The organism is Bradyrhizobium jicamae (assembly GCF_018130695.1).
GTDB classification, from domain to species: Bacteria; Pseudomonadota; Alphaproteobacteria; order Rhizobiales; family Xanthobacteraceae; genus Bradyrhizobium; species Bradyrhizobium jicamae_B.
Genome location: NZ_JAFCJX010000018.1, coordinates 1 through 113,904, shown reverse-complemented (window position 1 = coordinate 113,904; position 113,904 = coordinate 1). Strand labels below are relative to the sequence as shown.

The 113,904-nt window shown below is 65.3% G+C and carries 105 protein-coding genes and 1 pseudogene (1 of these 106 only partly in view); 47 read left to right on the top strand and 59 right to left on the bottom strand.

What is annotated here, in order from left to right; translation table 11 throughout:
• Positions 1-2,815: the 5' portion of a bifunctional diguanylate cyclase/phosphodiesterase gene (locus JQ604_RS25330; RefSeq protein ID WP_212363221.1), read on the bottom strand. 1,247 nt of this gene lie to the left of the window's left edge; the window shows 2,815 of its 4,062 coding nt (coding positions 1-2,815); its start codon is at positions 2,813-2,815; its stop codon lies beyond the left edge, outside the window.
• 391 nt (positions 2,816-3,206) lie between these two features.
• On the opposite strand from JQ604_RS25330, the gene JQ604_RS25325 reads away from it, so the two are divergent.
• The 3 genes from JQ604_RS25325 to JQ604_RS25315 are packed head-to-tail and all read left to right on the top strand — an operon-like array spanning position 3,207 to position 6,458.
• On the top strand, positions 3,207-4,259 hold the full coding sequence (locus JQ604_RS25325) for an Ldh family oxidoreductase (protein WP_212363220.1): 1,053 nt from the start codon (positions 3,207-3,209) through the stop codon (positions 4,257-4,259).
• A gap of 33 nt (positions 4,260-4,292) precedes the next feature.
• Entirely contained in the window at positions 4,293-5,660 is a 1,368-nt protein-coding gene (locus JQ604_RS25320) for an LLM class flavin-dependent oxidoreductase (RefSeq protein WP_212363219.1), read from the top strand.
• A 12-nt stretch (positions 5,661-5,672) separates the two neighbouring features.
• The gene (locus JQ604_RS25315; protein WP_212363218.1) at positions 5,673-6,458 is read left to right on the top strand and encodes a fumarylacetoacetate hydrolase family protein; all 786 of its coding nucleotides are present in this window, start codon (positions 5,673-5,675) and stop codon (positions 6,456-6,458) included.
• A 119-nt stretch (positions 6,459-6,577) separates the two neighbouring features.
• Here JQ604_RS25315 and JQ604_RS25310 read toward each other — a convergent pair whose 3' ends face one another.
• From JQ604_RS25310 to JQ604_RS25290, 5 genes are read right to left on the bottom strand one after another with little or no spacing between them, the layout of a single operon-like run.
• Positions 6,578-7,570 (bottom strand): aldo/keto reductase, encoded by a 993-nt coding sequence (locus JQ604_RS25310; protein ID WP_212363217.1) that lies wholly within the window; start codon positions 7,568-7,570, stop codon positions 6,578-6,580.
• Positions 7,571-7,589: 19 nt separating this feature from the next.
• The gene (locus JQ604_RS25305) at positions 7,590-8,804 is read right to left on the bottom strand and encodes an ABC transporter substrate-binding protein (RefSeq protein WP_212363215.1); all 1,215 of its coding nucleotides are present in this window, start codon (positions 8,802-8,804) and stop codon (positions 7,590-7,592) included.
• Positions 8,805-8,838: 34 nt separating this feature from the next.
• Positions 8,839-9,402: a carboxymuconolactone decarboxylase family protein gene (locus JQ604_RS25300; protein WP_212363214.1), complete on the bottom strand. Its 564-nt coding sequence runs from the start codon at positions 9,400-9,402 to the stop codon at positions 8,839-8,841.
• Positions 9,403-9,434: 32 nt separating this feature from the next.
• A complete protein-coding gene (locus tag JQ604_RS25295; protein ID WP_212363213.1) occupies positions 9,435-10,406 on the bottom strand; it encodes a zinc-binding dehydrogenase in 972 nt (323 codons plus the stop codon).
• Positions 10,406-10,939 (bottom strand): VOC family protein, encoded by a 534-nt coding sequence (locus JQ604_RS25290; RefSeq protein ID WP_212363212.1) that lies wholly within the window; start codon positions 10,937-10,939, stop codon positions 10,406-10,408. Before JQ604_RS25290 ends, JQ604_RS25295 begins: the two co-directional genes overlap by 1 nt.
• A gap of 349 nt (positions 10,940-11,288) precedes the next feature.
• Here JQ604_RS25290 and JQ604_RS25285 point away from each other — a divergent pair, with 349 nt between their 5' ends.
• On the top strand, positions 11,289-12,329 hold the full coding sequence (locus tag JQ604_RS25285) for a LacI family DNA-binding transcriptional regulator (protein ID WP_212363211.1): 1,041 nt from the start codon (positions 11,289-11,291) through the stop codon (positions 12,327-12,329).
• A 7-nt stretch (positions 12,330-12,336) separates the two neighbouring features.
• Here the strand turns inward: JQ604_RS25285 and JQ604_RS25280 are convergent, their stop codons facing one another.
• Positions 12,337-12,816: a MarR family winged helix-turn-helix transcriptional regulator gene (locus tag JQ604_RS25280; protein WP_212363210.1), complete on the bottom strand. Its 480-nt coding sequence runs from the start codon at positions 12,814-12,816 to the stop codon at positions 12,337-12,339.
• Positions 12,817-13,232: 416 nt separating this feature from the next.
• Between JQ604_RS25280 and JQ604_RS25275 the strand changes: the two genes are divergently transcribed.
• From JQ604_RS25275 to JQ604_RS25260, 4 genes are read left to right on the top strand one after another with little or no spacing between them, the layout of a single operon-like run.
• Positions 13,233-14,390 (top strand): acyl-CoA dehydrogenase family protein, encoded by a 1,158-nt coding sequence (locus JQ604_RS25275; protein ID WP_212363209.1) that lies wholly within the window; start codon positions 13,233-13,235, stop codon positions 14,388-14,390.
• Positions 14,391-14,446: 56 nt separating this feature from the next.
• The gene (locus tag JQ604_RS25270) at positions 14,447-15,205 is read left to right on the top strand and encodes an SDR family NAD(P)-dependent oxidoreductase (RefSeq protein ID WP_212363208.1); all 759 of its coding nucleotides are present in this window, start codon (positions 14,447-14,449) and stop codon (positions 15,203-15,205) included.
• Between the two features lie 11 nt (positions 15,206-15,216).
• Positions 15,217-15,741 (top strand): flavin reductase, encoded by a 525-nt coding sequence (locus JQ604_RS25265; RefSeq protein WP_212363207.1) that lies wholly within the window; start codon positions 15,217-15,219, stop codon positions 15,739-15,741.
• A 12-nt stretch (positions 15,742-15,753) separates the two neighbouring features.
• The gene (locus JQ604_RS25260; RefSeq protein WP_212363205.1) at positions 15,754-16,158 is read left to right on the top strand and encodes a DUF4440 domain-containing protein; all 405 of its coding nucleotides are present in this window, start codon (positions 15,754-15,756) and stop codon (positions 16,156-16,158) included.
• A 181-nt stretch (positions 16,159-16,339) separates the two neighbouring features.
• Here JQ604_RS25260 and JQ604_RS25255 read toward each other — a convergent pair whose 3' ends face one another.
• Positions 16,340-17,122, bottom strand: a complete 783-nt coding sequence (locus tag JQ604_RS25255; protein WP_212363203.1) for an SDR family NAD(P)-dependent oxidoreductase — start codon at positions 17,120-17,122, stop codon at positions 16,340-16,342.
• 131 nt (positions 17,123-17,253) lie between these two features.
• On the opposite strand from JQ604_RS25255, the gene JQ604_RS25250 reads away from it, so the two are divergent.
• Positions 17,254-18,225 (top strand): Bug family tripartite tricarboxylate transporter substrate binding protein, encoded by a 972-nt coding sequence (locus tag JQ604_RS25250; RefSeq protein ID WP_212363201.1) that lies wholly within the window; start codon positions 17,254-17,256, stop codon positions 18,223-18,225.
• 15 nt (positions 18,226-18,240) lie between these two features.
• Here the strand turns inward: JQ604_RS25250 and JQ604_RS25245 are convergent, their stop codons facing one another.
• The 6 genes from JQ604_RS25245 to JQ604_RS25220 all read right to left on the bottom strand — a co-directional run bounded on the left by JQ604_RS25245 (position 18,241) and on the right by JQ604_RS25220 (position 23,355).
• A complete protein-coding gene (locus JQ604_RS25245; RefSeq protein WP_249158629.1) occupies positions 18,241-19,188 on the bottom strand; it encodes a DUF1932 domain-containing protein in 948 nt (315 codons plus the stop codon).
• Positions 19,188-20,057: a hypothetical protein gene (locus tag JQ604_RS25240; RefSeq protein WP_212363199.1), complete on the bottom strand. Its 870-nt coding sequence runs from the start codon at positions 20,055-20,057 to the stop codon at positions 19,188-19,190. The genes JQ604_RS25245 and JQ604_RS25240 overlap by 1 nt, the downstream gene beginning before the upstream one ends.
• A gap of 14 nt (positions 20,058-20,071) precedes the next feature.
• Entirely contained in the window at positions 20,072-20,752 is a 681-nt protein-coding gene (locus tag JQ604_RS25235) for a 4-carboxy-4-hydroxy-2-oxoadipate aldolase/oxaloacetate decarboxylase (RefSeq protein WP_212363197.1), read from the bottom strand.
• A complete protein-coding gene (locus JQ604_RS25230) occupies positions 20,749-21,462 on the bottom strand; it encodes a PIG-L deacetylase family protein (RefSeq protein ID WP_212363195.1) in 714 nt (237 codons plus the stop codon). Before JQ604_RS25230 ends, JQ604_RS25235 begins: the two co-directional genes overlap by 4 nt.
• 247 nt (positions 21,463-21,709) lie before the next feature.
• Entirely contained in the window at positions 21,710-22,591 is an 882-nt protein-coding gene (locus JQ604_RS25225) for an amidohydrolase family protein (protein WP_212363193.1), read from the bottom strand.
• Between the two features lie 41 nt (positions 22,592-22,632).
• Positions 22,633-23,355, bottom strand: coding sequence for a TetR/AcrR family transcriptional regulator (locus tag JQ604_RS25220; RefSeq protein WP_212363191.1), 723 nt, complete (start codon positions 23,353-23,355; stop codon positions 22,633-22,635).
• A gap of 212 nt (positions 23,356-23,567) precedes the next feature.
• Between JQ604_RS25220 and JQ604_RS25215 the strand changes: the two genes are divergently transcribed.
• Entirely contained in the window at positions 23,568-24,539 is a 972-nt protein-coding gene (locus JQ604_RS25215; RefSeq protein ID WP_212363189.1) for a tripartite tricarboxylate transporter substrate binding protein, read from the top strand.
• A 7-nt stretch (positions 24,540-24,546) separates the two neighbouring features.
• Complete coding sequence (locus tag JQ604_RS25210; protein WP_249158628.1) at positions 24,547-25,350, top strand: transporter substrate-binding domain-containing protein; 804 nt, start codon at positions 24,547-24,549, stop codon at positions 25,348-25,350.
• A gap of 114 nt (positions 25,351-25,464) precedes the next feature.
• Here the strand turns inward: JQ604_RS25210 and JQ604_RS25205 are convergent, their stop codons facing one another.
• From JQ604_RS25205 to JQ604_RS25160, 10 genes are all read right to left on the bottom strand, one after another.
• On the bottom strand, positions 25,465-26,343 hold the full coding sequence (locus JQ604_RS25205) for an SMP-30/gluconolactonase/LRE family protein (protein ID WP_212363339.1): 879 nt from the start codon (positions 26,341-26,343) through the stop codon (positions 25,465-25,467).
• A 20-nt stretch (positions 26,344-26,363) separates the two neighbouring features.
• Positions 26,364-27,434: an aldose epimerase family protein gene (locus JQ604_RS25200; protein ID WP_212363187.1), complete on the bottom strand. Its 1,071-nt coding sequence runs from the start codon at positions 27,432-27,434 to the stop codon at positions 26,364-26,366.
• Positions 27,435-27,436: 2 nt separating this feature from the next.
• Entirely contained in the window at positions 27,437-28,366 is a 930-nt protein-coding gene (locus JQ604_RS25195; RefSeq protein ID WP_212363185.1) for a Gfo/Idh/MocA family protein, read from the bottom strand.
• A gap of 9 nt (positions 28,367-28,375) precedes the next feature.
• Positions 28,376-29,146 carry a FadR/GntR family transcriptional regulator gene (locus JQ604_RS25190; RefSeq protein ID WP_212363183.1) on the bottom strand — a complete coding sequence of 257 codons (771 nt, stop codon included), beginning with the start codon at positions 29,144-29,146 and terminating at the stop codon, positions 28,376-28,378.
• The gene (gene yjfF / locus JQ604_RS25185) at positions 29,143-30,123 is read right to left on the bottom strand and encodes a galactofuranose ABC transporter, permease protein YjfF (protein ID WP_212363181.1); all 981 of its coding nucleotides are present in this window, start codon (positions 30,121-30,123) and stop codon (positions 29,143-29,145) included. The genes JQ604_RS25190 and yjfF overlap by 4 nt, the downstream gene beginning before the upstream one ends.
• Positions 30,120-31,103: an ABC transporter permease gene (locus tag JQ604_RS25180; protein WP_212363179.1), complete on the bottom strand. Its 984-nt coding sequence runs from the start codon at positions 31,101-31,103 to the stop codon at positions 30,120-30,122. The genes yjfF and JQ604_RS25180 overlap by 4 nt, the downstream gene beginning before the upstream one ends.
• Positions 31,103-32,641: a sugar ABC transporter ATP-binding protein gene (locus tag JQ604_RS25175; RefSeq protein ID WP_212363177.1), complete on the bottom strand. Its 1,539-nt coding sequence runs from the start codon at positions 32,639-32,641 to the stop codon at positions 31,103-31,105. Before JQ604_RS25175 ends, JQ604_RS25180 begins: the two co-directional genes overlap by 1 nt.
• 154 nt (positions 32,642-32,795) lie before the next feature.
• Positions 32,796-33,761: a galactofuranose ABC transporter, galactofuranose-binding protein YtfQ gene (gene ytfQ / locus JQ604_RS25170; RefSeq protein WP_212363175.1), complete on the bottom strand. Its 966-nt coding sequence runs from the start codon at positions 33,759-33,761 to the stop codon at positions 32,796-32,798.
• 318 nt (positions 33,762-34,079) lie between these two features.
• Positions 34,080-35,105, bottom strand: a complete 1,026-nt coding sequence (locus JQ604_RS25165; RefSeq protein WP_212363174.1) for a histone deacetylase family protein — start codon at positions 35,103-35,105, stop codon at positions 34,080-34,082.
• Positions 35,106-35,155: 50 nt separating this feature from the next.
• Positions 35,156-35,860, bottom strand: coding sequence for a GntR family transcriptional regulator (locus tag JQ604_RS25160; RefSeq protein ID WP_212363172.1), 705 nt, complete (start codon positions 35,858-35,860; stop codon positions 35,156-35,158).
• 149 nt (positions 35,861-36,009) lie between these two features.
• On the opposite strand from JQ604_RS25160, the gene JQ604_RS25155 reads away from it, so the two are divergent.
• From JQ604_RS25155 to JQ604_RS25085, 15 genes are all read left to right on the top strand, one after another.
• Positions 36,010-36,783 (top strand): class II aldolase/adducin family protein, encoded by a 774-nt coding sequence (locus tag JQ604_RS25155; RefSeq protein WP_212363170.1) that lies wholly within the window; start codon positions 36,010-36,012, stop codon positions 36,781-36,783.
• 53 nt (positions 36,784-36,836) lie between these two features.
• Positions 36,837-38,387, top strand: coding sequence for an ABC transporter substrate-binding protein (locus tag JQ604_RS25150; protein WP_212363168.1), 1,551 nt, complete (start codon positions 36,837-36,839; stop codon positions 38,385-38,387).
• Between the two features lie 73 nt (positions 38,388-38,460).
• Positions 38,461-39,432, top strand: a complete 972-nt coding sequence (locus tag JQ604_RS25145; RefSeq protein ID WP_212363166.1) for an ABC transporter permease — start codon at positions 38,461-38,463, stop codon at positions 39,430-39,432.
• Positions 39,429-40,268, top strand: coding sequence for an ABC transporter permease (locus JQ604_RS25140; protein ID WP_212363164.1), 840 nt, complete (start codon positions 39,429-39,431; stop codon positions 40,266-40,268). The genes JQ604_RS25145 and JQ604_RS25140 overlap by 4 nt, the downstream gene beginning before the upstream one ends.
• Positions 40,268-41,884, top strand: coding sequence for an ABC transporter ATP-binding protein (locus JQ604_RS25135; RefSeq protein WP_212363162.1), 1,617 nt, complete (start codon positions 40,268-40,270; stop codon positions 41,882-41,884). Before JQ604_RS25140 ends, JQ604_RS25135 begins: the two co-directional genes overlap by 1 nt.
• On the top strand, positions 41,884-42,819 hold the full coding sequence (locus JQ604_RS25130) for a 2-hydroxyacid dehydrogenase (RefSeq protein WP_212363160.1): 936 nt from the start codon (positions 41,884-41,886) through the stop codon (positions 42,817-42,819). The genes JQ604_RS25135 and JQ604_RS25130 overlap by 1 nt, the downstream gene beginning before the upstream one ends.
• 73 nt (positions 42,820-42,892) lie before the next feature.
• Entirely contained in the window at positions 42,893-43,951 is a 1,059-nt protein-coding gene (locus tag JQ604_RS25125; RefSeq protein ID WP_212363158.1) for a phosphotransferase, read from the top strand.
• Positions 43,951-45,222: an aspartate aminotransferase family protein gene (locus JQ604_RS25120; protein ID WP_212363156.1), complete on the top strand. Its 1,272-nt coding sequence runs from the start codon at positions 43,951-43,953 to the stop codon at positions 45,220-45,222. The genes JQ604_RS25125 and JQ604_RS25120 overlap by 1 nt, the downstream gene beginning before the upstream one ends.
• A 146-nt stretch (positions 45,223-45,368) precedes the next feature.
• A complete protein-coding gene (locus tag JQ604_RS25115) occupies positions 45,369-46,706 on the top strand; it encodes an MFS transporter (protein ID WP_212363154.1) in 1,338 nt (445 codons plus the stop codon).
• A gap of 303 nt (positions 46,707-47,009) precedes the next feature.
• Entirely contained in the window at positions 47,010-47,912 is a 903-nt protein-coding gene (locus JQ604_RS25110; RefSeq protein WP_212363152.1) for a LysR substrate-binding domain-containing protein, read from the top strand.
• 123 nt (positions 47,913-48,035) lie between these two features.
• Complete coding sequence (kdgD, locus tag JQ604_RS25105; protein WP_212363150.1) at positions 48,036-48,977, top strand: 5-dehydro-4-deoxyglucarate dehydratase; 942 nt, start codon at positions 48,036-48,038, stop codon at positions 48,975-48,977.
• A 35-nt stretch (positions 48,978-49,012) separates the two neighbouring features.
• Positions 49,013-50,368: a glucarate dehydratase gene (gene gudD / locus JQ604_RS25100; protein WP_212363148.1), complete on the top strand. Its 1,356-nt coding sequence runs from the start codon at positions 49,013-49,015 to the stop codon at positions 50,366-50,368.
• 28 nt (positions 50,369-50,396) lie between these two features.
• Positions 50,397-51,845 carry an aldehyde dehydrogenase family protein gene (locus tag JQ604_RS25095; protein WP_212363146.1) on the top strand — a complete coding sequence of 483 codons (1,449 nt, stop codon included), beginning with the start codon at positions 50,397-50,399 and terminating at the stop codon, positions 51,843-51,845.
• A 149-nt stretch (positions 51,846-51,994) separates the two neighbouring features.
• The gene (gene garD, locus JQ604_RS25090) at positions 51,995-53,536 is read left to right on the top strand and encodes a galactarate dehydratase (RefSeq protein ID WP_212363145.1); all 1,542 of its coding nucleotides are present in this window, start codon (positions 51,995-51,997) and stop codon (positions 53,534-53,536) included.
• Between the two features lie 141 nt (positions 53,537-53,677).
• The gene (locus JQ604_RS25085) at positions 53,678-53,938 is read left to right on the top strand and encodes a hypothetical protein (RefSeq protein WP_212363144.1); all 261 of its coding nucleotides are present in this window, start codon (positions 53,678-53,680) and stop codon (positions 53,936-53,938) included.
• 69 nt (positions 53,939-54,007) lie between these two features.
• On the opposite strand, the gene JQ604_RS25080 is transcribed toward JQ604_RS25085, so the two are convergent.
• The 6 genes from JQ604_RS25080 to JQ604_RS25055 all read right to left on the bottom strand — a co-directional run bounded on the left by JQ604_RS25080 (position 54,008) and on the right by JQ604_RS25055 (position 59,775).
• Entirely contained in the window at positions 54,008-54,358 is a 351-nt protein-coding gene (locus tag JQ604_RS25080; RefSeq protein ID WP_212363143.1) for a hypothetical protein, read from the bottom strand.
• Positions 54,359-54,510: 152 nt separating this feature from the next.
• Positions 54,511-55,068 (bottom strand): cytochrome b, encoded by a 558-nt coding sequence (locus JQ604_RS25075; protein WP_212363142.1) that lies wholly within the window; start codon positions 55,066-55,068, stop codon positions 54,511-54,513.
• A complete protein-coding gene (locus JQ604_RS25070; RefSeq protein WP_212363141.1) occupies positions 55,068-55,916 on the bottom strand; it encodes a fumarylacetoacetate hydrolase family protein in 849 nt (282 codons plus the stop codon). The genes JQ604_RS25075 and JQ604_RS25070 overlap by 1 nt, the downstream gene beginning before the upstream one ends.
• 21 nt (positions 55,917-55,937) lie before the next feature.
• Positions 55,938-57,257, bottom strand: a complete 1,320-nt coding sequence (locus tag JQ604_RS25065) for an MFS transporter (RefSeq protein WP_212363140.1) — start codon at positions 57,255-57,257, stop codon at positions 55,938-55,940.
• Between the two features lie 32 nt (positions 57,258-57,289).
• A complete protein-coding gene (locus JQ604_RS25060) occupies positions 57,290-58,852 on the bottom strand; it encodes a bifunctional 3-(3-hydroxy-phenyl)propionate/3-hydroxycinnamic acid hydroxylase (protein WP_249158626.1) in 1,563 nt (520 codons plus the stop codon).
• A gap of 29 nt (positions 58,853-58,881) precedes the next feature.
• Positions 58,882-59,775: a VOC family protein gene (locus JQ604_RS25055; protein ID WP_212363138.1), complete on the bottom strand. Its 894-nt coding sequence runs from the start codon at positions 59,773-59,775 to the stop codon at positions 58,882-58,884.
• A gap of 198 nt (positions 59,776-59,973) precedes the next feature.
• Here JQ604_RS25055 and JQ604_RS25050 point away from each other — a divergent pair, with 198 nt between their 5' ends.
• From JQ604_RS25050 to JQ604_RS25040, 3 genes are all read left to right on the top strand, one after another.
• Positions 59,974-60,684, top strand: a complete 711-nt coding sequence (locus JQ604_RS25050; protein ID WP_212363136.1) for a GntR family transcriptional regulator — start codon at positions 59,974-59,976, stop codon at positions 60,682-60,684.
• A 135-nt stretch (positions 60,685-60,819) separates the two neighbouring features.
• Positions 60,820-61,038 (top strand): hypothetical protein, encoded by a 219-nt coding sequence (locus tag JQ604_RS25045; RefSeq protein ID WP_433996282.1) that lies wholly within the window; start codon positions 60,820-60,822, stop codon positions 61,036-61,038.
• Positions 61,039-61,143: 105 nt separating this feature from the next.
• Entirely contained in the window at positions 61,144-61,335 is a 192-nt protein-coding gene (locus JQ604_RS25040) for a hypothetical protein (RefSeq protein ID WP_212363135.1), read from the top strand.
• Between the two features lie 198 nt (positions 61,336-61,533).
• On the opposite strand, the gene JQ604_RS25035 is transcribed toward JQ604_RS25040, so the two are convergent.
• Positions 61,534-62,634: a lactonase family protein gene (locus JQ604_RS25035; protein ID WP_433996281.1), complete on the bottom strand. Its 1,101-nt coding sequence runs from the start codon at positions 62,632-62,634 to the stop codon at positions 61,534-61,536.
• Between the two features lie 319 nt (positions 62,635-62,953).
• On the opposite strand from JQ604_RS25035, the gene JQ604_RS25030 reads away from it, so the two are divergent.
• Both JQ604_RS25030 and JQ604_RS25025 read left to right on the top strand, forming a co-directional pair.
• On the top strand, positions 62,954-64,171 hold the full coding sequence (locus JQ604_RS25030) for an SMP-30/gluconolactonase/LRE family protein (protein WP_212363133.1): 1,218 nt from the start codon (positions 62,954-62,956) through the stop codon (positions 64,169-64,171).
• Positions 64,172-64,320: 149 nt separating this feature from the next.
• Positions 64,321-65,223, top strand: coding sequence for an SMP-30/gluconolactonase/LRE family protein (locus tag JQ604_RS25025; protein WP_212363132.1), 903 nt, complete (start codon positions 64,321-64,323; stop codon positions 65,221-65,223).
• Here JQ604_RS25025 and JQ604_RS25020 read toward each other — a convergent pair.
• The 4 genes from JQ604_RS25020 to JQ604_RS25005 all read right to left on the bottom strand — a co-directional run bounded on the left by JQ604_RS25020 (position 65,220) and on the right by JQ604_RS25005 (position 70,024).
• Positions 65,220-66,179, bottom strand: a complete 960-nt coding sequence (locus JQ604_RS25020) for an ABC transporter permease (protein ID WP_212363131.1) — start codon at positions 66,177-66,179, stop codon at positions 65,220-65,222. The two genes, JQ604_RS25025 and JQ604_RS25020, sit on opposite strands and share 4 nt — an antisense overlap.
• Complete coding sequence (locus JQ604_RS25015; protein ID WP_212363129.1) at positions 66,176-67,288, bottom strand: ABC transporter permease; 1,113 nt, start codon at positions 67,286-67,288, stop codon at positions 66,176-66,178. The genes JQ604_RS25020 and JQ604_RS25015 overlap by 4 nt, the downstream gene beginning before the upstream one ends.
• The gene (locus JQ604_RS25010) at positions 67,281-68,828 is read right to left on the bottom strand and encodes a sugar ABC transporter ATP-binding protein (RefSeq protein WP_212363127.1); all 1,548 of its coding nucleotides are present in this window, start codon (positions 68,826-68,828) and stop codon (positions 67,281-67,283) included. The genes JQ604_RS25015 and JQ604_RS25010 overlap by 8 nt, the downstream gene beginning before the upstream one ends.
• Positions 68,829-68,893: 65 nt before the next feature.
• Positions 68,894-70,024, bottom strand: a complete 1,131-nt coding sequence (locus tag JQ604_RS25005) for a sugar ABC transporter substrate-binding protein (protein WP_212363125.1) — start codon at positions 70,022-70,024, stop codon at positions 68,894-68,896.
• A 610-nt stretch (positions 70,025-70,634) separates the two neighbouring features.
• Between JQ604_RS25005 and JQ604_RS25000 the strand changes: the two genes are divergently transcribed.
• The gene (locus JQ604_RS25000; RefSeq protein WP_212363123.1) at positions 70,635-71,945 is read left to right on the top strand and encodes an ABC transporter substrate-binding protein; all 1,311 of its coding nucleotides are present in this window, start codon (positions 70,635-70,637) and stop codon (positions 71,943-71,945) included.
• Between the two features lie 205 nt (positions 71,946-72,150).
• On the opposite strand, the gene JQ604_RS24995 is transcribed toward JQ604_RS25000, so the two are convergent.
• The 11 genes from JQ604_RS24995 to JQ604_RS24945 form a co-directional block, all read right to left on the bottom strand.
• The gene (locus tag JQ604_RS24995) at positions 72,151-73,320 is read right to left on the bottom strand and encodes a Gfo/Idh/MocA family protein (protein WP_212363121.1); all 1,170 of its coding nucleotides are present in this window, start codon (positions 73,318-73,320) and stop codon (positions 72,151-72,153) included.
• 70 nt (positions 73,321-73,390) lie between these two features.
• Complete coding sequence (locus JQ604_RS24990; RefSeq protein WP_212363119.1) at positions 73,391-74,413, bottom strand: biotin-dependent carboxyltransferase family protein; 1,023 nt, start codon at positions 74,411-74,413, stop codon at positions 73,391-73,393.
• Positions 74,410-75,138: a 5-oxoprolinase subunit B family protein gene (locus JQ604_RS24985; protein WP_212363117.1), complete on the bottom strand. Its 729-nt coding sequence runs from the start codon at positions 75,136-75,138 to the stop codon at positions 74,410-74,412. Before JQ604_RS24985 ends, JQ604_RS24990 begins: the two co-directional genes overlap by 4 nt.
• Positions 75,135-75,905, bottom strand: coding sequence for a LamB/YcsF family protein (locus JQ604_RS24980; RefSeq protein ID WP_212363115.1), 771 nt, complete (start codon positions 75,903-75,905; stop codon positions 75,135-75,137). Before JQ604_RS24980 ends, JQ604_RS24985 begins: the two co-directional genes overlap by 4 nt.
• Before the next feature lie 134 nt (positions 75,906-76,039).
• The gene (locus tag JQ604_RS24975) at positions 76,040-76,963 is read right to left on the bottom strand and encodes a dihydrodipicolinate synthase family protein (RefSeq protein WP_212363113.1); all 924 of its coding nucleotides are present in this window, start codon (positions 76,961-76,963) and stop codon (positions 76,040-76,042) included.
• A 27-nt stretch (positions 76,964-76,990) separates the two neighbouring features.
• Positions 76,991-78,163: a M24 family metallopeptidase gene (locus JQ604_RS24970; protein ID WP_212363111.1), complete on the bottom strand. Its 1,173-nt coding sequence runs from the start codon at positions 78,161-78,163 to the stop codon at positions 76,991-76,993.
• Positions 78,153-79,262, bottom strand: coding sequence for a mandelate racemase/muconate lactonizing enzyme family protein (locus tag JQ604_RS24965; protein WP_249158625.1), 1,110 nt, complete (start codon positions 79,260-79,262; stop codon positions 78,153-78,155). The genes JQ604_RS24970 and JQ604_RS24965 overlap by 11 nt, the downstream gene beginning before the upstream one ends.
• A complete protein-coding gene (locus JQ604_RS24960; RefSeq protein WP_212363109.1) occupies positions 79,259-80,425 on the bottom strand; it encodes a M20 family metallopeptidase in 1,167 nt (388 codons plus the stop codon). Before JQ604_RS24960 ends, JQ604_RS24965 begins: the two co-directional genes overlap by 4 nt.
• A gap of 23 nt (positions 80,426-80,448) precedes the next feature.
• A complete protein-coding gene (locus JQ604_RS24955; RefSeq protein ID WP_212363107.1) occupies positions 80,449-81,183 on the bottom strand; it encodes an amino acid ABC transporter ATP-binding protein in 735 nt (244 codons plus the stop codon).
• Between the two features lie 13 nt (positions 81,184-81,196).
• Positions 81,197-81,922 (bottom strand): amino acid ABC transporter permease, encoded by a 726-nt coding sequence (locus tag JQ604_RS24950; RefSeq protein ID WP_212363105.1) that lies wholly within the window; start codon positions 81,920-81,922, stop codon positions 81,197-81,199.
• Positions 81,923-81,932: 10 nt separating this feature from the next.
• Positions 81,933-82,742 carry an ABC transporter substrate-binding protein gene (locus JQ604_RS24945; protein ID WP_212363103.1) on the bottom strand — a complete coding sequence of 270 codons (810 nt, stop codon included), beginning with the start codon at positions 82,740-82,742 and terminating at the stop codon, positions 81,933-81,935.
• A gap of 204 nt (positions 82,743-82,946) precedes the next feature.
• Between JQ604_RS24945 and JQ604_RS24940 the strand changes: the two genes are divergently transcribed.
• Entirely contained in the window at positions 82,947-83,849 is a 903-nt protein-coding gene (locus JQ604_RS24940; RefSeq protein WP_212363101.1) for a GntR family transcriptional regulator, read from the top strand.
• Between the two features lie 40 nt (positions 83,850-83,889).
• On the opposite strand, the gene JQ604_RS24935 is transcribed toward JQ604_RS24940, so the two are convergent.
• The 6 genes from JQ604_RS24935 to JQ604_RS24910 are packed head-to-tail and all read right to left on the bottom strand — an operon-like array spanning position 83,890 to position 90,578.
• Positions 83,890-84,861 carry a Bug family tripartite tricarboxylate transporter substrate binding protein gene (locus JQ604_RS24935; protein ID WP_212363099.1) on the bottom strand — a complete coding sequence of 324 codons (972 nt, stop codon included), beginning with the start codon at positions 84,859-84,861 and terminating at the stop codon, positions 83,890-83,892.
• Between the two features lie 54 nt (positions 84,862-84,915).
• Positions 84,916-86,040 (bottom strand): iron-containing alcohol dehydrogenase, encoded by a 1,125-nt coding sequence (locus JQ604_RS24930; RefSeq protein WP_212363097.1) that lies wholly within the window; start codon positions 86,038-86,040, stop codon positions 84,916-84,918.
• Between the two features lie 14 nt (positions 86,041-86,054).
• Positions 86,055-87,089, bottom strand: a complete 1,035-nt coding sequence (gene pdxA, locus JQ604_RS24925; RefSeq protein ID WP_212363096.1) for a 4-hydroxythreonine-4-phosphate dehydrogenase PdxA — start codon at positions 87,087-87,089, stop codon at positions 86,055-86,057.
• Positions 87,086-88,192 (bottom strand): four-carbon acid sugar kinase family protein, encoded by a 1,107-nt coding sequence (locus JQ604_RS24920; RefSeq protein WP_212363095.1) that lies wholly within the window; start codon positions 88,190-88,192, stop codon positions 87,086-87,088. The genes pdxA and JQ604_RS24920 overlap by 4 nt, the downstream gene beginning before the upstream one ends.
• 2 nt (positions 88,193-88,194) lie before the next feature.
• A complete protein-coding gene (locus JQ604_RS24915; RefSeq protein WP_212363094.1) occupies positions 88,195-89,634 on the bottom strand; it encodes an FAD-binding oxidoreductase in 1,440 nt (479 codons plus the stop codon).
• 23 nt (positions 89,635-89,657) lie between these two features.
• Positions 89,658-90,578, bottom strand: a complete 921-nt coding sequence (locus JQ604_RS24910; protein ID WP_212363093.1) for a dihydrodipicolinate synthase family protein — start codon at positions 90,576-90,578, stop codon at positions 89,658-89,660.
• Between the two features lie 163 nt (positions 90,579-90,741).
• Between JQ604_RS24910 and JQ604_RS24905 the strand changes: the two genes are divergently transcribed.
• The 5 genes from JQ604_RS24905 (at position 90,742) to JQ604_RS24885 (ending at position 96,091) form a co-directional block, all read left to right on the top strand.
• Positions 90,742-91,575, top strand: a complete 834-nt coding sequence (locus tag JQ604_RS24905; protein WP_212363092.1) for an IclR family transcriptional regulator — start codon at positions 90,742-90,744, stop codon at positions 91,573-91,575.
• Between the two features lie 24 nt (positions 91,576-91,599).
• Positions 91,600-92,403, top strand: coding sequence for a sugar phosphate isomerase/epimerase family protein (locus JQ604_RS24900; protein ID WP_212363091.1), 804 nt, complete (start codon positions 91,600-91,602; stop codon positions 92,401-92,403).
• 397 nt (positions 92,404-92,800) lie between these two features.
• A complete protein-coding gene (locus tag JQ604_RS24895; RefSeq protein WP_212363090.1) occupies positions 92,801-94,216 on the top strand; it encodes a sodium:solute symporter family protein in 1,416 nt (471 codons plus the stop codon).
• Positions 94,213-95,406: a sialidase family protein gene (locus JQ604_RS24890; RefSeq protein WP_212363088.1), complete on the top strand. Its 1,194-nt coding sequence runs from the start codon at positions 94,213-94,215 to the stop codon at positions 95,404-95,406. The genes JQ604_RS24895 and JQ604_RS24890 overlap by 4 nt, the downstream gene beginning before the upstream one ends.
• 4 nt (positions 95,407-95,410) lie before the next feature.
• Entirely contained in the window at positions 95,411-96,091 is a 681-nt protein-coding gene (locus JQ604_RS24885) for an SDR family NAD(P)-dependent oxidoreductase (protein ID WP_212363086.1), read from the top strand.
• 135 nt (positions 96,092-96,226) lie between these two features.
• Here the strand turns inward: JQ604_RS24885 and JQ604_RS24880 are convergent, their stop codons facing one another.
• Genes JQ604_RS24880 through JQ604_RS24870 form a run of 3 tightly spaced genes read right to left on the bottom strand, consistent with a single transcriptional unit; the run spans position 96,227 to position 98,774 of the window.
• Positions 96,227-96,721 (bottom strand): MarR family winged helix-turn-helix transcriptional regulator, encoded by a 495-nt coding sequence (locus tag JQ604_RS24880; RefSeq protein ID WP_212363084.1) that lies wholly within the window; start codon positions 96,719-96,721, stop codon positions 96,227-96,229.
• Positions 96,721-97,698: a 3-hydroxyacyl-CoA dehydrogenase NAD-binding domain-containing protein gene (locus tag JQ604_RS24875; RefSeq protein WP_212363082.1), complete on the bottom strand. Its 978-nt coding sequence runs from the start codon at positions 97,696-97,698 to the stop codon at positions 96,721-96,723. The genes JQ604_RS24880 and JQ604_RS24875 overlap by 1 nt, the downstream gene beginning before the upstream one ends.
• On the bottom strand, positions 97,695-98,774 hold the full coding sequence (locus tag JQ604_RS24870; protein WP_212363080.1) for an NAD/NADP-dependent octopine/nopaline dehydrogenase family protein: 1,080 nt from the start codon (positions 98,772-98,774) through the stop codon (positions 97,695-97,697). The genes JQ604_RS24875 and JQ604_RS24870 overlap by 4 nt, the downstream gene beginning before the upstream one ends.
• Positions 98,775-99,353: 579 nt before the next feature.
• Between JQ604_RS24870 and JQ604_RS24865 the strand changes: the two genes are divergently transcribed.
• The 5 genes and pseudogenes from JQ604_RS24865 to JQ604_RS24845 all read left to right on the top strand — a co-directional run bounded on the left by JQ604_RS24865 (position 99,354) and on the right by JQ604_RS24845 (position 105,148).
• Positions 99,354-100,388, top strand: a complete 1,035-nt coding sequence (locus JQ604_RS24865; protein WP_212363078.1) for an ABC transporter ATP-binding protein — start codon at positions 99,354-99,356, stop codon at positions 100,386-100,388.
• A gap of 33 nt (positions 100,389-100,421) precedes the next feature.
• Positions 100,422-101,711: an ABC transporter substrate-binding protein gene (locus JQ604_RS24860; protein ID WP_212363076.1), complete on the top strand. Its 1,290-nt coding sequence runs from the start codon at positions 100,422-100,424 to the stop codon at positions 101,709-101,711.
• Between the two features lie 321 nt (positions 101,712-102,032).
• A pseudogene (locus JQ604_RS24855) lies at positions 102,033-102,890 on the top strand (ABC transporter permease); the annotation flags it as partial.
• A gap of 3 nt (positions 102,891-102,893) precedes the next feature.
• The gene (locus JQ604_RS24850) at positions 102,894-103,796 is read left to right on the top strand and encodes an ABC transporter permease (RefSeq protein WP_212363074.1); all 903 of its coding nucleotides are present in this window, start codon (positions 102,894-102,896) and stop codon (positions 103,794-103,796) included.
• Between the two features lie 386 nt (positions 103,797-104,182).
• On the top strand, positions 104,183-105,148 hold the full coding sequence (locus JQ604_RS24845) for a YncE family protein (protein ID WP_212363072.1): 966 nt from the start codon (positions 104,183-104,185) through the stop codon (positions 105,146-105,148).
• A gap of 12 nt (positions 105,149-105,160) precedes the next feature.
• Here the strand turns inward: JQ604_RS24845 and JQ604_RS24840 are convergent, their stop codons facing one another.
• Genes JQ604_RS24840 through JQ604_RS24830 form a run of 3 tightly spaced genes read right to left on the bottom strand, consistent with a single transcriptional unit; the run spans position 105,161 to position 109,110 of the window.
• Entirely contained in the window at positions 105,161-106,543 is a 1,383-nt protein-coding gene (locus tag JQ604_RS24840; protein ID WP_212363070.1) for an NCS2 family permease, read from the bottom strand.
• 13 nt (positions 106,544-106,556) lie between these two features.
• Positions 106,557-108,422 (bottom strand): adenine deaminase, encoded by a 1,866-nt coding sequence (locus JQ604_RS24835; RefSeq protein ID WP_212363068.1) that lies wholly within the window; start codon positions 108,420-108,422, stop codon positions 106,557-106,559.
• A 13-nt stretch (positions 108,423-108,435) separates the two neighbouring features.
• Positions 108,436-109,110, bottom strand: coding sequence for a TetR/AcrR family transcriptional regulator (locus tag JQ604_RS24830; protein ID WP_212363067.1), 675 nt, complete (start codon positions 109,108-109,110; stop codon positions 108,436-108,438).
• Between the two features lie 14 nt (positions 109,111-109,124).
• Between JQ604_RS24830 and JQ604_RS24825 the strand changes: the two genes are divergently transcribed.
• From JQ604_RS24825 to JQ604_RS24815, 3 genes are all read left to right on the top strand, one after another.
• Positions 109,125-109,850 carry a hypothetical protein gene (locus JQ604_RS24825; protein WP_212363065.1) on the top strand — a complete coding sequence of 242 codons (726 nt, stop codon included), beginning with the start codon at positions 109,125-109,127 and terminating at the stop codon, positions 109,848-109,850.
• Positions 109,847-110,380 (top strand): hypothetical protein, encoded by a 534-nt coding sequence (locus tag JQ604_RS24820; protein ID WP_212363064.1) that lies wholly within the window; start codon positions 109,847-109,849, stop codon positions 110,378-110,380. The genes JQ604_RS24825 and JQ604_RS24820 overlap by 4 nt, the downstream gene beginning before the upstream one ends.
• A 69-nt stretch (positions 110,381-110,449) precedes the next feature.
• The gene (locus JQ604_RS24815; RefSeq protein WP_212363062.1) at positions 110,450-111,373 is read left to right on the top strand and encodes a GntR family transcriptional regulator; all 924 of its coding nucleotides are present in this window, start codon (positions 110,450-110,452) and stop codon (positions 111,371-111,373) included.
• Between the two features lie 294 nt (positions 111,374-111,667).
• On the opposite strand, the gene JQ604_RS24810 is transcribed toward JQ604_RS24815, so the two are convergent.
• On the bottom strand, positions 111,668-111,847 hold the full coding sequence (locus JQ604_RS24810; protein WP_212363060.1) for a hypothetical protein: 180 nt from the start codon (positions 111,845-111,847) through the stop codon (positions 111,668-111,670).
• A 1,311-nt stretch (positions 111,848-113,158) separates the two neighbouring features.
• Here JQ604_RS24810 and JQ604_RS24805 point away from each other — a divergent pair.
• The gene (locus JQ604_RS24805; protein ID WP_212363058.1) at positions 113,159-113,419 is read left to right on the top strand and encodes a DUF7662 domain-containing protein; all 261 of its coding nucleotides are present in this window, start codon (positions 113,159-113,161) and stop codon (positions 113,417-113,419) included.
• Positions 113,420-113,904: the final 485 nt, after the last annotated feature.

Genomic DNA, 113,904 nt, shown 5'->3' with positions numbered 1-113,904 from the left:
CCCGCGCGATCGCCTGGCGCAGCAGCTCGTTGAACATCTCGCGGTTGGGAAGATTGGTCAGGCTGTCATGCGACGCGAGAAATTCGATGCGCTCGTCGGCCTTGTTCTTCGCGTCGGCGCGGTCGAAATTCTCCAGCGCGAACGCCAGATTGTCGGCCAGCCGCTGCAGCAGCTCGGCGAACTCGGGTGTGAACGTATCCTTCTCGATGGCGACGAAGATCATGACGCCGACGACATTCCCCTTGACGATCAACGGAAATGAGGCGCCGGCCTTGGTGCCGTCCCTCAGCGCCTGCTCGTGGAAGGCGCGGGTGTGCGGATCGGCGAAATAGTCGTTGATGATGCAGGCCCGCCTGGAGCGATAGGCCCGCCCGGCGCCGCCACGGCCTTCCGGATGCGCCTCGTTGATCGACAGCGTCACCCCGCGCGCACCCGCGGCAGTCGGGCCGCCGGTTGCGACGATTTCCATGTAATCGCTGTCCGGTCTCACCAGCGCGATGGTGGTCGAGGTGAAGCGGCCGCCGGTCGCCGCGGCTTCGCACACCAGCTGGTACAGCTCGTCACGCGATTGCGCGCGCATGATCGCTTCATTGGTCGCGCTGAGCGAGGCGAACATCCGCGACAGCCACTGCTTCTGCTCGTCGGCGCGGGCCTTGTCCTCGGCACGGTCGAAATTATCGAGCGCAAACGAAACGTTCTCGGCCAGCCGCTTCAGCAGGCCGATCATTTCGAGGCTGAAGGCGCCGAGCTCGCTGGACAGGAACACCAGCGCGCCGATCGCCTCGCCATTCTTCAAGAGCGGCAGCGCGGCGCCGGACTGCGTGCCGCTGTCGCGGACCACCTGGTAGAAATGCGATTCCGCGCCGAAATCGCCGAGATAGTCGTTGCTGATGCAGGGATTGCAGGTGCGGATCGCGACGCCGGTCAGGCTCTGCCCTTCGGGAAGCGAGGCGTCGGCCGACAATCGCACGCCCATGGCTCTGGCCCGGTCGGGGCCGGAAGATGCCACGTTTTCCAGGAACGGCTCGCCCGGCCGCACCAGCGCGATCGCGGTCGAGGTGAACTGGCCGCCGACGGCCGCGGCGTCGCACACCAGCTCGAACATCTCGGCGCGGGATTTCGCCCGCATGATCGCCTCGTTGGTGGCGCTGAGCGCGGCGAACATCCGCGTCAACCGTTCCTTCTGCTCCTCCGCCCTGGTCTTCTCGTCGGCACGGTCGAAGCTGCCGAGCGCGTAGGAGACGTTGTCGGCGAGCCGCTGCAACAGCTCGGCGAACTCGGCGGTGAAGGTGTTGCGTTTGGCCGAGATGAACAGCATCACGCCGACCGCCTGGCCATCGACCAGCAGCGGGAACGCGGCGCCCGCGCGCGCCGCCTCGCGATCGATCACGTCGCGGAACGCGCTGTTGGCGACGTCGCGAAGGAAGTCGTTGTTGATGCAGGCACGGCGATCACGAAATGCCCGACCGCTGACGCCGCGCCCTTCCGCCAGCGCCTCATTGTGCGAGACGCGCAGACGGCGCGCGTTGGCTTCGGTCGGACCTGCGACCGCGACCATCTCGAAGAAGTCATCGCCCGGCTTCACCATCAGGATGCTGGTGGAGTTGAAGCCGCCGCCGGTCGCCGCCGCGGCACACACCAGCTCGAACATCTCGGCGCGGGATTTCGCCCGCATGATCGCCTCGTTGGTGGCGCTTAACGCGGCGAACATCCGCGACAGCCGTTGCTTCTCGGCGTCGGCCCTGGCCTTCTCGCTGACACGGGCAAAATTGTCGAGCGCGACCGAGACGTTCTCGGCGATCCGCGCCAGGAGCGCGATGATCTCCTCGTCCGCCGCCCAGGAATTGCCGATAAAGAAGGTCAGCACGCCGATGCTGTTGCCGAGCCTGGTCAGCGGGAGCGCGACGCAGGCCATCAGGCTGGTGTCATCGGGCGATCTCTTCAGCGACGCTGATTTCGGGATGTCGTTGTTGATGCAGGGCCGCTGAGTACGAAACGCTTCGCCGCAGATGGTCTTGCCGTAGACGTTGTCCGGATCGGTCGAGAAGCGGGTTTGGGTGATCAGGTCGATCGCCTCGCCGGTGCCGGCGACCGGCTCCAGCCAGTGCGTGTCGGGTTCGGCCAGCAGCACCACGGTCGCGAAGGATTTTCCGCTGTAGACCGCCGCGTCGCAAACGCGCTGGTAGAGATCGTGCTCGGTCTTGGCACGCAGGATCGCCTCGTTGGTGGCGCTGATGGCGCCGAACATCCGGGTGAGGCGCCGTGCCGTCCGCTCGCCGCTCTTGCGCGAGGCTTCGTGATCGAAATTATCCAGCGCAAAGGACACGTTCGCGGCCATGCGCTCGAGCAGCGAGACGATCTCCGCGCCGAGCGAATGGGTCTCGCGCCGCGTCACCAGGAACACACCGACGGTGCGCCCGTTGCAGACCAGCGGCATCGCCGCCGCCGCGCCGACGCCGCCCTTGGCCGCATTGGTGCGCCAGGCCGCCGAGTAGGCATCGCCGATATAGTCGTTGCTGACGCAGGTCGCGCGGGTGCGGAAGGCGCGCCCGCAGACGCCCTCACCCTCGGGCGTGTTGGCAATGATGGAAATGTTGATGCTGCGCAGCCGCGCGACGTCATCACCGACGCCGGCCGCGAAGGTCAGGAGGCTGGTCTCGTCTTCGAGCAGGAAAACGGAAGTCGCCAGGAAGTCGCCGCTGGAGAAGGCGGCCTCACAGACCTTGGCGTACAATTCCTCCGGCGATTTCGCGTACAGAATCGCTTCATTGGTGGCGCTCAACGCCGCAAATGTCCGCCCGATTGCCGTATGCACAGTCTCGCAGGCCCGCCGGGCCGTCCCCCTCACATTACCCGTGTACCTTGCCAGCGAGAGGCCTAAGTGGACGTTAGGAACCGCGCCAAGTTGCGACTTAGAGTAAATGCTTGACCAACAAGATCGGCCGCTCCCCGCAGAACTACGGCCCTGGCTGCCTCAGATCGGGCCACGCCGCCGGCGGGAGACAGGATCGGAAACAAAGCTGCTCAAATTCCGCTCCGTGGCCGCATCCTTTCCATTCCGTGAAACAGCCGCGGCGAGCACCCTGCTCCCGGTATGGCGGACCGGATTTTCTGCCCTTGCTCGCGCTCCGGCGCTTTGAGACCATGGCGTTAACGACACGAAGCAAGACCTGCATCCCATGCGGGCCCCATGGCGAGGAATTCCCATGCCGATCGTCCAAGCCGACCGTCTCACGCGCATTGGTGCTGAGCTGCTCAAAGCCGCCGGGGCCTTGGATGAGGAGGCCCAAGCCGTCGCCTCCGGCTGTGTCAACGCCAATCTCGCCGGCCACGACTCCCACGGCGTGATCGCGATCCCGACCTATATCGATCGCATCAAGGCCGGCCACATCGTGCCCGGTGCCAAATGGACCATCGTGCAGGAGACGCCGACCACGACCGTGATCGACGGCCATTGGGGCTTCGGCTTCCACGTCAATGCCAAGGCGATGGAGTTGACCATCAACAAGGCGAAGACCGCCAACGTCGCGGCCTGCACCGTGTTCCGCCAGAGCCATGTCGGGCGCCTGGCGCATTATCCGCTGATGGCGATGCGCGAGGGGATGATCGGGATTGCCGCCGCCGATTCCGGCCGCTCGCCCAAGCATGTCGCACCGTTCGGCGGCCGCGAGGCGCGGCTCGGCACCAACCCGATCTCGATCGCGGTGCCGTCCGATCTCGAGGCGCCGTTCTATCTGGACATGGCGACCTCGGCTGTCGCCGCCGGCAAGATCCAGCTTGCGGTCGCGCGCGGCGAAGAGATCCCGAAGGGCTGGATCATCGATGCCGAGGGCCGCGACACGACCGATCCCAGGGACTACCGCAAGGGCGGCGCACTGCTGCCGCTCGGCGGCAGCGAGGGCTACAAGGGCTCGGGTCTCGCCGCAATGGTCGAGGTGCTCTGCGGCCTGCTCACGGGATTGGGCTTCGGCGTCGAGCCGACCGGCCGCCACAATGACGGCTGCTTCATGGCGGTGTTCAACGTCGCGGCGTTCCGGCCGCTGAAGGATTTCAGGCGCGAGGTCGCCGAATTCGCCCGCTATCTGAAATCGACACCGCCGTCCGAAGGCAGCCGCGGCGTGTTCTATCCCGGCGAGGTCGAATTCCTGCGCGAGCTTGAGCGCCGCAAGCACGGCATCGAAATCGAGGACGCGACCTGGGACAAGCTCAAGGCGATCGCCGCCGACCATAAGCTCGCCAACGAACTCAATCTGCACTGATCACTCTGCCCGGCTTGGCCCAAGGAGAACAAGATGACACGGCAAATGGCGTTGGTTGGCTTTCTGCAGGCCCAGAACTGCACCAACCTGCCGAGCTCATGGCGTCATCCGGACTCGCGCGACGATTCGATGTCGGCGGATTACTACCAGGAGATCGCACGCATCCTGGAGCGCGGCAAGTTCCACATGGCGTTCTTCGACGATCGCCTGGCGATGCCGGACCGCTATGGCAATGATCACGCCCACACCGTCGAATACGGCATCCGCTGCGTGAAGATGGATCCGATCGTGGTGCTGACCACGATGGGCATGGTGACCGCAAAGCTCGGCCTCGCCTCCACCGCCTCCACCACCTATTACGAGCCGTTCGACGTCGCGCGCCGGTTTGCCACGCTCGACCTGATGACCAGCGGCCGCGCCGCCTGGAACGTGGTCACGTCGGTGAACGACGGCGAAGCGCTCAACATGGGCAAGGAGCACCACCTCGAACACGACCTGCGCTACGACCGCGCCGACGAATTCATGGAAGTGGTGCTCGGCCACTGGGATTCCTGGGAAGACGGCTCGCTGATCATCGACAAGACAAGCGGCCGCTTTGCCGATCCGACCAAGGTGAAGCGGCTCGACCATCAGGGGCAATTCTTCAAGTCGCGCGGGCCGTTCACGGTGCCGCGCTCGCAGCAGGGGCATCCCGTCGTGATCCAGGCCGGCGCGTCCGGTCGCGGGCAAAGGTTCGCCGGACGCTGGGGCGAGGTGATCTTCACGGCGGCGCGTAATCTCGCCAATGCCAAGCAGGGCTATGACGCGATCCGCGGCGAGGCCGCCAAGGCCGGCCGCGATCCCGAGCAGATGCGCCTCTGCAACCTGACGACGCCGGTGTGCGGCGCGACCAAGACTGAAGCGGAAGACCGGATGGCGCTGATCCAGAAGCTGCCGCTCGAGATCGACGCGCTGTCGCTGCTCGCCGAGGGCCTCAACTTCGATTTCGGCGCCAAGGAGATCGATGAGCCACTGACCACGGAGGAGTTGCAGGGCATGCAAGGCATGCTCGGCATCCGCGACGGCGTGCTGCGCACCTCCGGCAAGACCAATCCATCGACCCGCGACTTCATCACCTTCTCCGGCCGCGGCCAGGTGCAGGACGCCATCGTCGGTGGCCCGAAGGAGATCGCCGACAAGCTCGAGGACATGTTCGTGAACCGCGGCTGCGACGGCTTCGTCATCGCGGCCAGCTATGTCCCCGGCTCCTACACCGACTTCGTCAACCATGTGGTGCCGGAGCTGCAGCGCCGCGGCCTGTTTCACAAGGATTATGCCGGCACGACGTTGCGCAAGAATCTCGGGCTACGGCGCCCGCTTGCCGGCGCGTGGAAGACGAAGCAGCAGGCGGCCGCGGAATAAAGGGGACACATCATGCGCTGGCTCAAATTCACCGCTGCAGGCAAGACATCGTGGGGTCTCGTCGAGGGCGACAAGGTCACGACCGTCGCCGGCGATCCCTTCGGCGAATGGAGCAGGACGGCGCAGACCCACGCGCTGAAGGACGTGAAGATCGAGCTGCCGCTGATCCCGCGCACCTTCTACTGCGTCGGGCTGAATTATCTGAAGCATCTCAAGGAAGCCGCCGACAAGGCCGGCACCGTCCCCAACATCCCCGACCGTCCCGAGATCGGCTACCGCGCGCAGAACGCGCTGATCGCGCACGATGAAGATGTCGTGATCCCCGCCCACGCCACCGAGAAGATTCACTACGAGGGCGAACTCGCGGTGGTGATCGGCAGACGCGTGAAGCATCTGACCGAGGCCAATGCGATGGACTGCGTGTTCGGCTACACCATCGGCAACGACGTCTCCGAGCGCACCTGGCAGAAGGCCGACCGCAGCCTGTGGCGCTCCAAGAATGCCGACACCTTCAAGCCGATGGGCCCGTGGATCGAGACCTCAGTCGACCTCGACACAATGGAGACCGCGATCCGCGTCAACGGCAAGGAAACCGGCCGCTTCCGCACCAGCGACATGATCTTCGGCATCGTGCCGTTCCTGGTCGAGCTGACCAAATATTTCACCCTGTGGCCCGGCGACGTGATCTGGATGGGCACCGACGGCGCCTCGCCGGATCTGAAGGACGGCGATGTCGTCGAGATCGACATCACCGGCATCGGCACGCTGCGCAACAGGTTTGTGCGGGAGCAGGCGTAGCGCGCCGCGCAGAATTGTAGGATGGGTGGAGCACAGCGATACCCATCATTTCAACACGCGGCACGAAGTTGATGGGTATCGCTTGCGCTCCACCCATCCTACGGGGCAATACCCTCCCGCTATTTGTCCAGCAGTTGCATCAGCGTCGCATTGTAGCGGTCGCCGGCGATGGCGCCCGGGGCGAACATCTCGGCGATTTCGGCGATCTCATCCTCATTCAGGCGAATCTCGAGCGCGCCCAGGTTCTCGGTGAGGAAAGCCAGCGTGTCGCAGCCGCAAATCGCGATCATGTGCTTGTTGCGATTGAGCAGCCAGGCCAGCGCGAGCTGCGAGGTGTCGCAGCCGCGCGCACGCGCGATGTCGCCGAGGCGATCGACCAGCGCGACGTTCCTTGGAAAATTCTCCGGCGAGAAGCGCGGAAAATGCCGGCGCACGTCCTTTGGCCCGAGCTGATCGAGGCTGCGCAGCCGGCCCGTCAACATGCCGCGGCCGAGCGGCGAGAACGCCATCAGCGTGACGCCGAGCTCGCCATAAACGGCGAGCATCGCGTCCTCGAGGTCACGGGTCCAGAGCGAGTATTCGGCCTGCACGGCTGATATCGGATGCACCGCGCAGGCGCGGCGCAGCGTCTTCGCGGAAACTTCGCAGAGGCCGAGATAGCGGACCTTGCCTTGCGCGACCAGATCGGCCATCGCGCCGACCGTGTCCTCGATCGGCACGTTCGGATCGAGGCGATGCTGGAAATAGAGGTCGATGTGATCGGTGCCGAGGCGGCGCAGCGAGTCCTCGCAAGCCTTGCGGACATAGGCGGGATCGCCGCAGGTGCCGAGGCCTTTCTCGGCGCGGACATAGCCGAATTTCGAGGAGATCAGCACCTCGTGCCGGCGCCCCTGCAGGGCGGATGCAACCAGTTGCTCGTTGTGCCCCCAGCCATAGTAATCCGCGGTGTCGATCAGGTTGATGCCCGCATCGACGGCGCGGCGGATCACCTCCCTGGATTCGTCATCCGAGCGCGCGCCATAGGCATTGCTCATGGAGTAGCAGCCGAGCGCCATGGCCGTGGTCTTGACGCCGGTCCGGCCGAGCTGCCGCTGGAAGAATGGATCGTGCATATGTTCGTCTCCCCGACAATCAGGGCTTTTCGATCGCCTTGTCCATCAGCACCCAGGACGTGCCGTCGAATTTCGCGAGCCGCATCTCCTCGATCGGGAAGAAGTCATCGGCGCTGGTGTTGAGCCGGATGCCCGGCAACAGCATCGGCAATTCGACGTTCTTCAAGGACGCCGCCTGCTTCATGACGTTCTCGCGCGTCAGGTCGTCGCCGCATTGCTTGAGCACGGCAACGATGGTCTGCGCCATGGAGTAGCCATAGACGTTGCTGGCGTCGGCGAGGTTGCCGCGCGGGTACCACTGCTTCATAAACGCGACCCAGTCGAGATAGGCCTTGTCGTTCTCCCAGCTCTTGTCGGTCGGATCCTTCAGGTAGGCCGAGGTGACCGAGCCGATCGACTTCTCGAGTCCCGCCGGCGCCAGCGCCGAACCGACGGACGCACCGACGCTGGCGATGAATGTGGAGGGCCGCCAATTCAGCTCGAAAGCGCGACGGATCGCCTGTGCGACGAAGCGCGGGTTGGCATGAAGGAAGAAGACGTCGGCACCGGCGGTCTTCAGCACGACGACCTGTGAATCGACGGTGGGATCGGTCACCTCGTAGGAGACTTCACCGACGATCTGCTTGGTGGCCTCGCCGAGCCCGGCCCTGAACCCCTTGACGTAGTCCTTCCCGGAATCGTCGTTCTGGTAGAGGATGCCGATCTTCGCGTTCGGATGCGCACCCAATGCGTATTTTGCAAGCGCGGCGCCCTCGGCCTGGTAGCTCGGCTGCCAGCCCATGGTCCACGGGAAATTCTTCGGATCGCCCCAGCGCGTCGCGCCGCTCGCGACCAAAAGCTGCGGGACCTTGCGGCCGTTGAGATATTTTTGCACGGCGACGTTCGGTGCGGTGCCGAGCGAGGCCGCGACGAACAGCACCTCGTCGCTTTCGACCAGTTTTCGCGTTTGCTCGACCGTCTTCGGCGGGCTGAAGCCGTCGTCATAGCTGATGAAATTGATCTTGCGGCCGTTGACGCCGCCCTCGGAATTGACCTTCTCGAAATAGGCCGCCATGGCCTGGCCGATAGTGCCGTAGGACGAGGCCGGGCCGCTGTAGGGCATGGTCTGGCCGATCTTGATCTCCGTGTCGGACGCGCCGGTGTCGTATTTCTTCTGCGCCGCGGCCGGCTCGGCCGCCAATGCAGTGACCACGAGGCCCGCAAGAACGGACGGCCACAAGGCTCCCTTCGACATCATTACCTCCCCTGTTTTGTTTTGATTGTCGTCGTCAGGCGGTTCGCCGCTGGCGGCTCGCCTCGTAGACGGTCATGCCGGCGGCCGGATCGAGATCGGTCTCGGTCGCTTCCGTCAGCCGCGCCATCATCATGTAGAATCCGACGGTGAGAATCGTCTCGACGATCTCCTGCTCGCTGAACTCAGCGCGCATCGCGGCAAAGGTCGGGTCCGACACCCGCACGTTCTCGATGACCTCGCGGCCAAAGGCGAGCAGCGCGCTCTGCGCCGCATTGAAGGCCTCGCCCTCATACTGGCCGCGCTCGACACCGTCGATCTGCGACTGGGTGACACCGACGCCGAGTGCGATCGGCACGTGCTGGCGCCACTCATAGGCACCGCCCTCCCATTGCGCGACCTGCAGGATCAACAGCTCGCGGTTGACGTGGCTGAGCTTCTGCTTGTGCAGGATGGAGTTGGCGAAACGCATCGCCGGGATGAAATTGGTCTCGGCATGCGCGAGCATGCGGAAGATGTTGAGCTTGATCGGCATCCGGTCGAACACGGTGCGCATGTCACCGCTCGTGGTGTCGGGATCAATCAGGGGCAAGCGGGCCATGTTCGCTCTCCTTGAAGTCTTGTGGTTCGCGCTCAGGCGGTCGCCAGCACGATCTTGCCGAAATGTTCGTTGCGCGCCATCCGCGTGAAGGCCTCCGCGGCCTGTTCGAGCGGATAGACCTTGTCGACCGGCAGCCGTAGCGCGCCGGAAGCCAGCGCCGGGCCGAGTGCGCGCGTCGCCTTCGCGACGATCTCCTCGACCTGGGCCGCGCTGCGAGTGCGGAAGGTGACGCCGACATAAGTGATGCGGCGCATCGAATGCTGATCGAGATCGATCTCGCAGCGGTCACCGGCAAGACGACCGACATTGACGATGCGGCCGCCGATCCGCGTCGCCTGCAGATGGTCGTTCACCAGCGGGCCGGCGACGAGATCGACCAGGAGATCGACGCCTTTGCCGCCGGTGGCGTCGCGCACCTGCGCCACCCAATCCGGCGCGCGCGTGTCGATGACGACGTCGGCGCCGAATTCCATCAGCCGCGCCCGCCGCTCCGGCGACGTCGACGAACCGATCACGAGGCCGGCGCGCAGATATTTTGCGGTCTGCAGGCCGAGCAATCCGACGCCGGAGCTTGCGCCCTGGATCAGCACCGCCTGCCCGGCTTCGAGCAGCCCGTTGGTCGCGATCGCATCGTGCATGGTCTGCAGCGCGACCGGCAGTGTCGAGGCCTGCTCGTGAGAGAGACCGTCGGGCATGGCATAGATGCGGCGCGCACTGGCGACGACGAACTCGGCGAAGGCACCACCACCGCCCGCCATCACACGATCGCCGACGCGCCAGGTTTTCACGGCGTCGCCGACCTCGATCACCTCGCCGGCCCATTCCAGCCCGAGCACCGAGCCCATGCCGCCGACGCGGCCGTGGGATGCCCCCTTCAGCATCGCGAGATCAGCGCGGTTCAGCGAGCTTGCTTTCACGTGCACCAGAACTTCATCGGACTTGGGCTGTGGCCGTGGCACATCCTTCAGCACCGGACCATCGGCACTCGACACGATCGCGCGCATCATCGGCTCTTCACGTCGCGGATCGGATTGGTGCCATCCCAGCTCAAGGCTTCCTGCCGGATGCGCTCGAAGAAGCGGCCCTTGCTGCCGCTGATGTCGGAGATCTCGACGATGGTTCCGGGATGCGCTTCAGTATCGAAATAGGCGAAGCGGCCCTGCTCGCCGCCGATCTGGCCTTCGTGGCCGACCTTGTAGCCGAGCGACAGCGCGCGGTCGTAGAGCGCCTGATAGTCACGCGTCCAGTACGACATGTGCTGCAGGCCTTCGCGGCCGGCGTCGAGGAATTCCTTGTACATCGAGGGCGCGTCGTTGCGCTGCTGGATCAGCTCGATCTGCAGGTCGCCGGAGTTCGCCAGCGCGACACTCATCTCCATGCCGGAGTCCTTGCCGCGGTAACGGAAGTAGTCGGTCTTGACGCGATCGATGTAGTACCAGGGGCCGACGCCCATCACCTTGACCCAGTGGTCCATCGCAGCGTGGATGTCGCGCACGACATATCCGTTCTGACTGACGGCTCCGAAGATGCGGCTCATGGGCTTCCCCGTTCGGCGTTTCTGATCTTGCTGGTGAAGCTGTCAGACGCATGCCGCCGCCGAGCCGGGTAGTTCCGGCGCCTGCGCGATCGGCTGGCTACGCCTGTCAAGCTCCCGATGTCGTTTCCTCGCTTGGACGTCCCTATAACGAGTTCTGGAAACGTTTTCAATATTGTCTTTTTTTATTGTCTCATCTATATGATTTTACTTGTATATATAATAAGAAACGGTACTTGTTTTTGACTCCTTGACCCAATTGGGGACGGCATTCGCGGGCCATGCCCGGGCTCTGGAAACGCGCTCCAGAATCGCAGCACAATCGATGACGACACCGGGCAAGACAGCACTGATGGCCACACCACAACGAAGCGCATCCGCACGACCGACCATTCGCGACGTCGCGGCCAAGGCCGGCGTGTCCGTCAGCAGCGTCAGCCGCGTGCTGAACGGCGGACCGCACACGAGTCCCGAGTTGCATGCGCGCATCATGCGCGTGGTCAATCGCCTCGGCTTCGAGCCGCATTCGGCCGCGCAGGCGCTGCGTTCGCGCGCCAGCAACACGATCGGCTGCATGGTGGCCGACCTCTCCAACCCGCTCTACAGCGACATGGTCAACGCCGCTGAAGAGGAATTCCAGCGTGCCGGCTATGTGCTGATGCTGGCGGCGACGCGGCACGAGGAGGCGCGCGAGACCGCCTTCATCTCGGCGGTGCGCCGGCGGCGGATGGACGGCCTGCTGCTGTTTGCCGGCGACAATGCGCACGCGGATTTCGCCGCGAGCCTTGCGACACTCGATCTGCCCTGCGTCGCGATCGACCGCGAGGTGCCTGATGTCCCCTCGGTGCGCGCCGACCATCGCGGCGGCGGGCTCGAGATCACACGCCACCTGATCGGCCTCGGCCATCGCCGCATCGCGCTCTTGACCGGGCGCGCCGCGTTGCTGCCGAGTTCGGAACGACTTGCCGGCTATCGCCAGGCCCATGCCGAGGCCGGCATCGACGTCGACCCCGATCTGGTGCGGCCGCAGATGCAGGGCTCAGGCACGCCGTTCAGCGAAGTCCGCCAGTTGCTACAGGGCGAAAGCCGCCCGACGGCCATCATCACGCTGGGCACCCACATGCTCGCCGGCGTCATGGAAGCGCTGGCCAGCCAGGGGCTTCATTATCCCGACGACATCTCCCTCGTCTGCATCGGCGACACCGACCTCGCCCGTCATGCGACGCCCGCGATCAGCGCGCTGACCTGGGATCTCGACGAGGTCGGCCGGATCGCCGCGCGGATCCTGCTGGAGCGGATCCGCGACGGCGACAAGGCGCATGACCCGCGGCCGGTCTATCTGCCGACCCGCTTCATCATGCGCCATTCCTGCACACCGCCGCGCGAGCGCTGACAGCGGTTTATTGCGACAGATTCTCGAAGATGCGGGCCGATAGCGAGTTGAGCACCTGAAGCTCGGTCTTCGAGAGACCGCCCAGCGCTTCCTGGAACACCGCGGCCGTCTTCTCGCGGGTCTTGTCGAGCAGCGCACGCCCCTTGTCGGATATCATCACCTCGGTCGAGCGGGCATCTGCGCTCGAGGTGCGCACGGTGACAAAACCCTCCGTCACCATGCGGTTGATGGTCTTGGCCATGGTCGAGATGTTGACTACGCAATCGTCGGCGATTTCAGACACCGTGATCGGCTCATGCTCAACCAAAAGCGACAGCACGCGCCAGCGGGCGTGATCGATTCCCATCGGCTTCAGCACCGTGTTCATCCGCGCGTAATATTGCGCGAGCATGCGGACGGTCTGGTAGAACGGCGAACGGCTGGCAACGAAGCGGCTGTCATCGCTTTTGACGTGCTGCTTGATCTTGTCGAACTCGTCTTTTCGCATCTCGATTCCGCAAATGCCCAGGCGTTAAGCGATCGCCCCGTCGCAACCATCCCTAGGATAAAGGCGTTGCGATTGCGAGCGGCTTGCCCCGCCCCCACCACCGTCATGCCCGGGCTTGTCCCGCCTTCGCTAAAGCTTCGGCGAGGCGAGCACTATAGCCCGGCGAAGCCTTGGCGTAGCCGGCTCCCGGGCATCCACGCCTTTCTTCTACGCGACGAAGACGTGGGTGGCGGGGACAAGCCCGGCCATGACGATGCGGTAGAACCCTGATTCTTCTGCGGTTCTCGCCGCTTGCGGCACTGCAAAATCGAATTCCGCCGAGGCGTCCAAACTTTTTACTGGAATATTCCACTAATTTCTGGTTTGATCATGGCAAGCCGCGGAGGATGATCCGCCTGCGCACGGAGGTCTGAGCCATGAACAGCCCGCTGAAGTCAGTCGCCCGCGAGGCCGCGGCCAGTGCCGATACCCTGCCCGCGCTGCTCGCCGACATCCGCGCGCGCCGCGCCGAGTTCATCGCCGCCCAGCAGATGCCCGATGACATCATCGAGGGCTTCAAGCGTGTCGGCGTCTATCGCGCGATGGTGGCCAAGCGGTTCGGCGGCGACGAGCGCACGCCCGCGGAATTCTGCCGCCTGATCGAGGCGATTTCGGAAGCCGACGGCTCGGCCGGATGGGTCGCAAGCTTCGGCGGCTCCGCCGGCTATCTCGCAGCACTCCCGGAGCCGACCCTGCGCAAACTCTACGCCAACGGTCCCGACGTCGTGTTCGCCGGCGGATTGTTTCCGCTGCAACCGGCAAAACGGACAGCTGAGGGCTTCGTCGTCAACGGCCTCTGGAAATTCTGCAGCGGATCGACGGGAGCGGATTTCATCGGTGCCGGCATCTCGGTGGACGGCGATTCCACCGGCGGCCTGCCGCGCGTCGCTGTCATGCCGGCCAAGCAGGTGTCGATCCGCCGCAACTGGGACGTGATCGGCCTGCAGGGCACCGGCAGCCACGACATCGTGGTGAAGGACGTGGTGGTGCCGGAGGAATGGACCATGATCCGCGGCGGCGCGGCCTCGGTCGACCTGCCGATCTACCGCTATCCGTCGCTGCCGATGGCGGCGCAGGTGCTGGCGATCGTCGGCATCGGCGTCGCCCGCTCCGCGCTCGACGACGTCATCGCGATGGCCGGCGGCCGCGCTTCGATCACCGGCGCGCCCGTGATGGCCGACCGCGGCTATGTCCAGCTCGAGATTGCGCGCGCCGAGGCGTTGCTGCGCTCCGCGCGCAGCTTCTTCTATGAGGCGACCGAGGAATTGTGGGATGAGGTGCAGGCGGGACCGCCGAGCCAGAAGACAATGACGGTGATGCGGCTTGCCGCGACCCATGCCGCGCATACCGGCGCCGAGGTGGCACGGATCGCCTGCACGCTGGCCGGCACCACGTCAATCTACACCACGCATAATCTGGCGCGCGCGATGTGCGACGCCCTGGTGGTGGCGCAGCACGCCTTCCTCAGCGAGGGCACGCTGCAGAGCGCCGGCCGCATCCTGCTCGGCCTGCCCGCGCAGCCCGGCTTCCCATAGCCCTCGCACGCAACGAGGACATTCTTGATGACCATCACTCGAATCGGAGACCAACGATGAGCGTCACGGGAACGGAAGCGCGCTGCGCTGTGATCACCGGGAGCGGCAATGGCGTCGGGATGTCGATTGCGAAGGCGCTGCATGGCGGCGGCTATCGCGTCATGATCGCCGACATCGACGAGGCGGCGGCACAACGGCTCGCCAGCGAGCTTGATCCCTCCGGCAAGACCGCATTCGCCCATCGCCTCGACGTGCGCGAGAAGGCGCAATTCGAGGCTGCGCTTGCGGCAGCGACCGCGCGCTTCGGCAGCGTGCATGTGCTGGTCAACAATGCCGCCATGACCGTGGCGCGGCCGCTGATGGAGATTTCGCCGGAGGAGTTCGACGCCGTGATGGCGGTGAATGTGCGTGGCACCTTCCTTGGCTGCCAGGTATTCGGCAACTATTTTCGCGATCGCGGCCATGGCCGCCTGATCAACATGGCCTCGCTCGCCGGCCAGAACGGCGGCAGCGCGACCGGCGCGCATTATGCGGCCTCGAAGGGCGGCATCGTCACGCTGACGAAGGTGTTCGCGCGCGATCTCGGGCCATCGGGCGTCACCTGCAACGCGATCGCGCCGGGCCCGATCGACTCGCCGATGGTTCATCGCACGCTGTCGCCGGAGCGGCTGGCCGGGTTGAAGACGACGATCCCGGTCGGCGACATCGGCGATCCCGCCTTCATCGGCCAGATGGTTCTGTTGCTCGCTTCACCAGGTGCCGCCTTCGCCAACGGCGCGACCTGGGACGTCAACGGCGGACTCTACCTGCGTTAAGGAGTGAAGCCATGACCGCGACCATCCAGCAGACCGAGTTCCGCGACGCGATGAGCCGGCTCGGCGCCGCCGTCAACGTCATCACCACCGACGGCCCCGCCGGACGTCACGGGCTAACGGCCTCCGCCGTCTGCAGTGTCACCGACTCGCCGCCGACGCTCTTGGTCTGCGTCAATCGCTCGGCCGGCGCGCATGCGCATCTGACCGAGAACGGCGTGCTCTGCGTCAACGTGCTGAGCGGCCGGCACCGGGATCTCTCCGGCCTGTTCGGCAAGAGCGGGCTCGGCGTCGCCGATCGTTTCGCCGCCGGCTCCTGGCGCGTGCTCGAAACCGGCGCGCCGGTGCTGGAAGATGCGTCCGTCAGCCTCGATTGCCGGATCGTGCGCACCGAGACGATCGGGACCCACAGCGTTTTCTTCTGCGAGGTCGCGGCGTTGGCGATGGGATCCGATCCGGAAGCGCTGATCTATTTCAACCGCGCCTATCATCATCTGCAGCCGGCTGCCACCGCGGCGGCGTGCTGCCCATCATCCTGAACAGGAGGTTCCATGTCTGCATCCTCTTCCTTCGCTGACGCCGCCTCACGCGAGATCGACGGGCTGCATCGTCTGTTGCAGGCCTGGTTCCGCGCCGAGGGCACCGGCGATCCCGCCGGAATCCTCGCCCGCTTCGACGAGGGTTTTCATATGATGAACCCGGCCGGCAAGATCATCACCTACCAGCAGTTCAGCGGCGCGCTCCCCGGCATGCGCGGCACAAGGCCGACGCTGATCATGGAGATCAGCGACGTCGTGGTGCGCCATGTCGGCGATGGCGCCGCGCTCGTCACCTATCAGGAAAAGCAGACCCAGGACTCCGGCGTCAACAACCGCGTCTGCACCGCGCTGCTGCTCAACCGTGCCGACCGCCCGACGCCGGTGTGGCGGCATCTGCAGGAAACGTGGCTGACTTAAGCTGAGGTCTAACGGCATCGGCACCGCGCCCCCTCGCCCCGTTCTTACGGGGAGAGGGTTGGGGTGAGGGGCTGCCGCCGCGTAAATCGGCCACAGTTAAGTTCGCGGAGACTCGCATTCCGCTTCGTTGCATGCGATCCGACCTCTCCCCGCAGGCGGGGCGAGGTGAAGACGAACGCGCTCACTTCTGCTCCGTCACCGGCACGGTGTAATTCAGGATCAATCGGCCCCCATCGGGATAGATGGTCTGGCCGGTGATGTAGGACGCGTCGTCGCTGGCGAGGAAGGCGACGACGGAGGCGACCTCGCTGGGCTCGCCGCAGCGGCCCGCCGGCGTGCGCGACAGCACGCTGCGCCGCGCATCGTCGGAGGAAAAGATCGCGGTCGCGACCATCTCGGTCAGGATCGTGCCCGGGCCAACGGCGACGACGCGGATGCGATGCGGCGCCAGCGCGACCGCCGCCACCGACGTCAGCTGCTTCACGCCGCCCTTGGACATCGCATAGGTCGCAAGCGAGGGGATTGCCAGCAGCGCGTTGACCGAGGACATGTTGATCACGACCCCGCCGCCGCCCTGCGCGATCATCTGCTTCGCCGCCGCCTGCACGCCGAAGAACGCGCCCTTCAGATTGATGTCCATCACATCGTCGAACTCGGCCTCGGCAATCTCGAGGAAGTCGCGGTTGCGCGCGACGCCGGCGTTGTTGACCATGACGTCGAGCCGGCCGAAATCGCTGACCGCCTTCGCCACCAGCCGATCGACATCGGCGCGCTTGCTGACATCGGCCTCGACGGTGCGCAGCGCGTCGGGATGTCGAAGGTCCCTGGCGGCGTGAGCCAGCGAGGTCGCGTCGATGTCCGAGATGACCACCTTGGCGCCGTCGTGCAGGAAACGCTCGGCACAGGCCTTGCCGATGCCGCGCGCCGCGCCGGTGATTGCGACAACCTTGCCGGAAAATTTCATGAGGACCTCCTCAATTCCTGGCTCTAGCCTTTAGCGCATCGCAGGCCAGCAGGGAACGCGGCGGAATAGCTACCTCTGCATTGCCAATCGCGCCCTGCTCGGCGATCATGACGAAAAACGAGGAAACGCCGATGTCCCAGCTCAGCCGCCGTTCGCTGCTCGCCGCCGGTGCCACGTTCCTGCTCGGCGGCGCCGTGCACGCGCAAAGCTATCCGTCACGGCCGGTCAGGATCATCGTGCCGTTCCCGGCCGGCGGCTCCAATGACATCATCGCGCGGATCGTGACGCAGAAGCTGACGGAGCGCAGCTCGCAGCCGTTCCTGGTCGAAAACCGCGGCGGCGCCGGCGGCAATATCGGCGCCGAGGCGGTGGCGACGTCCGACCCTGACGGCACCACCCTGCTCTTGACCGCGCCGCCGCCGCTGACCACCAATGCCGCGCTGTACAAGAAGCTGCCGTTCGATCCGGCCACGTCGTTTGCGCCGGTCGCGCTGATCGCGACGGTGCCGATCGTGCTGGTGGTGCACCCCTCGCTCGGCGTCAGGAACGTCAGCGAGCTCGTGGCGCTCGCCAAGGCCAAACCGGGCACGATCAATTTCGGCTCGTCCGGCATCGGCGCGACCAACCATCTCGCCGGCGAACTGCTCAAGAGCATGACCGGCATCGACATCGTGCACGTGCCTTACAAGGGCGCGGCGCCCGCGATGAACGATCTGCTGGCCGGCCACATCCCCATGATGTTCGACAACATGCCGGCGCTGCTACCGCAGGTGCAGGGAAAGCTGATCAATGCGATTGCGGTCGCCGGCGCGAAGCGGGCGAGCGCCCTGCCCGACGTGCCTGTTGTCGCAGAGACCGTTCCCGGCTTCGAAGCATCGGCCTGGTTCGGTCTGGTGGCGCCTGCGAAGACGCCGCCGGCGGTGTTGGCGAAGCTGCAGGATGATGTCACGGCGATCCTGCAAATGCCTGACGTGCAGAAGCGCTTCGCCGAACTTGGCGCCGAGCCCGGCACCGTCGCAGGTACCGCGTTCGGGCAATTCCTGGCCGATGAAACCACCAAATGGGCCGGGATCATCAAGGCGTCAGGCGCCACGATGAATTAGCGCGCGACGCCGTCGCTAGCCGGCCGCCTTGCGCTTTGCCGTGCTGTTGATCTTGGCCAAAATTCGATCCGCCTCGGTGCGCCAGTCGGCGCTGCGGGCAAACTCTTTCGTCCCCTTGGCGCCGAACACGCCCTCATCGGCGAGATCGGCGATGAAGGCCTGCCGCTCCGCGGTGCCCTGCGCGGACCATGGCGTCAGGCCCGCTTCGCGTACGGTCTCGGCGACCTCGCGCACCTCCTCAGCGCGGCGGCGGCCGTGCTCGATCACGCGCTGGAAGAAATAGGCGCCCTGCTTCTCCCAGTCGATGGTCGGAAAGGTCTCGGTGAGCGAGGCCAGCACCGCGTCTTCGACGCCATAGGCGCGCGCGGTGGTGAAGCTTTCGATCACCATCGCCTCGAGGCCCTTGATCATGATGCTACGGCACATCTTCACCGCGGAGGACACGCCGAGCTCGTCGCTGGCCACCTTGGCCGCGAAGCCGAGCGCGACCAGCGAGGGCGCCAGCTCCCGCGCGCCGCGGCCGCCGAGCAGCAGCGGCACCTTGATGCGATAAGGCGGCACGGAGGTCATCACCGCACCCTCGACATAGCGACCGCCCGCACCGTCGATGACCGCGGCCGCACGCTGCTTGGCGCCGGGAGAAGCCGAGTTGAAGTCGAGAAACCAGGCGCCCTTCTGAACGGCGGGTGCGGCGGCCTGCGCCACCGGCACGGCCTGGCTCGCGGTCACCGCGGAGATGATGAAATCGGATTGCGCCGCCAGTTCCGCATGCGACGCGGCCAGCGTCACGCCGATGCCGCCAGCATGATCGCGCAGCGGCGCGCCTTGCTCATTCCCGAGCTTGATGTCGTAGGCTGCGACCTTGACGCCCTGCTTGCGCAGATCCTCGGCAAGGATGCGCCCGACCTCACCATAGCCGAGCAGGCCGACCTGCCACGTCATGGAATCGCCTGAGATCGCCATCAGTTCAAATCCCGCGTTGTGTCGTCGAACAACTCGTCGACCGAGAAGCGCCGTGGAATCAGCGCCTGCTGGAACGCATAGTCAATGATCAGCTCCAGCGGCTTGCGATTGGCCTCGACGCCGAATGGAACCAGATCGGGCTTGCCAGGCGTTCCCATCTTCATCTTGCCTCCCTTGAGGAGATCGTAGACGCCGCGCACAAGATCGGGCCGTGATTTTGCCAGTTGTTCGGTCACGACGACGAGATGATTGACCGGCACCACGCCATGCTGCCGGTACCAGCGCTGGGCCTCGGCATCGGGATCGGCGAACAGTGGGGCGAAGGCCGGATCAGTCGAGGTCTCGCCAAGCACCGCATCGAGCTCGCCGTCTTTCAGCATCTGCAGGACATTCTTGCCCTTCGGCGCGCGCGCGGTCCTGTCGATGTATTCGGCGACGTGCGGATCCTCGAAGGTGATCCAGTTGATCTCATCGAGGTTCACGCCATAGTCATTGGCGAGAATGCCGCGGATCCAGGCGCCGGTCGTGGTCGTGAAGGAGCGGATGCCGACGCGCTTGCCTGCGAGATCGACGGGGCCGAGCTTGGCTCCGCCGGCGCGATACAGCGCATAGCCATGCTGGAAGCGGCCGAGCATCGTGGCCGGCAGCAGCACGAGCGGTTTGCCGTGCGCCTTCGCCATCAGATAGGTCACGATCGCCATCTCGCAGACGTCGAAGGCCTGCTCGCGCACCATCGGCTTGAACGCGGTGTTGGTCGGCGTGTACTCGACGAAGTCGAGATCGAACGCGTCCGACCGCAACTCGCCACTCTTCACCGCCTGGACATGCAGGTGATTGCCGAGCACGGCGCGCAGTTTTGGCTTCTCCATCTCCAGCTCCGCGATCAGTCTTCGGGATGATCGAGATAGACCAGCCCCGCCTTCGCCAGCGCCTCTCGCATGTTGTACATGTCGAGGCCGAGCTCGCCGGAGGCCAGCCGCTGCCGCTTGCAGCCCTCTTCGTCGCTGCGCTTCCTGGCTTTCTGCGCCACGTCCGTGACGATCTTCTTCGGCACCACCACCACGCCGTCGTCATCGGCCACGATGATGTCGCCGGGGTTCACGTTGACGCCGGCGCAGACCACGGGGATGTTGACCGAGCCGAGGGTTGCCTTCACCGTACCCTTGGCCGAGATCGCACGCGACCACACCGGAAATTTCATCTCGTGCAGCGCCCGCACGTCGCGGCAGCCGGCGTCGATGATCAGGCCCTGCACGCCCCGCGCCGCGAGCGAAGATGCCAGGAGCTCACCGAACATGCCGTCGGTATTGTCGGTGGTGCAGCCGACCACCAGCACGTCGCCCTTTTTGCACTGCTCGACCGCGACATGGATCATCCAGTTGTCGCCGGGCTGCGCCAGCACAGTCACCGCGGGGCCCGCGATCGCCGCGCCCGGCCAGATCGGCCGCATGTAGGGTTTCATGAGGCCGAAGCGGCCCATCGCTTCATGCACGGTCGAGACGCCATGGGCTTCCAAACCCTGGGGATCGGCGCGCTCGATATTCCTGATGACGACCGGCTTCACTGCAAAATCTCCTCGACGGTCGGGAACAGGCGGTGATAGGCCTCGCCATAGGTCATGGGCACGCCGGTGTTCCGGCTGCCCTGGATGCCGCGGTTCAGTGCGACGCGCTCGTAGTAGTGCCAGAGGTGCTTTTGCGCAGCGAGGATCTTGAACGCCTCGTATTTCTGTTCCCAGACCTCGTCGATCTTCAGGATCAAATTAGGCTTGAAGTTGCACATCTCCGGCTGGTGCGGCTCGAACAGGAACATCGGCGGCGCCGCATATTTGTACTTGGCATCCGGCTTGTGCCCCATCGCCTGCGCCACCACGCGGGTCTGCTGCGCGAAATGCGCGGCGTCCGGATGGTCGAAATTGTAGGGGTCTTCCAGCGCATGCGTCAGCACGAAGCTGGGGCTGAGCTCGCGATAGATGTCGACCATGCGGTCGAAATGCGCTTCGGTTGTCTTCAGAGGATAGTCGCCGCAATCGAAGAACTCGATCTCGGCACCGAGCAGCTTGGCCGCACGCTCGGCCTCGTCCTTGCGGCCGGCCTTGACGGATTCCAGCGTCGCGCCCGGCTCCTTCCAGGCGAACTGGCTCTCGCCGCGCTCGCCAAAGGACATGCAGACGATCTTGACGCGATAGCCCTTCCTGGCATGCAGCGCGATGGCGCCGCCGGCGCGCCAGACGAAATCGCCGGGGTGGGCGGTAATGACCAGACCTGTTTTCATGGGACGATCTCCCTTTCGTTGAATGTATTTGGATTTATTGCTTACGATTTCAGGCAGCACAGTCTCTCGTTCCCCTCTCCCCGCTTGCGGGGAGAGGGTTAGGGTGAGGGGGAGCCTTCGCGAGGACGGTGAGAGATTGACTCGCGGAGGCTCCCCCTCACCCGGATCGCATCTGCGATGCGATCCGGCCTCTCCCCGCAAGCGGGGCGAGGCGAAGAGGGAGCGTGCCTAGCCTCATCCAGCATCGTCATTCCTGCCTGTCGAATTCGAACAGTTTTGCCGGATTGCTCACCAGAATCTTTTGCTGCAGTTCCGCCTCGGGCGCGAACAGCGGGATCAGGTCGACGAGGTCGCCGTCATTCGGCATCGCCTTGACGTTCGGATGCGGCCAGTCGGTGCCCCAGATGACGCGGTCGGGCGCGGTCTCGACGATGCGGCGGGCGAAGGGCACAGAGTCAGTGAAGGGTGGACCTGCGGACGAGACGCGTTCGCTGCCGCAGACCTTGACCCAGCATTTTTCGTCGCGCTGCATCAGATCGATCAACGTCCGGAACGGCAGCTGGTCGAGACCGTCGGCGGCCTTGACCCGACCCATGTGGTCGATGGTGTAGCGTACCGGCAGTTTCGCCAGCATCTCGGCGTAGACAGGCAGATCGATCGCATCGAAATGCAAGTCGAGGTGCCAGCCGAGCGGCGCGATCATCGCGACGACGCGCTCGAACACGCGCTTGTCGGGCACGCCGCCGAGATGGCGCACGAAGTTGAAGCGGCAGCCGCGGAAGCCGCCGTCGTGCAGCGCGCGCAGGTCACGCTCGCTGATGCCATCGTCGATATTGGCGACTGCGCGGTAGGCACCGTTGCTCACGGCGATGGCATCGAGCGCGACGCGGTTGTCGGTGCCGTGAACGCTGGCGTTGACGATGACGGCGCGGCCGACGCCGAGCCTGGCGTGCAGCGCGCGGAAATCATCGAGGCCCGCATCCGGCGGCGTGTAGGGCCGGTCGGGCGCATACGGGTATTTCGCGTGCGGGCCGAAGATGTGACAATGCGCGTCGCAGGCGAGCGGCGGCAGCTTGAACCTGGGCGTACGGGTGTTCGGATCGGGTCCGGGAATCGTTGGTGTCAGCATCGGTTTCGCATGGGCCCTGGAGCGCGTCGGGCGAACGGCGATCAGCGTTCGTCTTGATTCTTGATTGTGGCCGCGGCCTTGCGTCGTGCCGGCGCGGTGGAATCCGATGGCGGCGCCTGGAACGAGGCCACCGTGGCGCGGACGAGCTCTTCGATCGCAAGGCCGGGATCGGCGCCATCGGCGCTGCCGCGCGACAGGCGCGAGACCCGCTCCGGCGTCACCAGCGTGTAATAGAGCGCGCCGAGCAGGAAGTGGCTGCGCCAGACGATCTCGTTGCGCGGGATGTGCGGCAGGCTTTCGTGGATCGCGTCGATGAAGGCGTGGCTGGTGTCGTCAAAGGTCTGTGCGATGATTTTTCGCGCGACCTCGTTGCCCTCGGCCGACATCACTGCGCGCAAGCGCGTGAAGCGCGCGCCGCCACCGGCGAGATCGCTGCCCGAGGTGAAGGCCGGCAGCACATAGGCGCGGACGATCGCCTCCAGCCGGTCCTGCAGGTCGCGCACGCGCTTTGCCGCCGAGAGCAGTTCCGAGCGGCGCAGATTCATCGGGCCGCAATGCCGCTTGTAGATTTCCAGCAGCAGGCCGTCCTTGGTCTCGAAATGATAGGTGACGCTGCCGGGATTGGCGCCGGCAGCCTGGGCGATGTCGCGCACCGACACGGCGTTGAAGCCGTTGGTGGAGAACAGTTCCTCGGCGGCGGCGAGGATCGCCTCGCGCATATTGGGCTTGCGCGCGCCTGCGACTTTGGGAGACTTGCGAACCATATTTGTACTATCGTACAAAAGATCAGGTCACGTCAACAAAAACGTTGATGTGGCTCCCTCTCCGGCTTGCGGGGGAGGGCTGGGGTGGGGGTGCCACCGCGTTGGGATTCCCAACGTGGACAGAGCCCCCACCCGCCGCGCTCTTTAAGCGCGTCGACCTCCCCCGCAAGCGGGAGAGGTGCAGCGAGCCAGCCGCCAAGGAAGGAAACGGAATGATGAGCTTCAAGACCATCGGCCGCGCGCTCGCGGCTGCCGCGCTGATGATGGCAACCGCCGCGCAGGCGGAGACGTTCCCGAGCAAGCCGGTGCACATCCTCGTCCCCTATGCCGCCGGCGGCGCGGTCGACGTGCTGGCGCGGACGCTGGGGCAATCCCTCGCCAAGAGCTGGGGCCAGCAGCCCGTGATCGACAACCGCCCTGGCGCCGGCGGCGTGATCGCCTCGCAGGCGCTCGTACAGTCCGCGCCCGATGGATACACGCTGATCCTGGTCGCGAGCGGCCATCCGCTGAACCAGTTCATCTATCCGAGCCTGCCTTACGACACCTTCAGGGATTTCACGGCGATCACGGAGGTCGCCTCTTCGCCGCTCGCGCTGGTCGTCTCCAAGACCAGCCCCTACAAGACGCTGGAAGATGTACTGGCTGCTGCACGCAAGGAGCCGGACGCGCTGTCTTACGGCATGTCCGGCAATGGCACCTCGGCACATCTCGCCGGCGAGCTGTTGAAATACATGGCCAAGGTGAAAATCGTCGCAGTGCCCTACAAGGGTGGCGCGCCAGCGTTGACGGCCGTGATCGCGGGCGACATTCCCCTCAGCCTCAATCCGCTGGCGGAAGCGATCGGCCAGATCGACGGCGGCGCGGTGCGCGCGCTCGCGGTGACTTCGGCCGCACGCTCGAAGGCACTGCCGAATGTGCCGACGGTCGCGGAATCCGGCGTGCCGGGCTATGACGTTTCAGTGTGGTGGGGCTTCCTCGGGCCTGCGAAGATGCCGCCGGAGATCGTCGCCAGGCTGCAGGCCGATCTGAAGACGGCGCTGCAGGATCCGACGGTGGTAGCGACGCTCGACAAGCTCGGCGCGACGCCGCTCGGCAGCACCGCAAGCGAGTTCGATGCCTACATGCATGCCGAGGCAACCAAATGGGAGCCGGTGCTGAAGGCCGCCAACGTCCGCGCACAGTGAGGACGTGATGGCATACTCCACGAAACCGACGGCGATGCGTCGCGGCATCACCCTCGCCTTCATCGTCGCGACGCTGGCCGTGGCATCGGCCCACGCCGATGGCGAGAAGGATGTGCTGGCGCCGACAGGCAAACTGCGCGTCGGCGTCTATCCGGGCAGTCCCACGTCCCTGGTGACGGATCCTGCCACGCACCAGGAGCATGGTCTGAGCCACGACATCGGCGCCGAGCTCGCAAAGCGGCTCAACGTTCCCGTCGCGTACGTCACCTTTCCGCGCGTCGCCGATGTGATCGCGGCGATCAAGAACGGCGAGGTCGATTTCACCGTCACCAACGCAACGCCGGCCCGCGCCAACGACGTCAGCTTCAGCCCGACGCTGATCTCGGTCGAGCTCGGCTATCTCGTGCCGGCGAATTCGAAGATTGCAGGCGTGGGCGAGATCGACCGTCCGGGCGTCCGCGTCGGCGTCACCAAGGGCTCGACGTCCGAGAAGACGCTCGGCGCGAAATTCACCAACGCCAAGGTCGTGCCGGTGGAGAGCGTCAAGGTCGCCGTCGCCCAATTCGCCAGCGGCGAGATCGATCTCTATGCCACCAACAAGCCGACGCTATACGAGATCTCGGACTCGATGCCGGGCGCGCGCATCCTCGACGGCCGCTGGGGGCTGGAGCATATGGCCGTCGCCACGCCAAAGGGCCGCGAGCAGGCCTCGGCATTCGTCAGCGCGTTCGTGAAGGACGTGCAGGGCAACGGGCAGTTGGAAAAAGCGCAGAAGGACGCCGGCCTGCGCGGCGCGGCGAAGGCGGAGTAGTCGAGAGTTCGTCATACCCGGGCTTGTCCCGGGCATCCACGTCTTCGCTCTCGATCGGCAAGAAAGACGTGGATGGCCGGGACAAGCCCGGCCATGACGGAGAATGACTGGTTTTCAGGACAGTTTGACGTCCGGCTCGGGCCGGCCGCGCGCGGCGGCGTCGAGGAGGAACGTCTGGCCATGGCCGGGATCGGCAGCGCGCGCGGCTTCGTCCATGTCCTGCCAGGCTGACGTGACCAGGACCTTCGAGAAATCGCGACCGACGAAGGCCGGGCAGCTCGATTGCTTCGCTGGCACGCGCAAAGACCGCAGCCGCTTCCCAGCGGGATCGTAGACGTCGACGCAGCCGCCGCCCCAGCGGGCGTTCCAGATCAGGCCATCGGCATCGACCACAGCGCCATCGATGCCGCCAACACCTTTGTGCTGGATAAACGGCGCGGGGTCGCCGAGCGGCAATCCCGTCGCGGCATCGAGCGGCACGCGGTAGAGCACGTTCTTTCCGGTGTCGGCGAAATAACCGATATCGCCATTCGGCGAGAAGCAGATCGCGTTCGGGATCGTCACCTCGGGATAAAGCCGGGTGATTTGTCCGCGATGCAGTGCGTAGATGGCGCCGGCGCCCTTCTCGGCGCGTTTGCCCATGGTGCCCATCCAGAACGTGCCGGACGGATGCACGCGGGCATCGTTGGAGCGGGTCACCGGATTGTCGGCCTCCAGCGCGGCGAACAGAGTCAGGCGGCCGTTCGCGATCTCGCGGACGTAGAGACCATCCTCCGTCAGCATCAGCTGCCTGATATCATCAATCCGCGCCAGCGCGCTCGCCATGTTCGGCAATTTATGAATGCTCGTGCGTCCATCGGCGAAGCGATGCTCGAACAGCCGGCACTCCCTGATGTCGAACCACCAGGCGGTGTCGGTGGTCGCATCGTAGGTCGGGCCTTCGCCGAGATGGCAGCGCTCCGCCGAGAGCACGGAGGTCGGGACGTCCTCGATCAGGTCATCACCCATGGCGATCACGCGACGGAGAAGCGATAGACGCTGGTGTGGCGATAGGTCTGGCCGGGATCGAGCCGCACCGAGGGGAAGTCCGGACGGTTCGGCGAATCCGGCCAGGCATGCGGCTCGAGGCACAGCGCGTCGGATTGGCGGTACAGCAGTTCGCCCTTCCCCGCCGTGTTGCCGTCGAGGAAATTACCGGAATAGAACTGCACGCCCGGCTGGTCGGTGAAGAGCTCCATCACGCGGCCACTGCGGGGGGCTTCGACCCGCGCGGCGAAGCGCACGCCGCGCTCCGACGAGAGGCAGTAATTGTGGTCGTAGCCGCGGCCGAGCCGCAGCTGCTCCTCGTTCTTCCGGATGCGCTCACCGATCACGGTGGGCTTGCGGAAATCGAACGACGTGCCGTCGACGGACCGCGGCGGGCCCAGTAGCGGAATCGCCGTGGCGTCGACGGCGAGGAAATGATCGGCCGCGATCGTCAGCCGCTGGTCGAGGATCGGCGTGCCCGCGCGCGCGCCGTCGAGATTGAAGAAGCTGTGGTTGGTCAAATTGACGATGGTCGGCCGATCGGTCGCAGCCTCCATCGACAGCGACAATTCTGCGGGCCCGGTGATGCGATAGACGAGACGGACCGTGAGATTGCCGGGATAGCCCTGATCGCCATCGGGGCTTAAGTGCGACAGCACAAGCATCGGCTCGGGCGCCTCGCTCACCTCGACGATCTGCCAGAGTTTCCGATCAAACCCCTGCGCGCCGCCATGCAGCGCGTTCGGGCCGTTGTTGGCCTCCAGATTGTATGGCGCCCCGTCCAGCGTGAAGCGCGCGCCGGCGATCCGATTGGCGTAGCGACCGACGGTCGCGCCGAAATATTTGCGTTGGCCGAGGTAGCCGTCGAAATCGTCGTGACCAAGCACGATGTCGTCGCAGTGGCCGTTGCGGTCGGGAACCAGCAGCGACTGGATCGCGGCGCCGAACGGAATGATGTTGGCGGCAAAGCCGCCGGCGCCGCGCAACGTGATGCGCTCGACCACGGCCCCCTCAGGCATCTTGCCGAAGGGCGCGCGATCAATCCTCTCTGACGTCATTTTCAGTCCTCGAACGGTTCGACGGTTCTCCGTCGCCCCAGCATGAAGCCGTCGGCCACCAGTTGCAACGGCGCGAGATCGACGTCGGACGCGCCCTGCGCCGCCAGCATGACGAAGCGGCGATAGAGCTCGGGATATTCTTCCTTCTTGGCATCGACGACCGTCTGGCCGCCATCGAACAGCTGCCGGCCGCCCTTCGACAGCGTGACGGGTCCGGTTTCGGTCTCGATGCGGATGTCCCAGGTCTGCGGCCCGGTCTGGCGGAAATCGAACTCGGCACGAATCGGCAATCCCGTGACGTCGGTCATGTCGAGCTCGACGGCGATTGGCGCCTCGCGGTTGGACGGAAAGGCGAGCTCAGATTTCCTGACGAACACCGGCCGCGGCAGAATGTGCGTCAGGATCGACAGCGCATTGATGCCGGGATCGAACACGCCGAAGCCGCCCGCCTGAAAAATCCAGGCCTGGCCCGGATGCCAGACGCGGACGTCTTCCTTCCAGATGATCGTCACCTTGGTGAGTTTTCGCGACGCCAGCAGCTGCCGCGCCGGCTCGACCGCCGGTGCGTAACGTGAGTGCCAGGTCGCGAACAGCGTGCGCTTTGCCGCTTGCGCGGCTGCGATCAGCGGCGTCAGTTCGGCAACGGTCGCGCCGGGCGGCTTCTCCAACAGCGCGTGCTTGCCGGCCGCGAGCGCGATCGTCGCCTGGGCGTGACGGATCTGCGGCGGAGTGCAGAGCGCCACAGCATCGACTTCGGGGCCATTGCGCAGGAGATCGTCGAGGTCGCGGAAATGCGGCAGGTCCGGTGACGACTTCACGGGGTCTGCGATCGCGACCAGCGTAGCCCCCGGCACGGCCGCAATGCCGGGCACATGCTCGCGGCGGGCGATCTCGCCAAAGCCGACGATGGCGATGCGAAGCTGGTCACTCACGGCGTGCCCTCAGTCCTTGTTCTCGGTCGAAGTCGCAGGCTCCTGTAGCGCGGGATCGGCCATCGGATTGCCATGACGGCGGACGCCGTTGAAGATCACGGCATTCATCGCGGCTGCGGCATCCTCGGCATTGCCTTCGGCGATGGCGTCGACGATGCGCTGGTGCCAGCTCAGCACCGTCTCGCGGTCCATGGGATCGACGGGCGCGCTGAGCACGAAGGAGGCGCGCAGCGCCGCCTCGATCACGCTGTCGGCCGAACGCATGAAGGGATTGCCGGAGGCGTTGGCGACCGCGATATGCAGCGCAAGGTCGCCATCGGCGAAGGCGTCCGAATCCGATGGTTCCTTTCGCATGATCGCGATGCAGCGGCGCAGCTCGGCGATATCGGCCTCGCTGCGCCGGGCCGCCGCCAGCGCCGCCGCGCGCGGCTCGATGGCCAGGCGTATCTCGGCGAGATCGCCCAGAAACTGCTTGTCGATGCCGACGTCGAGATGCCAGGCCAGAACATCCGCATCGAACATGTTCCAGAAGCCGCGGCCGCGCACCACGGTGCCCACCCGGGCCTTGGTGGTGAGCAGGCCCTTGGCCACCAGCGTCTTGATGCTCTCGCGCAGCACCGGGCGCGAGACGCCGAAATGGGCGGTCATCTCCGCATCGCCCGGCAGCCGGCTGCCCTCGGCGTAGCGGCCGGCGATGATATCGATGCCGATGCTGCGGGCCACCTCGGCGTGGTTGGAATGCGCCCGCCGCGTCGGGATGATCACCAAGCCGGAGCTCATGTCACGCCTCCTGCCCTGATCGCGCGGGACCGCCCCGCCAGCCGCACCATGCCCTGCTGGAGCGCGATGAACGCAAACAGCAGGACGCCGGTCGCGATCTTTGTCCACCAGCTCGACAGCGTCCCGTCGAAGTTGATGTAAGTCTGAATCAGCCCCTGGATCAAGACGCCGATGAAGGTCCCGATCGCTGTCCCCTGCCCGCCCGACAGCAGCGTGCCGCCGATCACCACCGCCGCGATGGTGTCGAGCTCGACACCAACGGCCGAGAGCGAATAGCCGGCGGCGGTGTAGAAGGAGAACACGATCCCGGCAAGGCCGGCCAGCACGCTGGACAGCATGTAGATCCGCACCGTCATGGAGCCGATCTCGACGCCCATCAGCGCCGTGGCTGTCCGGTTGCCGCCCATGGCGTAGACATTGGTGCCGAAACGGGTGAAGTGCAGCAGGATGCTGCCGAAGGCGACCACCGCCAGCATGATCAGCGCAATCGCGGTCAGCCGCCCGCCGCCGGGCAGCGCGATCCCGAAATCGGAGACGGCGGAATAGAGCGGCGCGGTGATCGGCGTCGATTCCGTCGACATCAGGAAGCTGATGCCGCGCGCCAGGAACATGCCGGCCAGAGTCACGATGAAGGGCGGCATGTCAAAGACATGGATCACCGCCCCCATCGCGGCGCCAAAGGCGGCGCAGAGCACGAGCAGGATCGCGAACGCCAGGAGCGGCGGCAGTCCGAGCTTTTCCGTGGTCAGCGCCACGAAGACCGTGGAGAAGCCGATCACCGAGCCAACCGACAGATCGATGCCGCCGGAGATGATGACGAACGTCATGCCGATCGCGACGACGCCGAGGAAGGCGTTGTCGGTGAGGAGATTGGCGACGACACGCGTCGAGGCGAAGTTCGGGAACTGCAGCGAGCAGATCACGAAGCCGGCGACAAACACCAGCGCGGTGATCATGACGGGCGACGGTCTCCTCATGCGCGCGCCTTTCGGTAATTCGCGACGAGGTCCGATAGCCGCGGCGATTGCAGCAGCAGCACGACCAGCACCACGGCGGCCTTCACCACCAGGTTGAACTCCGGCGGATAGCCGGACAGCAGGATGCCGGTGTTCATGGCCTGGATGATCAGAGCGCCGCAAACGGCGAGCACCAAACTGAAGCGGCCGCCGAACAGCGAGGTACCGCCGATCACGACGGCGAGGATCGCGTCGAGCTCGAGCCACAGCCCGGCATTGTTGGCATCGGCCCCCATGATGTCGGCGGCGGCGATGATGCCTGCGAGCGCGGCGCACAGGCTGCACCAGACATAGACGGAAACGACCATGGTGCGGATGCCGACGCCGGACAATTCGCTGGCCCGCGCATTGCCGCCGGCGGCTTCGATCAAGAGGCCCAGCGCCGAGCCGCGCACCACGAGACCCGTCACGATCAGCATGCCCACGACGATCACCACCGGCGCCGGCATGCCGAGCAGCGAGCCGGTGCCGAACCAGATGATATCGGGCGAGGTGAAAGTCACGATCCGCCCCTCGGTGATCAGCTGGGCGATGCCGCGGCCGGCCACCATCAGGATCAAGGTCGCGACGATCGGCTGGATGCCGAGGATCGCGACCAGAAAGCCGTTCCACAATCCGCACAACAGGCCCGCGCCGAGCGCGGCGGCGACCGCGACCGGCCAGGCATGACTGTCGGCGAGACTGGCTGCGATCGCGCCCGAGATCGCCATGACGGCGCCGACCGAGAGATCGATGCCGCGGGTCGCGATCACAAGCACCATGCCGAGCGCGAGCAGCGCCACCGGCGCGCCGCGATTGAGCACGTCGATCAGGCTGCCGAACAGACGACCGTCCTGCAGCCTGAGGTCAAAGAACTGCGGCGACACCATGCGATCGATCAGAAGGATCACGATCAGGGCGGCGATCTGGGCAAGGCCGCGGCGCGGCAGGGCAAGTGCCATCACGCCTCCTCCGCGATCCGCGCCGCGTCATCGGCGGCGATCGCAGCCAGGATCGACGGCACGCCGATCGCATGCTCATCGAGCGCGCCGACATGGGCGCGGTCGCGCAGCACCACGACACGGTCGGAATAGGCCACGATCTCGTCGAGCTCGGAGGAGATGACGAGCAGCGCCAGCCCGCGCTCGCAGAGTTCGCGGATCAGGCGGATGATCTCGGCATGCGCGCCGACGTCGATGCCGCGGGTCGGCTCGTCCAGCACCAAGAGCCGCGGCTCGGTGGCGAGCCAGCGCGCCAGCAGCGCCTTCTGCTGATTGCCGCCGGACAGCAAGCCGATCGGCCGCTCCGGATCGGGCGGACGGATGTCGAGCAGTTTGATGAAGCGCGCCGCGATCTCGTCCTGCTCCCTGCGCGACAGCGGTTTTGCGATGCCGCGCTTGGCCTGCAGCGCCAGCACGATGTTCTCGCGCACCGTGAGCTCGGCAACGATGCCGTCGGTCTTGCGCTCTTCCGGGCAATAGCCAAAGCCGTGCTGCACGGCATCGCGCGGCGAATGCAGCCGAATTGGCTTGCCTTCGACCGACGCCGTGCCGCTGTCGGCGCGCTCGGCACCGAACACCAGGCGCGCGGTCTCGGTGCGGCCTGAGCCGAGCAGGCCGGCGAGGCCGACGACTTCGCCATGGCGCAGCTCGAGATCGAACGGCGCGATGTAGCCGCGTTTGCCGAAATTGGTGAAGGATGCGCAGGGCGCGGCCGCTGACTTCTCATGCACGGCGCGCTCTTCGGTGGTCTCACTCAACTCGCGGCCGAGCATCATGTGGATCAGATCGAGCCGCGGCAGCGCCGATGTCATGCGCTCGCCGATCAGTCTGCCATTGCGCAGCACGGTGATGCGGTCGGAGATCTCATAGACCTGATCGAGAAAGTGGGTGACGAAGACAATGCCGATGCCGCGCGCGGCTAGTCCCCGCATGGTGCGAAACAGCATCTCGACCTCGTGACGGTCGAGGCTCGCGGTCGGCTCGTCCAGGATCAGCACCCGCGCCGACAGATCGACCGCGCGCGCGATTGCCACCACATGCTGGATCGCGACCGAATAGCTGCCGAGGGGTGCTGCGACATCGATATGCAGATCGTAGCCGGCGAGCAATTCTGCCGCGCGCCGCTTCATCTCGCCGTCGCGCACGATGCCGAACCGCGTGGGTTGTCGGCCGAGATAGAGGTTTTGCGCCACCGACAAATTCGGCAGCAGATTGACCTCCTGATAGACGGTGGCAATCCCCGCGGTCAGCGCCTCCTTGGCCGAGCGCGGCACGATCTCCTTGCCGTCGAGCGACACCGTGCCGGCGTCGCGCGCCAGCACGCCCGTGATCACCTTGATCAAGGTCGACTTGCCGGCGCCGTTCTCGCCGAGCAGCGCGTGGATCTCGCCGGCGCGCAGCGTGAAATCGACCTGGTCGAGCGCGCGCAACGCCGCAAAGCTCTTGCTGAGCCCGCGCACGTCGAGAAGCGGTTGCCGGGCCTCGGCCGTTTCCTGCATCAGTTCGCGTGTCCTTGCGCCCGGCCGCTGTGAGCGGCGAACGCTGAATGCTTGTCGCGGGATGGAATCAGATTCTTGCAGCCGCCGCTACCTTCTGCCGTTGCACAGATGTCGACGGCAGAAGGCGGGAGAAGCGGCCGGTCAGGCGCCCCGGTTAGTAGCCGAGCCCCTTCTTGCTGTCATAGGCCTGCTGCGGATTGTCGGCCGACGTGTAGAGCTTCGATTCGGTCTGGATCCATTTCGGCGGCGTGGTGCCCTTGTCCTTGTAGGCGATCAGCGCGTCCAGCGCCGGGCCGGCCATGTTCGGCGTCAGTTCGACCGTGGCATTGGCCTCGCCGGCAACCATCGCCTTGAAGATGTCGGGCACCGCATCGATCGAGACGGTGAGGATGTCCTTGCCCGGCTTGAGGCCGGCTTCCTTCATCGCCTGGATCGCGCCGACCATCATGTCGTCGTTGTGGGCATAGACCGCGCAGATCGACTTGCCGCCGCCTTCGGCCTTGATGAAGCTCTCCATCACTTCCTTGCCCTTGGCGCGGGTGAAGTCGCCGGTCTGGCTGCGCACCACCTTCAGATTGGCGTGCTTGGCGATCGCGGTGTCAAAACCCTTCTTGCGATTGGTGGCGACGCTGGCGCCGACCGTGCCCTGCAGCTCGACGATGTTGCACGCCTTGTCGCCGACGGTCTTGGCGAGCCAGTCGCCGGCGACCTCGCCCTCATGCACGCTGTCGGATGTCACGGCAGTCAGATAGAGGTCCTTGCCCGAGGGATCGATATCGCGGTCGAGCAGGATCACCGGGATCTTGGCCTGCTTGGCTTCCTTCAGCACGGCGTCCCAGCCGGTGGAGACGACGGGCGCCAGGAAGATCGCGTCGACGCCCTGCGCCACGAAGGAGCGGATCGCCTTGATCTGGTTCTCCTGCTTCTGCTGGGCGTCGGCGATCTTCAGATTGACCGTGCGCTTTGAGGCTTCTGATTTGGAGACGGTGGTCTCGGCCGCCCGCCAGCCGGACTCCGAGCCGATCTGCGAAAAGCCGACTGTGAGCTGGGCGGCGCTCGCAGGAGCAACGAACGGCGCACTCGCGAGCGCAAGACTCATCAGGATTCGTTTCAAGGCCATCAGACGCTTCCCCTTATCTTTTGTCAGGAGGCGCCCGGATCACTACCCGAGCACCGCTGCCGAGCTTTGTTGCCGGCGCGGCGGTACCGTTTCACAAGTCGGGGGGCAATACTAGTCATATAATCTTACTTTTTAGAGAGAAGCTCCGGATGAGATCCCGCGACGCTTTATTATCGAGAGACAGTCCGGCTACCTCCCGGTCATGGCCGGGCTTGTCCCGGCCATCCACGTCTCGTTCGCACCGCCCAAAAACGTGGATGCCCGGGACAAGCCCGGGCATGACGAGACTTATGCGGACTGAAGGAGCTGAGCAGCGACTTACCGCGCGGCCTCAAACCCGCCGAGCACGGCGGTGAGGTTGGCGCCGAGGATGTCGGAGAGGTAGCCGCCCTCCTGCACCAGCACGGTCGGCAAGCCGATCTTCGCCAGCCCCTCGCCGATGCGGCGGAAACCATCGGTCGTCACCGCGAGCCCTGCGAGCGGATCCTTCTCCGATGCATCGAGGCCGAGCGCGACGACGAGCGCGGTCGGCGCGAAGGCTCGGATTGCGCTTGCCGCGTGCGCGAGCGCTTGCATGTAGGCGTCATCGCCGGTGCCTTTCGGCAGCGGGATATTCAGATTGGCGCCAAGTCCGGGACCGGCGCCGCGCTCGTGCGCGTAGCCCCAGACGAAGGGGTAGTAGAAGATCGGATCGGCGTGGATCGACACCGTGAACACGTCGGGCCGTTCGTAGAAGATGCCCTGTGTGCCGTTGCCGTGATGCACGTCGACATCGAGGATCGCGACGCGCTCGTGCTTCTGGCGCAGATGCTCGGCCGCGATCGCGCTGTTGTTGAGGAAGCAGAAGCCGCCGGCCATGTCGCGATAGGCGTGATGGCCGGGCGGACGGCACAGCGCGTACACCGCATCCTCGCCGTCGAGCACCATCTGCGCTGCCGTGACAGCTACATCGCTCGAGGCGCAGGCGCCGGCCCAGGTGCCCGGCCCGATTGGAGCAGCGGTATCCGCTGTGTGCCAGCCGAGTCGGCCGACGATGTGCGTCGGATAGGTCGCCGCGTTACGCACCGGATGGATGTTGGCGATCATCTCGGGGCCGGAATCGCCGAGCGCTTTCCATTCCTCAAAGGCGTTGGCGAGAAAGCTCAGATATTCCGGGCTGTGCACGCGGGCGCGCGGCCCCTGCCCGAACGCTGTGGGCTCGACCAGCGTGTGCTTGCCCGCCTTCAACCCGGCGAGCAGGCGATCGGCGCGCTCGGGCTGCTCGGTGGTGCGCTTGACCACGCCGCGGACGAGGAAGAATTGCGGATCGTGACTGCGGTGCTTGTCGCTGTAGACGGCCTTCACTGACTACTCCTGTTCGCTGAACCCTGAATTGTTTTGCGCGCAACGCGCGGCTACTTCGCCGCCGCCGGCCACGGCGGAATCTCGCGCACGAGACGGCCGACTTCGCGCCAGGCATGGCCGATGTGATAGTCGACATGGGCGACGATGCGCTCGGGATGACCGGCCTCGATCGCGGCGAGCACCGGCTCGTGCGTGCGCGCGATCTCGTGCGGATCGTCATAGAGCCGGCCGATCAGGCCGATCACCATGCGCAGCTCGGAGGCAAGATCGTCGAACAGGCGCAGCATGCGCCTGTTGCCGGCGATCTCGCAGATCAGCCGATGGAAGCGATAATCCTCCTCGACCTGGCGCGCGGGATCTTCGAGATCGGCGGTCTCGTGCAGCACCTCGATCTGCCGACGCAGCCGGTCGCGCGACTCAGACGTGAGGTTGCGCGCGGCGAGCACCGCGGCATGGCGCTCCACACAGAGCCGCAGATCGTAGATCTCGTCGATGTCGTCGGCTGCGAACTGCCGCACGAAGAAGCCGCGGCGCGGATGGGCGACCAGCAGACCTTGCTGCTCCAAAAGCCGCGCCGCCTCGCGCACCGGCGCGCGGCTGACACCGAGCTCGCGGGCGATGCCGGCTTCCACGACTTTGGATCCCGGCAGCAGCCGGCCCTGAACGATGGCCTCGGTCAGGCGGCGGGCGACCTGGCCGACCAGGTCCGTCTCGGCGAGGGCCGGCAAGCCGACGGGGGGAGAGATCGTTCGCATCAGAAAGGTCCGTTTTGACCCTTGTACAATAATTAATCGCCGATTGTCGACAGTTTAGACTTGATCAATTCTTAGATTGTCGACAGTTTAGATGGCGCGGGTATTGCAGCGCAACAAAAAAGCCCCGCTGACAGGGACGAGCAGGAACGATGACGACGCATGTGCGGCCCGAGGCCGTGAAGGACCAGAACCAGCAATTCCGCATCGACCTCGCAGCCGCCTACCGGCTGATCCACCGGCTCGGGCTCGATGACAGCATCTACACCCACATCTCGGTGCGGCTGCCCGGCAGCCACGACCGCTTCCTGATCAATCCCTACGGAATGCGCTTCGAGGAGGTGACGGCGTCGAACCTCGTCACCGTCGATCTCGACGGCAACATCATCGACGATCCGCTTGGGCTCGGCATCAATCCGGCCGGCTTCACCATCCACAGCGCGGTGCATGCGGCGCGCCCGGACGTCGCCTGCGTGCTGCACACCCATACGGTGGCCGGCGTCGCGGTGTCCTGCCAGAAGCAGGGCCTGCTGCCGCTCAATCAATGGTCGATGCAGTTCACGGGCTGCCTCGCCTATCACGACTATGAAGGCATCGCGCTCGATCTCGATGAGCGCGTCCGCCTCGTCGCCGATCTCGGCGACAAATACGTGATGATCCTGCGCAATCACGGCATGCTGACCTGCGGCCGCTCGGTGTCCGAAGCCTTCAAGCTGATGCACAATCTGGAGCGCTCCTGCCGCGCGCAACTCGCGGTCCAGGCGGCCGGCGCGGAGATCGCGCCGCTGTCGGAGGCGGTCGCACGCAAGACCGCCGGTCAATACGCCACCTCCTACGACGCCATCGAACTGAACGGCGTGCCCGATGCCGAATGGTCCGCCTTCAAGCGGATGCTCGCGCGCACCGATCCGGATTTCATCAACTAGCCGTCAGTCGCGAAGCCGCGGCCGGAACAATTCAACCAGAAGAGAGATTGCAGATGTTGAAACAAGTCATGCTGGGCCTTTTGCTGGCGAGTGCATTGAGCACCGTAGCCCTCGCTGAAGAGCCGAAAGCCGGTGGCGTCATCAATGCCGTGATCCAGCCGGAGCCGCCGGGCCTGATGATGGGCCTGGTCCAGAACGGCCCGACCCAGATGGTCTCCGGCAATATCTATGAAGGCCTGTTGCGCTACAGCCCGAAACTCGAGCCGCTGCCGGGCCTCGCCGAGAGCTGGAATGTCAGCGAGGACGGCAAGACCTACACCTTCAAGCTCCGCAAGGGCGTCACCTGGCATGACGGCAAGCCGTTCACCTCGGCCGACGTCGCGTTCTCGATCGAGTTCCTCAAGCAGACTCATCCCCGCGCGCGCAGCAATTTCGCGCAGGTCGACAAGATCGAGACGCCTGACGACAGCACGGTGATCTTCAACCTGAAGCAGCCGTTCGGGCCGTTCCTCGGCGTCTTCGAGGTCGGCTCGCTGCCGATGATCCCGAAGCACATCTATGAAGGCACCGATTTCAAGACCAACCCCGCCAACAACACGCCTGTTGGCACCGGCCCCTTCATGTTCAAGGAATGGCAGAAGGGTTCGTTCATCCGCCTGGTCAAGAACCCGAACTACTACATCAAGGGCAAGCCGAACCTCGACGAGATCTACTGGCACGTGATCCCGGATGCGGCCGCACGCGCCGTCGCCTTCGAGACCGGCAAGGTCGACGTGCTGCCGGGCGGCTCGGTCGAGAATTTCGACGTGCCGCGCCTCTCCAAGCTGAAGAATGTCTGCGTCACCGGCGCGGGCTGGGAGTTCTTCAGCCCGCATTCCTGGCTGTGGCTCAACAATCGCCAGGGGCCGACCGCGAACAAGAAATTCCGCCAGGCCGTGATGTATGCGATGGACCGCAACTTTGCGAAGGACGTGATCTGGAACGGCCTCGGCAAGGTCGCGACCGGCCCGTCCGGCTCATCGATCAAGCACTACAGCGGCGACGTGCCGAAATATGACTACGATCCGGCCAAGGCCAAAGCCCTGCTCAAGGAAGCCGGCTACAATGGCGAGAAGGTCCGCCTGCTGCCGCTGCCCTATGGCGAAACCTGGCAGCGCTGGGCGGAAGCCGTGAAGCAGAACCTGCAGGATGTCGGCATCAATGTCGAAATGGTCTCGACCGATGTCGCCGGCTGGAACCAGAAGACCTCGGAATGGGACTACGACATCGCCTTCACCTACGTCTATCAGTACGGCGATCCCGCGCTCGGCGTCAGCCGCACCTATGTCTCCAGCCAGATCGCCAAGGGCAATCCGTTCAACAACGTCGAAGGCTATTCGAACCCGGAAATCGACAAACTGTTTGCCGAGGGCGCGGTCGCCTTCCCCGACGCGGCGCGCAAACCAATCTATGACAAGGCACAGAAGATCCTTGTCGACGATGTGCCGGTGGCCTGGCTGCTTGAACTGCAGTTCCCGACCGTCACCCGCTGCAACGTCAAGAACCTGATCACCACGGCGATCGGCGTCAACGACGGTTTCCGGGACGCCTGGCTCGACAAGTAACCGACATCACCAAGCCGCGGCGCCGCTCAGCGCCGCGGCTTTCTTCGTTCTCGAACGATCACCGAAGTCACCGATGCTTGCATTCATAGCCCAGAGACTTGCAAAGGCCGTTGTCGTGCTGCTCGCGATCGTCGTGCTCAACTTCATGCTAATCCGCATGGCGCCGGGTGATCCCGCGATGGTGATGGCAGGCGAGGCCGGCGTCAGCGACAAGATCTTCGTCGAGCAGCTGCGTGAAAAATTCGGCCTCGACCAGCCGCTGCCGGTGCAGCTCTATCGCTACGTCAAGGGCATCGTGACGCTCGATCTCGGCTTCTCCTTCCGCCAGCAGATGCCGGTCGCCAGGCTGATCGGCGAGCGGCTGCCGGCGACCTTGCTGCTCACAGGCACCGCGTTCGTGATCTCGCTGCTGTTCGGCGTGATCTTCGGCACGCTCGCCGCGCGCTTCGCCGGCACCTGGGCCGACACTGCGATCACGATACTGGCGCTGATCTTCTACGCCACGCCGCTGTTCTGGATATCGTTGATGGCGATCCTGTTGTTCTCCGTCACGATGGAGTGGCTGCCGAGCTTCGGCTACGAGACCGTCGGCGCCAATTACACCGGGCTTGCCCATGTGCTCGACGTCGGCGCGCATCTGATCCTCCCCGCCACCACGATCGGCCTGTTCTTCATGGCGACCTATGCCCGCATGACCCGCGCCTCGATGCTCGAGGTCAAGCGGCATGATTTCGTCAAGACCGCGCGCGCCAAGGGGCTGCGCGATGCCGTGATCCAGCGCCGCCACGTGCTGCGCAACGCGCTGCTGCCGGTCGTCACGCTCGCCGGCCTGCAAGCCGGCACGCTGGTCGGCGGCGCGGTGCTGACCGAAACCGTGTTCGCCTGGCCCGGCATCGGCCGCCTGATGTACGAGGCGCTCTTGCAGCGCGACTACAATCTGCTGCTCGGCGTCTTCGTCGTTTGCTCGGCGATGGTGCTGGCCTTCAACCTGATCACCGATCTGATCTACCGCTCGGTCGATCCGCGCATCGAGTTCGCGTCATGACCAAGTTCTGGCGCACCATGCTGCGCAACCCCGGCGGCGTGATCGGCCTCGTGATCCTCGTGATCGCAATCGCGATCGCGGCCTTCGGCCCGCTGCTGTTTCCGACCTCGCCCTGGCGCATGGTGCAGCGGCCATTCCTGCCGCCGTTCACGGTCGCAGGGCTCCCGCTCGGCACCGACGCGCTCGGCCGCGACGTGCTGGCCGGCATCATCTACGGGGCCCGCGTCTCGCTGTTGGTCGGGCTGGTCTCGACCATGGCCGCGCTTGCGGTCGGGATTCCCGTCGGCGCGGTCGCCGGCTATTTCGGCGGCAAGATCGGCGATGCACTGATGCGCTTCACCGAATTCTTCCAGACCGTGCCGAGCTTTGCGCTCGCGATCGTACTGGTCGCGATCCTGCAGCCTTCCATCATCTCCATCGTGCTCGCGATCGCGATCGTGAGCTGGCCGCCGGTGGCGCGCCTCGTGCGCGGCGAAGTGCTGTCGCTGCGCACCCGCGAATATGTCCAGGCCGCCGTCGTCACCGGGCAGAGCCACGGCTGGATCATCTGGCGCGAGATCCTCCCCAACGCGCTGTCGCCGGTGATCGTGCTGGCCTCGCTGATGGTTGCGACCGCGATTCTGCTGGAATCCTCGCTCTCCTTCCTCGGCCTCGGCGATCCCAATCTGATGTCCTGGGGCTACATGGTCGGCGCCGGCCGCACCGTGATCCGGCAGGCCTGGTGGATCACGCTGTTCCCGGGCATCGCGATCCTGCTCTCGGTGCTGGCGCTGAACCTGATCGGCGAAGGTCTCAACGACGCGCTCAATCCGCGCCTCAGCAAGGAAGGGCGCTGATGTCTGACGTTGCCGTCTCGATCAAGAACTTGAAACTCGCACTGCCGCCCGGCGCCGACCGCCCTTATGCCGTCGACGACATCTCCTTCGATCTCGCGCCCGGAAAAATCCTCTGCGTGGTCGGCGAGTCCGGCTCCGGCAAATCGATGTGCGCGCATGCGCTGATGGGGCTGTTGCCTGACACGATCGGCCGCGAGGCCGGCGAGATCGTCTATGATGGGCAGAACCTGCTCACCCTCGACGAGACCGGCTGGCTGGCACTGCGCGGCCGCCATATCGCGATGGTGTTCCAGGAGCCGATGACCGCGCTCAATCCGTTGATGCGAATCGGCGACCAGATCGCCGAGATGTTCGAGGCACACGACCTGCTGACGCCGAAGGAGCGCAAGCAGAAGGCGCTGCAGCTGCTCCGCGAGGTCGGCCTGCCCAACCCTGAAACATCGATGCGCGCCTATCCGCATCAGCTCTCCGGCGGCCAGCGCCAGCGCGCCATGATCGCGATGGCGCTCGCGCTGGAACCGGCGGTGCTGGTCGCGGACGAGCCGACCACCGCACTCGACGTCACGACGCAGGCGCAGATCCTGAAACTGATCCGCGACCTGCAGCGCAGCCGCAACATGGCGGTCATGTTCATCACCCATGATTTCGGCGTCGTTGCCGACATTGCCGACCGCGTCATCGTGCTCCAGCACGGCAAGGTGGTCGAACAGGGCGCGGCCGATGATGTGCTGGGCCGCCCGCAACATGCCTATACCCGCGCGCTGCTCGCAGCCGTCCCGTCGATGCAGCCGCCGCAGCGCGCTTCCCTCGCCGACCGCGCGAGGGCGGTCGAGGTCGTCGGCCTCGACAAGACCTATGTCAGCGGCGGCGGCTGGTTCCAGCCGGAGCGTCGCGTCCGCGCCGCCAATGAAGTGAATTTCGACATCCTCAAGGGTGAGACGCTCGGCCTCGTCGGCGAATCCGGCTCCGGCAAATCCTCGGTGGCGCGGCTGGTGATGCGGCTGATCGAGCCGGACCAGGGCACGGTACGCCTTGGCGATGTCGACTTCACGCAAATCGCTGGCCGAGAGTTGCGCAAGGCGCGCAGCCGCATCCAGATGATCTTTCAGGATCCCTTTGCGTCGCTCAATCCGCGCCGCAAGGTCGGCAACATCATCGCCGACGGACCGATCGCCCACGGCACCGATCCGGCAACGGCGCATAAGCGCGCCGGCGAGTTGCTCGGCCTCGTCGGCCTCAATGCCAGCGCGCTGGAACGCTACCCGCATGAATTCTCCGGCGGCCAGCGCCAGCGCATCGGTATCGCCCGTGCGCTGGCGCTGGAGCCGGAGGTCATCGTTGCCGACGAAGCGGTCTCCGCGCTCGACGTCTCCGTGCAGGCGCAGGTGCTGAACCTGCTCGAAGACCTCAAGGCGCGGCTTGGCCTTTCGATGCTGTTCATCACCCACGATCTGCGCGTCGCCGCGCAAATCTGCGACCGCATCGCGGTGATGCAGCGCGGCGCCATCGTCGAGCTGAAGCCGACCGCCGCATTGTTCTCCGCGCCCGAGCACGCCTACACGCGCGAGCTGCTTGCCGCCGTGCCCGGACAAATCTCATCGTCACAGGCGGCCTGATGCGTTGCGTTCTCGTCAGCAAGCGCCTCGACCTGCGCCGCTACTACGGCGCGGAGCTCGCGCGCATCGCGCCTCGCGTCGAGGTCGTTGATCACACCGCGGACACGCCTGCCGCCGATGTCCGCCTCGCGCTCGCCTGGCATCCACCGGACGACGCCTTCGCACGCTATCCCGACCTGCAGGCGGTGTGCTCGATCGCCGCCGGCGTCGACAACATCATAGCCTGCCCGAGCCTGCCGCCTGATGTCGACGTGATCCGCGTGGTCGATCCGGGACAGGCGCAGCTGATGTCGGGCTTCATCACCTGGAATGTGATCGGCCACCAGCGCGGCTTCAATGCGTTTCGCAACCAGCAGCGCGATCGCATCTGGCAGCGGCGCGAGCAACGGCGCGCGCAGGAGGTGCCGGTCGGCATTCTCGGCAATGGCGCGATCGGCCAGCAGGTGGCACGGGATCTCGCCTATCTCGGCTTTCCCGTGATGTCCTGGAGCCGGACAGAAAAGCCGGTGCCGGCAGGCGTGCGCGGCTTCCATGGCCCGGCGGGCCTGTCCGCCATGCTCGGCGAGACCGAGGTGCTGGTGAACCTGCTGCCGCTGACCTTCGAGACGCGCGGCATTCTCAATGCCAAGACCTTCGGCCGGATGCGGCACGGCGGCTATTTGATCCAGGTCGGCCGCGGCGAGCATCTCGTGGAAGATGATCTGCTCGCAGCACTCGACAGCGGGCAATTGTCCGGCGCTGCGCTCGATGTGTTCGTCACCGAACCGCTGCCACAGACCCATGCGTTCTGGTACCATCCGCAAATCGCGGTGACACCGCATGACGCCAGCGATGTCAGCATCAGCGCGGTCGCGACCACGGTGGCAGCGACGGCGGAGGCAGTCCGCGCCGGGCAGCGCCCGCCGCATGCGATCGACCGCGCCCGCGGTTACTAGAGCATGATCCGGAAAAGTGTGAAGCGGTTTTCCGAAAAGATCATGCTCCGATAAAAAGGCCACAGGATTTCTCGTGCAAGAGCGCCTTTCCACTGCACTCGACCCGATCGACGGGCTGCGCGCGGCATCGCCAATTCCGGAGGCCCGCGCACAGGCGCTGGCGCTCGAGCATTACGGCCTGCCGGCCTCCGTGCGCCGGCTCGACAGTGAGCGCGACCAGAATTTTCGGCTGCGCACGGCGGACGGTCGCGACTATGTGCTCAAGATCGCCAATCCCGCCGAGGATCGCAGTGTCACCAACCTGCAGACCGAGGTGCTGCGGCACGTCGCGTCACGGGATTCATCGCTGCCAATCCCACGCATCTTTCCGGCGCTGAACGGCGCAGTCGAGCTCGACGTCACCTTCGACGACGGCTCGACACGCATCGTGCGGCTGTTGTCGTTCCTCGCAGGCACGCCGATGCACCAGGTGCCGCCGTCGGCAAGGCTGCAGCGCGACCTCGGGCAATGCGCCGCGCGGCTGGCGCGCGCGATGCGCGACTTCCGCCATCCCGGCGCCGATCACAAGCTGCTGTGGGACATCCAGCACGCCGCCGAGCTGCGCCCGCTGATCGGCACCGTGCCGGCCGGCCAGCGCGATCTGGTCGAACGTTTCCTCGATGGGTTTGAGAGGCATGCGGTGCCTGTGTTGGCCGAACTGCCGAAGCAGCCGCTGCACAATGATCTCAATCCGCACAATGTCGTGGTCGAGCCCACTGACAATGAGCGGATCGCGGGAATCATCGACTTCGGCGACCTCACCTCGACCGCCCGGATCAACGACCTCGCCATCGCCTGTGCCTACCAGGTCGAGGACAGCGACGATGCGCTCAAGCCGGCGCTGGAGCTGGTCGCGGCCTACCACGCGGTCACTCCGCTCGCGCCGCGCGAGCGTGCGATCCTGTTCGATTTGATCGCGACACGCATGGTGATGACCATTGTCATCAGCAATATTCGCGCCGCTCGCTATCCCCAGAACAGCGCGTATATTCTGCGCAACAACAAGCAGGCCTCGGCCCGTCTCGCCCGGATCGCGAAGCTGTCGCGAGGGGATGCCCAGGCCCTGATCGAGCGCGCCTGCCAAGGGGAGTGATGCCGGTGCAGAATTCAACGCAAGCGATGATCGAGCGCCGCAACCGCCTGCTCGGGCCGGCCTACCGGCTGTTCTACGAAGAGCCGGTGCAGTTCGTCCGCGGCGAAGGCGTCTGGCTTTATGATCCCGCAGGCCAGCGCTATCTCGACGCCTACAACAACGTCGCCTGCGTCGGCCACAGCCATCCGCGCGTGGTCGAGGCGATCGCAAAGCAGGCTGCGACGCTCAACACCCACACGCGCTATCTGCACGAGACCATCCTCGATTACGCCGAGCGGCTGCTCGCGACGTTTCCGGCCGAGATCGGCAACATCATGTTCACCTGCACCGGCAGCGAGGCCAACGACCTCGCGCTGCGGGTGGCGCGGACCTGCACCGGCGGCACCGGTATCGTCGTCACCCAGACCGCCTATCACGGCGTCACCGGCGCGCTCGCCGAGATTTCGCCCTCGCTCAATCTGCCCGATCCGACCGCACCGCATGTGCGGCTGGTGCCGGCGCCACGCCCCGCGGGTGACAAGACCGGCGAGATCTTCGCCGGCCATGTCCGCGCCGCCTTCGAGGACATGAAGAAGAACGGCATCCGCCCCGCGGCGCTGCTGGTCGACACCATCTTCTCCAGCGACGGCGTGTTTGCCGATCCGCCCGGCTTCCTCGCCGCTGCCGTGGAGGCCGCGCATGCGGCCGGCGCGCTGTTCATCGCCGACGAGGTGCAGCCCGGCTTCGGCCGATGCGGCGACGGACTATGGGGCTTCGCCCGCCACAAGCTCATTCCCGACATGGTCACGATGGGCAAGCCGATGGGCAACGGCCACCCCATCGCCGCGATGGCGGCAAAACCTGCGCTGCTGAAAGAGTTCGGCGCGCGCTCGCGCTACTTCAACACCTTTGGCGGCAATCCCGTGTCTGCCGCTGCGGCCACCGCCGTGCTGGACGTGATCGAGCAGGAAGGCCTGACCGAGAACGCAAAGCGCGCCGGCGCCGATCTGCGTGAGCGATTGAATGCGTTGCGGAGCCGCCACGCACTGATCTCGGATGTCCGCGGCGCCGGCCTCTTCATCGGCGTCGAGCTGCGCCACGGCGATGCGCCGGCGACCAAGGAGACGGCGCGGCTCGTCAACCGCATGCGCGAACGCCATGTACTGATCAGCGCCGCCGGCCCCGACGGCAATGTGCTGAAGATCCGTCCGCCGCTGGTGTTCGGCACCGAGCATGCCGATCTTCTCGTCGAGACGCTGGATCAGGCGCTGCGCGAGATCGCAACGACCTAGATCCGGCCCACGGCAGGATACCATCGCAGCACCACGGACGCCCGATCAATCCAAAATCGGTATCAATCGATACTGCCTTGGGCTTGGACCCGCAGCCTCCTCCTCTCTACGACACTCCGTCAGGGAAACATTCGAGGAGGCGCGCCATGAGCGCAATTGTGTCTGCTACCGACGCGAGACGATCTCGCGTCAGGCTTCTGATCGTGACGATGCTGTTTCTCGTCACCACCGTGAACTACGCCGACCGCGCGACGCTGTCGATCGCCGGTCCCGCGCTTTCCAAGGAACTGCATCTCGATCCCGTGGCAATGGGCTACGTGTTCTCGGCGTTCGGCTGGTCCTATGTGATCGCGCAGGTTCCGGGCGGCTGGCTGCTCGATCGCTTCGGTTCCAAATGGGTCTACGCGCTCAGCATCACGATCTGGTCGATCTTCACGGTGATGCAGGGCTGGGTCGGCTTCCTCACCGGCGGCGCCGCGATCTTCGCGCTGTTCGCGCTGCGTTTCCTGGTCGGTCTGGCTGAAGCGCCGTCATTCCCCGCCAACGCCCGCATCGTCGCGGCCTGGTTCCCGGGCAATGAGCGCGGCACTGCATCCGCCTTCTTCAATTCCGGACAGTATTTCGCCACCGTGATCTTCGCGCCGCTGATGGGCTGGATCGCGCATGATTACGGCTGGCGCAACGTGTTCTATGTGATGGGTGCGCTCGGCATCATCATGGGCCTGGTCTGGATCAAGACCATCTACGGCCCGAAGGATCACCCCGGGATCAACGAAGCCGAGTTCGATTACATCAGGGAAGGCGGCGCACTGGTCGACATGGATGCGCCGAAGGAAGGCAAGACCGCGGACGCCGGCCCGAAATGGGATCACATCCGCCAGCTGCTGTCCAACCGCATGATGCTCGGCGTCTATATCGGCCAGTACTGCATCAACACGCTGACCTATTTCTTCCTGACCTGGTTCCCGGTCTACCTGGTCAAGGAACGCGGCCTGTCGATCCTGCAGGCGGGCTTCGTCGCCACCCTGCCGGCGCTGTGCGGCTTCATCGGCGGCGTGCTCGGCGGCGTGATCTCGGATGACATCCTGCGCCGCACGGGATCGCTGACCCTGGCGCGCAAGATCCCGATCGTCGGCGGCATGCTGCTGTCGATGTCGATCATCGCCTGCAACTATGTCGATGGCCAGGCGCTGGTGGTCGGCTTCATGGCGCTCGCCTTCTTCGGCAAGGGCATCGGCGCGCTCGGCTGGGCGGTCGTGTCAGACACCTCGCCGAAGGAAGCCGGCGGCGTCTCCGGCGGCCTGTTCAACACCTTCGGCAACCTGTCCTCGATCTCGACGCCGATCATCATCGGCTACATCCTGGCCGCCACCGGCTCGTTCAACGGCGCGCTGGTGTTCGTCGGGGCCAACGCCCTGGTTGCCGCGATCGCCTATCTCTTCATCGTCGGCGAGATCAAGCGCGTGCAGCTGAAGGCGGCGTAATCTTCACCTCTCCCCGCCCTTCTGCGGGGAGAGGTCGAAATTCGCAGCGCGAATTTCGGGTGAGGGGCAAGGCACGATGCATCGACAAATTTGCCTGTGTGCCGACTGATCGATCGAGGAGTCGGAGAAGCTGATTGTATGGCGCGATCCTGCACGGCCCCTCACCCGGATCGCATCTTGCGATGCGATCCGACCTCTCCCCGCTAAAGAGCAGGGAGAGGTGAGAAGGGACGTCTTTGTCTTTGGGAGGCATCGATGCTAGAACAGCCCAACAGACGCCTTATCCATCTAAGGCCAGTATCGATGTTCGACCTCAACCAGCTCCGCTGTTTCGTCACGGTGGCCGAGGAGCTGCATTTCGGCCGCGCCGCGGCGCGGCTCAACATGACGCAGCCGCCGCTGAGCCGGCAGATCCAGGTGCTCGAGCACATCATCGACGCGCCGCTGCTGGAGCGGACCAGCCGTTCGGTGCGGCTGACGCCGGCGGGGCGCAGCTTCCTGCCCGAGGCGCGGCGCATCCTGAAGCTTGCGGAAAGCGCCTCGCAAGTCGCGCGCCGCATCGCGCTCGGCAAGACCGGCTCGCTGAAGATCGGCTTCACCGCAGCCGCCGCCTACGGCTTCCTGCCCGAATTGATCGCGGCCTGCCGCGCGCGCCTGCCGGAGGTCGACTTCTCGCTGAAGGAGATGGTCTCCGGCGACCAGTTCGAGGCGCTCGCCACCGGCCAGATCGATGCCGGCCTGCTGCGCCCGCCGATCGCGCGGCCGGAGCTCGCGAGCAAGCGCGTCGTCGCGGAGCCGCTGCTGGCCGCGATCCCGAAGAAGCATCCGCTGGCGTCTGCCGAAACGGTGACGATCAAGGATTTCGACGACCAGCCCTTCGTGATGTATTCGCCCTATGAGAGCCGCTATTTCCACGATCTGCTGGTGGCGCTGTTCACCCGCGCCGACGTGCTGCCGCGCTATGTGCAGCAGCTGAGCCAGATCCACTCGATTCTGGCGATGGTGCGCGCCGGCCTCGGCGTCTCCATCGTGCCGGAGGCCGCCGCCAGCCTGAAGATCGCCGACGTGAAACTCAAGCCGCTGAAACTGCGCACGCCGGCGCCGGTCGAACTGTTCCTGGTGTGGCGGCGCGAGTACGACAATCCGCTGCTGCCCGCGCTGCTCGAAGTCGCCAACGAGGTTGCTGCGGCGCACATCAGCGATTGATACCGAGATAGCATCGTTCGATACCTCCATTGGCTTGGACCTGTATCGAACCATCTCCTAGAAAGTGCCTGTGAACGCGCCCGTTGAGCGCACCCCTTTCAGACAATTTCCGGAGCGAACGCCATGAGCAAGATGACCCCGCAGGAGATGGCCACGACGATCGGCGGCGGCCTGCTCTCCTTCCCCGTGACGCCCTTCAAGGCCGACTACTCCTTCGACGAGAAGACCTATCGCGAGAACATGGACTGGCTGTGCGGCTATGACGTCGCCGGCCTGTTCGCCGCCGGCGGCACCGGCGAGTTCTTCTCGCTGACGCCGAGCGAAGTTCCGCAGGTCGTCAAGATCGCGGTTGATGAGACCAAGGGACGCGTGCCCGTGCTGGCCGGCACCGGCTACGGCACCGCGATCGCGCGCGAGATCGCCATCGGCGCAGAAAAGGCCGGCGCTGACGGCCTGCTGCTGTTGCCGCCCTATCTCACCCATTCCGAGCAGGACGGCCTCGCCGCCCACGTCGAAGCGGTCTGCGCCTCCGTGAAGATCGGCGTCATCGTCTATAACCGCGACAACGCAATCCTGCAGCCCGACACGCTGGCGCGTCTCGCCGAGCGCTGCCCGAACCTGGTCGGCTACAAGGACGGTATCGGCGACATCGAGCTGATGACCCGCGTCTACACCAAGCTCGGCGACCGCCTGACCTATGTCGGCGGCCTGCCCACCGCTGAAACCTTCGCGCTGCCCTATCTCGACATGGGCGTGACGACCTATTCGTCCGCGGTGTTCAACTTCGTGCCGGAATTCGCCACCAACTTCTACGCCGCGGTGCGCAAGCGCGATCACGCGACGATCCATGCCGGGCTGAAGAACTTCATCCTGCCGCTAATCGAGATCCGCAACCGCAAGAAGGGTTATGCGGTCTCGATCATCAAGGCCGGCATGAAGGTGATCGGCCGCGACTCCGGTCCGGTGCGGTCGCCGCTGACCGATCTCACCGAGCAGGAGATCGCCGAGCTTGCGGCACTGGTGGCCAAGCTGCCGCAAGCCGCAAAGCAGCAGGCCGCCGAATAACAAGCCGAAACGGCGACAACAAAAGGGAGGAGCAAATGATCCAGGATTCGATCCGCAGCGGTTTTACCGGTGCACCCGTCGTCACCGCGATGGAAGTGATCCCCGTCGCCGGCCGCGACGGCATGCTCCTCAATCTGAGCGGCGCGCACGCGCCGTTCTTCACCCGCAACCTCGTCATCCTCACCGACAATTCCGGCCACACCGGCGTTGGTGAGGTGCCGGGCGGCGAGAAAATCAGGAAGACGCTGGAGGACGCCCGCGACCTCGTCGTCGGCCAGACCATCGGCGCCTGCAACAACATCCTGGCGTCGATGCGCCAGACCTTTGCCGACCGCGACGCCGGCGGCCGCGGCAAGCAGACATTCGACCTGCGCGTCACCATCCATGCCGTCACTGCAGTTGAATCCGCGCTGCTCGACCTGCTCGGCCAGCATCTCAATCTGCCCGTTGCCGCGCTGCTCGGCGAAGGCCAGCAACGCGCCAGCGTCGAAACGCTCGGCTACCTCTTCTTCGTCGGCGACCGCCGCAAGACCAGCTTGCCTTACGTCGAAGGCGAGACCGGCAAGCCGGATTGGTTCAACCTGCGCCATCAGGTGGCGATGACGCCCGACACCGTGGTGAGGCTCGCCGAGGCCACGCAGGCGCATTACGGCTTCGCCGATTTCAAGCTCAAGGGCGGCGTGCTGCGCGGCGAGCAGGAGATCGAGGCGGTCAGCGCGATCGCCAAGCGCTTCCCGAACGCCCGCGTCACGCTCGATCCGAACGGCGCCTGGTCGCTCGATGAAGCGATCGGCCTCTGCAAGGACATGCATGGCGTGCTCGCCTATGCCGAGGATCCCTGCGGCGCCGAGGCCGGTTTCTCCGGCCGCGAGATCATGGCCGAATTCCGCCGCGCTACGGGCCTGCCGACTGCGACCAACATGATCGCGACCGACTGGCGCCAGCTCTCGCATGCGATCCGTCTCGGCGCCGTCGACATTCCCCTCGCCGATCCGCATTTCTGGACCATGCAGGGCTCGGTGCGCGTCGCCCAGACCTGCCGCGACAACGGCCTGACCTGGGGCTCGCACTCCAACAACCATTTCGACATTTCGCTGGCGATGTTCACCCATGTCGGCGCCGCGGCACCCGGCAAGGTCACCGCGATCGACACCCACTGGATCTGGCAGGATGGCCAGGCCTTGACCAAGGAACCGCTGCAGATCAAGGGCGGCAAGATTGCGATTCCGGACCGCCCGGGCCTCGGCATCGAGCTCGATCGTGCTGCCATCGCGGCCGCGAACGCGCTATACAAGGAGCATGGGCTCGGCGCGCGCGATGACGCGCTCGCCATGCAGTTCCTGATCCCCGGCTGGACTTTTGACGACAAACGTCCCTGCCTCGTGCGTTAAACCAAGAAACGGTGTTGGAGAGAAGAATATGACGGTTTTGCAGAAGAACTTCATCGGCGGCGAATGGGTCGATGGCTCCGGCATCACGAAGAACATCAACCCGTCCAACACCAATGACGTGGTCGGCGAATACGCCAAGGCCGACAAGGCGCAGACCGAAAAGGCGATCGCTGCCGCCAAGGCCGCCGCCCCCGCCTGGGGGCGCTCGACCCCGCAGGAGCGGTTTGACGCGCTGAACAAGATCTCCGTCGAGATCCTCGCCCGCAAGGAAGAGCTCGGCCGCCTGCTCGCCCGCGAGGAAGGCAAGACGCTGCCGGAAGGCATCGGCGAGGTCGCGCGCGCCGGGCAGATCTTTGCGTTCTTCGCCGGCGAGGCGCTGCGGCTCACGGGCGAGAAGGGTGCGTCGGTGCGCCCGGGGCTCGAGGTCGAGATCACCCGCGAGCCGATGGGTGTCGTCGGCATGATCACGCCGTGGAATTTCCCGATCGCGATTCCAGCCTGGAAGATCGCGCCCGCGCTCTGCTACGGCAACACCGTCGTGTTCAAACCGGCCGAGCTGGTGCCCGGCTGCGGCCACGCGCTGTCCGAGATCATCGCGCGCTCGGGCATTCCGGCCGGCGTGTTCAATCTCGTGGTCGGCTCGGGCTCGGTGGTCGGCCAGACCTTGCTGGAGTCGCCCGATGTCGCCGCGATCTCCTTCACCGGTTCGGTGCAAACCGGACGCAAGATCGCGCAGGCCTGCGTGCTCTCCAATCCCATGAAGAAATTCCAGCTCGAGATGGGCGGCAAGAACCCGCTGGTCGTGCTCGACGATGCCGATCTCAAGGTCGCGGTCGAAGTCGCCGTCAACGGCGCCTATTTCTCGACCGGCCAGCGCTGCACGGCCTCCTCGCGTTTGATCGTCACCGCAGGGATCCATGACCGCTTCGTCGCCGCGATGACCGAACGGCTGAAGGGCCTGACGATCGACGACGCGTTGAAGAGCGGCGTGCATATCGGCCCTGTCGTCGACCAGAGCCAGCTCGACCAGGATCTCCGCTACATCAAGATCGGCCAGGACGAAGGCGCCAAGCTCGCCTGGGGCGGCGAATTGTTGAACCGCGAGACTCCCGGCTTTTATCTGCAGCCGGCGCTGTTCACCGAAGCCAACAACCAGATGCGGATCGCGCGCGAGGAAGTTTTCGGCCCGGTCGCCTGCGTGATCCGCGCCAAGGACTATGAAGAGGCGCTCGCGATCTCCAACGACACCGAGTTCGGCCTCGCCTCCGGCATCTGCACCACCAGCCTGAAATACGCCTCGCATTACAAGCGCAACAGCGAGGCCGGTATGGTGATGGTCAATTTGCCGACCGCCGGCGTCGACTATCACGTCCCGTTCGGCGGCCGCAAAGGCTCGAGCTACGGCGCGCGCGAACAGGGCGCCTATGCCCGCGAGTTCTACACCACGGTGAAGACGGCCTACACGTTCCCGGGGTGAAACGGGAAGACCGTAGGGTGGGTTAGCCCGCAGCTGCGCGAAGCGCAGTCCGCTGGCGTAACCCACCGCTTCTGCCCCCGCGGAAAGAGACAACGGTGGGTTACGCCTTCGGCTAACCCACCCTACAATTCCGTTCTTGAGGAAAGCGCATGGACCAGGACATCGCAGCAAAAGAGCAGCCTCGCTTCATCAAGCTCAACGCGCGCGACAATGTCGCGATCGTGGTCAATGATTTCGGCCTGCCGGCGGGCTCGCGCTTTGCCAATGGCCTGACGCTCCGCGCCTTCGTGCCGCAGGGCCACAAGACCGCGCTGGAGGACATCGCCGAAGGCGCGCCGATCGTGCGCTATGGCGAGGTGATCGGCACTGCGCTGTCGCCGATCCAGGCCGGCGAATGGGTCGATGAAGCCCGCATCCGCATGCCGGAAGCACCGGCGCTCGACAAGCTCGAGATATCAACGGCCGTTCCGCCCGCGCTGCTGCCGCTCGAAGGCTTTACTTTCGAAGGCTTTCGCAACAGCGACGGCTCAGTCGGCACCAAGAACATCCTCGGCATCTCCTCCTCCGTGCAATGTGTCAAGGGCACGATGGAGTTCGCGGTCAAGCGCATCCGCAATGAGCTGTTGCCCAAATATCCCAATGTCGACGACGTCGTGCCGCTGACCCACGCCTATGGCTGCGGCGTCGCCATCACGGCACCCGACGCGGTCGTGCCGATCCGCACGCTGCAAAACCTCGCGCTCAATCCCAATTTCGGCGGCGAGATTCTGGTGGTCGGCCTCGGCTGCGAGAAGCTCGCGCCGGAGCGTCTGGTGCCCGAAGGCGTCGACAACGCCATCGTCCGCATGCAGGACGAGGCCTTCGACGGCTTTGGTGCGATCGTCGAGGCGATCATGACCCAGGCCGATGCGCGGCTGAAGGTGCTCAACGCCCGCACGCGCGAGACCTGCCCGGCATCCGATCTGGTGATCGGCCTGCAATGCGGCGGCAGCGATGCGTTCTCCGGCGTCACCGCCAATCCCGCGGTCGGCTTCGCGGCAGATCTGCTGGTGCGCGCCGGCGCCACCGTGATGTTCTCTGAGGTCACCGAAGTGCGCGACGCGATCCAGCTCTTGACGCGCCGCGCGGTCAACGAGGATGTCGGCCGCGCGCTGGTGCGCGAGATGTCCTGGTATGATGCTTATCTGGCCCGCGGCGGCGCCGATCGCAGCGCCAACACCACGCCGGGCAACAAGAAGGGCGGGCTTGCCAACATCGTCGAGAAATCTCTCGGCTCGATCGTGAAGTCCGGCTCGGGCCCGATCCACGGCGTGCTGTCGCCCGGCGAGAAGGCACGGCAGAAGGGCATGCTGTTTGCGGCAACGCCTGCATCGGATTTCATCTGCGGTACACTGCAGCTTGCCTCCGGCATGACGCTGCAGGTGTTCACCACCGGCCGCGGCACGCCCTATGGTCTCGCCGCCGCACCCGTGATTAAGGTCGCGACCCGCAGCGAGCTGGCGCGACGCTGGAAGGACCTGATCGATTTCGACGCCGGCTGCATCGCGACCGGCGAGAAGACCATCGAGGAGACCGGCTGGGACCTGTTCCGCCTGATCCTCGACGTGGCAAGCGGAAAAACAAAGCCGTGGTCGGATCGTTGGGGCATCCACAACGATCTCACGCTGTTCAATCCGGCGCCGGTGACCTGAGGCGCAAGCCTCACGCAATGTTACATGTCGAAATGCACGCTTTTAGGCATTCCAAAAGCGCGAAATAATCGCATTTTTCGTCAGAACCTATTTCGACCTCTCCGCGACAAACCCGCAGTTCATGCCTTTCAGGAGATTGAGATGCGGATTCTTTTGTCGATTGCTGCGGCCGGTTTCGTGATTGCGAGCGGCGCCAGCGCCTTTGCCGGCGAATTGCCGAGCTACGAAGTGAAGTCGTTCCCGATCTCGCCGACCCAGGTGCAGCTGCTTGGCGCCGCCGGCGTCCAGGAGCAGACGCCGATGGTGACCCAGACGATTGCTGACATGCCTGCGTCGCCAGCGCAGATCGCCGTGCTGACGCCGCATCGCCAGCGCTTTGCTGAAGCGAATACGACTCGCTGAAGCGATATTCCTTCGACGAACACAGATCGAGCGCCGCCTTCAAGGGCGGCGTCGCGCTGAGTGCAGTCGCTACGTCATGCTGCCCGGCATGAAGCAGCGCACGCGCGGGTGCCCGTCGACATAGTGCTTCCACACCATCGTGCGTCCGATCTTGTTCGGCTCGGTGATCACGGCCCCTTCGGGCACCGTGACCCACTCGCTGTCGATGAACACGCGATATTGTCCCTTGTCCGATTCCCAGTCCGGATCGGCCACGACGTAGCCGTCGGCGTCCGAGCAGCATTGGCCAAATTTGCTGTGCAGGCTTTCGAACCATGGCTTGAGCGGTGAGTTGGCGTAGCGGCCGTCGTCGCGCGCAAGCGCCGACGTCGCAAGTCCCAACGCACCCAGCAGCACGGCCGCACGCGCAAGAGCATGCATGTGTCGTCTCCGCAGTGTCGTTCCCGCTGCGAAGCGCCGACGTCGCTCCTCGCCTGCCGTTCCCACGGCAGACGAACAGACGGCGAATCAAACGCCCCCAGCAACCTGTGACAAGGCTATGCAAAAGCGGCGCCAGACTGGATTCCGGGAGACTACGGTTCCGCTTTGGTCGCAGGCCACATTCGGGCCAGCGTCTCGTCTTTTTTTACCAGCGCATGCCAGAGCGTGGCAGAGATATGCAAAGTGACAACGACGTAGACCAGGTAAGCCAGCGTGTCGTGCGTCGCCTCACCGATCCGCGCGATGGCCTGATCGCCCGCGAACAGGCGCGGCCAGCTGAACAGCCCAAAATACTTCAGCGAGTAGCCGCCGGCCGACGAGAACAGGTAGCCGGTGACCGGCATGGCCAACAGCACGAGATAGAGTGCCCAGTGATTGAGCCGCGCTGCCCAACGCACGATGCGGCCGAACGATCGCGGCTCCGGCGGCGCGGATGTCGCCGACCGTACCAGGATGCGCAGGATCGCGAGCGCGAACAGGGTGACACCGAGCGACTTGTGGACCTCGAGCAGCTCGCGGCGCGGCGACGTGCCCGGCGGCTGGAAACCGCAGTAGCAGCCGATCAGCATCGCCGCGATGAAGAGCACCGCTGTTGCCCAGTGAATCCTGCGCAACAGCGGATCGTACGCGGCCGGCACTTCCCCTGACATCAGGCCTCGTCGGCGATGCCGTTGCGCAGCAGGCCGACGCGGTCGATCTCGACCTCGACGACATCGCCCGCCTTCATCCATAGCGGCGGCGTGCGCCGCGAACCGACGCCGCCGGGCGTGCCGGTCGCGATCACATCGCCCGGCTCGAGCCGGGTGAAGGACGAGCAATATTCGATCTGGCGCGGAATATCGAAGATCATCTGATCGATGGTGGTGTCCTGCACCACTTCGCCGTTCAGTCGCGTCTGCAGCCGCAGCTTGCCGATGGCGCCGACTTCGTCCGGCGTCACCAGATACGGACCGAAGCCGCCGGTCGAGGGAAAGTTCTTGCCGGGCGTGAACTGATGGGTGTGGCGCTGGAAGTCGCGCACGCTGCCTTCATTGTAGCAGGCGTAGCCGGCGATATGGCTGAACGCGTCGGCCTTCTGGATGTAGCGGCCGGGCTTGCCGATCACGATCGCAAGCTCGCCCTCGAAATCGAGATCGGTCGAGACGCGCGGGCGGATGATGTTGGTGAGATGCCCGGTCTGGCTGTTGGCGAAGCGGCCGAACACGGTCGGGTTCTCGACCTCCGAACGGCCGGTCTCCTTGCGGTGGTTCTCGTAGTTCAGGCCGATGCAGAGGATCTTGTCGGGGTTCGGAATGACGGGCAGGAAGCCGATCGACGACAGCGCGTGACGCTTGGCCTTCGCAGCCGAAGCGGCAATCTCCTTCAGCGCGTCCGCAGCAATCGCCGATTTGAGATCGGGGAAACGGTCGCGCAGCAGCGCGCCGAGATCGGCGACCTCGTCGCCCTCGACCAGGCCCCACGACGCCGCGTTGTTGACTTGAAAGCTTGCGAAGTTCATCTCTCGGTCCTCGTTGAAAGCTCAGGTCGATGCGGCCGGCACGATACCGGCCGAAGGTGACGGTGTTGCGGTCCTCGCAAATCGCGCGATGCTCCGCTCCGGGAAGATCAGCGCGAAGGCGGCGACGGCGCCGACGATCAGGATGCCGGCGGTGAAAGTCATGGCGTGAGCGTAGCCGAGCGCGACATTAGAGCCGGCTTCGCCGACGATCCAGCCCGTCAGCGCATTGGAGAACAGCGCAGATGCCGCGTTGCCGGAATAGATCACGACGATCAGCCGTCCGCGCTGCGCGGCCGGTGCGATGGCCCCCAGTGCGACCGGGCCGAAGATCGTGGTCAGGCTGGGCGCGGCGAAGGCGATCGCGACGCAGGCGAGCTGCAGTGCGCCCGAGGTCGCGATGCTGAGCAGCAGCGCACAGCCGGCAACGCCGAGCGCCAGGCCCGACGCATTGCCGAGACAGGCGCGCAGGCTCCAGCCCTGGCGCTGCAGGAATTGCGTCAGCCAGGAGCCGCCGAGCAGCAGCGGCGACTGGAAGATGTAGATCGCGGAGATGATCCAGCCGACATCGGTCGGCTTGTAGCCGAGCCCGAGTTGCAGGAACGGCGGCAGCCAGGTCGCCGAGATGCCGACGATCCAGTACGACATGGTCGACATGATGATGACGCCGATCACAGTCGGATCGCACCACAGCACGCGCGCCGGCACGGTCGCGGCATCAGTCGGCACATCATGCTTGTCGTTCGCCGCCGCATACGGCCCCTCGCCACCGATCACGCTCCACAGCAGCATCCAGGCGAGGCCGAGCAGGCCGCAGACCAGGAAACCAGTGCGCCAGCCGTAGCCAAGGATGATCCAGGTCAGGAATGGGCCGCCGGCCAGCAGGCCGACGCTGATGCCCTGCAGCACCACGGCGCTGGGCACGCTGCGCTTCTCCGCGGGAAACCAGTTGTAGCAGGCGTGCAAAGCGGTCGGCAGGCCCGGCCCCTCGCCGGCGCCGAGAATGATGCGGCAGACCACCAGCGTGATCACTGAGCTGGAGAAGAACACCGGGATCTGCGTCGCCGACCAGATCGCGGCGAGCAGCATCAGGATCCATTTCGCCGGGACACGTCCGATTACGAACAGGCCGACCGCCATGCCCGACAGCGAGAACAGCAGGAAGAAGCTGCTGCCGATCAGGCCGAACTCCTTCGGGCTGAGCGACAGGTCCTTCATGATGTGCACCGCCGAGAGGCCGAACACCAGCTTGTCGAAGAAGTTCAGCGTCTGGAACAGAAACAGCATGATGAGCACGGCGATGGCGCGTCCGCTCGTCGACGCCGTCAGGCCTGGTGATGACATGTTTCCCCCGTCATGTTTGTCATTGTGTTGTTTCAGCTCAGCCGCGCCTTGAGGTCCGACAGCATCGCCGCGAGCGACGTTGCATCGTCGGCAACGCCGTAGACGTAATGGTCGGGACGCACGATCGCGGCCGCGCAGCCGTGCTTGCCGAACCAGTTCGTCACCACGCCGTCGTCCTCGCGGACCGCATCTGCGGCATCGCCCGAGGCGATGCGGATCACGCGCAGGCCGAGCTCACCCGCTTGCGCCGCGATCTCGCGCGAGCGTGCCATTGCATTGTCGGCGGCGAGCACCAGCCGCCAGCCGGTGCCGCAGACGGAATCGAGCAGCCGCCGTCCGGCCTCCGTGCGCAGCCAGGGCTGCGGAAACAGCGTCCCGTTCGCCGCATGCGCAGCCGTGGCGAGCAGGCCGTGCGCCAGCGGCGGCACGATCTCCTGTCGTGTGATGGTGCGCGGCGTGCCGCCGCCTTCGGCGAGGATGCGCGCATCGCGCGCGGCGGCAGCATCGGGATCGCGTTCGCAGATCACGTGGCCAATCGCCTTGATGCGGCCCGTCAGCTCGCGCACATGGGCGCTGCGCTCGTCCTGGTAAGTGTCGAGCAGCGCATCGCTCGATTGGCCACGCAGCACCTGCTCCAGCTTCCAGGCGAGATTGGCGACGTCGCGAATGCCTTGGCACATGCCCTGGCCGATGAAGGGCGGCTGCTGATGCGCGGCATCGCCGGCGAGGAAGATGCGGCCGTCGCGCCATGTCTCGGCCACCAGCGCATGGAAACGGTAGCTCGCGGCGCGCCACAGCGTTGCGTCCTCAGGCGTCAGCCAGCGCGCCAGCAACCGCCAGACCTGCTCAGGCCGCTCCATCGCACGCGGGTCCTCGCCCGGCGAGAGCATGATCTCGAAGCGCCGGTGCGGACCGGGCCCGACGATGTAGGAGGTCGGCCGCGCCGGCTCGCAGAACTGGGCCGCGGTCTTCGGCAATTTCGCAAGGCCTGAACCATTGACCATGAGATCGACGACGAGCCAGGGCTCGTCGAACACGAGATCGTCGAAACCGATGCCGAGCTGCCGCCGAACGCCGCTCGAGGCGCCGTCGCAAGCGATGACGTAATCCGCGGTGACACTGCGCGTCGTTCCGTCATCGCCCTGCAGTTCGAGCGTCACGCCGTCTTTCGTTTGGCTGAGCTGCCGCAGCTCGGTCCCGAGTTCGACAGTTACCGATGCCTGAGCGCGCGCATGGTCGCGCAAGATTTCTTCCACCGGCGGCTGGGTGAACACCATGGTCGGCGTGTAGCCGAGTGGATATGGCTCGCTGACCATATCGATGCGACGGATCAATTGTCCTTGCGCGCCAAAGTGCTCGGAGGCCGGGAATGGCGCGATGTAGGGCCGCAGCCTTTCGGCGACGCCGAGGTTATCGAGCAGCCGAAAGATCTCATGATCCAGCGCGATCGCGCGCGGCTTGTCGTAGACGCTGCGGTCGCGATCGACGGCCAGCGTGCGGATGCCGTGCGCGCCGAGCAGATTGGCGGCGACCGCGCCGGAGGGACCAAATCCCACCACGACGACCTGATATTCGTTCGCACTGCGCGTCGCCAACTCGCTCACTCCGTCATGGCTTTGAAAGATCAGGCCGCGGCGTAGCCGACCGCGAGCTGCGCAGCCTTGACGTGCTCGGCCTTGGGCGGGGCGATGCCCCATTGATCGGTGCGGCCGGGCGGCCAGACCCATTGATGAGGCCCGCGAAACACGTAAGCGTCGTCGACCTGCAGCACCTCGGCCGTGTACTCGATCACGGTCCCGACAGGATCGATGAAGTAGGAGAACACATTGTCGCCGGGGCCGTGACGGCCGACGCCCCAGGCGATCGGGAATCCGGCATCGATCATCCGTCCCGAACCGCGCATCACCGACTCCAGGCTCGGCAGCAGGAAGGCGACGTGGTTGAGGCCGTTGACCTTGGCCTCGGCGATGACGACCGCATGGTGATCGCTGTTGCAGCGGACGAAGGCCATGATCTTCGACCGGTCGGTGAGATGGAAGCCGAGCGCCTTCTCGTAGAAGCGCGCGGAGCGATCGACATCGGTACTGTTGAGATTGACATGGGCGAGCCGCTCCGGCCGGTCGCCGCGCGGTTTCGGCGCGTGCGTGGCATCGCCATGGACGAAGCGCAGCACCCCGCCTTCCGGGCCGCGCAGCACCATCACCGTACCGCCATCGGGTGCGTCGTTGGGCGCAGGTGCAGAAATCAGCTGCGCGCCTTCCGCACGCGCATTCGCTGCGATGGATTCAAAATCATCTGATGATGCGACGCGAAACGTCACCGAGCGCAGCTCGGTCGTCGCGCTCCGATGCAGCGCGACGACGTGGTGATCGCTGCCGCTGGCGCGCAGATAGATGACGCCGGCCACTTCCGCGACGCGCTCGAGCCCCCAGACGTCGCAATAGAATTTTGCGGAGACGTCGATGTCAGGCGTGCCGAGGTCGACACTGCGCAGCGCCGTCACGGGAAAGCGGGGCATGAACGAGTCCTCCCCCGCCAAGGCCGGCGGGCGACAAATGGTCATTGTTGATCGCGGCGCCTTTGGGAGGCGACCGAGGCGTTTTATTACACAAAAATAGGAATGCAATAGAAATTTATAAATTTTATCGCCCGGCGGCCAGATGTATATGATACTGAGTCGCGGCCCGCCCGGGCTGGACATCAGGAGACCCTTCTAGTGGACGTGATCACGGCGCCCTCGCCGGCCCCATCGACCCAGGCGAGTCATGTCTACGACCTCCTGCGCGAGGATCTCTTGTCCGGGCGGCTCGCCCCGTCGCGCAAGCTGCAGATGCGCTTCCTGATGGAGACCTATCAGACCGGCCAGACCCCCCTACGCGAGGCGCTCAACCGCCTCACCGCCGACGGCCTCGTCGAGGTCCACGAGCAGCGCGGCTTCTATGTCAAGGACATCAGCCGCGCCGAGCTCGCCGAGCTGACCAAGACGCGCTGTTGGGTCGAGGGCCTGGCGCTGCGCGAGTCGATGGCGGCAGCGACGCCGCAATGGGAGGAGCAGCTGGTGCTGGCGCAGCATCGGCTCAGCCGCGTGCCGCGTTCGCTGAGCGCGACCGAGTTCGCGAACAATCCGGAATGGGAGAAGCTGCACCGCATCTATCATCACACGCTGATCGGCAATTGCGCCTCGCAGTCGCTGATCGCGTTCTGCGGCCAGCTCGCCGACCAGCTCTACCGCTATCGTCGGCTCTCGATCCGAAAGGCCTTTCCGTCGCGCCACATCGGCGACGAGCATGCCGCGATCGTCGAGGCCGTGCTGAGCGGCGATGCCGATCTCGCCGTGCAGCTGCTGACCCGGCATTACCAGCAGACGGCCGAAATCATCCTGCCGGATGAGACGATCTTTCCCGAGCTGAAGCAGACCGCGCGCTGAGAAACGAAAGGTCCGCCGCGAGCGTTCTCACGACGGACCTTTGCGCTCATCGGCTTGGAAGCGAATGGAACTTGCGTGAATGACCATTCACGTCAGTGGCGAAATGCTCATGTTCCCCGTGTTGAATAGCCGCAAATGCTGTCCCACGTCCTCTCACAGGAGGACGATCTCATGATGAAGCAGTCGCAACATTTCCTGGAGAACGCGGCCAATTGCGCGCAGCTCGCCGAGCGCGCGCCCGACGAGCCCAGCTTCAACAGATACAAGCGCATGGAGGCGGCCTGGCGCGCACTCGCCACAGAGCAGGACTGGCTGGACGGCGAGCTGCCGCCGGCGGCGCCCGAGCCCGCGTGATCGGGCGCGATCGCATCGCGCCAAATCGTGATGCGTTCCGGTGGATGAACGCATGCGGCGGCGGGAACCAAATCTTTCCCGATGCCATTGAGTTGGATGGATCGCTTGTTTCTCGCCATCATCATTTCGGGATTGCTGGTCATGGCGACAGTCCTGTCGCTGCTGGTTCTGCCGGGTGACAGCGTCACTCTGCTCCGCCCGCCGCCCGCACCGAGCATGTCGACCGGCCAGGTGCGGCCACGCCCGATGAATGAAGATGGGACGGCGGTGCAAGTGGGGGCACGGGATCGCAACTGAAAGAATTTGTAGGGTGGGCAAAGCGCAGCGTGCCCACCTTCGCGAGCACACAGCAACCTCATATGTCGTCCTGGCGAAAGCCAGGACCCATTACCCCGAATGCAAATTGTTGCACGGCGCTGGAACGACAAGTCCTTTTCACAACCCCTGCTGCGGCGTATGGGCCCTGGCTTTCGCCAGGGCGACGGGGATAGAGCGTCACTTTAGCTCAACGATCTCCACCCAGTTCGGCTTCTTGCCGACCGGATACGATTTCAGCCTGGTCAGCGCACCCGTGCCCTGATCGATGCCGTACACCGTCATGCCATCCGACAACTCGCCAACTGCGGCGAGATATTTTCCGCTGGGATCGATGTTGAAGCCGCGCGGCTGCTTCTCGGTGTCGACGCTGCCGATCGTCGTCAGCTTGCCGCTCGCAGCATCCACCTTGAAGGCGGCGATCGTGTTGGTGGTACGCTCGGAGGCGTAGAGGAAACGTCCGTCCGGCGACAGATGCAGGTCGGCCGCCCACGGCTTGCCGGTGAAGCCGGCCGGCAGCGCCGAGGTGCGCTGCACCTCCTGCCAAACGCCGCCCTTTGCATCATAGTTGAAGACCGCGACGTCGCCGTTCAGCTCGTGCACGAGATAAACGAACTTGCCGTTCGGATGAAACACGAAGTGCCGCGGGCCAGACTTCTCCGGCACCTTGATCGACGGCGGATCGTTCGCGGTCAGCGCGCCGGTCTTGGCATCGAACACAAAGCTCAGCACCTGGTCGGAGCCGAGATTGGTGGCATAGACGAAACGGTTGGCGGCGTCGGGCAGGATCGCATGCGCATTCAGCCCGGTCGGGATCACCTGGGCGGGCGCGCCGACCACGCCATCATCTCCGATCGGGTTCACCGCGATCTTGTTGCCGCCATAGGAGGCGCTGAACAGGAACTTGCCGGAGCGGTCGGTCGACACATAGGCCATGCTGTCGGCCAGCGGTCCGTTGCCGATGTGCTTGAGCATGCCGGTCTTCGGATCGATCGCGAAGCTGACCGCGACGTAAGGCTGCGAGCGGACGCCGGCGATCAGCACGCGATGGTCCGGCGTCAGCGCCAGCGGGGTCGACGAGCCCGGCTTCTCCACGCCGATGAAGGCCGCGGTCTGCACCGGCGTCATCTCGCCGGTCGCGGGGTCGAGACGGAAGACGCTGATATTGTTGCTGTCGGCGTTGCCGACATAGGCGAATGTATCGGCCATGACAGCCCCACCTCCGAGACCCAGCGCGAGCGCCGTGAGCGCGGCGGCGATCCGTCGTATCGATGTGAACATAATGCGTCTTCCCCCTGTCATATTTCTCCCCGTGCCATCGGCACGCGCTGTTGGGGCTGAGCATAGCGAGGCCGGCGCCGCCTCACCAAAAGCAAATTTGGATCGATTGATACCGAAATTGGATCGGTCGCGCAGGCGCTTCGCATCGTGCATCGCACCATTTGAGGTGTTTGAGGTGTCGCGGCCGCGCGCGTGCATCGTTCAAGACTTCCCGCGACACACGAGACCTCACGCGACGCTCGCAAGCGGGCGCGGACCGGATTAACCTCTCTCGGCCCGACCGGATCAACCGGTGGGCGATCACATCGGGAGGATTGCGATGACGCGACAGGACCAACCTGATCCGACGATCTCACGACGCACGCTTGTCCAGGGACTGGCGCTCACCGCCGGCGCCACGCTCGCCGCCGGCAGCGCGCTGGCCCAGACGGCCACTCCGCCGGGACCGCCGAGCACGATCACCACGCCACCGCGCGATTTCAGTCCGCGCGGCGCGCCGACCACCTATTTCTGGGACCCCGACGTCATCGCCGTCGATCCGTCCTTCAACGATCTCGCGCAACCCAACACGTCGATCACGCGGCTCTTCACCGGCGTGCTGTGGGCGGAAGGCCCGGCGTGGAGCGCACAGGGCCGCTATCTCCTGTGGAGCGACATTCCCAACAACCGGCAGATGCGTTGGAGCGAGGATGACGGCCGCGTCAGCGTGTTCCGCTCGCCCTCCAACAATTCCAACGGCAACTCGTTCGACTTCCAGGGCCGCCAGCTGTCCTGCGAGCATCTGACCCGCCGCGTGACGCGGTACGAGCATGACGGCACCGCGACCGTGCTCGCCGACAATTACAACGGCAAGAAACTGAACTCGCCGAACGACGTGGTCGCGCATCCCGATGGCAGTTACTGGTTCACCGATCCGCCCTATGGCGGCCAACTCTACGAGGGCGAGCCGGATGCCGCGGGCGGGCCGAGCAATGCCGGCGGAAAGCTCAATCCGAAGATCGGCCAACCGGCCGGCTTCGTGCCTGGCAAGCGCGAGTTGCCGACCAACTGTTATCGCATCGATCCATCCGGCCGCGTCGATCTCGTGGTGACCGAAGAGCAGGTTCCCGACCCGAACGGCCTCTGCTTCTCGCCGGACTTCAAGAAGCTCTATGTCGTCTCGACCGGCAAGGGACCGGGCGACACCGGGCCCGGCGGCAAGGGCGAGATCTTCGTGTTCGACGTCGGCGCCGACAACAAGCTCTCGAACGGCAAGCGTTTCAGCGAATGCATGGTCGACGGCATCAAATGCGGGCCGGACGGCGTGCGCTGCGACGTCAACGGCAATGTCTGGGCCTCCAGCAATGCCGGCCGCGCCACAGGCTACAACGGCGTGACGGTGTGGTCGCCGGACGGCAAGCTGCTCGGCCGCATCCGTCTGCCCGAGGTGTGCGGCAACGTCTGCTTCGGCGGCCCCAAGCGCAACCGCCTGTTCATGGCGGCGAGCCAGTCGCTGTATTCGGTGTTCACGGCGACGCAGGGGGCGGGCCCGGGCTGAGCGCGCACACACGATCACGTGAAACCGGCGTCGGCGGCAATCGCCGACGCCGGAATTGTATTCGGCCGCTTGCAAATCCGATCAGGTTGACGACAGTGGCTGCCAACGCGCGGGCATCTCAAGCACCGGCGGCTCATCAAGGAGGACACATGCTTCCCCACGTCACGCACGATCCGCGCTTCGAGCGACTGGTGTTCCCTCATGTCAACCTCGAGAAGCTCACCAGCGGCTGCCGCTGGGCCGAGGGCCCCGCCTATTTCCCGGCCGGCTGCTACCTCGTCTGGTCCGACATTCCCAACAATCGGATGATGCGGTTTGACGAGACGGATGGCTCGGTGTCGGTGTTCCGCGCGCCGAGCTTCAATTCCAACGGCAACACGACCGATCGTCAGGGGCGGCTGGTCAGTTGCGAGCACCTGATGCGGCGCGTGACCCGGACCGAGCATGACGGCTCGATCACGGTTCTCGCTGATCAGTTCGACGGCCGCCGGCTGAACTCGCCCAATGACGCCGTCGTCAAATCCGATGACTCGATCTGGTTCTCCGATCCGACCTACGGCATCGACAGCGACTATGAAGGCCTGCAAAGCCCGTCCGAGATCGGCGCCAACAATGTCTACCGGATCGACGCCGCAACCGGCAAGGTCACGTGCGTTGTGTCCGGCCGGGTGCAACCCAATGGGCTCGCGTTCTCGCCTGATGAGAAGCTGCTTTACGTTGCCGACACCGGCGCGACGCATGTCCGCGGGCTGCCCGCCACGATCTGGTCCTACAGAGTGGATGGAGCGCGGACGACCGGCGACGCGTCACTGTTCGCCACCTGCCCGGAAGGACTCTACGACGGCTTCCGCTGCGACATCCATGGCAACATCTGGACGTCGGCCGGCCGCAGCGTGTTCTGCTATGCGCCTGACGGTACGCACCTCGGCACGATTCCGATCGGCGAGATTGTCGCGAACGTCTGCTTCGGCGGCCCGCGCCGCAACCGGCTCTATATCTGCGGCCAGACCTCGCTGTATTCGATCTATCTCAACACGCGTGCGGCGGTCTAGCTCGTCACGCGCTCGCCGCGCCCGTAGACCAGCAGCATGAAGATGATGACGAGGCCGTAGATCACCTGCCGGCCGGCCTCGGGCATCTCCATGATCGACAGCACGCTGTTCAACAGCACGATCAGCACGACGCCGATCAGCGTGCCGAGATAGCGGCCGCGGCCACCGAGGATGTTGGTGCCGCCGATCACGACGGCTGCGATCGACGGCAGCAGATAGGCATCGCCCATGCCCTGATAGGCCTTGGTGGAATAGCCGGCCAGCAGCACGCCGGCGAGTGCGGCCGCGACGCCGCAGATCATGAAGCAGATCACGGTGACGCGGCGTGTGTCGACGCCGGCCAGATAGGCCGCCGCCTCCTTGTTGCCGATGGCATAGATGTAACGGCCGAGCGCGGTACGCTGGAGCATCACGGCGACCAGCACCGAGACCGCCGCCCAGACGAACAGGGCGTTGGGGATGCCGAGCGTGCGGTCGGCGGCGAGCGTCCGCATCAGATCGGTGGCGGCCGTCTGCGGCGCGTAGCCGCCGGTATGGGCAACCATCAGGCCGCGCATGACCGCATTGACGCCCAGCGTGAAGATCATCGAGGGCACGCGCAGATAGGCGACGCCGATGCCGTTGACGAGCCCGACCAGAAGCCCGATCCCGAGGCCGACGGGAATCGCGAGCGGTCCGCCGATCGACGTTGCCATCATCGCGGCGGCGGCCAGCGTCCACGGCACCGACAGATCGATCTGGGCGATCAGGATCACGATCATCATGCCGGCCGCCACGATGCCGAGGAAGGCACCGATCTGGAGCTGCTGCAACAGATAGGTCGGCGACAGCAGCGGCGCGCTGCCGAAACGGGCGAACGTATAGACGGTGCCCGCCACCAGGATGACCAGGATGAACAGCGCCGCAATCAGGATCGGGCGATCGTCGCGCGAGAGGCTGAGCGAGGCCGAATTCATCGAAACAGCTCCAACGTATTCTTGACGCGCAGGACGCCGAGCGCGCCGATGCTGACGGCCGCCAGCAGGATCACGCCCTCGAACAGCGGTTGCAGCAAGGGCGCGATATCGAAGATGCGGAAGAAGAAGGAGATCACGCGCAGGATCATGGCCCCGAAGATCGAGCCGATCGCGCTGCCGGTGCCGCCGAGCAGCGAGGTGCCGCCGATCACGACGGAGGCGATGGAGTTGAGCGTATAGGCGCCGGCCTGCGGGATGTCGGCATTGCCCGACGAGGTCTGGATGGCGAGGAACAGGCCGCCGCAGCCGGCGAAGAAGCCGGCCAACGTGAACGCCGCGATCTTGGCGCGGTCGATCGGGAGCCCCGACATGTAGGCCGCACCTTCGGCGGAGCCGACCGCATAGACGGCGCGGCCAAGCACGGAGCGGCGGAACGGCACCCAGACCACAAGCGCAATCAGGATGAGCAGCACGAACGGCACCGGAATCCAGGCCAGCGGCGCAAACCAGCCTGCGGCGCCGTCGTCGAAAATATGCACGGTCGCGGCGAAATCGCCGAGCGAATTGGTCAGCGCCCAGTTGAGGTCCTCGTCGATCTTGCCGCCCGGCGTCGGACGCAGGAACAGCGCAATGCCGATATAGACCGCACCGGTGGCGAGCGTCGCGATGATCGGCTGGATCCGTCCATAGACGACGACGCAGCCATTGATGAAGCCGGCCAGCGCCCCAATGGCGAGGCACACGACGATCCCGAGCAGGATGCCGCTGACGCCGCCGGGAAACGTGCCAAGACCGATATGCAGGCCGAAGATGTCGAGATGCAGCGGCGCGCCGGCGGCCGTGCCCGTCAGCAGGTAGCTCGCGAAGCATCCCACCATGGTCATGACGGCACCGACCGAAAGATCGAGCCCCGACGCCAGCACCGGCACGGTCTGGGCCATGGCCAGCATGGCAAGCGCAAAGATCTCGTCGCTGTTCTGCACCAGCACGGCCGAAGAGAAGCCCTTCGGATGCGAAAGGTTGTAGAGCACGTAGAGGACGGCAAACAACAGGACGGCGGTGACGATGCCGACGTTCTGGCGGACACGGATGGCAACATCGTCAAGCATGCACGGCTCCGGCGCCGGCCGGCGCTGACGCATCGATGTTCAGCGCGCTCGCGATGATGTTGGTCTCGGTGAGCTCGTCGCCCTGGAGTTCGCGCACGATACGGCCGTCATACATGATCGCCACCCTGTCGCAGCAGCCGATCAGCTCGTCATAGTCGGTCGAGTAGAACAGGATCGCGGCGCCCTGGTCCGCGAGCTCGCGCATCAGACGATAAAGCTCCTGCTTGGTGCCGACGTCGATGCCGCGGGTGGGATCGTTGAGCAGGATGATGCGCGGCTCGGTCATCAGCCATTTGGCGAGCACCACTTTCTGCTGGTTGCCGCCCGACAGCGTCGAGACCGCATCACCAGCCGCGCCGATCTTGATCTGAAGCCGCGCAACGGCACGCTTGACGGCCTCGCTCTCCTTGGCACGGTCGACCAGCGGTCCGGTCGAGATGGCGTCGAGCGAGGCGACCACCAGATTGTCCGCGATCGACATCGGCAGCATCAAGCCTTCGGTCTTGCGATCCTCGGGGACCAGCGCGATGCCCGCCGACTTCGCCGCCGCGGGAGAGCCGGGCCGCACCTCGCGCTCTTCCACCGTGACGCGCCCGGAGACACCGCGCAGCACGCCAAACAAGGCCAGCAGCAGCGTTTTCTGGCCTTGTCCGTCCAACCCGCCGAGACCGACGATCTCACCGGCGTCGACGCGGAGCGAGATGCGGTCGAGACGCCCCTCCCAGGACAATTTGTCGAGCGCCAGCATCGGCTTCGCCGAGCTGCGAGCGGGTTTGGGAGGATATTGCGCGGCAATGTCGCGGCCGATCATGAGCTGGACGATCTCTGCGGTCGAGCGCCTGCCCTTGTCGAAGGTTTCGATATGGCGCCCGTTGCGAAACACCGAGGCGCGGTCGGCAAGGGCCTCGACCTCATGCATGCGGTGCGAGATGTAGAGAATGGCGACACCATCGGACTTGAGCCGCGCGAGCATCGCGTAGACCTTCTCCACGTCGGCGCTGGTCAGCGCCGAGGTGGCCTCGTCGAGGATCAGAAGCTGCGGCTTCTTGCCGAGCGCCTTGGCGATCTCGACGATCTGGCGGCGCGACAGCGGCAGGTCGCGGACGCGCATCAGCGGGTTGACGTCCTCACACCCTATTTCGGCCAGCAGCTCCTCGGCGCGGCGGCGCTGCGCCCGCGCGTCGATCAGGCCGAACCGCCGCGGCGGCGCGGCGATCGAGATGTTGTCCGCGACCGAAAGGTCGGGCATCAGCGACAGCTCCTGGAAAATGCAGACAACGCCGGCGGCATTGGCGGCCGACGGGGTCGCGAAGCTGACGTCCCGTCCGGCAAGGCGCATGTGGCCGGAATCCGGTTGCACCACGCCTGCGATGATCTTGATCAGCGTCGATTTGCCGGCGCCGTTCTCGCCGAGCACGGCGTGGATCTTGCCGCGCGCGCAGGCGAAGTCGACGCCCTCCAGCGCCCGCACGCCGGCGTAGCGCTTGGAAATTCCGGACAGTTCGAGAAAGGCTCCTTGCGTCAGGACCGCATCCGACATGGCGCGTCCTCACGCAGCGGCGGCCCGGCCGGAGCCGGGCCGCAAGCAGGACATCTCCAGCGGCGTCACTGGGTGTTCTTCTCGCTCTGCGACATGATCTCCGGCGCCGTGAAATTCACGCCGCACGGCGTGAACTGGTTCGGCGCAAAGAAGTTCGCATTGAGCTCCGGCCAGTAATTGGTGCCGGGCTTGAGATCCTTGTAGGTCGCAACCGGAATCGGGATCGAGATCAGCTGCGGCATGACATTGCCCTGCAGCGCCGAGATCGCCGCCTTGGTGGCAATCGCAACCAGCGCCGGCGACTGGCCATAGGACATGCCCTTGAGGCCGTCCTTGGCGTGATCGGCGATCTGCTTGCGATACTCGTTCTCGCCCTCGCCCGACATCGGCACGAAGGGATGCTTGGCGGCCATCATCGCCTGCACCGTGCCGTCGGAGCCGCCCTGCGTGAACACGCCGTCGAAACGGCCGTGCACCGCAAGTGCGTCCGCCGTCACCTTCTGCGAGGTGCCGGTGTCCCAATTGCCGACCACTTCGGTGATCTTGAAGCTGTTGCCGGGCGCTTCCATCACCTCGCGGAAGCCGATGTGGCGATCACGGTCGACCGAATTGCCCGGCAGGCCGCGCACCTCGAGAATGTCGCCGGACTTCTTGCCGCCCTCATCGATGATCCATTTCGCCGACATGCGACCCATTTCCTTCTGGTCCTCGTTGACCATCATCACCTTGTCGGTGTCGAGGACGTTGTCGAAGGGGACCACCACCACGTTGTTCTTGTCGGCGAGGCGGATGATGCGGTCGAAGCCGTCGGGCGCCACCGCGATGGTGACGATGGCGTCGTAGCCCTGATTGATGAAGTCCTCCATCGCGCCGAGTTGCGCTGCAACATCGGTGCCGGTCGACACGACCTTGAACTCCTTGATGTGCTCCTTGATGCCCTTCTGCTCGGCAAAAGCCTTTGCCGTCTTCACCATCTGGATGCGCCAGGTGTTGCCGACGAACCCGTTGACGAGCGCGATCTTGTACGGGCCGGGCTTCTTGTCCCACTGGAAGAACTTGGTCTGAGCGGACCAGGGCTTGAAACATCCGGGATCAGCGCCCGGACCGGACACCACCTTGGGACCTGCCAAAGCACTGACCGGGGATAGTAGCAAGCCGGCACAAGCCAGCCCCGCAAGACGATGCGTCCACTCCATGTCCCTTCTCCTTGATTGTTTTTTGCGTTCCGACCCTTCAACTGGCTCGACGAAATGGCTCGACGGCCATGCGGGGAATTGAGCTTCCCACGCGATTGCCCGGCAAGGATGGCACGCAACCTGCGATGCGGACAAGGCGAATACCGTTGGGCCGTGCCTCACTCGCTCCGTGCACGGGCACGAACACCATCACAATTGCGGGAGGCTGTGCTGCATGGTGTGGCAGCACTGAAAATGCACTGACGACAAACGGATGTTCGCATCCGGCTCGACGCCGTGCGAACCCTCCATCCGTGACAACGACGGGACCACGCCACAGTCCGCGACCTGCTCCCTGGAAGGCCGCATGAAAAGAATGAGACTCAGGGAAAAATATGAACCGAGCCACCGACTGTTGCAGTGCGACGAACTTGCCCCCGGATCTGCTGCGTTCGCCTGCCCGAAGCCGAGCTGCAGCGCCTGCCTTGGCGTGCGAGGCGCGAGCGGCCTGTTCGTTGCCACGCGCGATCCGGGGACGACTAAGGGCGTGTTGACTTTCGAGGGTCCGATCCAAATACTCGGCAAAAAACTGCCGAAAAACATTGCAAAAAACGGTCACAGGGAGAACGCGATGCCGACTTCACGCAGAACACTGCTGAAGACTTCCGCGGCTGCCGCCGCAGCTTTCAGCTTCGATTGGACCCGCGCACAAGCTCAAGCCGAAACGTTGCGCATCGGCGTCATCTACGACCTGACCGGCCCGTTCGCGGCGGGCGGCTCGGTCGCCTCCTCGATCGGCGCGCAGATCGCGATCGATCTCGTCAACGAGAAGGGCGGCATCGGCGGCAAGACCAAGATCGTCCCCGTCAACGTCGATTCCCAGAGCAAGCCCGACGTCGCGATCAACGAGGCCAATCGCCTGATCGATCAGGAGAAGATCGAGATCCTCAACGGCGTCTATGCGAGCTCGCACGCAGTCCCGCTGGCGGCCAAGGTCGAGCAGCAGAAGAAGATCCTCTGGATCACGACCGCGGTGTCGACCGCCGTGTTCAAGGACAAGAACCTGCAATACGTCTTCCGCGCGCAGATCCATTCCGACCAGTACGGCCAGGCCTTTGCGTCCTTCATCGCCGAGCACGCCAAGGGCAAGCTCGGCATGGACCCCAAGGACGTGAAGGTCGCGCTGATCCATGAGGACGGCCCCTACGGCGTCGGCGTCGCCGCCGCCGACGAAGCCTACGCCAAGGAAAACGGCGTCCAGGTCGTGCTCAAGGAAGGCTATTCGGCCTCCGCGCCCGATCTCTCGGTGCTGGTGACAAAACTCAAGCGCGCCAAGGCCGATATCATCTCGCATGCCGGCTACAACCCCGACATCACGCTGTTCCTGCGCCAGGCGCGCGAGAGCGGGCTGAAGTTCAAGATGCTGTTCGGCGCCGGCGCCGGCTACAGCCAGCTCGACAAGCTACGCGAGACCTTTGGTGCCGACATCGACAATTTCTGCAACATCGACCCGGTGCCCGCGCAACTGCTCGATGGTTCAAAACTCGCGCCTGGCGTCGGCGATCTCACCAAGACCATGATCGCGCGCTATCGCGACAAGACCAAGGCCACCGAAGTGCCGCCGCACTGCTCGATGGGCTTCAACCAGACCTGGGTGCTGCTCAACAACGTGCTGCCGGTCGCCAAGGAGAAATACGGCGGCTTCGATCCCGAGGCGGTGCGCAAGGCGGCGCTCGACGTCGACATCCCCGCGGGCGGCACCATCCAGGGCTATGGCGTGAAATTCTACCCGCCGGGCACGCCGATGTCCGGCCAGAACGAGCGCTCGACCCCGGTCGTGATGCAAAACGCCGGCGAGAAGATCTCTGTGGTGTGGCCGACCGGCATCCGAACGCAGGACCCGGTCTTCCCGCTGCCGAAGGGCTCGATCTACGGGGCGTGATGGTCTTCGCCTCTCCCCGCTTGCGGGGAGAGGCCGGAATGCGCGCTGAAAGCGCGGATTCCGGGTGAGGGGGACTCTCCGCGCACTCCTCTGTCACTGTACCCGCGGAGAGTCCCCCTCACCCGCATCGCATCTCCGATGCGATGCGACCTCTCCCCGCAAGCGGGGCGAGGTGAAGAAAGACCGACACCGCCGCTCAACGTTCTCACAACACCACGCGTCGTCCCTCATCCGCCGCCCAATACCCCGCGTAATTCACCTTGATGGTCTCGAACGCCAGCGCCAGATCCGACAGCGGCTGCCGTCCCGTCGCGACGCATTCCATGAAGTCCTGGATCTCCTGCAGATAGCCGCGGGTCCATTCCTCCTCGAGGCAGACATATTGCCAGCCGGTTTTGCGGTCGACCTTCTCGGTGATGTAGACGCCGGCGAGCTTCTCCTCGCTGGTCTGGTAGCTCATCAAATGATTGTTCGGCGTGATGTTGGCGAACAGCGAGCCGCCTGAGGTGTAGGTCTCGATCAGATTGCGCACGCCGCCCATGATCATGTCGCCGGAGAACACCGTTGCCTTGGTGCCGTCGGAGAAGGTCGCGGTCAGCGTGCCCCAATCCTCGACGTCGACGGGACTAGCCTTGATGTAGGTCCGCTCCTCCGGCTTCAGGCCTGCGGTGACGTTGCCGACATCGCAGGTCACGCTCGCGACGTTGATCTTCTCACCACGCGCCTTCGCCTCGACCTGCTTGAGATAGAGCACCGCCGAGAGCGGATGGCAGCCCATCCGGATCAGCGAGCCGCCGCCGGTCATCGCCCATTGCGCGGCATGCGCGGCGTGCGAGCCGGAGTGGCTCTCCTCGCCCTTCATGAACAGGATCTTGTCTTTGGTCGCCTTGATGATCTCCGCGGTCTTGGTCACCGCCGGCGCGTAGACCCAGTCCTCGGCATACATGAAGAGACGGCCGGTCTTGGTGATGGCCGCGCGCGTCGCCTCCATCTCCTCCAGCACGCGCTGGTACATCAGCGCCTTCGGGACATGCTTGCCGATCGGCACTGCGTCGCCCTCGCGGCCAAAATAGCCGGCGAACGGCTTTTCGCAGATCACATGCTTGCCGGCCTGCATCGCCTCGACGATCATCGATGCGTGCAGATTGGGCGGCGTGCAGATGTCGATCACATCGATCTCGCGATCGGCGACCAGCTCGCGAAAGCTGCGATAAGCGGTCGGGATCTGATGCTTGCGGGCGAACTCGACGACATGGTCGCCGCGCGCCGCCACCGCCTTGACCTCGACATCGACGCCATAGACCCGGCGAAAGGCATACATGTGCAGCTCGGAGACGAAGCCGCAGCCGGCCAGACCAATCCTGATTTTTTTCATTTTTTGAAGCCTCCCTGAACCTGCAGAGGTCAGCCGCAAGCCGCCGCGAAGTCAAGGGCAGGCGTTGGAGTCAGCGCGCGACGACACCGTCGATCAGATTGAGGCCGAGCAGGAATTCGGAGGAGAATTGCGTGCGCACCAGCGGCTCGATCACAATTCCGCGCGCCAGCACGTCGGCTTCTGCGCGCCTTGCGGCCACGGCCTGCTCGACCGAGACGATCTCGAAGCGGAACGACGTGCCGGCGCGGGCCTGCGCCAGGCGGCCGAGATCGGGGCCGATCACGGTCGCGATCTTGGGATAGCCGCCGGTGGATTGCCGGTCGGCCATCAGCACGATCGGACGGCCATTGCCCGGCACCTGGATCGCACCCATCGCGATGCCATCGGAGAGGATGTTGTAGCCCTTCGCGTGGGTGAGCGTCGGCCCGTCGATGAAGAAGGCCATGCGGTCGGCCTTGGTCGACACGGTCCACGGTCCGTCGCGGAACGCGGCGATCTGATCTTGGGCGAAGTAATCGTCCTGCGGGCCGAGCACGACGCGGATGATGCCGGGCGGCCGATCAAGCCAGGGCGCTGCGATCACGCCGAGCGGCACCGCGGCGATATCGGGTGGTTCGACACGCAGCACATCGCCGGCCCTGAGCGCGCGGCCGTCGATGCCGCCGAAGTTCGTCCTTGTGTGCGTCGCGTTGGAGCCGAGCACCGGCGGCACCTTGATGCGGCCGGCGACGGCGAGATAGCACCACGCGCCGCTCTCGCCTGCGCGAATCCGAAAGGTGGCGCCGGGCTCCAGCGTGAGGATCAGCGCACCCGGCGGCAGCGCACGGCCGTCGAGCGTAACCGCGAACGCGCCGCCGGCAACCGCCAGCGTCAGCGGCGCGCCATCGGCCGTCACCTCGATGCCGCCGAGCGTGACCTCGATCGCGGTCGCGTCGCTGATATTGCCGACCGCGAGATTGGCGGTCGCGTGTGCCAGCGCATCCATCGGCCCCGCCGCGGTGATGCCATAGCGCAAATAGAAGTGACGGCCGCCGTCCTGCAGCGTCGTGCCCGGCCCGGCCGCGATGATCCGCAGCGATGCGTCCTGGCTCATGCGGCGCTCTTCCGCGCCACCACCTCGCCGCGGCCGGCGCGTTCGGCGAGCGCGTGATAGGTCGCCACATCGACCGGCTCGAACCGCAGTTGATCGCCCGGCTGGATGAAGAACGGATTGTCGCGCTCGGGGGCATAGAGCCGCTCCGGCGTGCAGCCGATCACGTACCAGCCAGTCGGCATCACAAAGGGCACGACGACGGACAGCCCGCCGGCAATCGAGACGCCGCCGGCCGGCTGCGGCGGCCGCGGCTCGGCACGCCGCGAGATCGCCAGCCGCTCCGGCACGCCGCCGAGATAGAGCTGGCCGGGCGAGAAGCCATACATGTAGACGCGGAGCGGCGTGCCGGTGTGCAGGCGCACGACCTCGTCACGCGACAGCTTGAGCAGGCCTGCGACTTCATCGAGGTCTTCCGCGAACGGCAATTCATAGCAGCACGGAAAACGCCAGGTCGTGCCCACTGTCGCCGATACGATCGTATCCGCCACCGCGCTGCGCGCGGCGTCCACCAGCCTGGCGCGATCGATCTGCAAGGGATCGTAATGGATCATCAGCGAGCGATAGGTCGGCACGCACTCGCGCACGCCCTTGGGCGGATCGGCGCGCAACGCGGTGTCGAGCGCGAGCACCTGCGCATTGATCACGGGATCGACGACGTCGCCGAACTCGACCACCAGCGCGGTCTCGCCGGCGTCGAGGAAACGCGGAGTGGTCGGCAGGCTCATGCCGCGGTCTGTCCGAACTGCCTCAGCGTGATCCCCGCCTGCTGCAACCGCTCGCGGATCAGCCGCGCGGTGGCGACCGCATGAACGGAATCGCCGTGCACGCAGATCGAGTCGATCGACGTCGGCAGCCGCGTGCCCTTGGCCGTGATCAGCGCTCTCGCCTCGATCATCGCGATCACGCGCGACGCCGCCTCCTCGGGATCGTGGATCATCGCACCGGGCTGGCCGCGCGGGATCAACTGGCCGGACTCGGTGTAGCCGCGATCGGCGTAGATTTCCTGATAGGCCGGGATGCCGGCGGCCTGCCCCGCCTTGATCACCTCGCTCAGCGCCGGCGCAAGGCAGGCAAGCTTCGGATCGACCGCGCGCTGGGCGCGGGTCACGGCATCGGCGACCTCGCGGTTCTCGCAGGCGATATTGCCGAGCGCGCCGTGAATCTTGACGTAGCTGATGCGGTGACCGGAATAGGCCGCGAGCGCCGCCGCGGCGCCGATCTGATAGGCGACGAAACGCTCGATCTCGCCGGTCGAATACGGCAGGCGCCGCCGGCCGAAGCCCGCGAGATCGGGATAGCCGGGATGGGCGCCGACCTGGACGCCGCGCTTCTGCGCCGTCGCGAAGGTGTGTCCCATCACATCAGGGTCGCCGGCATGGAAGCCGCAGGCGACATTGGCCGAGGTGACGATCGACAGCATCGCGTCGTCATCGCCGCAGGTATAGGTGCCAAAACCCTCGCCGAGATCGGAGTTGAGATCGATGGACGGCATTTTAGCACCCCTTGTCTTGCGGCCATGCCCGGCCTTCATCGCGACACGATATAGCAGATGAAGGCGGGCTGGGATCGCAGACGAGGTCCTATCTTTTCACATATGAGACCGGCGCGGGCACGTCGGCCAGAACGTCAGGCCGCGAGACCGACATGGCTGCGTCGGTCCGTCGCCAGCCCCTTCAGCACATCGGCCACGGCTGCGATCTTGCCCGCTTCGAGGTCGCGCAGCGGCGGGCGCACGCAGCCGCCGTTGAATCCGCGCAGGTTCATCGCGGCCTTGGTGGTCTGCGGCTGCCCGAATTCGCGCGCCAGGGCGCGGAACGGATACCAGAGCCGGTGCAGGTCGCGCGCGCTCGCCGCATCGCCAGCTTCCAGCGCACGATAGGTCGCCAGAATGAGCTCGGGCAGCGCGCAGCTGTTGGTCGAGCTCGTGCCGTCGAAACCGCACATCATCGGGCCGAGGAAGGCGAGATCGGAAGCGCAGAACAGGCGGATACGTCCCGAGAGCCGGTTGGCGATCTGGTCGATCGCGGTCGGCGACAGGTCGCCCTGCTTGACGCCGACGACACCCGGGATATCCGCGAGCTGCTCCAGCGTCGACGGCGACAGCGTGATGCCGATGCCGGGCGCGTTGTAGACGAGCACGCCGGTGCGCGAGAGCGGGATCATGTCGCGGAAGAACGCGACGATCTGGCCATCGGTGACCTCGGAAACGTAAGGCGGCGTCACCATCGGCAATCCGCCGAGATCGCCGGCAAGCGCCGTCAGCTCGCGCACGACGCGGACATCGGAGCCCGCGGTGCACAGCATCACCGGAACGCGGTCGCCGACGATATCCATGACGCGGCGAAACAGATCGGCCCGCTCCTCGGTCGACATCGCCGGAAACTCGCCATAGGTGCCGCCGATCAGGATGCCGTCGAAGCCGAGACCGATGACCCGTTCGATGTTGCGGGAAAGGCCCGCATGATCGAACGTGCCGTCCGCCTTGAACGGCGTGACCGTGATGTTGAACAGCCCGCGCAGCCGGGCGTGGCACTCGGTGATATCCTTCATGGCAATTGTCCTTGGATAGGCTTGGGGTCAGGCGGCGATGCGCAGGATCGGACGATCGAGCGTGCCGAGCGGGCGGCAACCGGTTTCGGTGACGACGATGGTTTCGCTCACGCCGACCGTGAACTGGCCGAAGATGCGCAGCGCCACCGGAAGATGGAACGTCATGCCCGGCCGCAATTCGGTGGTGATGCCGGTGTAGAGGCTCAGCACGCCGCCCTCGCCCCAATCGGGCGCGAACGCGATGCCGATGCTGTAGCCGACGCGCTTCTTGAAATTATCGGTGTAGCCGGCCTGATCGATCACGCGCTGGCAAGCCAGATGCGGCGCCTCGCAGGGCGCACCGGGCTTGATCGCCTCCAGCGCCGCATGAAGGCCATCCTGGCAGGTCTTCTCCATATCAACCGCGACTTGCGGCATCGCACCGAGCCAGGCGCAGCGCATCAGCGCGGCATGGTAACGATCGTGGCTTGCCGCCATTTCCAGGAAAGCCGGCTCGTCGGCGCCGATCCGGCCGCGGCGCCAGGTGCCGTGCGGCACGCCGGAGCGGCGGCCGACCGAGACCAGCGGCTCCATGCCGACATATTCGGAACCCGCGGCAATCGCCGTTCCGACCATGGCCGCGACCAAATCGTTCTCGCTCGCGCCGGATTTCACCGCGGCAAGGCCGGCGCGCATGCCGGCATCGACATAGGATGCCGCGGTCGCGATCTTCTCAAGCTCGGCGGCCGATTTCACGATGCGGAGCTGCTCGATGATCCCCGCGCCGTCATGCACCGTGCCGAGCTTGTCCTGCAGCGCCTCATAGGTTGCGACCGGCAGAAACCAGCCGCGCTTGTCGATCGCGATGCGCTTCGACGCCCAGCCGCGCGCCTTGATGACGTTGACCAGGAAATTCACCGGCTGGTCGCCGTCCTGATAGACCTCGGCGTCGGAGATAAATGTGTTGGCGATGAAGTTGAAATATTCGAGCTGCCGGACCACGAAGGCCGGCTCGCCATCGACGGGGAGCACCAGCGCCTGGAACGTGTAATAGCCCGGCGTCTGCTGCCCCGTCAGATAGAAGATGTTCTCAGGGCCAGTCACGACCATGACGTCGATGCCGGCCTGGGCCAGCAGCCTGCGTGCCCGCGCTATGCGCCCGTCATACTCCGCTTTCGGGAAGGCCGATTCCGCTCCCAGGCGAACGCCATTAATGTCCATATCCGTAGTCTCCGATGAGTTGGGTGGTCGCGGCATCAAAGGCGACGCCGAGGCCGGGGGCATGGTCGGCGCGCACTGCGCCTGCGGCGTATGAGACGCCAGAGACGGGATCGTCGAGCAGCCCGTCGGCGCCGTAGAGTTCTGCAAACGCCGGCGCGGTCGCACAGGCGACATGAAGGGCGGCAGCGGTCGCGGCCGCGCCCTCGTTCATCTGGCCGATCATGAAGGGCACGCGCGCATCGGCGAGCTGTCGCGCCGCCGCCATGGTCGGCGCGATGCCACCGAGCTTGACGAGTTTCAGATGCGCAAGGACGCAGCCGCCATAGCCGCAGATCCGCGTGACGTCGTCGGGCGCCGCGACGCTCTCGTCGAGCATCACGGGAAGCGGGCTTCGCCGGGCGAGATCATCGATCGCAGACCAGTCGCCGGGCGGCACCGGTTGCTCGACATAGGCCAGATCGAAGTCTGCGAGCGCGTCGAGCTTGGCGAGCGCCTCATCCCTGGCCCAGCGCCCGTTCGCGTCCGCAGCGATCTTCACGCCCGTCCCGAAGCGCACCCGCAGCGCGGCGATCCGGCGCAGATCCTCGGCAAAGTCACCAACCGCGATCCGGACCTTGAGGTCGCGATAGCCGCGATCGACATAGGCCTCGGCCTGCGCCAGGAAATCCTCATGCGACGACCAGAACAGGGTCTGGTTGGTCTTGCAGGCGACATCCGGCTTCGCGGTGCCGAGCCAGCCGGCCACGGTCTTGCCTTCCCGGCGCGCGACGAGATCATGCAGCGCGCAATCGATCAGCGTCTGCACCGGCGCGATGTAGGGAGTCTCCCACAACGCCATCATTGCGATCAGGTCGAGCGGATCGCGCCGCCAGTCGACGTCGCGGACGGCACTGACGGCGGACGCCACCACGTCCTTCGCTTCGTAACCGTTGAGATAGCCGATGTTGGCGCGCACCTCGCCGATGCCGACGGTCTCGCCGTCGTCGAGCCGCAGGTAGATCTCGGTCAGATGCGGGATGCTGCCTGATGACGCCGTATGCAGGACGAGCCCGCCGCCGTAATGCAGATCAGCCAGATGCAACGACACGCGCAAGGTCATAGGTCCTGGTTCCGCAACATGGCTTTCGCCACGTCACGATAGATCAGGCTGGAGGCGATGAACTCGTCGAGCGGCACGTATTCGTCGGGCTTGTGGGCGACGGCGAGGTCGCCGGGGCCGATCACCACGCCCTGCGCGCCGACGCTGCGGAAATGCACGAGGTCGCAACCGCCCTGGAAGCCGAAGGGACCGGGCTTGGCGACACCATGGGCGCGGCTCGCCGCGAGGCTCGCCTGCACGATCGGCGCATCCAGCGCGGTCTCCGTCGCACCACCGGTCGTCGCCTTGTAGTCGATGATTTCGGCGCGCAGGCCGAAGCGTTCGCGGGCGAGCACGAGCAGGTCGCCGATCTCGCGCTTGACCGCCCCCTCGTCCTCCCCCGGCACCATCCGCCGATCGAGCAGCAGGTCGCAGCCGGCAGGCAGCACATTGTCGGCGTGACCGCCATTGATCCGCGTCACGGTCAGGCTCGCCGCGCCGACCAGCGGATGGCTGCGGTGCCGCACGACCTTGTCGTGATGCTCGGCGACCAGTCCGAGCAACTCGGCGGCGCGATAGATCGCGTTCTCGCCGAGATGCGGCGTGCCGGAATGCGCAGCGACGCCATGCACCCGCACCACCGGGCGCAGGCTGCCCTTGTGCGCGCTGAAGATCGCATTCGAGGTCGGCTCGCCGATCACGGCGGCGTCGATCCTGGGCTGGCCCGCGGCATAGAATTTGGCGCCTTCACTGGCGATCTCCTCGTCGGCGACGAACACGGCCAGCAGCGTGCCCGACCAAGCCGCGCGATCGGCCGCGAGCATGCGCACCGCCTCCAGCATCGCCGCCAGCGGACCCTTGCAGTCGCAGGCGCCGCGCCCGTAGAGCCGGCCGTCTTTCTCGGTCAAGGCAAAGGGATCGGACGACCAGCCGCCGCCGGCCGGCACGACGTCCATATGGGTGTTGAAGGCAAAGACCGGCCCGCTGCCGTTTGCGAGCCGCGCGATGACGTTGACACGTCCGGGCTTGTATTCCTGCAGCGACACGTCGAAGCCGCTCGCGATCAGGAGCTCGCGCAGATAATGCGCCGCCGGCGCCTCGTGGCCCGGCGGATTCTGCGTGTCGATCGCGATCAGCGTGGCCAATTCCCGCTTCATGCGGCCGGCATCGGGAGAAGTGGACATCGAGGTGGCTCCGGACATCGGGCTCAGTGGAGAATCTGGTCGAGGAAGCGCTGCGCGCGCTCATTGACCTTGCCGCCGAAAAACTGATCGCTCGGCGCGCTTTCGATGATCTCGCCGCGCTCCATGAAGACGATCCGGTCGGCGGCGCGGCGGGCAAATCCCATCTCGTGGGTCACCACGATGCTGGTCATGCCCTCGGCGCTCAAGGTCGCCATGACGTCGAGCACCTCGCGGATCATTTCGGGATCGAGCGCCGAGGTCGGCTCATCATACAGCATCAGCTTTGGCCGCATCGCCAATGCACGCGCAATAGCGACGCGCTGCTGCTGGCCGCCGGACAATTCGTCGGGGAACGCATCCGCCTTCTCCGGAATCTGCACCTTGCGCAGCAATTCGGTCGCGATGTCGTGGGCGTCGGCACGGCTGACGCCCATGATCTTGACCGGCGCCAACATCACGTTCTCGATCGCGGAGAGATGAGAGAACAGCTCGAAATTCTGGAACACCATGCCGATCTGCCGCCGCAGCAGATGCGCGGTGCGGCGCGCGCGGGTGATGTTCTCGCCCTCGAAGAAGATGTCGCCGCCGTCGACGGCTTCGAGCAGGTTGACGCAGCGCAGCAGCGTCGACTTGCCGGAGCCCGACGGGCCGATCACGACCACGGTTTCCGAGGCCTCGACCGCGAGCGTGCAGGTCTTCAGCACCTGCGTCGCGCCAAAGCTCTTGTTGACCCCGATGATGTCAAGAAGCCGCTGCATGATCGCTCCGCCCTCAGCGCACCGCGAAGGATTTCGAGGTGCCGAGCATCCGCTCGGTCAACGACATCCGGCGCATCCGCTGCCGTTTCTTGGGATCGAGCGCGCGCTCCATCAGGACCTGCAGGCCCATGAACGCCGTCGTCATCGCGAGGTAATAGATGCCGGCCGCCGTCAACGCCTCGAAATAGCGGAAGTCGGCGCTCGCCGTCTGGTTGGCCACCAGCAGCAGCTCTTCCACCGCGATCACCGAGACGAGCGCACTGAGCTTCAGCATACCGATCATCTGGTTTCCGATCGGTGGCAGCACGATCCGCGCCGCCTGCGGAATCACCACGAGGCGCATCATCTGGGCGCCGGTCATGCCGAGCGCGAGGCCCGCGGTGCGCTGGCCCTTCTTCACCGCCTGCAGCCCCGAACGCAGGATCTCCGCCATGTAGGCGCCCTCGTTCAACGACAGCGCGAGCACGGCGCAGACGAAGGCCGAGAGCTTGATGCCGAACGACGGCAGCACATTGTAGATGAAGATGATCTGGAACAGCACGGGCGTGCCGCGGAACAGCCAGAGATAGCCGACCGAGACCACCGCGCCGGCACGGGTCCGGCTCTCCTGGATCAGCGCCAGCACGAGCCCGATCAGGACGCCGAAGAACAGCGACGCCACCGTCAACAGCAGCGTCATCGCCGCGCCGTGCACGAAGGCGGGCGATACCAGATACTGCAGGACGAGTTGGACCGACACCGGCGGCCCCTTATTCGAACAGCGACACGGAGGCCGGGAACTTCCAGGTCTCGATCAGTTTCTTGTAGGAGCCATCGGCGACGATCTCCTTCAGCGCCGCCTCGACCGCCGATTTCATTGCCGCATCGCCCTTGCGCACGGCCATGCCGATCTGCGTGTTGGCTTCGAATTCAGGACCTGCCACGGCGTAGACGCCCGGCACCTTGTCCATCAGCTCGACGGCGCCCGGCGTGGAGTTGAACAGCACGTCAGCGCGGCCCTGCCGCAGCGTCAGGGCCGAATCCTGCGCCGTCGGCAACGTCATCACGGTGACGGCGGCGAGCCCCTTGTCGCGGCATCGCTTGTCGTCCTGCCGCGCATAGGTTTCCTGGATGCCGCCGAGCGTGACTGCGATGGTCTTGCCGCACAGCGAATCGTCACGTCCGGTGATCTTGGCCGGATTGGCCGCCTGCACGATCACCAGCGTTCCGATCCGCAAGTAAGGCACGAAGTCGACCTGAGCGGCGCGCTGCTCGTTGATGTACATCGCCGAATTGATCAGATCGAGGCGTCCGCCCTGCAGCGCCACGATCAGGCCCTTGAACTCCATGTTCATCGGCTTCGGCTCGGCGCCGAGCTTCTTGCCCAACAGGCCGATCATGTCGATGTCGAAGCCCGAGAGCTTGCCATCCTTCTGGAATTCGAACGGCGCGAAGGTGCCGGCGACGCCATAGGTCAGCGTGCCTTTCTCGACCAGCGTGGCGGAGGAGAGGTCGGCTGCCGCGAGCGGCGCGGACAGGAAAAGCGACAGGAATCCGCAGACAAAGCGCAAGCGTGACATGGGTGGCACCTGTGGCTTGATTGTTTTATTGGAGATTATTATACAATCAATGCCGCATAGAGCGTCAAGCCCTATCCGCAGGCATTCCGTGATGAAGCTTTAGCCAAGGCGCAATTCGAAGCCAATTCATGGGGATAGGGCTCGCGGAGCTATTGTATCGGACCTTGCAACTCGTACTTTAGGAACAATCTCCTCGAATCCCCCATGGCGCGGTCGACCCAGCAAAACCGCTTCCGCCTGGCCAACCAGATCCTGGACGTCATCCGTGACGCCCGGCTGGAGCCCGGCCATCATCTGCGCGAGCAGCAACTCGCCGATCTCGTCGGCGTCTCGCGCACGCCGATCCGTTCGGCGCTCGACCTGCTTGCCGAGCGCGGCATCGTGGAAACGCGGAAGAACCACGGCTTCTTCCTGCGCAAGCCGTTCGATTCCCTGCATCGCATCGAGATCGCGGTGCCCTCGACGATCGAGGACGAGTTTTATGCCCGGCTGGTCCGCGACCGGCTCGAGAACCGGATTCCGAACTCGATCACGCAGAGCGAGATCGCCCGCCGCTACAAGGTCGATCGCGTCTCGTTGACGCGCACGCTGTCGCGGCTCGCCGAGGACGGCCTGATCGCGCGCAAGCAAGGCCATGGCTGGAGCTTCCTGCCGACGCTCGATTCCGTGGTCTCGCTCCGCGCCAGCTACGAGTTTCGCCTGACCATCGAGCCGTCAAGCTTCCTGCTGCCGACATTCAAGCCGGATCCCGGCGCGATCGAGCGGATGCGCCTGCAGCACCTCTATCTGATCTCGCATCCCGACATCGCCACGGTCAGCAGCACGCAGCTGTTCGAGACCGATGCGGCCTTTCATGAGATGTGCGCCGAATTCTGCGGCAATGCGTTCTTCTCCCAGGCGATCCAGTACCAGAACCGGCTGCGGCGCCTGCTGGAATTCGGCAGCTATTTCGACAGCCGCCGGGTCCGCGAATGGTGCAGGGAGCACCTCGCGATCATCGAGTCGATTGCATCAGGCGATCTTGCGCAGGCCTCCGGCCAGATGCGCGCCCATCTCGAACAGGCCCTGCGGGCCGCGCAGACGGCCCAGCAGCATTCGCGATCGTAAGGCGGTGGGCGATGCCGCCCACCGCGGCGCTGACGTTGGGCTAATCCATCTTGATGTTGGCGGCCTCGATCACCTTCTTCCAGCGCACCGTTTCGGACGCGATGTAGTCGGCGAAGGGTTTTGAATCCACGGCGACCGCAGCCGCGCCGAGCTCGGCCATCTTCGCCACCGTCTCCGGCTGCTGCATGAAGGCGCGGATCTCGGCCGACAGCTTCTCGACGATCGGCTTCGGCGTCGCCGCGGGGACGAAGAAGCCGTGCCAGGCGACCGCCTCGAAGCCGGGCAGGAATTCGGCGACCGCCGGCAGCTCCGGATCGAACGCGGCGCGCTTCGGGGTTGCGGTCGCGATCAGCGCCAGCTTGCCGGTCTTGGCGTGCGGCAGCAGCAGCGGCACGTTGTCGAAGGCGAGGTCGATCTGGCCGCTGAGCAGATCGGTGATCATCTGGCTCGAGCCCTTGTAGGGAACGTGCACCATCTTGGTGCCGGTCATCTGCTGAAACAATTCGCCGGCGAGATGCTGCGAGGTGCCGACGCCGGCCGAGCCGAACGAGACCTTGTCCGGATTGGCCTTCAGATAGGCGATCAGATCCGGCACGGTGCGCGCCTTGATCTTGTCGGGGTTGACCACGAGCACGTTGGGCACGACGCTGATCTGCGCCACCGGCGCCAGATCCTTCTCCGGCTGATAGCTGAGCTTCGCGCCATAGAGCGACGGATTGATCGCGAGCGCCGAGGTGCTGGCGAGACCGATCGTCATGCCATCGGGCGCTGCTTTCGCAAGCCGCGTCACGCCGAGGATCGAACCGGCGCCGCCGACATTCTCGATCACGAAGGGCTTGCCGAGCTTGGCCTGCAGCTGATTGCCGACCATGCGCGCGAAGATGTCCGCGGTGCCGCCGGCGGCGAAGGGGACGATCACACTCACCTGCTTGGACGGATAGCCATCCTGCGCGTTCGCGGGTGCCATCGCCAGCAGCAATGCGGACGCAAGACCAAACCACATCGATCTCATCGAAGTTTCCTCTGTTGTCTGTTGGTTGTTGATTGTTGCCGCGGAGCCGGATGGCTAGAGCGCGGCCTCGTACATTTTCAGGATCGCATCCCGGCTGAGCTCTGCCGGGTTGTTGTCGAGCAGCCGGCGAATCGCGTGCGCCTCGTCCGCCATCACGCCGAGATCGTCCCTGGGCACGCCGAGCGCGGACAGCCGCATCTCGATGCCGAGGCTGGTGCAGAAGCGATAGGCCGAGTCGAACGCAACCGTCTTGCGCTCGGGCAGGCCGAGCGCCTGCAGCACCGCGGCCGTCTTGGCCAAGGTCGCCGGCATGTTGAACGCCAGCGTGTGCGGGAAGATCACCGCGCACGCGAGTCCATGCGCGATGTGATGCCGCGTGCCGAGCGGATAGGCCACCGCGTGACCCGCCGTGGTGTTCACCGGCCCGAGGCAATAGCCGCCATAGAGTGAGGCCAGCGACAGCCCAGCGCGCGCCTCGCGATCGCCGCCGTCGACGACGGCGCGCTTGAGATATTTTCCGACCAGCCGCGCGCCTTCGAGCGCATAGAGGTCGATGGTCGGATGCGCCTTGCGGCTGGTATAAGCCTCGACGCAATGCGCCAGCGCATCGACGCCGGTTGCCGCCGTGACCTCCTTCGGCACCGTCATGGTGAGATCGGGATCGACGATTGCGATGTCGGCCAGCATGAAGCGGCTCTGCACCGCCTGCTTGTTCTGGCTGACGGGATCGGTGACCAGCGCGCGGGTGCCGGCCTCGCTGCCGGTGCCCGAGGTGGTCGGGATCTGCATCAGCGCGACGCTGCGGCCGGCGACCTTCTCAGGCCCGACGATATCGGCAAAGGCAACATCTGACGTGCAGAGCACCGCGACGAGCTTGGCGAGATCCATCGCGCTGCCGCCGCCGAAGCCGACGACAAGATCAGGCTTCGCTTCGCGCGCCATCGCGACCGCCTTGTCGAGATTGGGCAGGTCGGGCTCGGGCTTCACCTCGCCGAACACTTTCACAGCGCCCGGCAGCGCCAGCATGTCGACGCGGGCGGCGTTGAAGGGATCGGAAATCACCAGCGGCCGCTTGGCACCGATCCGTTCGGCGAAGCGGGCCGCGGCCGAGATGGTGCCGCAGCCGAACTCGAGGACGGTGGGACGGAGGATTTCGATCGGCGTAAAGGCGTTGGTCATCGTTTCGTTCGATCTCACTTGGATGCAGAAGCGCCGGCGGCAAGCCGCTCGGCGTAGTCGATCGCCTCAATCAGGCTGTGCTCGTTGGCGATGCCTTGGCCGGCGATATCGAAGGCGGTGCCGTGATCGACTGACGTGCGGATGATCGGCAGGCCCAGCGTGATGTTGACGCCGGACAGCTCCTGCCAGCGGCCGGTCGCGGGATCGACCTGGAAGCCGAGCAGTTTGACCGGGATGTGCCCCTGGTCGTGATACATCGCGACCGCAGCATCGTACTGGCCGGCGCGCAGCTTCACGAAGATGGTGTCGCCAGGCACGGGGCCGACGACATCGAGCCCGTCAGCGACCGCCTTGGCAATCGTCGGAGCTGAGACGTCGATGTCCTGTCGGCCAAACAGGCCGCCCTCGCCGGCATGGGGGTTGAGTGCGGCAATCGCGATCTTCGGCTTGGCGATGCCGAGCCGGCGCAGCGCATCGTGGGTGAGATCGATCACCATCCGCAGCCGCTCCGGCGTCAGCCGCTTCGGCACGTCCTCCAGCGCGACATGGGTCGAGACGTGGCTGACGCGCATGTTGCCGTGCGCGAGCAGCATCACCGAGCCGCGCACGCCGGTCAGATGCGCCAGCATCTCGGTATGGCCGGGAAAATGATAGCCGGCCTTGTTGAGCGCTTCCTTGTTGAGCGGCGCGGTGACGATCGCCGCAGTGCGGCCGGCCTGGGTCAGCCGCACACCGTGCTCGATCGCCTTGTAGGCAAAGCGGCCGCCATCGGCACTCAGCACGCCTGGCTTGATCGGCTCGCCTTCAGTGTCGGCTTGCAGGAAACAGAGGTTCGGCCACTCGCGGTCGTCGACGCTGACTTCCGGAATCGCCACGTCGGCGCCGAGCGCGGTCTTCGCGCCGTCCAGCGCAGCGCCGTTGCCGATGATCAGCAGGCGCAGATCGCCCTTCGCGATCCGCTCCTGCAATCCGACGCAGGCTTTGACGATGATCTCCGGCCCGATGCCGGCGGGATCGCCCATGGTGATGGCGAGATGGCGAGAGGTCATGTTGGACTCCTCATGGTGAGCAATTGATTGTCCCGGAGCAGGTCGCGCCACAGCTCGGCGGGGCCGAACGCACCGGATTTCGAGACCACGTGAACGCCGGCCCAGCGGCCGCCCTGCAGGATCGAGCACGGCAGGCCCGGCACGATCCGCCCCGTGACCTGCAGCGCATGCGCGCCGAGCGCGACACAGACCGCCTTCAGGGTTTCGCCGCCGGCAACGATCAGCGTGCCGGGCGGATCGAGCGTCGTAATCAGCGATGTCAGTTCCCGCGCGATGCGCCGCGCCGCTTCGCCGCGCGACAGCCCCTCGGCGAGGGCGAATTTCACCAGCGCTGCGCCGTCATCAGCAAGTTTGCGCTGAACCCGCGCGCCGCCCTCGCCTTCCCTGAGCGTGACGACGGCTTCGTCACACGCGGCGAGCTGCGAGGCCGTCACGGCCTGATCGGAGCCGAACAGGCCGAGCACCGGCTTCTTCAATTGCAGCGATGCCTCGGCACCGCGGCCGCGCGCCAGCGCGCCGGCGAGCCCGCCGCTGCCACACCACAGCACAGGCCCAGGCATCCGCCGCCCCATCTCGACCACACGATCGAGATCGAGGTCGCTCTCGGCATCGAACACCTGCACGCCGCCTTGCGACAGCGTGTCGGCGCGGCCTTGCTGCGCCTCGATGCCCTCTGCCTCCAGCTGAGACAACAGATTGTCGCCGACCCGATACCAGTCGCCCTCGACGGTGCGCGCGAATTGCTGACCGTCGACGGTGCGACGTCCCTGATAATTGAAGGCCGGCGCGACCACGCAGGACGCCCACGGACCGTTGCGCAGGCAGGCGCCGAGCTCGGCCGCCCAGGCGCCGCGCAGCAGGCTGTCGACTTTCTTGTAGGCGATGGTGCCGCCGCGCAGCTGTGGCGCCAGGCGTCCGACGATCTCGACGCTCTCCGCCTTGCTGCGTTCACGCGTGCCGCTGTCGATCGCAAGGCTCGCTGAATGCTGCGCAGCGGTGGCTTCCGGCCAGGTGACGTCGAACGGTCCGCACAGGCCGACGAACTCCGCCGCGGTGTCGAGCGCACCGGTCAGATCGTCGGCAAGCAGGCGGACGCTGGTCATGGTCAGGCCGCTCCCGCCGCGAAGATCTTGCCGGGATTCATCAGGCCCTTCGGGTCGAGCAATCGCTTGACGCCGCGCATCAGCTCGATGTCGAGCGGATCGGTGACGCGGGCCAGCCGGCCGCGATTGGTGATGCCGATACCGTGCTCGGCGCTGATCGCGCCACCTTGCGCTGCGGTCTCGTCATCGACGATTTCGTTGATCCAGGCGACCATTTCGGCAGTCGCCTGCGGGTCGCGGCAACGCGCGCGATCGAGCAATGCGATGACGTGAATGTTGCCGTCGCCGATATGGCCGTGCATCACGACGCGGGCATGCGGCACCGCTGCCATGATCCGCGCCTCGACATTGGTGACGAACACAGCCTGCCGCTCCAGCGGCACCACGCTGTCATGCGACACCACGTAACCGCTGCGCTTGTTGCCTTCGGAGACGCTGTGCCTGACAGCCCAGATCACCTTGGCTTGCGCGATGCTCGACGCCAGGATGGCGTCCTCGGCAAGCCCCGCCTCCATCGCATCGGCCAGCACGTCAGCGAGCGGCTCGTTGAGATCGACATTCGCGAGCGTGTCGGTGAGCTCGACGATCAGATACCACGGCGTGGTCAGTTCGAAGGGGATCGCGACATGCGGCACGGTCGCGGCGATCGCCTCGATCTGCGAGCGCGACAAGATCTCGAGGCTGCCGAGCCGGTCGCCGACCGCACCGCGCAGCCGCGCCATGATCTCGAGCGCCTGCTCGACACCCTGCAGCTTCAGCAGCGCCAGCGCCGAGCTGCGCGGCGGAGCGAACAGTTTCAGCACCGCCGCGGTGACGATGCCGAGCGTACCTTCCGCGCCGATGAACAGCTGCTTCAGCGCATAGCCCGTATTGTCCTTGCGCAGCGCGCGCAGGCCGTTGAAGACGCGGCCGTCGGGCAGCACCACTTCGAGCCCGAGCACGAGATCGCGCGTCGGGCCGTAGCGCAGCACGGCGGTGCCGCCGGCATTGGTCGAGATATTGCCGCCGATCTGGCAGGAGCCTTCGGCGCCGAGGCTCAAGGGAAAATAGCGATCGACGGATTTCGCCGCGGTCTGCACCTCCGCGAGGATGCAGCCGGCCTCCACCGTGATCGTGTTCGCGAGCGGACTGACATCGCGGACGCGGCGCATCCGGTCGAGCCGGATCACGACATTGCCGGCGCGATCATCGGGCGTCGCCGCGCCGCACATGCCGGTGTTGCCGCCCTGCGGCACGATCGCTAGTCCCTGCTCGGCGCAGCAGCGGACGACGGCCGAAACCTCGGCGGTCGAGCCGGGCTTCACCACCGCAACCGCGCGGCCCTGATAGCGGCCGCGCCAGTCCACCACATAGGCCTCCTGGTCGCCGGCGGACGCGATGACATGCTTGTCGCCGACGATCGCGGCCAGTCCTTGCAGCGCATCGGTGAAAGAGTCGGACATCGGATTGTCTCGGTCGCCCCGGCTCAAGCCGCGGCGGCAAACGCGCCGGCGCTCGCGAGCAGTTCCTTCAGCTGTGCCGCGGGCAAGGTCTCCAGCGGCGGCCGCAGCCGTTGCCAGCCGGCATGACCGGTGCGCTCGGCGACCAGCGCCTTCAGTGACGGCATCTGCGCAAAACGCGAGACCAGCTCGCGGGCCTTGACGATCCGCGCCTGCGCGGCCGCGAGGTCTGCGTCATCGTCGCTGTCGCGGAAATGCTTGAAGACATAGGCGAGATCGCGCGCGACCAGGTTCGAGGTCGCGGTGATGCAGCCCGCACCGCCCTTGCGCAGCAGCGGCAGCAGCAGGGGGTCCGCGCCGGCCAGCACCGAGAAGCCCGGGAAGCGCTCGACCATCGCGGTCATGTTGGCGAAATCGCCGGAGGAATCCTTGATGCCGACGATGGTTGACGGATAGGCCGCGCGCAGCCGCTCGATCAGCGCATGCGAGATCGGCTGCATCGACATTTGCGGGATGTGATAGAGCACGATCTTGAGGCGCGCATCGCCGATGCGCTGGATGATCTCGCTGTAGGCAGCATAGACACCGTCATCGCTGACGCCCTTGTAGTAGAACGGCGGCAGCATCACCACGGTCTCGACGCCGACCGACAGCGCGTGGCGCGTCAGCGCGACGGTGTCGGTGAACGCAGCAACACCGGTGCCCGGCAGCAGCTGGTTCGGCTTGATGCCGCCGGCGATCACGGCCTCCAGCAGCGCGGTGCGCTCGGCGACCGAGAAAGAATTCGCCTCGCCGGTGGTGCCGAGCATCGCGATGCCGTCGCAGCCCTCCGTCAGGAGATAGCGGCAATGCGCGACGAAGCGCGCATGATCAGGGGCCAGATCGGCATCGAGCGGCGTCAATGCTGCGGAAAACACGCCAGTTGGGTGCAGGGATGATGTGGACAAGCTTTCCTCCGGTCGCCGAAATCGGCATCTTGGCCGAAAAGCCGCTCTAGCCGGCTACAAGGCCATTGTTCGGAATGCGAACATTTGTTATGAATTGCGCGCTGTCGTAAATCCACCCTGCCCTTGCGTCAAGGGCGACGACCGTCATGGCAGGCATTCGATCATGGCCAAAGCTGCACCCAAGGCTGCAAAACGCGCTGAAGAGAAACCGCCGAAAAACCCCAAGAATTACGTCGCTTCAGTCGGCAAGGCCTTCGCCGTGCTGCAGAGTTTCACCAGCGAGGCGTTCGAGCTGACGCTGAGTGAAATTGCCGCACGCGCCGAGCTCGATCGCGGCACCACGTTCCGGCTGATCCAGACTTTGATCGAGCTCGGCTATCTTCAGGCCGTGCCGCAGAGCCGCCGGTTCCGGCTCGGCGTCGCCTGTCTCGATCTCGGCTACACCGTGCTGTCGGGCGGAACGCTGCGGTCGCTCGCCGAGCCGCTGCTGCGCGACCTCGTGCCTGCGGTGAGCGATGCCGCCTCGCTCGGCGCGCTCGACGGCGGCGACGTCATCTATCTCGCCCGCGTCGGCACCGGCCTCGACCGCCACAAGATGGATCGAAGGCCCGGCACGCGGATTCCCGCCTATAGCGCCGCCCTCGGCCACGTCATGCTGGCGCAGCTGCCGCGCGAGGAGCAGGTTCACCGGCTGGAAACGCGGCCGCGCATCAAACTGTCGGAGCGGACGCTGACCGATCTCGACGCGCTGCTCGATCGCCTCGATCTGGTGAAGCGGAAGGGCCACGCGGTGTCCGACGGCGAGAACGCCTACGGCCTGCGTACACTGGCCGCGCCGATCTTCGACGCGCAGGGACAGGTGATCGCGGGGCTGAGCATCACCGTCGATGCGACACGCATGGACATGGCGGCGTTTCGCGACCAGGCGCTGCCGCGGTTGCTCGATGCCGCCGGCAAGATGCAGGATCTCGCGATCAAGTCGGGCCTGTCGAGCTAACGCTTTCATGGAGAGGCGAACAGCATGACGCGGATCTATTCCCTCGCCTATCTCACCTCGGCTCCGCTGGCGCCGCCGGAGGCGCTGACGCTGGCCGGTAAGCTCGGCTATCAGGCGATCGGCGCGCGGATCGCGCCCGCGATGCCCGGCGGCGATTTCTCGCCGCTCACGACCGATGCCGCCATGCTGCGCGACAGCGTCCGCCGCATCACCGACACCGGCGTCAGCGTATTCGATGTCGAGATCATCAGGCTTGGTGCCGAATTCAAACCCGACGATGTCGCAGCGTTCCTCGACGTCGCCGCGCACTTGAAGGCACGCGCGATCCTGGTCGCCGGCGACGATCCGGACGAGGGACGGCTCACCGCGTCCTACGCAGCCTTCTGCCGCGCTGCGGCGCCGTTTGGTCTGACCGCCGATCTCGAATTCATGCCGTGGACCGCGGTGAAGGACGCGCAAAGCGCGCTCCGCATCGTCACCAACGCTGCGCAGCCAAATGGCCGCGTGCTGGTGGATGCGCTGCATGCGGCGCGCTCGACCACGACGCTCGAGGACATCGCCAACCTGCCGCGCGGACTGCTCAGCTACGCCCAGCTGTGCGACGCGCCCGCGGGCATTCCCACGACCACGGAAGAGATCATCTTCACCGCACGCTCCGCGCGGCTGTTGCCGGGTGACGGCGGCATCGATCTCAAGGGCATGCTCGGTGCCCTGCCGCATGATCTGCCGATCAGCCTGGAAATCCCGAACGACGAACAACTCGCAAAGCTCGGCCAGGAAGAATGGGCGCGTCGGGCGCTGGCGGCTGCGCGTAAGATCGCCGAGTAGCCCCTAGCCGCACTTTGCGTTTCTTCACCTCTCCCCGCTCTTTGGCGGGGAGAGGTCGGATCGCCCAAGGGCGATCCGGGTGAGGGGCCGTGCAGGACCGCGCCAAACAATTAGCCTCTCCGACTCCTCGATTGATCAGTCGGCACATAGCCGATGTGGGGCAGGCAGCGTGCCTTGCCCCTCACCCGCCGCGTGCGCTGCGCTCCGGCGTCGACCTCTCCCCGCTGAAGTGCGGCGAGAGGTGAACGCGCGACCTGCGCTTGACGGGGAGCCTCCTTGAGAGTTTAATAATCATCAACAACAAAAGTTCGCATTCCGAACATTCGCGATCCGGCATTGAACCGGACCTGAACGGGCCCAAGACCCGAATTCCGCGACACCAGAGGAAACGAAACAGATGCAAGCCATTTGGAATGGAGAGAGCACGCTCATCGTCGCGATGATCGTCGCCTATATCGCGTTCACCTCATGGCTCACCTTCCGGCTGCGCAGCAAGACCAGCGACCAGTTCATGACTGCGGCGCGTGCGATGCCTGCGGTCGTGGTCGGCGTGCTCATGATGTCGGAATTCGTCGGCGCCAAATCGACGGTCGGCACCGCGCAGGAGGCGTTCCAGTCCGGCATGGCGGCCGGCTGGGCCGTGCTCGGCGCCTCGATCGGCTTCCTGCTGTTCGGCTTGCTGATGGTGAAGAAGCTCTACAACTCAGGCGAATACACCATCTCGGCCGCGATCGCGCAGAAGTTCGGCAAGTCGACCATGCTCACGGTCTCCGTGATCATGATCTACGCGCTCTTGCTGGTGAATGTCGGCAATTACGTCAGCGGGGCGGCCGCGATCGCCACCGCCCTGCATGTCAGCCTGCCCGTTGCGATGTGCATCATCGCCGTGGTCTCGACCTTCTATTACGTGTTCGGCGGGATGAAGGGCGTGGCATGGGTCACGATCCTGCATAGCGCCTTCAAGATCGTCGGCATCTGCATCATCTTCGCGGTCGCGATGTCCCTGACCGGCGGCATCGCGCCGATGCAGGCCAAACTGCCCGCCTTCTATTTCAGCTGGGACGGCAAGATCGGCTTTGCCACCATCTTCGCCTGGACCTTCGGCACGGTCGGCGCGATTTTCTCGACCCAGTTCATCGTGCAGGCGATCTCGTCGACTCCCAGCGCCAACGACGCCCGCAAGGCCACGTTCTATGCCGCGGCGTTCTGCCTGCCGCTCGGCTTCCTGCTGGCGCTGATCGGCATTGCCGCCAAATATCTCTATCCCGACATGAACAGCCTCTACGCGCTGCCGGTATTCCTGGAGAAGATGCCACCGCTGGCGTCCGCTTTCGTCACGACCTCGCTGGTGGCCTCGATCTTCGTCAGCGTCTGCACGGTGGCGCTCGCAATCGCCTCGCTGGTGGTGCGCGATTTCTACGTGCCCTACTTCCAGCCTTCACCCGAGCGCGAGCTGAAGATGACCCGGGTGTTCTCGATCATCATCGGCATCGTGCCGCTGGTGTTCGTGTTCTTCATCCCGGAGATCCTGAAGCTGTCCTTCTTCACCCGCGCGCTGCGGCTGTCGATCACGATCGTCGCCATGATGGGCTTCTATCTGCCGCTGTTCTCGACCAACCGCGGCGCGACCGCGGGGCTGATCGGCGCCGCGCTCTCGACCACGGTCTGGTACCTGCTCGGCAATCCCTTCGGCATCGACAACATGTACATCGCCGCGGTGACGCCGCTGATCGTGATGGCGATCGAGCGCGTGGCGCTGCCGCGCACGCCGGCCGCACAGCCCGATGCCTTCATCCAGAGGACCCAGACATGACCGACGTCATCGACATCGCCGCCGACGGCGTGACGCGCAAGGTGGCTGATGACCCCGACCGTTTCGACGCCTTCATCCCCTCGCCCTGCGTGCAGAACCACGCCGCCAATTTGATGGAGCTTGCCAACGGCGACCTCGCCTGCGTCTGGTTCGGCGGCACGCAGGAGGGCATGTCCGATATCTCGGTCTATTTCTCCCGTCTCGCCCGCGGTGCGAAGCAATGGTCGAAGGCCGAAAAGCTCTCCGACGATTCGTCGCGATCCGAGCAGAACCCGGTGCTATTCCCGGCACCCGACGGCACGCTGTGGCTGATGTGGACCGCGCAGCTTGCCGGCAATCAGGACACCGCCCTGATCCGCCGCCGCCTCTCGCATGACCATGGCAAGAGCTGGGGCCCGATCGAGACACTGTTCCCCGAGACGCGCGGCCGCGGCACCTTCATCCGCCAACCGATCGTGGTGCTCGACAATGGCGACTGGCTGCTGCCGGTGTTCTATTGCCACAGCCTGCCGGGCAAGAAATGGAACGGCGACGAGGACACCAGCGCGGTGAAGATCTCCTCTGACCAGGGTGCGACCTGGCGCGACGTCGATGTGCCGGGCAGCCGCGGCTGCGTGCATATGTGCATCGCGCGCGTCAGCGACGGCTCCTTGCTCGCGATGTATCGGAGCCGCTGGGCCGATCACATCTATCAGAGCCGCTCCAGCGATCACGGTCGCAGCTGGTCGGCGCCGGTCGCCACTTCGCTGCCGAACAACAATTCCTCGATCCAGTTCACCCGGCTGGCCAACGGCCATCTCGCGCTGGTCTTCAACAATTCCAGCGCGGCCAACGCGACCGATCGCCGGCTGTCGCTCTATGACGAGATCGAGGATAACCTGCCGCCGGTGCTCGGCGGCGAGGCCGCCAAGACGGATGGCCGCTCCGCGTTCTGGGGCGCGCCGCGCGCACCGATGACGCTGGCGATCTCGACCGACGACGGGCGAAGCTGGACCCGACGCGATGTCGAGATCGGCGACGGCTATTGCCTGACCAACAACTCCCGCGACCAGACCAATCGCGAATTGTCCTATCCCTCGGTCAAGCAGACATCCGACGGCGCGCTACATATGGCCTTCACCTATCACCGCCGCGCGATCAAGCATGTCCGCGTGACCGAGCCATGGGTCGCCCGCGACGGCAAGGCCTAAGACCATGGCCGTGCAGCCGCACGCCCTCGTCACCGGCACCAGCTCCGGCATCGGCGCCGCCGTTGCGGCGCGGCTGCTGAGCGACGGCTGGCAGGTCACCGGCATCAGCCGCCGTCCGCCGGCGCTCGACCATCCGGCATTCCGTCATCTGCCGCTCGACTTGAGCGACGCCGCAGGCATCGAACGCACCGTCGCGGACGTGGCGCCGACGGCGCTGGTGCACGCGGCCGGCCTGCTCAAAGTCGGCAAGCTCGGCGAGCTCGCCCATGACGACGGCGCGGAGATGTGGCGGCTGCATGTCGACGTCGCCGAACGCCTCGCCAATCTGATCGCGCCGCGGCTGCGGCAGGGCGGCCGCATCGTCTTCATCGGCAGCCGCACCGCCTCGGGCGCCGCCGGCCGCGGGCAATATGCCGCGACGAAAGCGGCACTGGTGGCGATGGCGCGCTCCTGGGCCGCCGAACTCGCGCCGCGCGGCATCACCGTCAATGTCGTGGCGCCCGCCGCAACGGAAACGCCGATGCTGAACGATCCCGCGCGCGGCAGCGTCACGCCGAAGCTGCCGCCGATCGGGCGCTTCATCCGCCCCGAGGAGGTCGCAGCGGCCGTGGCGTTCCTGCTGTCAGCAGATGCGGGCGCCATCACCGGCCAGCAGCTCGTGATCTGCGGCGGCAGCTCGCTCTGATCTTGACCCTCATGGTGAGGAGCGCGTAGCGCGTCTCCGGACAATGCTTCGCATCGCCGGGCGTACCATGAGGCCCCGTCCGTGGCCTCGTCCTTCGAGACGCCGCTTCGCGGCTCCTCAGGATGAGGGTTGAGACTAAACCCCGCGGAACTTCTGCGCGCCGCCATCTGACGATTTCCGCGCCGCGTCGAAATTGCTCTCGATCCGCAGCAGCAAACGCCGCAGCCGCTTCATGTCGTCGCGGGACATGCCGGTCAATGCGACGTTCAAGATGGGCATGCCAATCGCCAGCGCCTTCTTGAAGGTGTCGCGGCCGGCGCGCTGCAGGTGAATAGTCATCGACCGCCGGTCTTCGGTATCGGGCACGCGCGAGATCCAGCCGCGCTGTTCCATCTTCGCCAGCGCCCGCGACAGGGTCGAGGCTTCCGTGGACGTCGCCTCCGACAGCTCCAGAATGCTGAGATCGTCCTTCTCGTGCAGAAAGGCCAGCACCCGCCATTGCGTGAACGTCAATCCAAACGACTCCAGCTCCAGCTCGAAGTCGGCATTGAGCTTCATCGCGACGCGATTGAGCAGGAAGGGCAAGAAATCCGTCTGGCCGGGATGGCCGGCCTCGTCGATCTCGGTCATCAATACGCACTCTTCGGCCGCGGCCCAGCTTCTGCCGCCAGCGCCAGGTCGATATGCGCCTTCAGGTTCTCCAGCAGCGCGCGGCGGTAGCCGGCGACGTCGAGGCCAGTCCAATCATAGAAGCCGCTGCCGGTCTTCAGGCCGAGCTTTCCTTCCTTCATGTGCCGGGCGATGATCTCGGGCGCGGTGAAGCGCGGATCCAGCGCGCCGGAAAGATATTCGCTGGCGTAATGCAGGATGTCGCAGCCGCCAAAATCGACGAACTCGAGCACGCCGAGGCAGGCGTAGCGCACCCCGAAGCCGACGCGGATCGCCTTGTCGATATCGGATGGCGTCGCGACGCCCTCCTGCACCATCCGCGCCGCCTCGTTCATAACTGTGCTTTGCAGCCGCGGCACGATGTAGCCGGCGGCCGGACCGCACATGACAGGCACCTTGCCGTGTTGCGTCAGGAAAGCGGTGAGGCGCGTCACGACGTCAGGATCGGTCCCGGCATGGGTCGACAGTTCGACCAGCGGGATCAGGAAGGCCGGATTGAGCCAATGCGCATTGAGGCAGCGCTGTGGTTCCGGCACCAGCGCGGCGATGTCGGTGGAGAGAAAGGTCGACGATGTCGACGCCACGATCGTTTCGCGCGGCAAAACATCGGCGATCGCGGCAAACGCCTCGCGCTTTGCTTCCAGCGTTTCGGGCACGGCCTCGAACAGGATCTTGGCGGACGCCAAGGCGGCCTTGGCTTCGTGGCGCCGCATCACGGTGATGCGCGCGTCCTTCGGCAATTCGATGCCGATCCCGGCCAGTGCCTGCGTGGTCTGCGCGATCTCTTGATCGATTTCAGCACACAGCTCCTCGAACTCGGCGTCCGAGCGCGGCTTGATGTCGAGCAGCACGCTTTCAACGCCGCCCTGCGCAAAGGCGAGCGCAATGCCGCGGCCCATCCGGCCGGCGCCGAGAATCGCGAGAGGTGCCGCGCTCATGCCACCGCTCCCTTCATCAACATATCCGTCATCTGCTGCGGCGACAGCTTCTGCAGGCCGAGCGACGTCATGGTGCGCGGCCCGTTGGCGAGATCGCGGCCACAGATTGCCGAGGCAATCGCAAGCAGGCCGGTTGCGGTCGGCGCCGGCACGCCGGCCCAGTTCGCGACCGAGACCAGGAAGGAAAGCCCATAGTGGACGTCCTCGGTCATGTAGCGATGCTCTGTGAGATTGATCTTCTCGCGCCAGTCGCCGCTGTCGACCAGCACCTTGTGGGTGTCGCCATACATCCAGCGGTCGCTGCTGTAGGTGTCGCGCAGCGGATAGTGATACGGCTTGTAGCCGAGCGCCTCACGCACCGCGATCCGCTCCTCGTCGAGCGCATCGGTGACGCGGCGCACCGCCGGCTGCGTGCCTTCGTTGTGGATGTCGAAACGGTCCTGGAATTCCAGGGGACCGGCATTCATCAGGATCAGCGGCGGATGGATGATCGGCCCGCCATTCATCAGCGCCGCCGACAGCGCGTCCTCGATCAGATGGATCGACGGAAACGCCTTCGACACCACCGCAAAGCCGCGCTCGCTGTGCCTGGTCGGGAAGAAGCCGGTCGGCAGCCGCACCGCGCGCACGGTGATCGCGATCTCGGCCGGGCCGTGCTTGCGCGTCAGATAAGGCAGCGTCCCGGTCTCGCCGAGGATCACATCGGCCTTGCAGCCGTGGCGGCGCAGCTGCTGCATCATCGCAAAGCTGCCGAACGTGCCGGGTGGCAGGAAGATCACCTGCCCGTCAGCGAGATGCGGCGCCATTGCCTGCGCGATCTCGTCCTGCGAGAAAGCCGGCGTCGGGATCACGATCAGCTCTGCGCCGCGCACGGCCGCGCCGATGTCGGTGGTGACGCAAGCGATCTTGACCTCGCGGACGCCCTTGGCGTCCTTCAGCGTCAACGCCTGCTTGGCCAGCACGGGCGCGAACGCCGCGGCATCGCGCCGCCAGAACCGGACTTCATGCCCCTGCTCCGTAAGATCGGCCGCCGCCGCATAGGACCCGTTGCCGCCACCGAGAACCGCGATCTGCATGGCTTGCTCCTCCCGCACTCATTTAATTGCATGCGCACGCAACTATCTCGGCAAACGCGGCGGGCGTCAAGTCCTCTGCTGCCGCAGTTCCGTCATGCCCGGGCATCCATGTTCTTGGCGTCCGCAAGAAAGACGGCGGTTGGCTCGCATAGGCAAGCGGAAGCGCCGCCGTCCTTCGGACGGCAATCCCCGGCCATGACGACGGGCCATTCGCGCCGCGGCGCGGCAGCACGGATGCTCACAAATTGTGCCAATGCTGCTGATTTGCGAGGCGACATTTGCAGGGGCTGACACAAGCGACCTTCGCTTCATTCGATCACGATCGATAATCGCGGGTTTTTGGCCGCCGCGATCTTTCCGCTGTCCAGGAAATAAGCAAAATTCCTTGCTGCACTGCACGCTGGACGAAGGAAATTGCGTACAAGACCCGCCGGCTCCTTGCGTTTGCGACGCGATGTTCGCAGCATCGTGTGCCATGCGAACACCCCTCACCTTGGCATACCCGTTGCACAGACTCTTCCGGCCCGGCGCTCGCGCGGCGTCGGCCAGCGTGCGACATGGACAATGGACTGAGTGCGAATGGCGACGTCAGCAGCGTTGGAATTGGTCCACCTGACCAAGAAATTCGGCGAGACCATCGCCGTCGATGCCATCGACCTGAGAATTCCCGGCGGCTCCTATTGTTGCCTGCTCGGGCCAAGCGGCTGCGGCAAGACCTCCACGCTCCGCATGATCGCCGGCCATGAATCGGCAACCTCCGGCGACATCATCGTCGGCGCCAAGAACGTCACCGACCTGCCGCCGGCCGGCCGTAGCACCGCGATGATGTTCCAGTCCTACGCGCTGTTTCCGCATCTGACCGTGCTCGACAATGTCGCCTTCGCGCTGAAGATGCGCGGCGTCGCCAAGGACGAGCGCTACGCCGAGGCGCGGAAACTGCTCGGGCTGGTCCACATGGAGCGCTACGAGGCGCGGCTGCCGGCGCAACTTTCCGGCGGCCAGCAGCAGCGCGTCGCGCTGGCGCGGGCGCTGATCACCTCACCGCAGATCCTGCTGCTGGACGAGCCGTTGTCGGCGCTCGATCCGTTCCTGCGCTTGCGGATGCGCGCCGAGCTGAAGCGGCTGCAGCGCGAGCTCGGCATCACCTTCATCCACGTCACCCACGGCCAGGACGAGGCGATGGCGCTGGCCGACCTCGTGGTGCTGATGAACGGCGGCAAGATCGAGCAGCAGGGCTCGCCGCGCGAAATCTTCAACCAGCCGCGCACCGAATTCGCCGCGCGCTTCATTGGCGGCCACAACGTCATTCCGCTCAACGGCGAGACCTATGCGGTGCGCGTCGACCGGCTGATCCTGAAGCGGCCGAGCGAGGCCGTCGACGGCCCCAGGGTCAACGGCACCATCAGCAAGATCGAATATCAGGGCACCTATGTCGTGGTCGCGATATCAGCCGATGACGGCACCGAGATCGCGGCGCAGCTGTCCGACTCCGAATTCGATAACGGCAATTACAGTGTCGGCGAGAAGGTGATCGTCACCTGGTGGCCGGCACTCGCGAGTGCACTCAATCCGAATCCTTCCGCAACCGTCGCGTCGCCCGAAGCGGTGGCCTGACAGTCAATCCACAGTGAATCCCTGGAGACGACCATGACCAAGACGACGAAACGTACAGGCATCAACCGCCGCGCGCTGCTCAAGGGTGCCGCCGGCGCGGCCGGCTTCGCCGCCGGCTCCGGCGCGATCACCGGCTTCCCCTACGTCATGTCGGCCGAGCCGAAGGTGCTGCGCTATCTCGGCACCGCCGTGAACGAGGGCGACGAGATCTCCAAGAAGTGCCTCGCCGATACCGGCATCAAGATCGAATACATCACCGCGACCACCGACGACGTCACCAAGCGCGTGATCACGCAGCCGAACTCGTTCGATGTGCTCGACACCGAATATTTCTCGCTCAAGAAGCTGGTGCCGTCGGGCAACATCTTTGCGCTCGACGCCCGCAAGATCAAGGAATTCGACAACATCACGCCGGTCTTCACCAAGGGCGAGACGCCCGGCGGCAAGAAGATCGGCAACCAGGGCACCGCGCCCTGGAAGGTGCTCTATCTCGAAGGCAAGGACTCCAAGGTCTTCTCGAAGACGGCGACCGAGTTCGTCACGCTGATCCCGACGGTCTACAACGCCGACACGCTCGGCATCCGTCCGGACCTGATCAAGCGGCCGATCAGCACGTGGGCCGAGCTGCTCAATCCCGAATTCAAGGGCAAGGCCTCGATCCTCAACATCCCCTCGATCGGCATCATGGATGCCGCGATGGTCGTGGAAGCCACCGGCGAATACAAATATGCCGACAAGGGCAACATGACCAAGGCCGAGATCGACCTGACCATGAAGAAGCTGACCGAGGCCAAGAAGGCCGGTCAGTTCCGCGCCTTCTGGAAGGACTTCAACGAGTCCGTCAACCTGATGGCGTCAGGCGAGACCGTGATCCAGTCGATGTGGTCGCCGGCGGTGACCAAGGTGCGCTCGATGGGTATCGCCTGCACCTTCCAGCCGCTCAAGGAAGGCTATCGCTCCTGGGCCTCCGGCTTCTGCGTCTCCAAGGCGGTGTCGGGACCGAAGCTCGACTGGGCCTATGAGTTCGTCAACTGGTATCTGTCCGGCTGGGCCGGCGCCTATCTCAACCGCCAGGGCTACTACTCGGCGGTGCTCTCCACCGCGAAGGCCAACATGACCGCCGACGAGTGGGGCTACTGGATGGAAGGCAAGCCCGCCGTCGGCGACATCAAGGCACCCGACGGCACGCTGATGGAGAAGGCCGGCGCGGTGCGCGACGGCGGCTCCTACGAGGACCGCATGGGCGCGGTGGCCTGCTGGAACGCCGTGATGGACGAGAACGACTACATGGTCCGCAAGTGGAACGAGTTCATCGCCGCCTGAGGCCATTCTGACGCATGCGATGCGCTTGCCGCGCCCCTCTCGGCGCGGCAAGCTGTTTTTTCACCCAGAGCAATCTCAAATGAGAATCGAGCTGCAACCGCAACGGCACCGCGCCCCCTCGCCCCGTTCTTACGGGGAGAGGGTTGGGGTGAGGGGCTGTCACCGCGAAGACGGTTACAGTTGGGTTCGCGGAGACTCCCCCTCACCCGGATTGCATCTGACGATGCAATCCGACCTCTCCCCGCAAGCGGGGCGAGGTGAAGCGGAGACCGCTCGCTGCTCTTTCGAAGCGACGGTGCAGTGATGCAACAACAAAGGTCCATCGCATGGCTGCAGGCCGGACCGATGATGTTCGTCTTTGCGCTGTTCTTCCTGCTGCCGCTGGTGCTCGTGATCATCGTCAGCGCCTGGGACTACAATGAATACCAGATGCTCCCGGCGTTCAGCTTCCGCGGCTACACCGACACGTTCGAAGGCTGCATCGCCGAGCTGCCCAATCTCTGCACCATCCTGAAGACCTACCTGAAGACCGTGAAGCTCTGCCTGATCACCTGGCTGCTCACGCTGGTGATCGGCTTCACGGTGGCCTACTTCCTCGCCTTCCACGTCCGCACCAAGACCTGGCAGATCGTGCTGTCGCTGCTGTGCACGATCCCGTTCTGGACCTCGAACGTGATCCGCATGATCGCCTGGATCCCGCTGCTCGGCCGCAATGGCCTGGTCAACAAGGGGCTGATGGGGATTGGCGTGATCAACCATCCGCTGGAATGGCTGCTGTTCTCCGAATTCTCCGTGGTGCTGGCGCTGGTGCACCTGTTCACCTTCTTCATGGTGGTGCCGATCTTCAATTCGATGGTGCGCATCGACAAGCGGCTGATCGAGGCGGCCTATGACGCTGGCGCCACCGGCTGGCAGACGCTCACCAACGTCGTCATTCCCTTGTCGAAGCCCGGCATCGTGATCGGCTCGATCTTCGTCATCACCATCGTGATGGGCGACTTCGTCACCATCGGCGTGATGGGCGGCCAGCAGATCGCCTCCGCCGGCAAGATCATCGAGTCCCGGCTGAACGCGCTGCAATTCCCGGCGGCCGCCGCAAATGCCGTGATCCTGCTCGGCATCACCATCCTGATCATCTCGGCGCTGACGCGCATCGTCGACGTGCGCAAGGAGCTGTAAGAGATGGGCGACAAGCGGCCTCGGTCCTTCTACATCCTCGCGGCGTTCTTCATCGCCTACGTCCTGTTCCTGTACGGGCCGATGTTCGCGATCTACATCCTGTCGTTCCAGGGTCCCGACGGCGGGCTGACGTTCCCGATGAACGGCGTGTCGCTGACCTGGTTCGGCAAGGTGTTCTCCGGCGCCGGCATCGTCGACATCGGCGCCGCCTTCAAGCGCTCGCTCAAGCTCGGTCTCGTCGTGATGGTGCTGACGGTGCTGCTGTCGGTCGCCGCCGGCATGGCGTTCCGCCGTTCGTTCCGCGGCGCCTCTATCCTGTTCTACACCGCGATCGCCAGCCTGATCATGCCGTCGATCATCACCTCGCTCGGCATCGCGCTGGAATTCCGCCTGTTCGACGATTTCCTGATCCAGCACGGCGCCAATGGCGGCCTCGGGGCCTGGGCCAAGGACTGGACCACCGCGATGGGCCTGTTCACCTCGGGCCTCGGCGCGCACCTCACCTGGACGCTGCCGTTTGGCCTCCTGATCATGTTCGCGATCTTCAACCGCTTCGACGGCAGGCTCGAGGAAGCCGCGCGCGATCTCGGCGCGACGCCGTGGCAGACCTTCCGCCACGTCGTGCTGCCGATCATCCTGCCTTCGGTGGTCGGTATCGGCCTGTTCGGCTTCACCCTGTCCTGGGATGAGCTGGCGCGCTCCAGCCAGGCGATCGGCTCGGTCAACACGCTGCCGCTGGAATTGCAGGGCCTGACCACGACGGTGACCAAGCCCGACATCTACGCGCTGGGCACGCTGACCAGCGCGGTCTCCTTCCTGGTGATCGCGATCGCGCTCGCCGTGATCCTGATCCTGCAGGCCCGGCAGCGCCGTCACGGCTCCGACGCCGGCCAGGGAATGATGTAGCGATGATGTAGCGCGACCAACCGCTCGCGCCTCCGGTTCCAATTGAAGAAACACCGGATTCACACGGATTTTCCGTGCCGCGTAGCTGAAGTATCAAAAGCGTGCTGAGACTGGGGCTAGGGACTTTCATCCCGTAACAATTTAATCCGGCCGGGCCGCTGACATCACTCAGCGGCCCAAATTGCTTTCACGGACAGCATCCCGCATGGCCCTTCTCAACCGATATTTCCCGACCGAGCGACTGCTGCAGATCATCTGCGTGCTCGGCGCGACGGTGCTGATGAAGCTGTTCAGCTGAGCCGGATTGCGACAACGACCGCACTCGACTCGAAGGCCATGCTCCCTTAAGTTGCAAGCATTCCGCTTGTAACCCAAGAGGAGCTGCCATGGCCGCATCCGCCGAGATTCTCGCCACGATTCCCGTGGACATGGAACCGAAATGGGTCGCCGCGAGCCCTGACGGGGCGCGCGCTTACGTGACCTTGTCGGATCTCAGCGGACCCGGTCCTTCCAAGGGCGCCCTCGCGGTGATCGACACCACAACGAACACGGTCACGGCCACCATTGCCGTGGGCAGGCAACCGAGCGGCGTGGTCGCCGATCACAGTCACGCCTACGTCGCCTGCCTTGGGCATGACGGCGGCGTGGTGAGCGTGATCGATACGACCACGAATATGGTCGTGGACACCATCAGCGTCAGCGGCCCGACAGGCCTCCCGCACGGACTGGCCATCACGCCGGATGGCCGCCAGCTCTACGTCTGCGCCGAGACCGGGGAAGGCACGGGCCAGGGCGCCGTGACGATCATCGATATCGGCACCAGGGCGATCGTCGCCACCGCCGCCATGAGTCCCTGCGATATCCAGTCGTCCGTCGCGATCACGCCAGACGGAGGGCGCGCCCTCGTGACTGATATCATCGGCTCCGGCCCGGCGGTCATCGACACCGCGACCCACGACCTCACCTTTCCACTTCAGACCAGCTTCGGTTGCGGGAGGTTGGCCATCACGCCGAACGGGCTCCTCGCCTATCTTGTCGGCGATGGCACCGACTCCGGCGACGTGATCGACCTCGCGGCCAACAAGTCCGTCGGGATCATCGACGTGTTCGGCGCCAACTCGACCGACGTCGCGGTGACGCCCGATGGCCGCCATGTCTATGTCAGCCAAAGGCCGGGAAAGTCGGCGGGCGGCCGGCTGCTCGTGTTCGACACCGCCACCCAGAAGCGCGTCGATCCCCCGATCAAGGTGCCGGAGTCGGCGGATGGCCTGGCGTTCACGCCGGATGGGCAGAGATTATACGTGTCGGACAAGCGCACCCGCTCCGTGCACGTCGTGGCGGTTCGCCCCTGAGCACGCTTGAACTCAGAACACCTGCGCGATGACGATCGCATAGACGACGAACACGACGCCGAGGCCCCAGACCATCGCCGGGATCTTCGCCCCGCGGCCGAGGGCGGCCTCCAGCGCGATATAGCTCAGCGTGCCCAGCGCCATGCCGTTGATGAGGTTGTTGGTCAGCACGGTGACCAGCAGGGTCAGCACGATCGGAACTGCGGTGGCGAGGTCCGTCATGTCGACCCGGGCCAGCCCCTGCATCATCAAGACACCGACCAGCACCAGCGCTGGCGCGGTGGCCTGCGGCGGGATGATGACGAAGATCGGCCAGAAGAACAGCGCGAGACAGAAGAACGCGGCGACCGTCAGCGAGGTCAGGCCGGTGCGGCCGCCGGCCTGCACGCCGGTGATCGACTCGATATAGGCCGTGACCACGGAGGTGCCGAGCAGCGGGCCGACGATCGAGGCCGTCGCGTCGGTCGCGAACGCCGCGGTGGCGTTCGGAATCGAGCCGTCGGGACGGCGCAGATTGGCGGCGCCGGTGACGCCGATCAGCGTGCCCAGCGTCGAGAAGAACTCGGCGCACAGGAAGTAGAACAATAGCGGCAGGGTGACGAGGAAGTGGCTGAAGAGGTAGCCGACATCGAGCGCCATGAAGGTCGAGGTCGGCCAGCGCGGCCAGGACAGGAACGCCGACGGCAATGTCGTGACCATCTTGCCGCCGGCACCGGGAACGAACAGTCCGATCACGGTCAGCGCCGCGATCGACAGGATCAGCGCTGCCGGAATCCGCACCGCCACCAGCACCGGTGTGAGCAACAGGCCGAACAGCGTCAGCAGCACCGGCGGGCTGCGCAGCGAGCCCATCGCGATGTAGGTCGAGGGATTCTGCACGATGAAGCCGGCGCCGCGCAGCGCGATGAACACGATCAGCGTCCCGACCGCGGCCTGGATGCCGACCTTCAGCGCTTCCGGCACGTCCTTCGCAACCTTCTCGCGCAACTTCGACAGGCTGAGGATCAAAAACAGCACGCCGGTGAAGGCGACCATGGCGAGCGCGCCCTGCCAGGGCATGCCCATCTGCTTGACGATCACATAGGTGAAGATGACGTTCGAGCCCATCGCCGGCGCGACCGCGAGCGGCAGATTGGCCCACAGCCCCATCATCACCGAGCCTAGGATGGCCGCGAGCGCGGTGGCGCTGACCAGATCGGCGCGGTCCATGCCGGCGTTGGACATGATCGCGGGATTGACCGCGATGATATAGGCCATCGCCGCGAAGGTGGTGGCGCCCGCCATCACCTCGCCGCCGACGCTGGTGCCGCGCTCGGTCAGGCCGAAGAAGCGGTCGACCGGGCCCACCGGCGCGGGAGCCGCGGAGGCCGCCTGCGGTGCCGTCATCTCGTTCATCGCTCTCGCTCCCTCACCAGACCACCGGATGCGCTTCGCCGGTCTGCACGTTGATGAAGCCGAGCGGCGCCTGCTCGCAGGGCGCGACCAGCACCCAGCTCCAGGGCGCGCAGGTCAGCGTCGCGAACATCAGCCGTTCGGGGAAACCCGGATACCAGCGCGGCCGGAACGTCGGCTCGTACATCCAGTCGACCTTGCGAGCTTCTGCGTAGAGCGCCTGCATCTCGGCATCGAGCGCCTGCGCGGAGCGGCAGCTCATCAGGCCGCCGACCTCGAAGCGGACGGTGGCGGCGAGCTCGCCCTCGCGCACCAGCGCCCAGCCGCCCTGCTGCGCGACCAGCGCGTTAACCGCCTTGGCCATCGCCGCATCGGAGGAGCCCACCACCCAGATGTTGTGCTTGTCATGCGCCACCGAGCAGGCCACCGCCGTCTCCGGCGTCCGCGGCCCGCAGCCGCGCCAGAACATCTTTGCGACGCGCCCGTCGCCGGAGAAGCGGTCGACGATCGCAAACTTGGTGATGGCCTCGCTCTCGTCGCGCTGCACGGCGCCGTCGCGCACCGGCAGATCGAGCGTGTAGAACTCGGGATGCCAGTGGAACGGACGGATCACGGCGGCCTTCATCGTGGCGCGCCCGGGTTCGGCGGCGAGCGCGAAATCCTCCGGCGTGATGGTGCGCTTGATGTTGACCGTCCTGGTCGCCCAGTCCGGCCATGCGATCTCCGGGACCGTGCCGAGATAGCGCTTGCCGTCCGACACCTGCGCACCGTCTGCCCAGACTTCCGCGATGGTGAGATTCGCCACGTCAGACAGCAGCACGACATCGCCGAAACGGCCCGGCGCAAGACTGCCGACGAACGGTGTCAGCCGCATATGCCGCGCCGGATTGATGGTGAGGCACTGGATCGCGATCTCGGCCGACAGGCCGGCCTCGATCGCGACCCGCGCATTGTGATCGCTGGCGCCGAGCTCGAGCGTGTGGCTGGCGCTGCGGTCGTCGGTGGTGAAGGCGATCTGCGACCAGTCCTGCAAGCCTTTCGCCAGCAGCCATTTGACGATCTCGTCCATCGCGTAGACGCGCAGCTCGACGAACAGGCCGCGGGTGAGCTTGTCCCAGGTCTCTTCCGGCGTCTGCACCTCGTGGTCGGAAGCGAGCCCCGCCGCGGCAAAGGCGTTGATCGAGGGCAGGTCGCGCAGGCCCGAGGCATGGCCTTCGACGACGCCGCGCGCCGCGAACGTCGCCTCGATCATGCCCCAGAGCCGCTGGTAGGAGGGGTTGTCGGGATTCCACACCGCCGGCCAGTCCATGACCTCGTCGAGCCCGGTGACCATCAGGCTCTCGGCCATGAAGCCGGCCTGCTCGTTATGGCCAAACCAGCCGCCGCCCCATTCATAGGCCGTCGGCGGCACCGCGGAGCCCGGCTGCGGAAAGATCTTCAGCGGCGAGCCGCGACGGCGCGCCTCGAACCAGAACTCGAGATTGCGTGGGCCGTTGACGTTGGAGAATTCGTGGCTCGCCTCGCAGGTCCAGGTATTGCCATGCGGCAGCACCAGCGCCGCTTCCCATTCCGGCGTGAGATGCGAGCTTTCGATATGCTTGTGCACCTCGCCGAAACCGGGCACGGCCGAAAGATCCGGCCGGTGCACCCGCTCGCGCACCTCGCCAGGATAGCTTCCCGCCGGTCCGACCCAGACGATGCGCCGGCCCTTGAACACAATCTCCTGATCCTCGCTCCAGGTGCGGCTGTGCACATCGAGCAGCCGGCCGACCCGCAAGCTGCGGTCGGCGGGACGGCGGCCGAGTGCGGTCAGCACCAGGTCCTGGCGAATCCGAACCTCATCGGCGGCGGTGATCATGAGATCGTCTGGCATCGCATTCATGGCTCGCCTCGTTCTACGCCGGCGCTTTCGCAGCCGTGGTTCGCTTGCGCGGCGGCTTGCCGGCCTTGCCGCTGCGCGCCGCAGCGGCATCGCGCTGGCGGACATCCTTCAGGAGTGTCGTGAGCGCCCACTCGATCGCGTCGGCGATCTCGGCGCTCGACATGCCGAAGTCCTCGCGCATCGCATTCCAGGCCAGCACATTGTTGAGATAGGACGCCAGCGCCTCCGCCTGACGGACCTCCTTCGGCGGAAGATGCTGCACCAGCGGCGCCATCGCCTTGCGATGCTGCGCAATCAGGTTCCGCCGGAAGCCGGCGCGCACCTTGCGGCCTGCCCGCGTCATCGCGATGGCGCGCGCCAGATGCGGATGCTGGTCGAACCGCTTGCACAGTTCGCGGTAGATGTCGGGCAATTCGTCTGGCGAGGTGAAGGGGATGTAGCTGAAGACGTTGTCCTCGATCCACTCGCCGGCGGCCGCGAACAGCTCGGCGCGGGTCTTGAAATGGCGATAGATGGTGCGTTCGGCGACCTTGGCGCGCTTGGCCACCGCGGCCATCGAGATGTCGTCGGCCTCCTCGTCCTCCAGCGTCTCCACGAAGGCCGCGACGATGCGCTGCCGCGTCATCTCGGCATATTCGTCGCGCAGGCTCGGGCCGCGCGCCCCTTCATGTCGCCTTGCTGCCTTCATGTCATAAGTCTGACATGACGGTCGGGCGCGTCAAGATGAGATTTGAGGCTGCCCTGCCGCCGGATGGCGCAGCCGTGCCGCCCCACGATGAACCCGCCCTTCGCCACGCGCGACAAAGGATCATCGCAAGTCAGCCTCGCGGGGACATCGTGATGAGCAGCATTGAAGCACGGCGTCTGCTGGCGATGCTCGCCATCGTCGCTGCCATGCCTTCGTCCACGTCCGCTGCGGAAACACGCGCGCTGGCCGACGCCTTGCGGTCCGGGCGGCCGAGCTGTCACGCCCGCATCTTCGACGCCACCGAGCTCGCGAGCCATCCCAACCAACGCGTCGCCGCGATTATGATCGAACGCACCGCGCAGGACGTCGCGACCGAACGCAAATGGGGCAAGCTCGAGCAGTTCGACGGCACCCCGGTGATCTCGGCAACGCTTCGCGTGCGCCTGCGCGGCGATCCGGCCAAACATTCCGCCCGGCTTGAATGTGCCGAGAGCGACGAAGGCGCGCTGGTGTGCACGACCCCGGCCTGCGCCGGGGGCGAGATCTATTTGGGCAGCGGCGGATCTGATGCGATCAACGTCTCGATCGGCGGCACGCTCAAGGACGGCCGCTTCATCGGCCACTACATCCACCTCGATGAATCCTGCGAAGCTCGCCCGGGCGGTCCGATCCTGCTGGAATCGGGAGACGGCGACCGCCGCTTCACGCTGACGGCAGCGCCGAAGGAAGCCTGCCGATGAAGGCGCTGACGTCCACGCTTGTCGTCGCCGCGATGCTGGCGCTGCCGGCCGCGGCGGTGCGCGCCGAGACCGATGTGCTGTTTCCGCCGGCGACGGCAGGCTGTTATGTCGGCGCCGAGGTCACGCCGATCACGGCCGGCGTCGCGCCCTATCGCAAGCCCGCCGTGCCGGTGACATCCGTGCGCCTCGAACGCAGCTATCCGCAACTTGCACATGAAGAAGAGCAGCCGCCCCGCGCCGATGGCGGGCGCATGATCAACCTCGCGGTCAGCGTGACGTTCGCGGATGCCGGCAAGCCAGGCGCGGTGAAGCGCTACAGCAGTGGCCGCTGGGAGCTGCTGCAGTGCACGGCCGACCTCTGCGACGCCGGCAACTACAAGGTCGAGCGCGAAGCCGGTGGCACGGTCCTGCTGCGCATGACCGGCGGCATGTATGTCGGCGGCGGCCCTTATCTCGAGACCGCCCACCGCCGCTTGCCGGACGGGCATGTCTATCGTCTTGTCGCGAGCCCGATGGCGGCGTGCCGGTGAGGCGGGCGGTCCTCTTGTCGTTTGGACCTTAATGCATCATGTCTGGTCAGCTTTCCGATTTGGTGCCTCATGCCAGCAAGCCCCCTGTCGCTTCGTATCGCCGATGAGATCAAGGAATTGATCCGCAGCGGCCGCATCCCGGTTGGCGAGCATCTCAGCACCCAGCGCCTCGCCGACCAGTTTGGCGTCTCGCGTTCGCCGGTCCGCGAGGCCATGATGGTCCTGGCCGACCAGCGCGTTCTGGAGCAGCACCTCAACCGAGGTTTCTTCGCGCGCGCGGTCGCGGAGCGCCGCACGAAAAAGCCACGGAGCGATGTGGCGGAATTGGCGGGAGGACCGCCCGAGTACGAGGCGCTTGCGGACGACTGGTTGACCGACCGCATCCCGTCCGAGGTGACGGAGCAGTTCCTGCGCAAGCGCTACGATCTGACCAAGGCCGAGTTGACCGACGTCTTGTTGCGCGCCGTTCGCGAAGGCTGGGCCGAACGCAAGCCGGGCTATGGCTGGCGCTTTCTCCCTGTGGCCAAGACGGCCGAGGCGTTCGAGCATATCTATCGATTTCGCATGCAGATCGAGCCGTCGGCGATGCTCGAGCCCACGTTCCGGATCGATCGGCAGGTGCTCGCCGAGCAACGCCGCATCCAGGAAAGCATGCTCGCGTCGGATATCGCGACGCTCCCAGCCGAGCGCCTGCTGCACAACGGTTCGCTCTTCCACGAGGAAATCATCAAGCTGTCCGGCAACATGTTCTTTCACCGGGCCCTCGTTCAGGTGAACCGGATGCGCCGGCTGCTCGAATACCGTTCAAAGGTCGATCGCCGGCGGCTTCACGTCCAGTGCACCGAGCATCTGCAGATCCTCTCTTTGCTCGAAAGCGGCAAAGTGGCCGACGCGTCCGACCTGATGCGCCGGCACCTGAGCGGCGCGCTGGCCCGGAAGTCGCCCGTCGTGCTGAAACGGGGCGAGGAGATGCGTGGCGGCACGCGCAAGTGATGGCAGTCGTCGCAGCGCGGCACACTGCTGCCCACCCGACACGACGGGCAGAACGATTTCGATTTGCGGAATCGTGCCAAGCCCCGGAATCAAAAGTTCCCCTGACGGTCCTCAGCCCAGTTTTCGGTATCTGCGTAGCCTGAAGCGCCCAGCCGAGTTGCACGTTGAGCGCGACAACCGAAGCAATGGATCGCCCCGGCCCGATGCTGAAATAAAATTTGATGGGATAAGTCAAAATGAGGACTTGATCGGCCCTCCTTCTTAAGCGCGCCACCGCGGCATTTGAATAGGCATTTAAATAGGTAAGAAGCGATGACAGATCATCAATTGGCTATTCACGCCATCAGCGAAGCCCAATGCATACTGGACGAATACCTTCAGCCCCGCCCCCACGACAATGAGCGCATCCTCGACAAGCTGGTGGAGGTTCTTGAGCGGCCCGATCTGGTCGTTGCCATAGCGCGACTGCAGCAACGAAGTAGCCCTTAGTGCTCAGATGGCCAAGCAACCTCCATCAGTTCTTTTGGCCGCCTGCATCGCGACGCTCCTGTTGACGGGCCCGCCAACTGCGCAAGCGAAGCAACCATGCAGCGCCGCGATGCCACAACATCCCCGCGAGTATTGGTCCTGGCGCCTGATCGACGGACGAAAATGCTGGTACGCAGGCAGGGCCAAGCTTTCGAAATCATCATTGGAGTGGCCTGCTGCAGCTCCGGCGCGATCGCAATCCAATCGAGACCTCGCAAGCGCGCGCGCAGAAGTGCCCGGCGATCCCATGGACTCAGAGGCGTCGGAGCTCACTCACCGAAACACTTTCGACGCCCTTTGGCGCGCAAGGGTGGAACTGCGCTAAGATCCGCCCTCGCTACGCGGATGAGGGTGATGTCATAAAGCGCACGAGAACCGCGCACCATCACCATCTCACGAGAGCATCAAATATTACCGCGACGACCCTGCAGAGCTCGAGTTCGACGCAAGCGAGGCGCCTTTATAGAGGCCATGGCCTGCTGCTTGAGGCTGCAATCTCGGTTCGTCCAGAACGCGCAATGTGCATCGACATAAGTCTGGTGCCCGCGCCCTTCAGCGTCGCTCCTTAGCTAGCCTGTTGGTGATGAAGAAACACCGTTGCGCGTCGAGCCATAACCCGAATGGGCTATCGCAGATGGATTATCCAATCCCTTGTTGAAGCAGCAATGATCGCGGGCTAGCATTTGCTTGTTTTCAAGAACAATGAATTTTCGCCATGCAGACAGCATTGAGTATTGCACTGATCACGACCGCCGTTCTCGGCCTGTTGGTCCTGGCATTACGATTTGGATTGAGGCGGGCATTCTCGCGCACGCTTAGGAAGCGTTGAGACGAGCGTTGGCCCTCGTTGGCCCCTGGGCTCGAGGCGAAAAGAGAATTGGAGTTTGTGTATGAGTTTCGAACGAATTTCGGATGAGAGCTTGACGCTTTATTACGAAAGCATCCGTCGTCAAGCCGACGCTGACCGAGGTCACAGACACCCCTTCACAGCCAGCCCAAGTGTTCGCGATCGGGCGGAAAAGCTGCGCGAGGAACTGGACAGGCGAAAGCTTCAATACTCGCCTATTCGATGGCCTACCTAGAGCATGATCCGGAAAAGTGTGAAGCGGTTTTCCCTCGCGACAAACGTCGAAGGCGCTTGCGCGGAGATCATGCTCAAACAAAGGGCAAAGCGCGATGACGATTCAACCTAATCTCATCACGCTTTAGCCAGCGGGTTGTTATCCCGAAGCGCACAGACTGAGAGTGGGACAGTTGATGTCCGTCTACGACCCATTGCGCCAGAGGCTGGAGACCGTCAAAGGGGCGAGCATCCGGCTTTCGTTCGCCGATCTCGAAGCCATCCTTGGAAAGCCCCTTCCCGTCTCAGCCTATAAATTCACGGCATGGTGGGGAAACAATTGCAGTGTCGGGCACGCGCAAACTCGAGCCTGGTTGAGTGCCGGATTTGAAGCTCGCACCGTATCGCTGAAAAACCGCACCGTCGAATTTCATCGCATTGGCAAGCAGGCAGGCTAGCGACCTCCGGCATCGGGCCCTCGTTCGGGTGAACCGAATGCGCCGACTGCTCCAAGGCACGTGATCAGTCACCGCAGCGCGGCAGACTGTTGCCCACGCGACACAACGGGCAAATCAGTTTCGATCTGCGGAATGGTGTCAAGCCCCGGAATCAAAAATATTTCTCTTTACATGAACTTCTGATTATGCTAACAATGGCGCGTCTCACTCGACACGAGGGGCGCTCGCGAACGCCACGGACGTGGGTGACGATGCGGTGGCCGCCGGGCGTGCGACAGGCGTGTGCGCGCAAGGCGGACGGTGAAGTCGTGTGGGCCTGCCGCCCCGATGCTGGTGGCAAGCACGCGAAAGGTCCAAAGCCGATCGCGGATGATGGTGGCACAAAAGCAGAGTCTCACCAGGGCGAGCACGTATAAGCCGTAACGCCATCGCGCAGGGAAGGCCGGATGCCTCCGCCGAACCTGTATGCTCGTGCGCGCACTTTT

Excerpts from the sequence above, each read along its gene's own strand:
- JQ604_RS25325 (WP_212363220.1), top strand. The coding sequence starts at position 3,207 with ATGCCGATCGTCCAAGCCGACCGTCTCACGCGCATTGGTGCTGAGCTG.
- JQ604_RS25320 (WP_212363219.1), top strand. The coding sequence starts at position 4,293 with ATGACACGGCAAATGGCGTTGGTTGGCTTTCTGCAGGCCCAGAACTGC.
- JQ604_RS25315 (WP_212363218.1), top strand. The coding sequence starts at position 5,673 with ATGCGCTGGCTCAAATTCACCGCTGCAGGCAAGACATCGTGGGGTCTC.
- JQ604_RS25310 (WP_212363217.1), bottom strand. The coding sequence starts at position 7,570 with ATGCACGATCCATTCTTCCAGCGGCAGCTCGGCCGGACCGGCGTCAAG.
- JQ604_RS25305 (WP_212363215.1), bottom strand. The coding sequence starts at position 8,804 with ATGTCGAAGGGAGCCTTGTGGCCGTCCGTTCTTGCGGGCCTCGTGGTC.
- JQ604_RS25300 (WP_212363214.1), bottom strand. The coding sequence starts at position 9,402 with ATGGCCCGCTTGCCCCTGATTGATCCCGACACCACGAGCGGTGACATG.
- JQ604_RS25295 (WP_212363213.1), bottom strand. The coding sequence starts at position 10,406 with ATGCGCGCGATCGTGTCGAGTGCCGATGGTCCGGTGCTGAAGGATGTG.
- JQ604_RS25290 (WP_212363212.1), bottom strand. The coding sequence starts at position 10,939 with ATGAGCCGCATCTTCGGAGCCGTCAGTCAGAACGGATATGTCGTGCGC.
- JQ604_RS25285 (WP_212363211.1), top strand. The coding sequence starts at position 11,289 with ATGGCCACACCACAACGAAGCGCATCCGCACGACCGACCATTCGCGAC.
- JQ604_RS25280 (WP_212363210.1), bottom strand. The coding sequence starts at position 12,816 with ATGCGAAAAGACGAGTTCGACAAGATCAAGCAGCACGTCAAAAGCGAT.
- JQ604_RS25275 (WP_212363209.1), top strand. The coding sequence starts at position 13,233 with ATGAACAGCCCGCTGAAGTCAGTCGCCCGCGAGGCCGCGGCCAGTGCC.
- JQ604_RS25270 (WP_212363208.1), top strand. The coding sequence starts at position 14,447 with ATGAGCGTCACGGGAACGGAAGCGCGCTGCGCTGTGATCACCGGGAGC.
- JQ604_RS25265 (WP_212363207.1), top strand. The coding sequence starts at position 15,217 with ATGACCGCGACCATCCAGCAGACCGAGTTCCGCGACGCGATGAGCCGG.
- JQ604_RS25260 (WP_212363205.1), top strand. The coding sequence starts at position 15,754 with ATGTCTGCATCCTCTTCCTTCGCTGACGCCGCCTCACGCGAGATCGAC.
- JQ604_RS25255 (WP_212363203.1), bottom strand. The coding sequence starts at position 17,122 with ATGAAATTTTCCGGCAAGGTTGTCGCAATCACCGGCGCGGCGCGCGGC.
- JQ604_RS25250 (WP_212363201.1), top strand. The coding sequence starts at position 17,254 with ATGTCCCAGCTCAGCCGCCGTTCGCTGCTCGCCGCCGGTGCCACGTTC.
- JQ604_RS25245 (WP_249158629.1), bottom strand. The coding sequence starts at position 19,188 with ATGGCGATCTCAGGCGATTCCATGACGTGGCAGGTCGGCCTGCTCGGC.
- JQ604_RS25240 (WP_212363199.1), bottom strand. The coding sequence starts at position 20,057 with ATGGAGAAGCCAAAACTGCGCGCCGTGCTCGGCAATCACCTGCATGTC.
- JQ604_RS25230 (WP_212363195.1), bottom strand. The coding sequence starts at position 21,462 with ATGAAAACAGGTCTGGTCATTACCGCCCACCCCGGCGATTTCGTCTGG.
- JQ604_RS25225 (WP_212363193.1), bottom strand. The coding sequence starts at position 22,591 with ATGCTGACACCAACGATTCCCGGACCCGATCCGAACACCCGTACGCCC.
- JQ604_RS25220 (WP_212363191.1), bottom strand. The coding sequence starts at position 23,355 with ATGGTTCGCAAGTCTCCCAAAGTCGCAGGCGCGCGCAAGCCCAATATG.
- JQ604_RS25215 (WP_212363189.1), top strand. The coding sequence starts at position 23,568 with ATGATGAGCTTCAAGACCATCGGCCGCGCGCTCGCGGCTGCCGCGCTG.
- JQ604_RS25210 (WP_249158628.1), top strand. The coding sequence starts at position 24,547 with ATGGCATACTCCACGAAACCGACGGCGATGCGTCGCGGCATCACCCTC.
- JQ604_RS25200 (WP_212363187.1), bottom strand. The coding sequence starts at position 27,434 with ATGACGTCAGAGAGGATTGATCGCGCGCCCTTCGGCAAGATGCCTGAG.
- JQ604_RS25190 (WP_212363183.1), bottom strand. The coding sequence starts at position 29,146 with ATGAGCTCCGGCTTGGTGATCATCCCGACGCGGCGGGCGCATTCCAAC.
- yjfF (WP_212363181.1), bottom strand. The coding sequence starts at position 30,123 with ATGAGGAGACCGTCGCCCGTCATGATCACCGCGCTGGTGTTTGTCGCC.
- JQ604_RS25180 (WP_212363179.1), bottom strand. The coding sequence starts at position 31,103 with ATGGCACTTGCCCTGCCGCGCCGCGGCCTTGCCCAGATCGCCGCCCTG.
- JQ604_RS25175 (WP_212363177.1), bottom strand. The coding sequence starts at position 32,641 with ATGCAGGAAACGGCCGAGGCCCGGCAACCGCTTCTCGACGTGCGCGGG.
- ytfQ (WP_212363175.1), bottom strand. The coding sequence starts at position 33,761 with ATGGCCTTGAAACGAATCCTGATGAGTCTTGCGCTCGCGAGTGCGCCG.
- JQ604_RS25160 (WP_212363172.1), bottom strand. The coding sequence starts at position 35,860 with ATGCGAACGATCTCTCCCCCCGTCGGCTTGCCGGCCCTCGCCGAGACG.
- JQ604_RS25155 (WP_212363170.1), top strand. The coding sequence starts at position 36,010 with ATGACGACGCATGTGCGGCCCGAGGCCGTGAAGGACCAGAACCAGCAA.
- JQ604_RS25150 (WP_212363168.1), top strand. The coding sequence starts at position 36,837 with ATGTTGAAACAAGTCATGCTGGGCCTTTTGCTGGCGAGTGCATTGAGC.
- JQ604_RS25145 (WP_212363166.1), top strand. The coding sequence starts at position 38,461 with ATGCTTGCATTCATAGCCCAGAGACTTGCAAAGGCCGTTGTCGTGCTG.
- JQ604_RS25140 (WP_212363164.1), top strand. The coding sequence starts at position 39,429 with ATGACCAAGTTCTGGCGCACCATGCTGCGCAACCCCGGCGGCGTGATC.
- JQ604_RS25135 (WP_212363162.1), top strand. The coding sequence starts at position 40,268 with ATGTCTGACGTTGCCGTCTCGATCAAGAACTTGAAACTCGCACTGCCG.
- JQ604_RS25130 (WP_212363160.1), top strand. The coding sequence starts at position 41,884 with ATGCGTTGCGTTCTCGTCAGCAAGCGCCTCGACCTGCGCCGCTACTAC.
- JQ604_RS25120 (WP_212363156.1), top strand. The coding sequence starts at position 43,951 with ATGCCGGTGCAGAATTCAACGCAAGCGATGATCGAGCGCCGCAACCGC.
- JQ604_RS25115 (WP_212363154.1), top strand. The coding sequence starts at position 45,369 with ATGAGCGCAATTGTGTCTGCTACCGACGCGAGACGATCTCGCGTCAGG.
- JQ604_RS25110 (WP_212363152.1), top strand. The coding sequence starts at position 47,010 with ATGTTCGACCTCAACCAGCTCCGCTGTTTCGTCACGGTGGCCGAGGAG.
- kdgD (WP_212363150.1), top strand. The coding sequence starts at position 48,036 with ATGAGCAAGATGACCCCGCAGGAGATGGCCACGACGATCGGCGGCGGC.
- gudD (WP_212363148.1), top strand. The coding sequence starts at position 49,013 with ATGATCCAGGATTCGATCCGCAGCGGTTTTACCGGTGCACCCGTCGTC.
- JQ604_RS25095 (WP_212363146.1), top strand. The coding sequence starts at position 50,397 with ATGACGGTTTTGCAGAAGAACTTCATCGGCGGCGAATGGGTCGATGGC.
- garD (WP_212363145.1), top strand. The coding sequence starts at position 51,995 with ATGGACCAGGACATCGCAGCAAAAGAGCAGCCTCGCTTCATCAAGCTC.
- JQ604_RS25085 (WP_212363144.1), top strand. The coding sequence starts at position 53,678 with ATGCGGATTCTTTTGTCGATTGCTGCGGCCGGTTTCGTGATTGCGAGC.
- JQ604_RS25080 (WP_212363143.1), bottom strand. The coding sequence starts at position 54,358 with ATGCATGCTCTTGCGCGTGCGGCCGTGCTGCTGGGTGCGTTGGGACTT.
- JQ604_RS25075 (WP_212363142.1), bottom strand. The coding sequence starts at position 55,068 with ATGTCAGGGGAAGTGCCGGCCGCGTACGATCCGCTGTTGCGCAGGATT.
- JQ604_RS25070 (WP_212363141.1), bottom strand. The coding sequence starts at position 55,916 with ATGAACTTCGCAAGCTTTCAAGTCAACAACGCGGCGTCGTGGGGCCTG.
- JQ604_RS25065 (WP_212363140.1), bottom strand. The coding sequence starts at position 57,257 with ATGTCATCACCAGGCCTGACGGCGTCGACGAGCGGACGCGCCATCGCC.
- JQ604_RS25055 (WP_212363138.1), bottom strand. The coding sequence starts at position 59,775 with ATGCCCCGCTTTCCCGTGACGGCGCTGCGCAGTGTCGACCTCGGCACG.
- JQ604_RS25045 (WP_433996282.1), top strand. The coding sequence starts at position 60,820 with ATGCTGTCCCACGTCCTCTCACAGGAGGACGATCTCATGATGAAGCAG.
- JQ604_RS25035 (WP_433996281.1), bottom strand. The coding sequence starts at position 62,634 with ATGTTCACATCGATACGACGGATCGCCGCCGCGCTCACGGCGCTCGCG.
- JQ604_RS25030 (WP_212363133.1), top strand. The coding sequence starts at position 62,954 with ATGACGCGACAGGACCAACCTGATCCGACGATCTCACGACGCACGCTT.
- JQ604_RS25025 (WP_212363132.1), top strand. The coding sequence starts at position 64,321 with ATGCTTCCCCACGTCACGCACGATCCGCGCTTCGAGCGACTGGTGTTC.
- JQ604_RS25020 (WP_212363131.1), bottom strand. The coding sequence starts at position 66,179 with ATGAATTCGGCCTCGCTCAGCCTCTCGCGCGACGATCGCCCGATCCTG.
- JQ604_RS25015 (WP_212363129.1), bottom strand. The coding sequence starts at position 67,288 with ATGCTTGACGATGTTGCCATCCGTGTCCGCCAGAACGTCGGCATCGTC.
- JQ604_RS25010 (WP_212363127.1), bottom strand. The coding sequence starts at position 68,828 with ATGTCGGATGCGGTCCTGACGCAAGGAGCCTTTCTCGAACTGTCCGGA.
- JQ604_RS25005 (WP_212363125.1), bottom strand. The coding sequence starts at position 70,024 with ATGGAGTGGACGCATCGTCTTGCGGGGCTGGCTTGTGCCGGCTTGCTA.
- JQ604_RS25000 (WP_212363123.1), top strand. The coding sequence starts at position 70,635 with ATGCCGACTTCACGCAGAACACTGCTGAAGACTTCCGCGGCTGCCGCC.
- JQ604_RS24995 (WP_212363121.1), bottom strand. The coding sequence starts at position 73,320 with ATGAAAAAAATCAGGATTGGTCTGGCCGGCTGCGGCTTCGTCTCCGAG.
- JQ604_RS24990 (WP_212363119.1), bottom strand. The coding sequence starts at position 74,413 with ATGAGCCAGGACGCATCGCTGCGGATCATCGCGGCCGGGCCGGGCACG.
- JQ604_RS24985 (WP_212363117.1), bottom strand. The coding sequence starts at position 75,138 with ATGAGCCTGCCGACCACTCCGCGTTTCCTCGACGCCGGCGAGACCGCG.
- JQ604_RS24980 (WP_212363115.1), bottom strand. The coding sequence starts at position 75,905 with ATGCCGTCCATCGATCTCAACTCCGATCTCGGCGAGGGTTTTGGCACC.
- JQ604_RS24975 (WP_212363113.1), bottom strand. The coding sequence starts at position 76,963 with ATGAAGGATATCACCGAGTGCCACGCCCGGCTGCGCGGGCTGTTCAAC.
- JQ604_RS24970 (WP_212363111.1), bottom strand. The coding sequence starts at position 78,163 with ATGGACATTAATGGCGTTCGCCTGGGAGCGGAATCGGCCTTCCCGAAA.
- JQ604_RS24965 (WP_249158625.1), bottom strand. The coding sequence starts at position 79,262 with ATGACCTTGCGCGTGTCGTTGCATCTGGCTGATCTGCATTACGGCGGC.
- JQ604_RS24960 (WP_212363109.1), bottom strand. The coding sequence starts at position 80,425 with ATGTCCACTTCTCCCGATGCCGGCCGCATGAAGCGGGAATTGGCCACG.
- JQ604_RS24955 (WP_212363107.1), bottom strand. The coding sequence starts at position 81,183 with ATGCAGCGGCTTCTTGACATCATCGGGGTCAACAAGAGCTTTGGCGCG.
- JQ604_RS24945 (WP_212363103.1), bottom strand. The coding sequence starts at position 82,742 with ATGTCACGCTTGCGCTTTGTCTGCGGATTCCTGTCGCTTTTCCTGTCC.
- JQ604_RS24940 (WP_212363101.1), top strand. The coding sequence starts at position 82,947 with ATGGCGCGGTCGACCCAGCAAAACCGCTTCCGCCTGGCCAACCAGATC.
- JQ604_RS24935 (WP_212363099.1), bottom strand. The coding sequence starts at position 84,861 with ATGAGATCGATGTGGTTTGGTCTTGCGTCCGCATTGCTGCTGGCGATG.
- JQ604_RS24930 (WP_212363097.1), bottom strand. The coding sequence starts at position 86,040 with ATGACCAACGCCTTTACGCCGATCGAAATCCTCCGTCCCACCGTCCTC.
- pdxA (WP_212363096.1), bottom strand. The coding sequence starts at position 87,089 with ATGACCTCTCGCCATCTCGCCATCACCATGGGCGATCCCGCCGGCATC.
- JQ604_RS24920 (WP_212363095.1), bottom strand. The coding sequence starts at position 88,192 with ATGACCAGCGTCCGCCTGCTTGCCGACGATCTGACCGGTGCGCTCGAC.
- JQ604_RS24915 (WP_212363094.1), bottom strand. The coding sequence starts at position 89,634 with ATGTCCGACTCTTTCACCGATGCGCTGCAAGGACTGGCCGCGATCGTC.
- JQ604_RS24905 (WP_212363092.1), top strand. The coding sequence starts at position 90,742 with ATGGCCAAAGCTGCACCCAAGGCTGCAAAACGCGCTGAAGAGAAACCG.
- JQ604_RS24900 (WP_212363091.1), top strand. The coding sequence starts at position 91,600 with ATGACGCGGATCTATTCCCTCGCCTATCTCACCTCGGCTCCGCTGGCG.
- JQ604_RS24895 (WP_212363090.1), top strand. The coding sequence starts at position 92,801 with ATGCAAGCCATTTGGAATGGAGAGAGCACGCTCATCGTCGCGATGATC.
- JQ604_RS24890 (WP_212363088.1), top strand. The coding sequence starts at position 94,213 with ATGACCGACGTCATCGACATCGCCGCCGACGGCGTGACGCGCAAGGTG.
- JQ604_RS24885 (WP_212363086.1), top strand. The coding sequence starts at position 95,411 with ATGGCCGTGCAGCCGCACGCCCTCGTCACCGGCACCAGCTCCGGCATC.
- JQ604_RS24880 (WP_212363084.1), bottom strand. The coding sequence starts at position 96,721 with ATGACCGAGATCGACGAGGCCGGCCATCCCGGCCAGACGGATTTCTTG.
- JQ604_RS24875 (WP_212363082.1), bottom strand. The coding sequence starts at position 97,698 with ATGAGCGCGGCACCTCTCGCGATTCTCGGCGCCGGCCGGATGGGCCGC.
- JQ604_RS24870 (WP_212363080.1), bottom strand. The coding sequence starts at position 98,774 with ATGCAGATCGCGGTTCTCGGTGGCGGCAACGGGTCCTATGCGGCGGCG.
- JQ604_RS24865 (WP_212363078.1), top strand. The coding sequence starts at position 99,354 with ATGGCGACGTCAGCAGCGTTGGAATTGGTCCACCTGACCAAGAAATTC.
- JQ604_RS24860 (WP_212363076.1), top strand. The coding sequence starts at position 100,422 with ATGACCAAGACGACGAAACGTACAGGCATCAACCGCCGCGCGCTGCTC.
- JQ604_RS24850 (WP_212363074.1), top strand. The coding sequence starts at position 102,894 with ATGGGCGACAAGCGGCCTCGGTCCTTCTACATCCTCGCGGCGTTCTTC.
- JQ604_RS24845 (WP_212363072.1), top strand. The coding sequence starts at position 104,183 with ATGGCCGCATCCGCCGAGATTCTCGCCACGATTCCCGTGGACATGGAA.
- JQ604_RS24840 (WP_212363070.1), bottom strand. The coding sequence starts at position 106,543 with ATGAACGAGATGACGGCACCGCAGGCGGCCTCCGCGGCTCCCGCGCCG.
- JQ604_RS24835 (WP_212363068.1), bottom strand. The coding sequence starts at position 108,422 with ATGAATGCGATGCCAGACGATCTCATGATCACCGCCGCCGATGAGGTT.
- JQ604_RS24830 (WP_212363067.1), bottom strand. The coding sequence starts at position 109,110 with ATGAAGGCAGCAAGGCGACATGAAGGGGCGCGCGGCCCGAGCCTGCGC.
- JQ604_RS24825 (WP_212363065.1), top strand. The coding sequence starts at position 109,125 with ATGACGGTCGGGCGCGTCAAGATGAGATTTGAGGCTGCCCTGCCGCCG.
- JQ604_RS24820 (WP_212363064.1), top strand. The coding sequence starts at position 109,847 with ATGAAGGCGCTGACGTCCACGCTTGTCGTCGCCGCGATGCTGGCGCTG.
- JQ604_RS24815 (WP_212363062.1), top strand. The coding sequence starts at position 110,450 with ATGCCAGCAAGCCCCCTGTCGCTTCGTATCGCCGATGAGATCAAGGAA.
- JQ604_RS24805 (WP_212363058.1), top strand. The coding sequence starts at position 113,159 with ATGTCCGTCTACGACCCATTGCGCCAGAGGCTGGAGACCGTCAAAGGG.